120 protein-coding genes (2 of these 120 only partly in view) are annotated in these 109,748 nt (G+C 59.2%); 59 read left to right on the forward strand and 61 right to left on the reverse strand.

From position 1 onward, the window contains the following. Positions 1–510: the 5' portion of a glycosyltransferase family A protein gene (locus ACFSAG_RS03280; RefSeq protein WP_381511369.1), read on the reverse strand. Its footprint begins 360 nt before the window's first position; only the first 510 of its 870 coding nucleotides appear in the window; its start codon is at positions 508–510; the stop codon falls past the left edge of the window. A 45-nt stretch (positions 511–555) separates the two neighbouring features. Further along, complete coding sequence (locus ACFSAG_RS03285; protein ID WP_381511372.1) at positions 556–1,497, reverse strand: isopenicillin N synthase family dioxygenase; 942 nt, start codon at positions 1,495–1,497, stop codon at positions 556–558. A gap of 74 nt (positions 1,498–1,571) precedes the next feature. On the opposite strand from ACFSAG_RS03285, the gene ACFSAG_RS03290 reads away from it, so the two are divergent. Both ACFSAG_RS03290 and ACFSAG_RS03295 read left to right on the forward strand, forming a co-directional pair. Further along, the gene (locus ACFSAG_RS03290) at positions 1,572–1,991 is read left to right on the forward strand and encodes an EVE domain-containing protein (protein ID WP_374612567.1); all 420 of its coding nucleotides are present in this window, start codon (positions 1,572–1,574) and stop codon (positions 1,989–1,991) included. 15 nt (positions 1,992–2,006) lie between these two features. After that, on the forward strand, positions 2,007–2,873 hold the full coding sequence (locus ACFSAG_RS03295) for an ATP-grasp domain-containing protein (RefSeq protein ID WP_381511374.1): 867 nt from the start codon (positions 2,007–2,009) through the stop codon (positions 2,871–2,873). Here ACFSAG_RS03295 and ACFSAG_RS03300 read toward each other — a convergent pair. From ACFSAG_RS03300 to ACFSAG_RS03350, 11 genes are all read right to left on the reverse strand, one after another. After that, positions 2,858–3,541 (reverse strand): glutathione S-transferase family protein, encoded by a 684-nt coding sequence (locus tag ACFSAG_RS03300; protein WP_381511376.1) that lies wholly within the window; start codon positions 3,539–3,541, stop codon positions 2,858–2,860. The genes ACFSAG_RS03295 and ACFSAG_RS03300 overlap by 16 nt on opposite strands. A gap of 28 nt (positions 3,542–3,569) precedes the next feature. Then, positions 3,570–4,826 (reverse strand): serine hydrolase domain-containing protein, encoded by a 1,257-nt coding sequence (locus tag ACFSAG_RS03305; RefSeq protein WP_381511378.1) that lies wholly within the window; start codon positions 4,824–4,826, stop codon positions 3,570–3,572. Beyond that, positions 4,826–4,948: a hypothetical protein gene (locus ACFSAG_RS03310; RefSeq protein ID WP_374612560.1), complete on the reverse strand. Its 123-nt coding sequence runs from the start codon at positions 4,946–4,948 to the stop codon at positions 4,826–4,828. The genes ACFSAG_RS03305 and ACFSAG_RS03310 overlap by 1 nt, the downstream gene beginning before the upstream one ends. 45 nt (positions 4,949–4,993) lie before the next feature. Then, the gene (locus ACFSAG_RS03315; RefSeq protein ID WP_374612558.1) at positions 4,994–5,653 is read right to left on the reverse strand and encodes a CoA transferase subunit B; all 660 of its coding nucleotides are present in this window, start codon (positions 5,651–5,653) and stop codon (positions 4,994–4,996) included. After that, positions 5,650–6,531, reverse strand: coding sequence for a hypothetical protein (locus ACFSAG_RS03320; RefSeq protein WP_381511380.1), 882 nt, complete (start codon positions 6,529–6,531; stop codon positions 5,650–5,652). The genes ACFSAG_RS03315 and ACFSAG_RS03320 overlap by 4 nt, the downstream gene beginning before the upstream one ends. Continuing rightward, complete coding sequence (locus tag ACFSAG_RS03325; protein WP_381511382.1) at positions 6,531–7,238, reverse strand: CoA transferase subunit A; 708 nt, start codon at positions 7,236–7,238, stop codon at positions 6,531–6,533. Before ACFSAG_RS03325 ends, ACFSAG_RS03320 begins: the two co-directional genes overlap by 1 nt. A gap of 76 nt (positions 7,239–7,314) precedes the next feature. After that, complete coding sequence (locus tag ACFSAG_RS03330) at positions 7,315–7,962, reverse strand: HAD-IA family hydrolase (protein ID WP_381511384.1); 648 nt, start codon at positions 7,960–7,962, stop codon at positions 7,315–7,317. Beyond that, the gene (locus ACFSAG_RS03335) at positions 7,959–9,059 is read right to left on the reverse strand and encodes a DUF2855 family protein (RefSeq protein WP_381511386.1); all 1,101 of its coding nucleotides are present in this window, start codon (positions 9,057–9,059) and stop codon (positions 7,959–7,961) included. Before ACFSAG_RS03335 ends, ACFSAG_RS03330 begins: the two co-directional genes overlap by 4 nt. 5 nt (positions 9,060–9,064) lie before the next feature. Beyond that, positions 9,065–9,763 (reverse strand): VIT1/CCC1 transporter family protein, encoded by a 699-nt coding sequence (locus ACFSAG_RS03340; protein ID WP_381511388.1) that lies wholly within the window; start codon positions 9,761–9,763, stop codon positions 9,065–9,067. Between the two features lie 10 nt (positions 9,764–9,773). Further along, complete coding sequence (locus tag ACFSAG_RS03345) at positions 9,774–10,694, reverse strand: SMP-30/gluconolactonase/LRE family protein (RefSeq protein ID WP_381511390.1); 921 nt, start codon at positions 10,692–10,694, stop codon at positions 9,774–9,776. Positions 10,695–10,768: 74 nt separating this feature from the next. Then, the gene (locus ACFSAG_RS03350) at positions 10,769–11,821 is read right to left on the reverse strand and encodes a diguanylate cyclase domain-containing protein (protein WP_381511393.1); all 1,053 of its coding nucleotides are present in this window, start codon (positions 11,819–11,821) and stop codon (positions 10,769–10,771) included. A gap of 236 nt (positions 11,822–12,057) precedes the next feature. On the opposite strand from ACFSAG_RS03350, the gene ACFSAG_RS03355 reads away from it, so the two are divergent. Both ACFSAG_RS03355 and ACFSAG_RS03360 read left to right on the forward strand, forming a co-directional pair. Next, positions 12,058–13,494 (forward strand): NAD-dependent succinate-semialdehyde dehydrogenase, encoded by a 1,437-nt coding sequence (locus ACFSAG_RS03355; protein ID WP_381511395.1) that lies wholly within the window; start codon positions 12,058–12,060, stop codon positions 13,492–13,494. Next, on the forward strand, positions 13,494–13,847 hold the full coding sequence (locus ACFSAG_RS03360) for a YbaN family protein (protein WP_374612593.1): 354 nt from the start codon (positions 13,494–13,496) through the stop codon (positions 13,845–13,847). The genes ACFSAG_RS03355 and ACFSAG_RS03360 overlap by 1 nt, the downstream gene beginning before the upstream one ends. Here the strand turns inward: ACFSAG_RS03360 and ACFSAG_RS03365 are convergent. Further along, positions 13,844–14,359 (reverse strand): sterol desaturase family protein, encoded by a 516-nt coding sequence (locus tag ACFSAG_RS03365; protein ID WP_381511397.1) that lies wholly within the window; start codon positions 14,357–14,359, stop codon positions 13,844–13,846. The genes ACFSAG_RS03360 and ACFSAG_RS03365 overlap by 4 nt on opposite strands. Positions 14,360–14,376: 17 nt before the next feature. Further along, a complete protein-coding gene (locus tag ACFSAG_RS03370; protein WP_374612542.1) occupies positions 14,377–14,778 on the reverse strand; it encodes an acyl-CoA thioesterase in 402 nt (133 codons plus the stop codon). A gap of 100 nt (positions 14,779–14,878) precedes the next feature. On the opposite strand from ACFSAG_RS03370, the gene leuC reads away from it, so the two are divergent. The 10 genes from leuC (at position 14,879) to ACFSAG_RS03420 (ending at position 23,508) form a co-directional block, all read left to right on the forward strand. After that, positions 14,879–16,309, forward strand: coding sequence for a 3-isopropylmalate dehydratase large subunit (gene leuC / locus ACFSAG_RS03375; RefSeq protein ID WP_381511400.1), 1,431 nt, complete (start codon positions 14,879–14,881; stop codon positions 16,307–16,309). Then, positions 16,306–16,899, forward strand: coding sequence for a 3-isopropylmalate dehydratase small subunit (gene leuD / locus ACFSAG_RS03380; protein WP_381511402.1), 594 nt, complete (start codon positions 16,306–16,308; stop codon positions 16,897–16,899). The genes leuC and leuD overlap by 4 nt, the downstream gene beginning before the upstream one ends. 10 nt (positions 16,900–16,909) lie before the next feature. After that, the gene (locus ACFSAG_RS03385) at positions 16,910–17,905 is read left to right on the forward strand and encodes an NADPH:quinone oxidoreductase family protein (protein ID WP_381511404.1); all 996 of its coding nucleotides are present in this window, start codon (positions 16,910–16,912) and stop codon (positions 17,903–17,905) included. A gap of 73 nt (positions 17,906–17,978) precedes the next feature. Beyond that, on the forward strand, positions 17,979–18,302 hold the full coding sequence (locus ACFSAG_RS03390; protein WP_374612537.1) for a DUF1476 domain-containing protein: 324 nt from the start codon (positions 17,979–17,981) through the stop codon (positions 18,300–18,302). Positions 18,303–18,313: 11 nt separating this feature from the next. Further along, complete coding sequence (locus ACFSAG_RS03395; RefSeq protein ID WP_374612536.1) at positions 18,314–18,547, forward strand: BolA family protein; 234 nt, start codon at positions 18,314–18,316, stop codon at positions 18,545–18,547. A gap of 12 nt (positions 18,548–18,559) precedes the next feature. Continuing rightward, the gene (gene grxD, locus ACFSAG_RS03400) at positions 18,560–18,886 is read left to right on the forward strand and encodes a Grx4 family monothiol glutaredoxin (protein WP_374612534.1); all 327 of its coding nucleotides are present in this window, start codon (positions 18,560–18,562) and stop codon (positions 18,884–18,886) included. 91 nt (positions 18,887–18,977) lie between these two features. After that, a complete protein-coding gene (locus tag ACFSAG_RS03405; protein WP_381511409.1) occupies positions 18,978–20,696 on the forward strand; it encodes a TIR domain-containing protein in 1,719 nt (572 codons plus the stop codon). A gap of 63 nt (positions 20,697–20,759) precedes the next feature. Then, positions 20,760–21,443: a hypothetical protein gene (locus tag ACFSAG_RS03410; RefSeq protein WP_381511411.1), complete on the forward strand. Its 684-nt coding sequence runs from the start codon at positions 20,760–20,762 to the stop codon at positions 21,441–21,443. 11 nt (positions 21,444–21,454) lie between these two features. Further along, the gene (locus ACFSAG_RS03415) at positions 21,455–22,834 is read left to right on the forward strand and encodes a tetratricopeptide repeat-containing protein (protein WP_381511413.1); all 1,380 of its coding nucleotides are present in this window, start codon (positions 21,455–21,457) and stop codon (positions 22,832–22,834) included. Further along, entirely contained in the window at positions 22,831–23,508 is a 678-nt protein-coding gene (locus ACFSAG_RS03420) for a Crp/Fnr family transcriptional regulator (RefSeq protein ID WP_374612526.1), read from the forward strand. Before ACFSAG_RS03415 ends, ACFSAG_RS03420 begins: the two co-directional genes overlap by 4 nt. Here the strand turns inward: ACFSAG_RS03420 and ribA are convergent. The 4 genes from ribA to ACFSAG_RS03440 all read right to left on the reverse strand — a co-directional run bounded on the left by ribA (position 23,505) and on the right by ACFSAG_RS03440 (position 28,619). Then, positions 23,505–24,551 carry a GTP cyclohydrolase II gene (ribA, locus tag ACFSAG_RS03425; RefSeq protein ID WP_374612588.1) on the reverse strand — a complete coding sequence of 349 codons (1,047 nt, stop codon included), beginning with the start codon at positions 24,549–24,551 and terminating at the stop codon, positions 23,505–23,507. The genes ACFSAG_RS03420 and ribA overlap by 4 nt on opposite strands. Before the next feature lie 5 nt (positions 24,552–24,556). Further along, on the reverse strand, positions 24,557–25,351 hold the full coding sequence (locus ACFSAG_RS03430) for an exodeoxyribonuclease III (protein WP_381511416.1): 795 nt from the start codon (positions 25,349–25,351) through the stop codon (positions 24,557–24,559). A gap of 277 nt (positions 25,352–25,628) precedes the next feature. Further along, positions 25,629–26,246, reverse strand: coding sequence for a LolA family protein (locus ACFSAG_RS03435; protein ID WP_381511418.1), 618 nt, complete (start codon positions 26,244–26,246; stop codon positions 25,629–25,631). 60 nt (positions 26,247–26,306) lie between these two features. Continuing rightward, positions 26,307–28,619 carry a DNA translocase FtsK gene (locus tag ACFSAG_RS03440; protein WP_381511420.1) on the reverse strand — a complete coding sequence of 771 codons (2,313 nt, stop codon included), beginning with the start codon at positions 28,617–28,619 and terminating at the stop codon, positions 26,307–26,309. A 121-nt stretch (positions 28,620–28,740) separates the two neighbouring features. On the opposite strand from ACFSAG_RS03440, the gene ACFSAG_RS03445 reads away from it, so the two are divergent. Beyond that, positions 28,741–29,970, forward strand: a complete 1,230-nt coding sequence (locus ACFSAG_RS03445; RefSeq protein WP_374612518.1) for a UbiH/UbiF/VisC/COQ6 family ubiquinone biosynthesis hydroxylase — start codon at positions 28,741–28,743, stop codon at positions 29,968–29,970. Here the strand turns inward: ACFSAG_RS03445 and ACFSAG_RS03450 are convergent. From ACFSAG_RS03450 to ACFSAG_RS03460, 3 genes are all read right to left on the reverse strand, one after another. Then, positions 29,967–30,632, reverse strand: coding sequence for a YiaD family glycine zipper/OmpA-like lipoprotein (locus tag ACFSAG_RS03450; protein ID WP_374612516.1), 666 nt, complete (start codon positions 30,630–30,632; stop codon positions 29,967–29,969). The genes ACFSAG_RS03445 and ACFSAG_RS03450 overlap by 4 nt on opposite strands. 71 nt (positions 30,633–30,703) lie before the next feature. After that, positions 30,704–31,162, reverse strand: coding sequence for a preQ(1) synthase (gene queF, locus ACFSAG_RS03455; RefSeq protein WP_381511422.1), 459 nt, complete (start codon positions 31,160–31,162; stop codon positions 30,704–30,706). A 218-nt stretch (positions 31,163–31,380) separates the two neighbouring features. Continuing rightward, positions 31,381–31,566 (reverse strand): hypothetical protein, encoded by a 186-nt coding sequence (locus ACFSAG_RS03460; protein ID WP_381511424.1) that lies wholly within the window; start codon positions 31,564–31,566, stop codon positions 31,381–31,383. A gap of 98 nt (positions 31,567–31,664) precedes the next feature. On the opposite strand from ACFSAG_RS03460, the gene ACFSAG_RS03465 reads away from it, so the two are divergent. The 4 genes from ACFSAG_RS03465 to metC all read left to right on the forward strand — a co-directional run bounded on the left by ACFSAG_RS03465 (position 31,665) and on the right by metC (position 35,394). Further along, the gene (locus ACFSAG_RS03465) at positions 31,665–32,330 is read left to right on the forward strand and encodes a hypothetical protein (protein WP_381511426.1); all 666 of its coding nucleotides are present in this window, start codon (positions 31,665–31,667) and stop codon (positions 32,328–32,330) included. A gap of 102 nt (positions 32,331–32,432) precedes the next feature. Next, complete coding sequence (sseA, locus tag ACFSAG_RS03470) at positions 32,433–33,275, forward strand: 3-mercaptopyruvate sulfurtransferase (RefSeq protein ID WP_381511428.1); 843 nt, start codon at positions 32,433–32,435, stop codon at positions 33,273–33,275. Positions 33,276–33,374: 99 nt separating this feature from the next. Beyond that, positions 33,375–34,160: a DUF2189 domain-containing protein gene (locus ACFSAG_RS03475; RefSeq protein ID WP_381511430.1), complete on the forward strand. Its 786-nt coding sequence runs from the start codon at positions 33,375–33,377 to the stop codon at positions 34,158–34,160. Positions 34,161–34,197: 37 nt separating this feature from the next. Then, positions 34,198–35,394: a cystathionine beta-lyase gene (gene metC, locus ACFSAG_RS03480; protein WP_381511432.1), complete on the forward strand. Its 1,197-nt coding sequence runs from the start codon at positions 34,198–34,200 to the stop codon at positions 35,392–35,394. On the opposite strand, the gene ACFSAG_RS03485 is transcribed toward metC, so the two are convergent. The 6 genes from ACFSAG_RS03485 to ACFSAG_RS03510 form a co-directional block, all read right to left on the reverse strand. Beyond that, a complete protein-coding gene (locus ACFSAG_RS03485) occupies positions 35,391–36,935 on the reverse strand; it encodes an ATP-binding cassette domain-containing protein (RefSeq protein WP_381511434.1) in 1,545 nt (514 codons plus the stop codon). The genes metC and ACFSAG_RS03485 overlap by 4 nt on opposite strands. Continuing rightward, complete coding sequence (locus tag ACFSAG_RS03490) at positions 36,932–37,723, reverse strand: ABC transporter permease (protein ID WP_381511436.1); 792 nt, start codon at positions 37,721–37,723, stop codon at positions 36,932–36,934. The genes ACFSAG_RS03485 and ACFSAG_RS03490 overlap by 4 nt, the downstream gene beginning before the upstream one ends. Next, positions 37,720–38,640 carry an ABC transporter permease gene (locus tag ACFSAG_RS03495; RefSeq protein WP_381511438.1) on the reverse strand — a complete coding sequence of 307 codons (921 nt, stop codon included), beginning with the start codon at positions 38,638–38,640 and terminating at the stop codon, positions 37,720–37,722. Before ACFSAG_RS03495 ends, ACFSAG_RS03490 begins: the two co-directional genes overlap by 4 nt. A gap of 9 nt (positions 38,641–38,649) precedes the next feature. After that, positions 38,650–39,783, reverse strand: coding sequence for an epoxide hydrolase family protein (locus tag ACFSAG_RS03500; RefSeq protein WP_381511439.1), 1,134 nt, complete (start codon positions 39,781–39,783; stop codon positions 38,650–38,652). Between the two features lie 65 nt (positions 39,784–39,848). Continuing rightward, positions 39,849–40,415: a TMEM165/GDT1 family protein gene (locus ACFSAG_RS03505; protein ID WP_381511440.1), complete on the reverse strand. Its 567-nt coding sequence runs from the start codon at positions 40,413–40,415 to the stop codon at positions 39,849–39,851. Positions 40,416–40,446: 31 nt separating this feature from the next. Then, entirely contained in the window at positions 40,447–40,779 is a 333-nt protein-coding gene (locus tag ACFSAG_RS03510; RefSeq protein ID WP_381511441.1) for a hypothetical protein, read from the reverse strand. Between the two features lie 182 nt (positions 40,780–40,961). On the opposite strand from ACFSAG_RS03510, the gene rpmG reads away from it, so the two are divergent. After that, positions 40,962–41,129 (forward strand): 50S ribosomal protein L33, encoded by a 168-nt coding sequence (gene rpmG / locus ACFSAG_RS03515; RefSeq protein WP_374612488.1) that lies wholly within the window; start codon positions 40,962–40,964, stop codon positions 41,127–41,129. Between the two features lie 90 nt (positions 41,130–41,219). Here rpmG and nhaA read toward each other — a convergent pair whose 3' ends face one another. After that, entirely contained in the window at positions 41,220–42,413 is a 1,194-nt protein-coding gene (gene nhaA / locus ACFSAG_RS03520) for a Na+/H+ antiporter NhaA (RefSeq protein ID WP_381512030.1), read from the reverse strand. Positions 42,414–42,540: 127 nt separating this feature from the next. On the opposite strand from nhaA, the gene ACFSAG_RS03525 reads away from it, so the two are divergent. The 3 genes from ACFSAG_RS03525 to ACFSAG_RS03535 all read left to right on the forward strand — a co-directional run bounded on the left by ACFSAG_RS03525 (position 42,541) and on the right by ACFSAG_RS03535 (position 45,047). Next, a complete protein-coding gene (locus ACFSAG_RS03525) occupies positions 42,541–42,999 on the forward strand; it encodes a LuxR C-terminal-related transcriptional regulator (protein ID WP_381511443.1) in 459 nt (152 codons plus the stop codon). A gap of 146 nt (positions 43,000–43,145) precedes the next feature. Further along, positions 43,146–43,583 (forward strand): hypothetical protein, encoded by a 438-nt coding sequence (locus ACFSAG_RS03530; RefSeq protein WP_381511445.1) that lies wholly within the window; start codon positions 43,146–43,148, stop codon positions 43,581–43,583. 48 nt (positions 43,584–43,631) lie between these two features. Beyond that, entirely contained in the window at positions 43,632–45,047 is a 1,416-nt protein-coding gene (locus ACFSAG_RS03535; protein ID WP_381511447.1) for a glycosyl transferase family protein, read from the forward strand. A 2-nt stretch (positions 45,048–45,049) separates the two neighbouring features. Here ACFSAG_RS03535 and xseA read toward each other — a convergent pair whose 3' ends face one another. Then, a complete protein-coding gene (xseA, locus tag ACFSAG_RS03540) occupies positions 45,050–46,525 on the reverse strand; it encodes an exodeoxyribonuclease VII large subunit (RefSeq protein WP_381511449.1) in 1,476 nt (491 codons plus the stop codon). Positions 46,526–46,528: 3 nt separating this feature from the next. On the opposite strand from xseA, the gene purD reads away from it, so the two are divergent. After that, positions 46,529–47,806: a phosphoribosylamine--glycine ligase gene (gene purD, locus ACFSAG_RS03545; protein WP_381511451.1), complete on the forward strand. Its 1,278-nt coding sequence runs from the start codon at positions 46,529–46,531 to the stop codon at positions 47,804–47,806. Between the two features lie 110 nt (positions 47,807–47,916). Continuing rightward, positions 47,917–48,735, forward strand: a complete 819-nt coding sequence (locus tag ACFSAG_RS03550) for a hypothetical protein (protein ID WP_381511453.1) — start codon at positions 47,917–47,919, stop codon at positions 48,733–48,735. 67 nt (positions 48,736–48,802) lie between these two features. Here the strand turns inward: ACFSAG_RS03550 and ACFSAG_RS03555 are convergent, their stop codons facing one another. After that, a complete protein-coding gene (locus ACFSAG_RS03555) occupies positions 48,803–50,917 on the reverse strand; it encodes an acylase (protein ID WP_381511455.1) in 2,115 nt (704 codons plus the stop codon). 95 nt (positions 50,918–51,012) lie between these two features. Between ACFSAG_RS03555 and ACFSAG_RS03560 the strand changes: the two genes are divergently transcribed. The 4 genes from ACFSAG_RS03560 (at position 51,013) to ACFSAG_RS03575 (ending at position 57,719) form a co-directional block, all read left to right on the forward strand. Beyond that, complete coding sequence (locus ACFSAG_RS03560; protein WP_381511457.1) at positions 51,013–52,572, forward strand: leucyl aminopeptidase; 1,560 nt, start codon at positions 51,013–51,015, stop codon at positions 52,570–52,572. A gap of 110 nt (positions 52,573–52,682) precedes the next feature. Further along, a complete protein-coding gene (clpB, locus tag ACFSAG_RS03565) occupies positions 52,683–55,271 on the forward strand; it encodes an ATP-dependent chaperone ClpB (RefSeq protein WP_381511459.1) in 2,589 nt (862 codons plus the stop codon). A gap of 58 nt (positions 55,272–55,329) precedes the next feature. Then, a complete protein-coding gene (locus ACFSAG_RS03570; RefSeq protein ID WP_381511461.1) occupies positions 55,330–55,878 on the forward strand; it encodes a hypothetical protein in 549 nt (182 codons plus the stop codon). Between the two features lie 155 nt (positions 55,879–56,033). After that, positions 56,034–57,719, forward strand: a complete 1,686-nt coding sequence (locus ACFSAG_RS03575) for a 2OG-Fe(II) oxygenase family protein (RefSeq protein WP_381511462.1) — start codon at positions 56,034–56,036, stop codon at positions 57,717–57,719. Between the two features lie 170 nt (positions 57,720–57,889). Here ACFSAG_RS03575 and ACFSAG_RS03580 read toward each other — a convergent pair whose 3' ends face one another. The 3 genes from ACFSAG_RS03580 to ACFSAG_RS03590 form a co-directional block, all read right to left on the reverse strand. Then, on the reverse strand, positions 57,890–60,811 hold the full coding sequence (locus tag ACFSAG_RS03580; protein ID WP_381511465.1) for a TonB-dependent receptor plug domain-containing protein: 2,922 nt from the start codon (positions 60,809–60,811) through the stop codon (positions 57,890–57,892). A 239-nt stretch (positions 60,812–61,050) separates the two neighbouring features. Continuing rightward, positions 61,051–61,971, reverse strand: coding sequence for a M23 family metallopeptidase (locus ACFSAG_RS03585; RefSeq protein WP_381511467.1), 921 nt, complete (start codon positions 61,969–61,971; stop codon positions 61,051–61,053). A 12-nt stretch (positions 61,972–61,983) separates the two neighbouring features. After that, entirely contained in the window at positions 61,984–62,187 is a 204-nt protein-coding gene (locus ACFSAG_RS03590) for a DUF2093 domain-containing protein (protein ID WP_374612587.1), read from the reverse strand. A 90-nt stretch (positions 62,188–62,277) separates the two neighbouring features. Between ACFSAG_RS03590 and ACFSAG_RS03595 the strand changes: the two genes are divergently transcribed. From ACFSAG_RS03595 to ACFSAG_RS03610, 4 genes are read left to right on the forward strand one after another with little or no spacing between them, the layout of a single operon-like run. Next, positions 62,278–62,772: a response regulator transcription factor gene (locus ACFSAG_RS03595; RefSeq protein ID WP_381511470.1), complete on the forward strand. Its 495-nt coding sequence runs from the start codon at positions 62,278–62,280 to the stop codon at positions 62,770–62,772. 53 nt (positions 62,773–62,825) lie between these two features. Further along, positions 62,826–63,212 carry a hypothetical protein gene (locus ACFSAG_RS03600; RefSeq protein ID WP_381511472.1) on the forward strand — a complete coding sequence of 129 codons (387 nt, stop codon included), beginning with the start codon at positions 62,826–62,828 and terminating at the stop codon, positions 63,210–63,212. Between the two features lie 29 nt (positions 63,213–63,241). Further along, a complete protein-coding gene (locus ACFSAG_RS03605) occupies positions 63,242–63,658 on the forward strand; it encodes a hypothetical protein (protein ID WP_381511474.1) in 417 nt (138 codons plus the stop codon). A 59-nt stretch (positions 63,659–63,717) separates the two neighbouring features. Further along, positions 63,718–64,791, forward strand: a complete 1,074-nt coding sequence (locus ACFSAG_RS03610; RefSeq protein ID WP_381511476.1) for a hypothetical protein — start codon at positions 63,718–63,720, stop codon at positions 64,789–64,791. Here the strand turns inward: ACFSAG_RS03610 and ACFSAG_RS03615 are convergent. The 8 genes from ACFSAG_RS03615 to ykgO form a co-directional block, all read right to left on the reverse strand. Further along, a complete protein-coding gene (locus tag ACFSAG_RS03615) occupies positions 64,788–65,567 on the reverse strand; it encodes an enoyl-CoA hydratase (RefSeq protein ID WP_381511478.1) in 780 nt (259 codons plus the stop codon). The genes ACFSAG_RS03610 and ACFSAG_RS03615 overlap by 4 nt on opposite strands. A gap of 41 nt (positions 65,568–65,608) precedes the next feature. Further along, positions 65,609–66,514: an energy transducer TonB gene (locus ACFSAG_RS03620; RefSeq protein ID WP_381511480.1), complete on the reverse strand. Its 906-nt coding sequence runs from the start codon at positions 66,512–66,514 to the stop codon at positions 65,609–65,611. 81 nt (positions 66,515–66,595) lie between these two features. Further along, positions 66,596–67,894, reverse strand: a complete 1,299-nt coding sequence (locus ACFSAG_RS03625) for a DUF389 domain-containing protein (protein WP_381511482.1) — start codon at positions 67,892–67,894, stop codon at positions 66,596–66,598. Between the two features lie 13 nt (positions 67,895–67,907). Beyond that, on the reverse strand, positions 67,908–68,837 hold the full coding sequence (locus ACFSAG_RS03630; protein WP_381512034.1) for an electron transfer flavoprotein subunit alpha/FixB family protein: 930 nt from the start codon (positions 68,835–68,837) through the stop codon (positions 67,908–67,910). Then, complete coding sequence (locus ACFSAG_RS03635) at positions 68,837–69,580, reverse strand: electron transfer flavoprotein subunit beta/FixA family protein (RefSeq protein WP_381511484.1); 744 nt, start codon at positions 69,578–69,580, stop codon at positions 68,837–68,839. The genes ACFSAG_RS03630 and ACFSAG_RS03635 overlap by 1 nt, the downstream gene beginning before the upstream one ends. A 219-nt stretch (positions 69,581–69,799) precedes the next feature. Further along, positions 69,800–71,005, reverse strand: coding sequence for an ADP-forming succinate--CoA ligase subunit beta (gene sucC, locus ACFSAG_RS03640; RefSeq protein ID WP_381511486.1), 1,206 nt, complete (start codon positions 71,003–71,005; stop codon positions 69,800–69,802). Between the two features lie 84 nt (positions 71,006–71,089). Continuing rightward, entirely contained in the window at positions 71,090–71,701 is a 612-nt protein-coding gene (locus ACFSAG_RS03645; protein ID WP_381511488.1) for an HAD family hydrolase, read from the reverse strand. A 93-nt stretch (positions 71,702–71,794) separates the two neighbouring features. After that, positions 71,795–71,920: a type B 50S ribosomal protein L36 gene (ykgO, locus tag ACFSAG_RS03650; protein WP_029724010.1), complete on the reverse strand. Its 126-nt coding sequence runs from the start codon at positions 71,918–71,920 to the stop codon at positions 71,795–71,797. Positions 71,921–72,039: 119 nt separating this feature from the next. On the opposite strand from ykgO, the gene ACFSAG_RS03655 reads away from it, so the two are divergent. The 5 genes from ACFSAG_RS03655 to gpmA all read left to right on the forward strand — a co-directional run bounded on the left by ACFSAG_RS03655 (position 72,040) and on the right by gpmA (position 75,038). Continuing rightward, positions 72,040–72,624, forward strand: coding sequence for a DUF4136 domain-containing protein (locus tag ACFSAG_RS03655; RefSeq protein ID WP_381511491.1), 585 nt, complete (start codon positions 72,040–72,042; stop codon positions 72,622–72,624). Between the two features lie 60 nt (positions 72,625–72,684). Next, positions 72,685–73,821 carry a M14 family metallopeptidase gene (locus ACFSAG_RS03660; protein ID WP_381511493.1) on the forward strand — a complete coding sequence of 379 codons (1,137 nt, stop codon included), beginning with the start codon at positions 72,685–72,687 and terminating at the stop codon, positions 73,819–73,821. A 9-nt stretch (positions 73,822–73,830) separates the two neighbouring features. Further along, positions 73,831–74,010, forward strand: a complete 180-nt coding sequence (locus ACFSAG_RS03665) for a hypothetical protein (RefSeq protein WP_381511495.1) — start codon at positions 73,831–73,833, stop codon at positions 74,008–74,010. Positions 74,011–74,016: 6 nt separating this feature from the next. Beyond that, positions 74,017–74,286 carry a GNAT family N-acetyltransferase gene (locus ACFSAG_RS03670; RefSeq protein WP_381511497.1) on the forward strand — a complete coding sequence of 90 codons (270 nt, stop codon included), beginning with the start codon at positions 74,017–74,019 and terminating at the stop codon, positions 74,284–74,286. A gap of 65 nt (positions 74,287–74,351) precedes the next feature. After that, complete coding sequence (gpmA, locus tag ACFSAG_RS03675) at positions 74,352–75,038, forward strand: 2,3-diphosphoglycerate-dependent phosphoglycerate mutase (RefSeq protein WP_381511499.1); 687 nt, start codon at positions 74,352–74,354, stop codon at positions 75,036–75,038. A gap of 3 nt (positions 75,039–75,041) precedes the next feature. Here the strand turns inward: gpmA and ACFSAG_RS03680 are convergent, their stop codons facing one another. Further along, positions 75,042–75,635 (reverse strand): GGDEF domain-containing protein, encoded by a 594-nt coding sequence (locus tag ACFSAG_RS03680; protein ID WP_381511501.1) that lies wholly within the window; start codon positions 75,633–75,635, stop codon positions 75,042–75,044. A gap of 214 nt (positions 75,636–75,849) precedes the next feature. On the opposite strand from ACFSAG_RS03680, the gene purE reads away from it, so the two are divergent. From purE to ACFSAG_RS03725, 9 genes are all read left to right on the forward strand, one after another. Further along, positions 75,850–76,305, forward strand: a complete 456-nt coding sequence (purE, locus tag ACFSAG_RS03685; RefSeq protein ID WP_374612585.1) for a 5-(carboxyamino)imidazole ribonucleotide mutase — start codon at positions 75,850–75,852, stop codon at positions 76,303–76,305. Continuing rightward, complete coding sequence (locus tag ACFSAG_RS03690) at positions 76,302–77,372, forward strand: 5-(carboxyamino)imidazole ribonucleotide synthase (protein ID WP_381511503.1); 1,071 nt, start codon at positions 76,302–76,304, stop codon at positions 77,370–77,372. Before purE ends, ACFSAG_RS03690 begins: the two co-directional genes overlap by 4 nt. A gap of 39 nt (positions 77,373–77,411) precedes the next feature. Next, the gene (locus ACFSAG_RS03695) at positions 77,412–77,906 is read left to right on the forward strand and encodes a dihydrofolate reductase (protein ID WP_381511505.1); all 495 of its coding nucleotides are present in this window, start codon (positions 77,412–77,414) and stop codon (positions 77,904–77,906) included. Between the two features lie 3 nt (positions 77,907–77,909). Beyond that, positions 77,910–79,097, forward strand: a complete 1,188-nt coding sequence (locus ACFSAG_RS03700; protein ID WP_381511507.1) for a dipeptidase — start codon at positions 77,910–77,912, stop codon at positions 79,095–79,097. Beyond that, positions 79,094–80,026 carry a bifunctional riboflavin kinase/FAD synthetase gene (locus ACFSAG_RS03705; protein WP_381511509.1) on the forward strand — a complete coding sequence of 311 codons (933 nt, stop codon included), beginning with the start codon at positions 79,094–79,096 and terminating at the stop codon, positions 80,024–80,026. Before ACFSAG_RS03700 ends, ACFSAG_RS03705 begins: the two co-directional genes overlap by 4 nt. A 71-nt stretch (positions 80,027–80,097) precedes the next feature. Further along, a complete protein-coding gene (gene ileS / locus ACFSAG_RS03710; RefSeq protein ID WP_381511511.1) occupies positions 80,098–82,917 on the forward strand; it encodes an isoleucine--tRNA ligase in 2,820 nt (939 codons plus the stop codon). Next, a complete protein-coding gene (lspA, locus tag ACFSAG_RS03715; RefSeq protein ID WP_381511513.1) occupies positions 82,910–83,407 on the forward strand; it encodes a signal peptidase II in 498 nt (165 codons plus the stop codon). Before ileS ends, lspA begins: the two co-directional genes overlap by 8 nt. 43 nt (positions 83,408–83,450) lie before the next feature. Next, entirely contained in the window at positions 83,451–83,696 is a 246-nt protein-coding gene (locus tag ACFSAG_RS03720; RefSeq protein WP_381511515.1) for a DUF3035 domain-containing protein, read from the forward strand. Positions 83,697–83,709: 13 nt separating this feature from the next. After that, entirely contained in the window at positions 83,710–84,153 is a 444-nt protein-coding gene (locus ACFSAG_RS03725) for a DUF3035 domain-containing protein (protein ID WP_381511517.1), read from the forward strand. 14 nt (positions 84,154–84,167) lie between these two features. Here ACFSAG_RS03725 and dxs read toward each other — a convergent pair whose 3' ends face one another. From dxs to ACFSAG_RS03740, 3 genes are all read right to left on the reverse strand, one after another. Continuing rightward, entirely contained in the window at positions 84,168–86,093 is a 1,926-nt protein-coding gene (gene dxs / locus ACFSAG_RS03730; RefSeq protein ID WP_381511519.1) for a 1-deoxy-D-xylulose-5-phosphate synthase, read from the reverse strand. A gap of 63 nt (positions 86,094–86,156) precedes the next feature. After that, on the reverse strand, positions 86,157–86,621 hold the full coding sequence (locus ACFSAG_RS03735; RefSeq protein WP_374612417.1) for a Fur family transcriptional regulator: 465 nt from the start codon (positions 86,619–86,621) through the stop codon (positions 86,157–86,159). A 47-nt stretch (positions 86,622–86,668) separates the two neighbouring features. Beyond that, positions 86,669–87,046 carry a MerC domain-containing protein gene (locus ACFSAG_RS03740; RefSeq protein WP_374612583.1) on the reverse strand — a complete coding sequence of 126 codons (378 nt, stop codon included), beginning with the start codon at positions 87,044–87,046 and terminating at the stop codon, positions 86,669–86,671. Positions 87,047–87,218: 172 nt separating this feature from the next. Here ACFSAG_RS03740 and ACFSAG_RS03745 point away from each other — a divergent pair, with 172 nt between their 5' ends. Further along, complete coding sequence (locus ACFSAG_RS03745; RefSeq protein ID WP_381511522.1) at positions 87,219–88,007, forward strand: CHAP domain-containing protein; 789 nt, start codon at positions 87,219–87,221, stop codon at positions 88,005–88,007. Between the two features lie 85 nt (positions 88,008–88,092). After that, entirely contained in the window at positions 88,093–88,473 is a 381-nt protein-coding gene (locus ACFSAG_RS03750; protein ID WP_381511524.1) for a SpoIIAA family protein, read from the forward strand. Here the strand turns inward: ACFSAG_RS03750 and uvrB are convergent. Further along, positions 88,470–90,656, reverse strand: coding sequence for an excinuclease ABC subunit UvrB (gene uvrB / locus ACFSAG_RS03755; RefSeq protein WP_381511526.1), 2,187 nt, complete (start codon positions 90,654–90,656; stop codon positions 88,470–88,472). The genes ACFSAG_RS03750 and uvrB overlap by 4 nt on opposite strands. 173 nt (positions 90,657–90,829) lie before the next feature. On the opposite strand from uvrB, the gene ACFSAG_RS03760 reads away from it, so the two are divergent. Next, positions 90,830–91,312 carry a four-helix bundle copper-binding protein gene (locus ACFSAG_RS03760; protein ID WP_381511528.1) on the forward strand — a complete coding sequence of 161 codons (483 nt, stop codon included), beginning with the start codon at positions 90,830–90,832 and terminating at the stop codon, positions 91,310–91,312. Here the strand turns inward: ACFSAG_RS03760 and ACFSAG_RS03765 are convergent. From ACFSAG_RS03765 to tsaD, 3 genes are read right to left on the reverse strand one after another with little or no spacing between them, the layout of a single operon-like run. After that, entirely contained in the window at positions 91,253–92,749 is a 1,497-nt protein-coding gene (locus tag ACFSAG_RS03765; protein WP_381511530.1) for a lipopolysaccharide biosynthesis protein, read from the reverse strand. The two genes, ACFSAG_RS03760 and ACFSAG_RS03765, sit on opposite strands and share 60 nt — an antisense overlap. A 46-nt stretch (positions 92,750–92,795) precedes the next feature. Further along, complete coding sequence (locus ACFSAG_RS03770; protein ID WP_381511532.1) at positions 92,796–93,782, reverse strand: NAD(P)H-dependent glycerol-3-phosphate dehydrogenase; 987 nt, start codon at positions 93,780–93,782, stop codon at positions 92,796–92,798. Beyond that, positions 93,779–94,813 carry a tRNA (adenosine(37)-N6)-threonylcarbamoyltransferase complex transferase subunit TsaD gene (gene tsaD / locus ACFSAG_RS03775; RefSeq protein WP_381511534.1) on the reverse strand — a complete coding sequence of 345 codons (1,035 nt, stop codon included), beginning with the start codon at positions 94,811–94,813 and terminating at the stop codon, positions 93,779–93,781. Before tsaD ends, ACFSAG_RS03770 begins: the two co-directional genes overlap by 4 nt. Before the next feature lie 41 nt (positions 94,814–94,854). Here tsaD and hemC point away from each other — a divergent pair, with 41 nt between their 5' ends. From hemC to ACFSAG_RS03795, 4 genes are all read left to right on the forward strand, one after another. Then, on the forward strand, positions 94,855–95,778 hold the full coding sequence (hemC, locus tag ACFSAG_RS03780; protein WP_381511536.1) for a hydroxymethylbilane synthase: 924 nt from the start codon (positions 94,855–94,857) through the stop codon (positions 95,776–95,778). Between the two features lie 2 nt (positions 95,779–95,780). Continuing rightward, positions 95,781–96,467, forward strand: a complete 687-nt coding sequence (locus ACFSAG_RS03785) for a uroporphyrinogen-III synthase (protein WP_381511538.1) — start codon at positions 95,781–95,783, stop codon at positions 96,465–96,467. A gap of 22 nt (positions 96,468–96,489) precedes the next feature. Next, complete coding sequence (locus tag ACFSAG_RS03790; protein WP_381511540.1) at positions 96,490–97,254, forward strand: hypothetical protein; 765 nt, start codon at positions 96,490–96,492, stop codon at positions 97,252–97,254. Between the two features lie 110 nt (positions 97,255–97,364). Continuing rightward, a complete protein-coding gene (locus tag ACFSAG_RS03795; protein ID WP_381511542.1) occupies positions 97,365–98,051 on the forward strand; it encodes an esterase/lipase family protein in 687 nt (228 codons plus the stop codon). Here the strand turns inward: ACFSAG_RS03795 and ACFSAG_RS03800 are convergent, their stop codons facing one another. From ACFSAG_RS03800 to ACFSAG_RS03810, 3 genes are all read right to left on the reverse strand, one after another. Continuing rightward, complete coding sequence (locus tag ACFSAG_RS03800; protein ID WP_381511544.1) at positions 98,052–99,035, reverse strand: glycerophosphodiester phosphodiesterase; 984 nt, start codon at positions 99,033–99,035, stop codon at positions 98,052–98,054. A gap of 77 nt (positions 99,036–99,112) precedes the next feature. After that, on the reverse strand, positions 99,113–99,925 hold the full coding sequence (locus ACFSAG_RS03805) for a kinase (RefSeq protein WP_381511546.1): 813 nt from the start codon (positions 99,923–99,925) through the stop codon (positions 99,113–99,115). Beyond that, complete coding sequence (locus tag ACFSAG_RS03810; protein ID WP_381511548.1) at positions 99,922–100,272, reverse strand: arsenate reductase; 351 nt, start codon at positions 100,270–100,272, stop codon at positions 99,922–99,924. Before ACFSAG_RS03810 ends, ACFSAG_RS03805 begins: the two co-directional genes overlap by 4 nt. A 55-nt stretch (positions 100,273–100,327) precedes the next feature. On the opposite strand from ACFSAG_RS03810, the gene ACFSAG_RS03815 reads away from it, so the two are divergent. Together ACFSAG_RS03815 and ACFSAG_RS03820 are read left to right on the forward strand one after the other, a co-directional pair. Continuing rightward, complete coding sequence (locus ACFSAG_RS03815) at positions 100,328–100,711, forward strand: DUF1330 domain-containing protein (protein ID WP_381511549.1); 384 nt, start codon at positions 100,328–100,330, stop codon at positions 100,709–100,711. Between the two features lie 43 nt (positions 100,712–100,754). Continuing rightward, the gene (locus ACFSAG_RS03820; RefSeq protein ID WP_374612389.1) at positions 100,755–101,249 is read left to right on the forward strand and encodes an asparaginase domain-containing protein; all 495 of its coding nucleotides are present in this window, start codon (positions 100,755–100,757) and stop codon (positions 101,247–101,249) included. On the opposite strand, the gene ACFSAG_RS03825 is transcribed toward ACFSAG_RS03820, so the two are convergent. From ACFSAG_RS03825 to guaA, 3 genes are read right to left on the reverse strand one after another with little or no spacing between them, the layout of a single operon-like run. Next, complete coding sequence (locus tag ACFSAG_RS03825; protein ID WP_381511552.1) at positions 101,246–101,890, reverse strand: TVP38/TMEM64 family protein; 645 nt, start codon at positions 101,888–101,890, stop codon at positions 101,246–101,248. The genes ACFSAG_RS03820 and ACFSAG_RS03825 overlap by 4 nt on opposite strands. Further along, the gene (locus ACFSAG_RS03830; RefSeq protein ID WP_381511554.1) at positions 101,890–102,309 is read right to left on the reverse strand and encodes a GNAT family acetyltransferase; all 420 of its coding nucleotides are present in this window, start codon (positions 102,307–102,309) and stop codon (positions 101,890–101,892) included. Before ACFSAG_RS03830 ends, ACFSAG_RS03825 begins: the two co-directional genes overlap by 1 nt. After that, positions 102,300–103,871: a glutamine-hydrolyzing GMP synthase gene (gene guaA, locus ACFSAG_RS03835; protein ID WP_374612384.1), complete on the reverse strand. Its 1,572-nt coding sequence runs from the start codon at positions 103,869–103,871 to the stop codon at positions 102,300–102,302. The genes ACFSAG_RS03830 and guaA overlap by 10 nt, the downstream gene beginning before the upstream one ends. Before the next feature lie 87 nt (positions 103,872–103,958). Here guaA and ACFSAG_RS03840 point away from each other — a divergent pair, with 87 nt between their 5' ends. Further along, positions 103,959–104,339, forward strand: coding sequence for a DUF4345 family protein (locus ACFSAG_RS03840; protein ID WP_374612382.1), 381 nt, complete (start codon positions 103,959–103,961; stop codon positions 104,337–104,339). Here ACFSAG_RS03840 and gloB read toward each other — a convergent pair. Then, the gene (gene gloB, locus ACFSAG_RS03845; protein ID WP_381511556.1) at positions 104,336–105,061 is read right to left on the reverse strand and encodes a hydroxyacylglutathione hydrolase; all 726 of its coding nucleotides are present in this window, start codon (positions 105,059–105,061) and stop codon (positions 104,336–104,338) included. The two genes, ACFSAG_RS03840 and gloB, sit on opposite strands and share 4 nt — an antisense overlap. Then, positions 105,061–105,498, reverse strand: a complete 438-nt coding sequence (locus ACFSAG_RS03850; RefSeq protein ID WP_381511558.1) for a VOC family protein — start codon at positions 105,496–105,498, stop codon at positions 105,061–105,063. The genes gloB and ACFSAG_RS03850 overlap by 1 nt, the downstream gene beginning before the upstream one ends. A 276-nt stretch (positions 105,499–105,774) precedes the next feature. On the opposite strand from ACFSAG_RS03850, the gene ACFSAG_RS03855 reads away from it, so the two are divergent. Further along, positions 105,775–106,407 (forward strand): SIMPL domain-containing protein, encoded by a 633-nt coding sequence (locus ACFSAG_RS03855; protein ID WP_381512038.1) that lies wholly within the window; start codon positions 105,775–105,777, stop codon positions 106,405–106,407. 73 nt (positions 106,408–106,480) lie between these two features. Further along, positions 106,481–108,265: a gamma-glutamyltransferase gene (gene ggt, locus ACFSAG_RS03860; RefSeq protein WP_381511560.1), complete on the forward strand. Its 1,785-nt coding sequence runs from the start codon at positions 106,481–106,483 to the stop codon at positions 108,263–108,265. Here the strand turns inward: ggt and ACFSAG_RS03865 are convergent. The 3 genes in view from ACFSAG_RS03865 to ACFSAG_RS03875 are tightly spaced (at most 47 nt apart) and all read right to left on the reverse strand, a layout consistent with a single transcriptional unit that may run on beyond the window. Next, on the reverse strand, positions 108,247–109,005 hold the full coding sequence (locus tag ACFSAG_RS03865) for an alpha/beta hydrolase (protein ID WP_381511562.1): 759 nt from the start codon (positions 109,003–109,005) through the stop codon (positions 108,247–108,249). The two genes, ggt and ACFSAG_RS03865, sit on opposite strands and share 19 nt — an antisense overlap. An 11-nt stretch (positions 109,006–109,016) precedes the next feature. Continuing rightward, positions 109,017–109,271, reverse strand: coding sequence for a DUF6356 family protein (locus tag ACFSAG_RS03870; RefSeq protein WP_381511563.1), 255 nt, complete (start codon positions 109,269–109,271; stop codon positions 109,017–109,019). A gap of 47 nt (positions 109,272–109,318) precedes the next feature. Continuing rightward, positions 109,319–109,748 carry the end of a M48 family metallopeptidase gene (locus ACFSAG_RS03875; protein WP_381511565.1) on the reverse strand. It continues 662 nt past the right edge of the window, so the window shows 430 of its 1,092 coding nt (coding positions 663–1,092); its start codon lies off the right edge, out of view — the gene reads right to left on this strand; its stop codon occupies positions 109,319–109,321.

Below are 109,748 nucleotides of genomic sequence, written 5' to 3' on the forward strand. Positions count from 1 at the left end.
AATCACATCATCGGGCAAGCGGATGTTCGCGGCCTTCATTCGCGACAGGAAATCCCCGCGCAGGGCATAAAGATCGCCGAACAGGCCATGCTCGGCGCGCATCGCCTGCTGGTAATGGGCCATCTTGCGTCCGTTCATGGGCAGGCCAGCTGCTGCGTTGGCCCCCGGCTGTGCCTTCAGTGTTGCCTCCAACGCCGCGATCGACCCGGGAACAATCTCTGCATCGCCATCGACGAACACATGCGTTGCATGAAATGCGGTAAGTTGGTCGAACAAGAATCGGTTCCAGCTGCGCGCCTTTCCGCCTTCCTTGAACACATGCACCCGCACGTTCGAAGCCGTCGAGGCTATATCAGCGGCGATAGAGGCGGTCGCATCGGTTGATCCATTGACGACCACATGGATGGCGACTTCGGGATCGTTCAGCGGCAGGCTGTTGAGGCAGGTCGCGATCCGCGCCGCTTCATTATGCGCAAGGACTGCAATGCAAATGGGGGCCGCATCCGACATGCTACCCCCATCGCAAATAGCGAATTCACTAAAGGTAAATTCTGATTACGCCTTCAACAGGCCGATCTCGATCAGTCGTTCTTTCAGATAATCATCCGCAAGGATTGGCTCGGGATAGCGGTTCGGATTTTCCGCGCTGATGCACTGCGGCAAGGTTGCAATCGGATAATCCGAATTGAGGTGCAGGAAGAAGGGCATCGAATAGCGGCTGAACTTTGACCGTTCCCCCATTGGATTGCGCACGCGGTGCGTGGTCGAGGGCAGGAAATGGTTGCACAGCCGCTGCAGCATATCGCCGACATTGAGGGACAGCCCGCCTTCGGGCGGCGAGACATCCATCCAGGTGCCATCGGGCCGCAATATCTGCAGCCCCGATTCCTCCGCGCCCAGCAAAAGCGTTATGAGGTTGATATCCTCATGCGCACCGGCGCGGATACAGCCTTCGGTATCGCCCTCGATGGGCGGATAGTGAAGCAGCCGCAGGATCGAGTTGCCGACATTGATCTTGTCGTCAAACCAGTCAGCCTCGAGTCCCAGGTAAAGGGCGAGGTAGGAAAGTATCTTGGCGCCAACCCGGTCGAATTCGGCATAAAGCGGCTCGAACACGTCGCGGAAACCAGCCACGCTGTCGGGCCAGATATTCTTGAGCATCTCGGCTTCGAGCGGATGACCAGCCGGAAGCGTACGGCCCACATGCCAGAATTCCTTCAGGTCATGATGGTCCGCACCCTTGGCGATCTCGGTCTTGAACGGCGTGTAGCCGCGCTGGCCGGCAATATCCTTGTCGTACCAGCGCATTTTCTCTTCGGTCGGCCGAGCGAAGAGTTGTTTGGAGAGCCGCCATGCCTCCTTGGTAAGGTGTGGGTCGATGCCATGATCAATCACCTTGGCAAATCCGTAGGTGCGGAAACTGTCGCCTAAGGCTTTCGATATGGCTTGGGTGTCGCTGCTGCTCAGCGAAATATCGGGCATTTGAGTCATATCCATGCGAATAGCCCTTGACCAAAGGCCGCGCCAGAGAAATTGACCCCGATCAAACAAGGCCATCAAAGGAAAGCAAAATGTCCGAGCAATATTGGCTGATGAAGTCGGAACCCGACGTTTACAGTTGGGATGACCTTGTCGCTGAAAAGGAGGGAATGTGGGATGGCGTGCGCAACCACGCTGCCGCGCTCAATATGAAAACGATGAAAAAGGGCGACCTCGCCATTTTCTATCACAGCAATATCGGCGTCGAGGCAGTCGGGATCATCAAGATCAGCAAGGAAGCCTTTATCGATCCCACCGACGAGAAGGGAAAATTTGTCGCGGTGAAGGTGAAGCCGGTCAAGAAACTGAAAAACCCGGTGCCGTTGAAGGCGATCAAGGCCAACCCCAAACTGGCCGAGATGGACCTTGTCCGCCTGTCGCGCCTCTCGGTTGGCAAGGTCAGGCCAGAGGAATGGGCCGAAGTCATGAAGATGGCAGGCGAGAAAGTTTGACGATCAATTCCAGCCATGTCCAACATCGCAATCCTTACCCCTGCCCACGATTATTGGGAAAACTGGTCGCTGCCCAAGGCGCATTATGAGCGATTGCTCGGCCCCGATCTAAGCTTTCGGCCGTGGACCGACCCTGGCGATCTTTCCCAGTTCGACCTTATATTGCCCTTGCTGGCCTGGGGTTACCAACGCGACGTGACCGCATGGTTTGCGCTGCTCGATAAGTTGGAAGCTGAGGCACTACCACTGGCCAATCCCGCCAAGGTGCTGCGCTGGAACAGCGACAAGGCCTATCTGGCTGAGTTGACCGAAGCTGGCGTGGCATCCGTGCCCACCTTGATTCGAGAATCGATGAACGATGCAGCGCTCGAAAGCGCACGCGCAATTTTCGAAAGCCCGCGCCTTGTCGTCAAACCCCCCATTTCAGGCGGAGCGGACGGCACGTATCTGATTGGCCCCTCCGACCCCTTGCCCGCCGATGCGGTTGGAAAACGGATGCTGGTGCAGCCCTATCTACCAGCCATCGCGGATGACGGCGAGTATTCGCTATTCTATTTTGGCGGCCGATACAGCCACGCCATCAGCAAGCATCCTGCGCAAGGCGACTTTCGCGTGCAGGAACAATTTGGCGGGGTAGAGCGCAGCATCTATGCGCCAGCCGATGCAAGAGCGCTTGCCGAAACCGCCATGGTCGCTGCCGATCGGCTGCTAGGTTGTGGAACCCTGACCTATGCCCGCGTCGATATGGTGCGCGATAGCGAGGGAACATTCCGGCTTATGGAGTTGGAATTGATCGAGCCCAGCCTGTTCCTGCATTTTGCGCCCGATGAAGGGGCGCTTTTTGCGAATGCCGTGAAAGCGAGCAATCAAGCCGACCGATAATCGGCAATAATCTCCCCACAAGCCCTCAGCTCTTCCTCATGGCTTATCTCGCGCCATTCTTCTTTGAGCGCAGCAGCTTCCCACTCCTGCATGGCCGGGTGCGCGAGGATATGGTCGACCCAGGCCTGACTCTTGCCAACATCGAGGCCATAGGTGCGAACACGATAGGCCACAGGCGCGAAAAAGGCATCGGCTGCGCTGAATTCCGGACCAGCCAGATATGGGCCGCCGAAGCGGGACAGGCCTTCCTCCCACAATTCGCGAATGCGCGCGACATTGGCCTTGAGCGCATCGGACATCGGTTTGGGCTTCACACGCACACCAACATTCATCGTGCAGTCGTTACGCAATGCAGCAAAGCCGCTGTGCATTTCCGATGCCGCGCATTGCGCCCAGCCGCGCGCGTCGGCATCCTTGGGCCATACGCCCTCATGCCGGTCGGCAAGGTAAAGCGTGATGCCCATCGAATCATAAATGGTGCGGCCTTCGTGCAGCAGCACCGGCACCTGCCCGGTAGGCGAGAAGGCACGAAATTCTTCGTAATTGCTCGGCTTGGTAAAGGGTTCGAACCTGTCTTCGAATTCCAACCGCAATCCTTTCATCAGGAGCCAGGGACGCAGTGACCAACTCGAATAATTCCGGTTTGCGGTGATCAGCGCATAATCCATCTCGTGCCTCCAGAAATGTTGCCCATGCCTATGGCAGGCGGCTCAAATCCAGACAATTGGAATCCGCGCGATCATGATAGCTGTCGATCACAGCAAAAGGGATACGGAAGGGGAAACCCCAATTACTGTTCCACATCGCAACGACACCCGTACGCGTTGCAGGCTCGAATATCATCGTTGCGCGATAGCCGTCGACCGCACCCGAATGGCCTTCGAGCCGAAGGCCGTTATAGCTGAAACTTCGCCAGCCCAGCCCATAGGAAGCATCGCCATTGGCCTGTCGCAAATCTCCGCCATAGAGGCGCCCGGTCTTCACGCGCGGTGCATGCGCAATTTTGAGCACCGACGCGGGCAGCACATCGGGATATTCACCCATCATCGCCTGCATCCAGCGCGCGAAATCGACAATATTGCTTTCAATCCCGGCGGCTGCAGGGACGCGCCAATAGGCTTCTTTCAGTTGGCGGACATGCTGGCCATTATGCGGACGGGCCCAATCGCTCGAGTTGGTCAAACCCGCCATCCCGTAGCGCGCGCTGACCATGCCGAGCGGCCGGAAGAAGCGATCATGGACCGCTTCGTCAAATGGCTGCTTCGCCGCGCGCGCCAGTATCTCGCTTGCGGCGTCAAAGGCTATATTCTGGTAGGTGTGGCAGGTGCCCGGCTCGCACTGCAATGGCGCCTCTGCCAGGCTTCCCCGCAATGCGCGCGGATTTTGGCCATCTTCCAGCCTTTCGTCATAGGCATTTTTTGTAAGACCCGTCTGTTGAGACATTATCTGCCCCACGCTGATCCGCGTTTCCGCGTCGTCGGGCAAGCGCAGCGAACTGCGCCAAGTGCTGGCTGGCCGGTCGAGATTGATCCGGCCTTCATCGACCAGCTTCGCCGCCAAGATGCCGGTCGCCGTCTTGGAGACCGATGCCCAGCGGAATACCGTCTGCTGCCCGACGAGTGCCCCGGTCGAGCGATCGGCAAATCCGTAGGTACGTACGAAGCTGATCCGGCCATCTTCGACCACCGCAACTGCCAACCCGGCCATTTCGGGGCGCAGCGACAATTCGGCCAATTGCTGTTCCAAGGCTGGGTAATCTATCCGCCCTTCCCATTCCTCTGGCGTGTCGGGAAGGTTACCGATTTTAGCTGACACTTCGGCGATGTTAGGGATGTAATCAGAGGCAAGATCGCCTTCTTCTATCGCGAAACTGGCAATCCATCCGACGATCAGCAGCATAACGGCGGCAACCGCAAACCAAGCCCAGTTTTTGACAATACGTTTGCTAGGCATCAAATTCTGCCGGCTTCCTGACCCCAATGCACGCCATCACCTTCGCAGCAATGGCATGGTCCGCGATAGCCCGCGAGCGATGAAGCCTCTTCGGCGACAAGCGCCGCTTCGATGCTATTCATCGCTCCCTTTTGGGTTTCAGAGTCCGGTATCTGCATCACTCTCTATCAGGCCAGGTAATGCGCCGTGGTTTTTGCGGCGACTTCATCCGCAGTTACGCCCGGCGCCATTTCAATCAAGCGGAAAGGCGAAGCATGGTCGGGACGCTGGAAAACGGCGAGATCGGTAATCACCATGTCGACAACATTCCTGCCCGTCAGTGGGAGAGTGCAGGCCGGAATGAATTTGGGGCTACCGTCCTTGGCGACATGTTCCATCACCACGATGATTTTCTTGACGCCTGCGACCAGGTCCATCGCGCCACCCATTCCCTTGATCATCTTGCCGGGAACCATCCAGTTGGCGATGTCGCCATTTTCGGCAACTTCCATTGCACCAAGTACGGTGAGATCGATATGCCCGCCGCGGATCATCGCGAAGGATTGTGCGCTGTCGAAATAGGCTGACTGCGGAAGTTCGCTAATCGTTTGCTTGCCTGCGTTGATCAGGTCAGGATCGACTTCATCGTCATAGGGGAAGGGCCCGATGCCAAGCATGCCGTTTTCGGACTGCAAAGTCACATCCATGCCCTCGGGGATGTGGTTTGCCACCAGCGTCGGGATGCCGATGCCGAGATTTACATAATACCCGTCCTGCAATTCCTTTGCGGCGCGGGCCGCCATCTCGTCGCGGGTCCATCCTTTGGTTAGGCCGTCATGCGTTGTCATGGGGTGTTATCCACTTCTGTAGCTTTGGGAGAATGCGTAGCAGCAGCGACCGCTGCGGGATAGGGGAGCAGGAACCAGCCCCTGTCGGTCCAGGCATCGAGCCGGATCGCGTAATCCGGATCGCGCAGGTAATCGAATAATTCGTCAAAATCGGATTTGCGGTCGCCGGCGATGGCGAGCACGCAGTGTGTAGCGGCGAAATTCCACCGCCGCTCCTGCTTGCGAAGGCCGGGCCAAGCGAACAACTGGATATCGTCAGCCTGCATCGCGGGAAAGTCGCCGCCCTGCAAAAGCGCAAGGTCTTCAGCAAGTTCGCCTGTGCTGCGACCGCTTACCCAAGCGATGACGATGCCATTGTCGCGCAGGTACTGAAGCAGTTCGCCGAAGCCGATCGCCTCACCATCGCTTAATTCGACACCGGGCGCTTCGTCCATGTCGATAATGATAGCCGATGGTTTGTCCCCGCAATCGACCGCGCGCGGTTCGATCAACGACACCTTTTCAACCAGCACGGCAGAGCGCACCGATGCGCCGGCCTGCCTGCGCTCGGCCTGCGCCAAGGCATAGCGTGCCATCGGCAGATAGGGATGGTTGATATCGGCAAGCGCCACTGGTTGGGCCGGGATCTGCGCCGTCTGCACCACAGGTTCGGCTGCGGGAGTCGGTGTTTCTTCGACCGGAGCGACAGTGACCACCGCCTCGCGCTGCGCCTGAGGCAGGTCGGCAAGTTGTTGCTCGGCAGCACGAGTGCGCGCCTGCGCAGCATCAACCTGCGTCTTGCCGATGGCGCCCGCTGCAACCACAGGCAGCAGCGCCGCTGCGCAGCCTTGCAACAACGCAGCGGAAACAATCAGAAGAACGACCGCGCCGAAGCGCATCAGGCAGCCTCGCGCTCCCGCACGGTGCGGAACTCGATCTTCTTGTCGTAAGGCGCGCCGATGATCATGCGCTGCACATAGACGCCGGGCAAATGGATCGCATCGGGATCAAGGCTGCCCACCGGCACCACTTCCTCAACCTCGACCACGCATACCTTGCCGCATGTCGCAGCCGGAACGTTGAAGTTGCGCGCCGTCTTGCGGAAAACGACGTTGCCACTTTCGTCGGCCTTCCAGGCCTTCACCAGGCTGAGATCGGCGAAGATACCGCGTTCGAGGATATATTCCTCACCGTCGAAGACCTTTACTTCCTTACCCTCGGCCACCTGTGTGCCGACGCCGGTCTTGGTATAGAAACCGGGGATGCCAGCGCCGCCTGCGCGCATCCGCTCTGCCAATGTACCCTGCGGGCAGAATTCGACTTCAAGTTCGCGCGAAAGATATTGGCGTTCAAATTCCTTGTTCTCGCCAACATAGGAAGAAATCATCTTCTTCACCTGCTTGGTACGAAGAAGCTTGCCGATGCCTTCATTGTCGATGCCCGCATTGTTCGAAACAAAGGTGAGACCGGTGACGCCACTGTCGCGCACTGCATCGAGTAGGCGTTCAGGAATGCCGCAAAGGCCAAAGCCGCCGCTGGCAATCAACAGGTCATTCTTCAGCAAGCCATCAAGTGCAGCTTTAGCATCGGGATAGAGTTTTTTCATGGGATTCCGACCTTACGGTTGGTGTTGGGAGAGGCCCGCCACCTAACGCCTCGGTCAGCTTTCCGCAAGGGCAAGCCTATCGCAGTTGCATCCCCAGCACTGCTTCCAGATCAGCGAGCGCCTGTTCCCCGCTGGTCACCTTGATGGCGTGCATGCCGAGCCCGGCGGCGGGTTTGCAGTTGATGCCCAGATCATCCAGATAGATGCAGTTTTCAGGCGCAACCGACAGCGCTTCGCACATCATCTGGTAGATGCGCGGATCGGGTTTGCGGACGCCGGCTTTCGAACTTTCGATCACATGGTCGAAACGCGCCATGATGCTTTCGACTTCCAGCGCCTTGTCTTCGCTGCGGGCCATGGCGGCACCTCGGCCTGCCTTCACATTGTTGGTGATGCAGCCAACACCAAAACCTTGGTCCTTCAGCCGGTCGAGCGCCGTCACCATATAGGGTCGCACATCACCCGCGAGGCAGCCGATCACCGATGCCCCGTCAAGTGCATGGCCCAAGGCTTCAGCCTCTGCTGCGAACAGGGCGTCAAAACCTTCGACGTCGATTTCCGCACGCTCAAACTTGGCCCAGGCATTGTCGTCAGGATTGGTCGAATTGACGGTGCGGACGAAATCGCGCGGCAATCCGCGCTCCGCCTCAAGACGATTGAACGCTTCAAAGGGCGACGAAGTTATCACTCCGCCGAAATCGAAAATCACATGGCTATGTTTCATGGGGTGACGATAATTCCTGTCTTTGGATCGGCTTTGCCGCTCAATACTTCGTGATAGGCGGCAAGCGCACCGTCGCTGCCGCTGCGCTTGTCGATGCTAGCGATGTTCGGCGCGACTTCCATAAAGCCGAGCCATGCTGCTGCAATGCGTTCGCCAAAGCCGCGCGCACCCCAATCGGCGATGCGTTTCTGGCTGCGGCCGGGGGCGAAGAAACCTTCGCGGGGGGCACCGGGCAGTTCACCCATTTCGGGCGCTGCATCCCAATGTGATTTGCCGACGACCATCGAATATTTGATCGCGTCGCCAAAATGGCGGTGCACCGCTGCGGTGACAGCACCGCTGCCCGCCATATCTACAAGAGCCGAGGGCACCGATGCATCGAGCGTGGCAATATCGTCATAGGCGACCACCTGATCATAAATACCAAGGTCGGCGAGCCCCGCCGCATTGGCCTTGCTGGTAAGGCCGATGGTGCGCGGACGATCGCTGCGCTGCTTCATCGCGTGGCCAAGGCCGATTGCGGTCTTGCTCGACGCGCTGGCAATCAGCAATTGCTGCACGCCATAATCGCCTTCATCTTCAAACTGGTCGGCGATCAGCCAACCGGTGAGGAACAGCGGGCGGAACACTGGCCAATAGTCATGATGTTCAGGCTTATAGTCTGGGATCGCCTCAACCCGTTGATACTGGTTGTAGATTGGCGGCAATGTCGTGCGCCGCGGCGTCACATCGACAAAGCTGCCGCCGCCAATATGGCCGGGGGTCAGCACCGCATGGCTCGCCATCGGATAATAGCCATAATATTGGTCCCCTGGAGCGACACCTTCGACATCGCTGACCAGCACCGTCGCAAAGCCCCAGACGGGAAGGCGCCCTGGAGTGCCGCGTTCGCTGAAGAAATCCCAATAGCCCTGTTCGTTGCCAAACAGGCCGGCCGGCTTTCCGAACACGGCATAAGTGATGTTGTTGGCCGTCATGGCAAAGCTATCAACATGCACCAATATCTCACCGGGGCCAACTTCGGTGGAAGCCGTCACAATCTCGGTCTTGCTGACATCATCCCTGTCAATGTCGATCGCCCACGCAGTAGCAGCCATGATTCCTATCCTACCGTTGTTCCGAACAGCGCACCAATGCCTGCCGTTGCCCCCATTGCAACTGCACCCCAGAAAGTGACCCGTGCCACTGCCTTGCCCATTGGGGCGCCCCCTGCCTTTGCACCGACCACACCCAATATGGCAAGGAAGAGAAGCGAAGCACCCGAAACGATCCACGCCAGCGACGATCCGGGGAATACAGGAACCAAGGCCAGTGGCAGCGCGGCACCCGCAGCAAAGCTGGCGGCTGACGCAAAGGCCGCCTGCACCGGCCGTGCCGACATTTCGCTGGTCAGCCCCAACTCATCGCGCAGATGGGTTTCAAGCGCATTGCCCTCCATCAGCTTCGTCGCAACCTTTTCAGCCAAGTCGCGGTCAAGCCCACGCTTTTCATAGATGCCGATCAGCTCCTCGCGTTCGAATTCAGGCTGGGTTTCAAGCTCTCTGGTCTCACGAGCAATATCCGCCTTTTCGGCATCGCCTTGCGAACTGACCGAAACATACTCACCTGCCGCCATCGACATCGCGCCAGCAACCAGCCCGGCAACGCCGGTCAGCAGGATGGTCGACTGCGCTGCCCCTGCGGCAGCAACGCCCGCGATCAGGCTGGCGGTCGAAACAATGCCGTCGTTCGCGCCCAATATCGACGCCCGCAACCAACCGATCCGGTCGACGACATGGGCTTCGATATGCAGGCGCGACATCGGGCGAGTTTCAATATTGAAGTTTCAGGCCGGGGCGGTTCCAGCGCGTCTTCACCAGACGGCCGCTTCCCGAAAGGGTGATATAGGCATCCATCATGTCTTCGCCGCCGAACGCGATATTGGTGGTGAAAATATCATCAGTCTCGACAAATTCGACCAGATCACCCTCGGGCGAAATCACACTGATCCCGCATTCTCCAATTGTGGCAACGCAGATATTTCCGCTCGCTTCCATCGCGAGGCTGTCGAAGAATTTATAGCCGGCCGGGCGATAGAGCGGGATGCCAGGACCGCCGGGGCCGGCATCGGGCGCAACTTTGCCGGGCGCGGTGATGTTGAACTTCATCAACCGGCAAGTGTAGGTTTCGGCAGCATAAAGCGCGCTGCCATCGGGCGCGAGGCCGACGCCATTAGGATTGTTCGACGGGAAGATCACTTCTTCCAAATGGCTGCCATCAGCTTTAGCATAGAAAATGCCCACAATGTCGTGACAGCGCTTGGCATAATCGACCTTGCCATGGTCGGTGAACCAGAAGCCGCCATGTTCGTCGAAGACGATATCGTTGGGCCCGCGCAGCACGCAGCCGAAATCGCCCGACTTATAAAGCACCTCGACCGCGCCGGTTTCGATATCGATCCGCTCGATCCGACCGCCAGAATAGTCGTTGGCGATGCCATGCGGGGCGAGATAGCCATTCGCCTCGACATATTCGAACCCGCCATTGTTGCAGCAATAGAGTTTGCCATCCGGGCCAAGCGCAAGCCCGTTGGGACCTCCGCCCACTTTCGCCACCGTTTCCTTGCTTCCATCGGGCTTTACGCGGGTGATTGTGCCGCGTGCGATTTCGGTCAGGATAACGCTGCCATCGGGCATGACCACCGGGCCCTCGGGAAAGCGAAGCCCATCGGTGATGGTTACCATTTCTGCCATATTTGTTCCTCCCATGCTCTCTCACTGCCCAAGCTGGCAGCAGGAAAAGCATTTGGGAAGCCCGATTCTGCGCCTCAGGCGGCGGCTTGGCGGCTTGACGCTACGGCTTGTGGGCGCGCTTTGCTCAACCGCTTTTCTGCATAGAGCGCTGTGTCGGCCACGTGCATCACCTCGCGAATCGTTTCCCCATCGTCGGGGTAAAGCGCAAATCCAAGGCTGGCCGCCACCGGCATCGGTGCGCCATCGATTTCGATGGGTCGGCAGAGCGCGGCCAGCAAGGCCGTCGTCCGTGCAGAAAGCTCTGCCTTGTTTTCGACATTCCGGAACAGCACGATGAATTCATCACCACCCAGCCGGCCCACACTGTCTTTGGCTTCAGCGGCGTTTGACAGTCGCGCGCCGACGCCCAAAAGCATCAGGTCACCGGCATGGTGGCCCATGCTGTCATTCACCTGTTTGAACCCGTCCAGATCGAGCAGCGCGATGCCGAAACGCGGCCCTCGCTGTTTCAATTCGGCTTCGATTGTCGACATGATGGCACGTCGGTTGGGAAGGCTCGTCAGCGGGTCAGTGTCGGCGAGTTCACGAATCTGCTGTGCTAGAAACAGCCCTTCGATCATCCGATCATATTGGGCAGTAACAAAGCGGATCATCAGCGCTTCGACGCTCAACATCGAAATGCCGAGCATCTTGGCGTTGAAATCCCCGGACAGGATCATCGACAGGGCAACCGGCGTGATCCCGATCAGCAGAACGCCGATCGCCGCGGGGCGCAGTGTGTACAGGCAATGGGCAATCGCGGTAGCCCCGAAAGCCAGCGAAACGGGGATCAGCGTTTGATAGGCAAAAGTGCCCGCCACAAACGTGAATGATGCAGCGATTCCCAAGAGGCCCATCATTCCGACCGAAAGGCCGACATTTGCTTTGAGGATTTTCGGCACTTTTTCTGGAGAAACCGGCTTTGCAAGAATTCTGCGCCAGATCGTCATCCGCGCGAAACAATAGATGATCAGTCCCGACATCCAGCCATAGTTTGCAAACGGCAGCCCGCTGTTCCAGCAAACGGCCATGACGATGCAGGTGTTGAGCGCCGCCACGGCGAGCAACATCGGAACTTGCGAACGCACATTATCGAGCTGGGTCGCATGGAGTGCCCCGCGGATTGACCGCGGTACCGTTGGCGCGAACCAGCGCATGAGCCGTAAAACCGCCAGAGGCAGTCGGGTTTTCGGATTTGGCTGGTCCATTGGATAGGGACTTTAATCGCAGGGGGGTAAAGCCCGGGTTAAAACGGGTCGGTCTTTCCAACCCGCTGCAAAGCGCTTAGATGATTGCCATAACTTATCTTTGTCGCAGGACTTTCATGACACGCGAATATCAGGCGGATCCCGCCCTTTACATCAATGGCACATGGCGATCGGGCGAAAGCCGCGACGTCCATCAGGTGCTCAACCCCGCCACCGGCAAGGTGATTGCCGAAATCCCGTTGGCAACAGCAACAGATCTTGATGAGGCATTGGCGGCCTCGGAAAAAGGCTTTGCGCTGTGGCGCGCGACCGACGTCAATGCCCGCGCGGTTATCTTGCACAAGGCCGCAGCGTTGATCCGCGAGCGGGCAGAACATATCGCTACGCTGTTGACGATGGAGCAGGGCAAACCGCTCGCTGAAGCGCGTACCGAAACCCTCTCCTGCGCTGCAGTCTTCGAATATTGCGCCGAAGAAGCGAAGCGCAGCTATGGCCGCATCGCGTTGCGTCCTGCGGGCCAGCGCGCAATGGTGCTGAAGCAGCCGGTGGGCCCGGTCGCATCGCTGACTCCGTGGAACTTCCCGGTTTCGCTGATGTCGAAAAAGGTTGCGGCTGCGCTTGCGACCGGATGTTCGGTGATCGCCAAGCCCGCCGAAGAAACCCCAGGGTCAACCAGCGAAATCATGCGCTGCATCGCCGATGCCGGAATTCCCGCTGGCGTTGCACAGCTTGTTTTCGGTGTACCCGATATGGTCAGCCGTCACCTTCTCGGCTCCCCCGTTATCCGCAAACTGAGCTTTACCGGCTCCATTCCGGTCGGCAAGCACCTGATGAAACTCGCCGCCGATGGCGTGAAACGGGTTACGATGGAATTGGGCGGGCATGCACCGGTGCTGGTTTTTGACGACTGCAACCTCGAAAAGACCCTCGACATCGTCGTGACACAGAAGTTCCGCAATGCCGGCCAAGTCTGCATCTCGCCAACTCGCTTTTATGTGCAGGAAGGCATTTACGAGCGCTTTGTGGCCGGTTTTAACGAGCGGACGGGCAAGGTGAAGGTTGGCAATGGTCTTGATGCGGATACGATCATGGGGCCGCTCGCAAATCCGCGTCGTCCCGCCGCTGTTGGCAGCCTGATCGAGGATGCGATCGCCAAAGGTGCGCGCGTTGGAACCGGGGGCAGCGCCGAAAATGGTGACGGTTTCTTCTTCCGACCGACCGTGCTTTCGGATGTACCGTTAGAGGCTGACATCATGTCGCACGAGCCTTTTGGCCCGGTCGCCCTGATCCGGCCGTTCAAGTCATTCGACGAAGCGATCGAGCAGGCGAACCGCCTGCCTTTCGGCCTTGCCTCTTTCGTCCATACCGAAAATGGCCGTACCGCCAACATGGCGGGTGACCTGATCGAATCGGGAATGGTTGGCATCAACACCGCTGGCATCTCAATGCCCGACATGCCCTTTGGCGGCGTGAAGGATTCGGGCTTCGGCAGCGAAGGCGGCCCTGAGGGCCTTGAAAGCTATTATGTCACCAAGGCGATCCACCAGGCGTGATCGCGCGTCGGCTCTATCTTGCTGCCGGATGGGTTTCGGTAGGGCTGGGAACGGTGGGTATCTTCCTTCCGATCCTGCCCACTGTACCCTTCATGATCCTCGCCGCATTCTGCTTTGCGCGCAGCAGCCCGGCGCTTGAGGCGAAGCTGATGAACCACCCGAAATATGGCCACCACCTTGTCGCGTGGCGCGAAAAGGGCGTGGTCAGCAGGCGCGCAAAATGGTCGGCAACCACCGCTTTCCTTGCCAGCGCACTGATCGGAGGGTTGACGATGTCGCCACCCTGGTCGTTGATACCGGCAGCGGTGGGGTTGGTTTGCGGGACCTGGCTGTGGCGGCGGCCTGAGGCCTAACCCAAGGCGTCGCGCACGACGGCGATTCCAGCCTCGCGCTGCGCCTTCAATTCCTGCTTTAACACGGCCGGATCACGCGCGATTACAAAGCCAAAGCTGACCCCGCCCTCCTTACCGATGGTCGCATGGTGCAGTTTGTGCGCCTGCACCAACCGCTTGGCATAGCCACGCTTGGGCACCCAGCGGAAATAGCGTTGGTGGACCAACCCGTCATGGATCAGCGTATAGACGATGCCGTAAAAAAGGATGCCAAGGCCAATCCAAGTTCCCGGTTCCCACGCAGACGCGCCCATCACCAACGGGCTGCCGACGGCGAACATCGAAATGCTCATCGCAGCGCCGACCACGCCGTAAAGATCGTTCTTTTCGAAAACATTATCGTGCGGTTCGTGATGGTCGCGGTGCCAGCCCCAGCCCCAGCCATGCATGATATATTTGTGGCTGCTCCACGCGACAAATTCCATCGCGAAGAAGGTGGCAATAACGGTCAGTATAATGGCGAACAACGACATGGTGCCACTATAGCGGCTCAATCCGCCTTGGGAAAGAAATAGGCCGCTATGTCCGCGCCGATCCGGGCAGGACGCAATGTCTCGGCATCAATGCAGCACCAGCTCGACTTCACCTCGGCGAGCACTTCCTCACCGCGCTTGATGACCGTCTCATAAAATGCGCGCGCACCATGAATGCCTTCGAGCACGACATTGGCGACCACAACATCTTCAAGGAAGGCGGGTTTGCGATAGGTAATCTCATGCTTCAGCGCGACCCATGCGCGTTGCGCCACAGCCTCGGGCGGGGCAAGATTGCGCCAATGCTCCAGCACCGCCTCCTGCACCCAATTCAGGTAACGGCTGTTATTCACATGCCCCATGAAGTCGATATCTTCGGGCAGGATCTTGATCGGAAACAGGTGGGAGAGCGTTGTCATATCGATTCCTGTTATAGGGACCAAAGATTACATTTTCCAGAACAGCCCTAAAATATCCTTGCTTGCCAAGCGCGGTTCGCTGTGCCTTTAGGCCATGCATATGAATCAGCCACGCACATTGTATCAAAAAATCTGGGATGCCCATGTCGTCTCCGCCCGGGATGACGGAACCTGCCTCATCTTTATCGACCGGCATCTGGTGCATGAAGTAACCAGCCCTCAGGCTTTCGAAGGATTGCGCGCAGCCGGGCGCACCGTGCGCCGACCCGATCTGACGCTCGCGGTACCGGATCACAACCTGCCAACGACTGCACGGCGCGACGCAAGCGGAGCACGGATCCCGATTGCCGACCCCGAAAGCGCGCAGCAGCTTGAAGCCCTGGAGGCCAACGCCCCCGCCTTTGGCATCCGCTATATCGGCGATGCTGACCGTGAGCAGGGCATCGTCCATGTCGTCGGCCCTGAACAGGGCTTTTCGCTGCCCGGTACCACCATCGTCTGCGGCGACAGCCACACCGCCTGCCACGGCGGCCTCGGCGCGCTCGCCTTTGGTATCGGCACCAGCGAGGTCGAACATGTGCTGGCGACCCAGACACTGCAATTGAAGCAATCGAAATCAATGGAGGTCCGGGTCGAGGGAGAAGTCGGCCCAGGCGTAACCGCCAAGGATATCGTGCTGCACATCACCGGTGTGCTGGGCGCGGCCGGCGGCACCGGATATGTGATCGAATATACCGGCAGCGCGATCCGCGCGCTCAGCATCGAGGGCCGCCTGACCGTCAGCAACATGGCGATCGAGCACGGCGCACGCGCAGGCCTCTGCGCCCCCGACGAGAAGACCATTGCCTATCTGAAAGGCCGCCCGATGGCGCCGAAGGGTGCGGACTGGGACGCGGCGGTTGCCTATTGGCAAACTTTGAAAACCGATCCGGGTGCTACCTATGACAAGGTCGTGGTCATCGACGCCGCCGATATCGCGCCGAGCGTCACCTGGGGTACCAGCCCCGAAGATGTCGTGCCCATCACCGGCACCGTTCCCGACCCAGCAAGCTTTGCCGACCCTTCGAAGCAGGAAGCCGCGGCCAAGAGCCTTGTCTATATGGGGCTCGAACCCGGAACACCTTTGCGTGAAGTCGAGGTGCAGAATATCTTCATTGGCAGCTGCACCAACAGCCGCATCGAAGACCTGCGCGCCGCCGCCGCCGTGTTGAAGGGACGCAAGAAGGCCGCGAACATCCGGTGGGGCATCGTTGTTCCCGGAAGCGGCCTCGTAAAGGCGCAGGCCGAGGCTGAAGGCCTTGACCGCATCTTCATCGACGCAGGACTTGAATGGCGCGAACCGGGTTGCTCGGCATGTCTTGGCATGAACCCCGACAAAGTACCCGCAGGTGAACGTTGCGCCTCAACCAGCAACCGCAATTTCGTCGGCCGACAAGGGCCAGGCGCACGCACGCACCTCGTTTCACCTGCAATGGCGGCAGCGGCGGCGGTGACGGGCAAGCTTACCGATGTGCGGGAGTTGATCGCATGAACCCCGTAAAAACCATCGAAGGCAAGGCTTATCCCTTTGGCCTCAAAAATGTCGACACAGACGTTATCATTCCGGCCGCATGGCTGAAGACGATCAGCCGTTCAGGACTGGGCAAGGGCGCGTTTGAGGCGTTGCGCAAGGAGCCCGGCAATCTGTTCGACAGCGCCGAATATGCAGGATCGCCGATCCTGATTGCGGGTGACAATTTCGGCTGCGGGTCAAGTCGCGAGCATGCGGCGTGGGCGCTCGCTGATATGGGCATCCAGGCGGTCATTGCGCCGAGTTTTTCAGACATATTCTCGGGCAATGCTTTCAAGAACGGCCTGCTGACCGTGGTGCTCCCGCAAGAGGCGGTCGACCGTTTGATGGAGGTCGCCAAAACTGACAGCATCCACATCGATCTTGAGAATCAGGTGGTGACAACGCCTTTCCAGGATAGGTTCACTTTCGAAATTGACCCGTTCCGCAAGCATTGCCTGCTACATGGCCTCGACGAAATCGGGCTGACCCTTGCCAGCAGCGACGCGATTACGGCCTATGAAACCCGATTGAACACCGAAAAACCGTGGCTGGTGCCACAAATGATCTGAGGAGAGAGAGATGAAAGCGCTGTTATCGACCGCCACGGGCGGACCTGAGACCCTTGTGCTGGGTGACTTGCCTGATCCGGTAGCCGGCAAAGGCCAAGTCGTCGTTGCCGTAAAGGCTTGCTCGATCAACTTCCCCGATACGCTGATTATCGAAGACCGTTACCAGTTCAAACCGCCCCGCCCCTTTGCACCGGGTGGTGAAATTGCCGGTATAATCGAATCGATCGGCGAAGGCGTGACCGGCTTTGCCGTGGGCGACCGTGTGCTCGCTGGGTGCGGCAATGGCGGGCTTTCGGAAAAGATCGTGTTGGGAACGCACAATCTCTACAAGATGCCCGACGAAATGTCGTTCGAGGAAGGCGCATCGCTGCTGATGACCTATGGCACCAGCGCGCACGCCCTGAAAGACCGCGGCCGGATGAAGCCGGGTGAAAGCGTCCTCGTCCTCGGCGGTGCGGGCGGTATCGGCATTTCGGCCATCGAACTCGCCAAGGCCTATGGCGGCCGCGTGGTCGCGGGCGTTTCGAGCGAAGCCAAGGCGCGGGTTGCGCGCGAAGCTGGTGCCGACGATGTCGTTATCTATCCTTACCAGCCATTTGACAAAGACCAGTCCAAGGCTGTCGCCGAAATGTTCAAGGCTGCGGCTGGCCCAAATGGTTTTGATATCGTTTATGACACCGTCGGCGGCGATTATTCCGAACCGGCGCTGCGTTCAATTGCCTGGGAAGGCCGCTTCCTCGTCGTCGGCTTCCCGGCTGGTATCGCGAAGCTTCCGCTGAACCTGACGCTGCTCAAAAGCTGCGATGTCTGCGGCGTATTCTGGGGCGCCTATACAGCGCGTGAACCCGAAAAGAACCGTGCGAACATCAATGAGCTGTTCGAGCTGTACAAGGCAGGCAAGATCAAGCCGCGGGTTTCGGAAACCTTCCCGCTCGAACGCGGTGGCGAAGCGATTGCCAAGCTGGGCAACCGTGAAGCGGTCGGCAAACTGGTTGTCACCATGTAATCCTTGCAGCCGCGGCCCTTGTTTGGCAGGGGCCGCGGCATTATCTTTCCTTTAACGGCGCAAGGATTCGAGCATGACCACTTTTGATAACCGCGAAGCAGCATTCGAAAACAAGTTCGCTCGCGATGAGGAATTCCAATTCAAGGTAACCGCGCGCCGCAACAAGCTCGTCGGCCTGTGGGCTGCCGAACAGATGGGCCTGACCCCTGAAGAATCGGATGCCTACGCCAAGTCTGTCGTTCAGGCCGATTTCGAGGAAGCCGGCGACGAAGATGTGGTTCGCAAATTGTTGGGCGATCTGACCTCTGCCGGTGTTGAAACCGACGAAGCTGCGATCCGCGCTGCTCTCGACACCAAGATGGTCGAAGCGCGCCGCCAATTCATCGAAGAGGCATAAGGGGCAAACCCATGCCGATGGCGGCTGAAGACATTGAAGGAATGATCAAGGCTGCCTTGCCGGATGCCGTCGTTGAAATCACCGACCTGCGCGGCGATGGCGATCATTATGCCGCACGCGTCGTCAGCGAGACCTTTCGCGGGATGCCACGTGTTAAGCAACATCAGGCAGTGTATAATGCCTTGGGTGGCCGAATGGGCGGGGTGTTGCACGCATTGCAGCTAACCACCGCCGTGCCCGAATAAGGAGTGAAGAGTATGAGCGCGCACGAACGAATCGACGAGCTGGTAAAGAATAACGACGTCGTCCTGTTCATGAAGGGCAGCCCGCTGTTCCCGCAGTGCGGTTTTTCAAGCCGGGCTGTAGCGATCCTCGATCACCTGAATGTCGAATATGCCAGTGTCGATGTGTTGCAGGATATGGAAATCCGTCAGGGCATCAAGGACTATTCCGATTGGCCAACCATCCCGCAGCTTTATGTGAAGGGCGAGTTCCTGGGCGGCAGCGACATCATGATGGAAATGTACGAAGCTGGTGAGTTGCAGGAACTGGTCGAACAGCACGGCCTTGCCAAGGCAGGCTAAAACTGCGCCGCTATCCGGCTTTGCCGATAATCGTCTGCCAACTGTCTATAATATCGTGTAACTTTGCCCGATGACCCGCTAAGGTGGCATCATGATCAGGGGCAAAGAAGACAATGGCGATGGCAGCGCACCACGCTTTGCTGCCTTCATAAGCTACAGCCACGCCGACGCCGAACCCGCGGCCAAGCTCCAACGCCAGCTTGAGCGTTACAAACTGCCCAAGAATGTCGTCATTTCAGGCCCGGATCGGGAACGGCGCCTGGGGGCAGTCTTCCGCGACCGTGATGATCTGGCCGCCGCCCCAAGCTTGAGCGATGCCATTAACGACGCGCTAAATGCATCCGGCGCGCTCATCATCATCTGTTCGCCGGACGCCAAAAAGTCGCGCTGGGTGAATGAAGAGATAGCCCTCTTTCGCAAATTACAACCTGATCTTCCCATTCTGGCGGCTCTTGTGCGCGGGTTACCGGAAGAATCTTTTCCAGACGCATTGACTGCAGGCGGAGTTGAGCCGCTAGCCGCCGATCTGCGCGAAGAAGGAGATGGCTGGCAGCTCGGCTTTCTGAAAGTTGTTGCCGGCATTGCCCAATTGCCTCTCGACGCGTTGGTCCAGCGCGATGCGCAGCGTCGCATTCGCCGCGTGACGGGCATCACGCTGGCAGCACTTGCTGCAATGCTAGTGATGGTCGTGATGACCGCTTTTGCTATCTCCGCGCGCAACGAAGCCGCCCGCCAACGTGCAAGTGCGGAAGGGTTGGTCGAATACATGCTCACCGACCTTCGCACCAAGTTGAAGGGTGTGGGCCGTCTCGACGTGATGGACGATGTGAACCAGCGCGCGATGGAGCATTATTCCCGGCAGGGTGATCTTGCCTCGCTATCGGCCGACTCGCTCGATCGGCGCGCGCGTATCCTCCACGCAATGGGGGAGGATGATGACCGCAGCGGCAACCTGTCGGCGGCGCTGGCAAAATTCCGCGAGGCGCATCGCGCAACAGCAGAACTTCTCCGCCAGGAACCAGACAATCCGGATCGCATATTTGCGCATGCACAGAGCGAATATTGGGTTGGTCAGGCCGCTTGGCGAATTCGTGATCGCGCAACCACCGAGCGCCATTGGCAGGGTTATGTCGCCGAAGCCAGAAAGCTGCTCGAACGCGATCCGGACAAAGCAAGAGCCAATCTCGAGATGGGCTATGCGTTGGGCAATCTTTGCGATCTCTATCTGCATGAGAATTTCGACGTTGCCAAGGCGATCGACCATTGCCGTCGTTCTATCGCCTTTGAAAAAACAGCCTTGCAACATGCGCCTGACAGGACCGAGATCAGCATCGCGCTTGCCAATCGCTATGGCTGGTTGGCTGATGCCCTGCTCGCAGACAAATCCTATGCAGAGGCGCGCAAAGCACGCCTTTCCGAGCAGGCGATCATCGATGGGCTGGTCGCAAAGGATCCAAGGAATTTCGAACTTCGTTTCCGCCAGAGCTGGCCGCTTTTGGGAATGGCCACGATCGCGTTGGACAGCGGCAATTCGCAACTGGCGGCGATCGAAAGTGCGCGGGTCATCGCCGCGATCAAACCGTTGGCCATCGAAGAGCCGCGCAACAACGACGTCAAGCGTGCGCTGGCGCGAGGCCATTATTCACGCGCAAAAGCCTTTGCCGCATTCGACAAACCAAAGGCACGCATGGAGCTGGCTGAAACCCGGCGGCTAATCAAGGAATTGGAAGAAACGCAGAACCAGCAGCAGGCACTTGCCGGGTTCTGGAAAGCGATCACAGAATTGGAACAGAAACTTCAGGGCAAATAGGGCGATATTGCCTGCGAAAGACAAAGGGGTAATCCTGCCCGACCAGTAATAGGGAGCATAGTCATGGCATCAGGACCACAATGGGGCAAAGACCCCCACGAACCAAACCCACTCGGTCCCGGATTCAATCCGGAATATGTCTGCATCATCTATTACAAATTTGACGATACCAAGAAAACGATGGTCCGGCAGGGCTATTTCGCAACATCCGCAATTCCGGCCGGCAAAACCGAAAAGCAGTTCGCCGAGGAGATGTTGAAGGAAGCTTCAAAGGCGAAAAATGCGCAAGATTGGCTCAACAACCCAATCGGCGACAAGCGCAAGGAATTCAATTTCAACGGATTTACCTTCGGCCACACCGCCCGGATCTACATGCTGGTCGATAACGACAATGTCCGTTTTGACGATCGCAAGGTCGACCCCGGCACCGCGCAGGAAAAATATGCCAACCTCGTCCGCTTCACCGAGTTCCGCGTTGACAAGGATGCTGACGATTTCCGCCTAATTCCGGCAGACCAGAATTACTCTTTCTTCGCAGCCAGCTTGACCGACCTGTGCGGACGCAAGGGCCTAGTGATGGACAATATCTACCAGACAGAGGACGGGCGGGCGCCGTCGAAAGATGATCCCCGCATCTATTCGATGAACTTTCACCTCTTGTGGGATGCGGTCGACAAGCAGGGCAATCTAACCAGCATTCCGATTGCCATCGATCCTGATGGCGGCAATGTCGGCAGTCGTCCTTAAGCCCGACGCCGATGCAAGCCGACGCCCTCAAAAAGATACTCGCTCTGGCACGCGCCGGGGCGACATCACGGGCATGGGAAGCATTCAAGGCGGCGGGATTTGATCGCGCCGTCGCAGACGCGAACGCGCTTACACTCAAGGGCCGATTGCTCAAGGATCAGGCAAGGAACGCCCCTTCGCACTTGCGGCCTGCACTATTTGCGCTGGCAGGTGAAGCCTATGAGCATGCGGCAAAGCCGGGTTCCGAGACCTATCCGCTGATCAACGCAGCAGCAATGTCGCTGCATGCGGGGGAAAGTGAGCGGTCAGCGGAACTTGCTGCCAGGGTCCTGCACCTGATCGAGAGTGGGCAGGAACAGGGCGAAACACCTTATTGGGGAGAGGCGACCCGGGCAGAAGCCTTGCTGCTGCTTGGCCGGATTGAGGATGCAAAAGCCAGTTTGGCCCATGCCGTTTCATTGGCCCCGCAAGCGTGGGAGGACCATGCGGCGACGCTGCGGCAGTTCGCACTGATCCTGTCAGAACTGGGTGGAAATGACGACTGGCTAGACAGATTTCGTCCTGCGCCAGCGATGCACTTCAATGGCATCCTTGGAATAACCTCCGATGATAAAGCTGCATCCAATGCAATCGCGGCCGAGGTTCGCTTGATCGCTCCCGGCTTTGCTTATGGTGCGCTAGCGGCTGGCGCAGATATTCGCGCGGCCGAGGCTGCCGTCCTTGTCGGCGCAGAATTGCATATTGTACTGCCCTCGGATCCGCATGATTTCCGCAAAAGCTCGGTTGAACCATTGGGTGGAGATTGGGCCCAGCGGTTCGACTCGCTGCTCGAAATCGCCGATACACTGACCATCTGCGACAAGGCTGAAAGCACCAGCGCTGCGGGCGTCGCGCTTGCCGAGCTTTACGCCATGGGTCTTGCGATCGAAAGGGCAAGCCAATTACAGGCGCAGGCTGTCGCACTGCGGATCGAACCGGCAGAGCGTCCCATTTTAGGGGATCCCTGGTTGCACTCGGGATATCCCATTCGCCATGTCGCTGTATCGGCAAGCACAGCGTCCGTGATCCCGCAACTCCCCGCTGGCGCGTTGACGTTCGATATCGCGACCGATGATGCGATCGAGAAATTCGCGTCACTTGGAGAGGCTGTCGCTGCGCTGCGCAATGCTGGTTCAGTACGAATGGCGATCGACTGCCGGCTCGGCGAAACGGTTCACGTGCAGGCGCTTTTACCGCACAGTGCCCATGGAATGGTCGCGGCAAGCCGAAGTGCCGCACTGGGGCTTCTCGCTTCTGGCCTCGCCAGCCGGATCGAGACGATCGGTGAATTGGCCTTTCCCGATGGCCCGGTCGAATTGTGCCTCGCGAAGCTTTCGGAGCCGCCTGGATGAGCGGTATAAACACCAACAGCAAGTCGGGTCGCAACGACATTGCCATCATCCAGAGCTGCCTTTCCTGCGGCGAAACCAGTGCGCGACGACTTTCGGAATCGCTGATGTCGCGTAACTATGCCCATCGTGACATCATCGCACATATGGGCGATCCCAGCACGCACCTGTTCCTGGTTGCCGAGGGCGCTGTCGTTGCGGAACTGTTCGGGATCGATGGGCAGCAGGCACAGCTGACACGGCACGGGCCAGGCGAAGTTTTCGGTGCCTATCCGGAGGAATCAACATTCCGATCTGCGTTTTCGGCAAATGGCGCAACGCGACTGTTGGCAGTGCCTACAACGAAGCTAGCTGAATTGGTGTCAAGCGATGTCGAGCTTGCTGCGGGCATTGCCAACCTTATGGCACGACAGCTCGACCTGCTACTCGATCGAATGGCGGCCCGCATCGGCTTGAGCGCGACCGGTCGCTTCTATCGCGCGTTGCTCCAGCTGGCCGACGGCAATGGGACGATACGCCCTGCACCGGTACTTGCCGCAATGGCGGTCAGCGTGCACACCACCCGCGAAACCGCGTCACGGGCCTTGGCGGTGCTGTTCCGGCGAGGCATTGTCGAGCGTCAGGAAGACGCACTGAAAATCGTCTCCCGCCGGATGCTCGAAGAATTGATCGTCTAAAGTTTGTGGCCGGTGCGATCGCGCTTGGTCGCGAGATAATGGGCATTATGCGGGTTTGATGCAATCTTGAGCGGAAGCCGCTCGGCAACCTTGATTCCCTCTCCTTCCAACCCGGCCACCTTCTCCGGATTGTTGGTCAACAGGCGTACTTCGTCGATCGACAGCAGTCGCAACATTTGCGCGGCAACCGAGAAGTCTCGGGCATCGACGGCAAAGCCCAGGCGAATATTCGCGTCCACCGTGTCAAAACCTTGGTCCTGCAGCGCATAAGCGCGCAACTTGTTAACGAGGCCGATACCGCGCCCTTCCTGCCGCAGGTAAAGGAGGACACCCCATTGCGCGTCGGCGATCTGGTGCAGCGCTTCGTGGAGTTGCGGCCCGCAATCGCATTTCAAGCTGCCAAGCACATCGCCGGTCAGGCACTCGCTGTGCAAGCGCACTACCGGCGGTGAACCGTCGCGCTGGCCAACCACCAGCGCAACATGGTCAGCGGCATCTGCAGTGGACCGATAAGCTACCAGTTCGGCATCTTCGGCCGCCGATACAGGCAGACGCGCGCGCGCCGCGATGCGAAGCGCGCCGGCATCCTGGAAAGCGGACAGCTCGTCCGGAACAAGCGTCGCCTCCGCGGCTGTATCGACAAGCAGAAAGGCGGGTAAAAGCCCGGCTTCGCGTGCGAGTTCCATAGCTGCAACCGCGGCCTCGGCATGTTCAAGCGGCAGCGCTGCGAAAGGTCCTTTGTACGGATAGCGCAAATCGAGCGAAGGATCGGCAATGGCCAATGCCAAAGTGGCATCAAGGTCGGATGGCGCGGCGATCAATACCGGCAACTGCGTATCGGCGGCGGCGAACTGGTTGGCCAGTTTCAGCGTCGCTGCCCGCGCCGCCGACAGCAATATCCCCTTTACCTTGCCTTCGCTGAAAAGCTCTGCCGCTGATCCGGTTTCGATGGCCACCAGCGTCATGCCGGTGCCCTTGCCGACATGCACCGGCCAGCCGCGCCGCAAGGCATCAATCGCGCGTGCCGCATTCTTGGCGGCCAAATCGCTCAAATGCGAAACTCCGTGACGATAGGGACATGGTCTGAAGGCTTGCCCCAACCCCGACAGGGTTTGTGCGTCTTGTGGCCGACTGCCTTGTCCTTGAGGTCAGGGGTAACCCACATGTGATCGAGGCGGCGGCCGCGATCCGATGTCTCCCAATCCTGTGCGCGATAGCTCCACCAGGTGTAGAGTTTTTCCTGCGGCGGAACGAACTCGCGGGCGAGATCGACCCATTTACCCGCCGCTTGCAATCCGCCCAGCGCCTCCACCTCGATCGGGGTGTGGCTGACGACGTTCAATAATTGCTTGTGGCTCCAGACATCTGTCTCAAGCGGGGCGACGTTGAAGTCCCCGGTCAGGATGGTCGGAGCCGAAAGGCTGCCTGACCATTCGGTCATCCGAGCCAGGAAATCGAGTTTCTGGCCGAATTTCACATTCTCGTTGCGATCCGGAATATCGCCGCCTGCGGGCACATACACATTTTCAAGCCGCACGCCGCCACGCAGCTCTACGCCGACATGGCGAGCTTCGCCATTGGCCTGCCAGTCGTGCGCCTGCCGGTTGGCGAGTGGAACCTTACTGAGGATCGCGACGCCATGGTGCATCGGCTGCCCGTTGATGACGATATGGTTATAGCCAAGCTGGCGGAACGGCCCTTCGGGAAACAGGGGATCGGCGACCTTTGTTTCCTGCAGGCACAATATGTCGGGGGCTTCCTCACGAAGGAAGCGCTCGACAATGTCGATGCGGGCACGGACCGAATTGATATTCCACGAAGCGATACGAAGGGTGGTTGCCATGGCGGCTGCTTAGGGGCGGGTCCCGCGCTCGGCAAGGGGGGTTTGCGAAAAAGCAAAACCCCCATCCCGGGGGCATTTGGGATGGGGGTCGAGCTTGCGTTCGTCACGCTGAAACCGAAGGGAGATTTTGGTGCCACGGGCAACAGGGGGAAAACCGCGCAGCCATCTATCCTTCGATGTATTCAATCTAGGGCGATTTTCCTGTCAGCAACATGAACAGAGCTGTTCAGTTTATCGGCTGGTCGGCTCATGGGCTCGACTCACCGATGAGTTGCAATCAGCTCTTCCGGCGTGGCCGCGGGTCGCGCCAAGTGAAGTTCGACTGCGCAATCGGCTGGTTGAATTTCACATTGTCGAGTCGCACGGTTGTGCGGTTGTTTTTAGAATCGAGCGCGACCCATCCGTTCAGAGTCAGTCCACCGGGCGCGCCGCCCTGTTTCACAAAGATCATGGTCATCGTACCATATTCAGGACGCTTTGGATCGCGCACCTCAACGCTGATCACGTTGGGATTGGTCGTTGGCACACGCTTGCCAAAGCGCGCCAGATCCTTGCCGGGGTCGAGCAACGCGGCAAGAGGGCTGTTGCGGATGGGCCAGCGCTGCACCTGCTTCACTTCATAGTCGACCAGAGTCAGTGCCTTGCCATCTGCAACAATCAGCAGCGGAACGCCTTTCTGATATTCGAACTTCACATGTCCCGGCCGCTTCAACAGCAGCTTACCGGAAAGGCTCTGTCCATTGCGATCAGTCTGGGTGAAAGTCGCGCTCATCGTGGTCACCGCTTGCATGTGGCCAACCACCTGCGAGAGGTCGTTCGATTGCTGCGCAGGGGCACTCGCGGCGGAAGCCATGATTGCGGGCACAAGCAGAATTCGGGAGAGTTTCAGTGTCATGGTTTTTCCTTGGCTTTGGCCGCACCGCCTAGCGGACAGGCTTTGAACCGCATCTGAATGTCAGATCGGCTCACCATTACGGTCGCGCAAGACTTCGCGGCGACCGATATGGTTGGGCGCGCTGATATAGCCATCCTCTTCCATGCGATCGATCAAGCGGGCAGCGCTGTTATAGCCGATGCGAAGCTGGCGCTGGATCCAGCTCGTCGAGGCCTTCTGGCTTTCGAAGACAATCTGGCACGCCTTGCGGTACATCGCATCTTCAGGGCTGTCATCATCGCCCAAGCCATCGAGCGCGAACCCGCCATCTTCGGGCTCCTCGGTGACCGATTGGATATAATCTGGCTCACCCTGCCCGCGCCAGTGATCGGCGACCTTGCGAACTTCTTCGTCGGAAACAAACGGCCCATGGATACGCGTCAACCCACGCCCACCCGCCATATAGAGCATGTCGCCCTTGCCCAGTAGCTGTTCGGCGCCCTGCTCTCCCAGGATCGTGCGGCTGTCGATCTTTGAAGTGACATGGAAACTGATGCGCGTCGGCAGGTTTGCCTTGATGACGCCGGTGATGACGTCGACCGACGGGCGCTGCGTCGCCATGATCAGGTGGATACCCGCCGCGCGCGCCTTTTGCGCGAGGCGCTGGATCAGGAATTCGACTTCCTTTCCCGCAGTCATCATCAGGTCGGCCAGCTCGTCGACCACCACCACGATTTGCGGCAGCGGCTGGTAATCATGCTGCTGCTCTTCATATTGCGGCAAGCCTGTCATCGGATCATAGCCGACCTGGATCTTGTGCCCCAAGGGCTGGCCCTTGGCCTTGGCGGCGAGGATCTTTTCATTGAAGCCCTGCAGGTTGCGCACGCCGACCGAAGACATCATCCGGTAACGGTCTTCCATTTGCTCAACCGCCCATTTGAGCGCGCGGATCGCCTTGGCTGGCTCGGTTACGACGGGCGCAAGCAAATGCGGGATATCGTCATAGATGCTGAGCTCGAGCATCTTGGGGTCGATCATGATCATCCGGCACTGATCAGGCGTGAGCCGGTAGAGCAGCGACAGGATCATGCAGTTGAGACCAACCGACTTACCCGAGCCGGTGGTACCGGCAACCAGCAAGTGTGGCATCGGCTGGAGGTCCGCCACCACCGGATCACCGGAAATATTCTTGCCCAGGATGATCGGCAACTGCCCCTTCTGGTCGGCAAAGGCCGAAGAGGCGATCATTTCCTGCAGCATCACTGCTTCGCGGTTGTTGTTCGGCAGCTCGATGCCAATGACAGTACGGCCGGGCACGGTTGATACACGCGCCGACAAGGCAGACATGTTGCGCGCAATATCCTCCGCCAGCTGTACGACGCGCTGCGCCCGTACGCCGGGTGCAGGTTCCAGCTCGTACATGGTGACGACGGGGCCGGGGCGCACCGCGACGATTTCGCCCTGCACCTTGAAGTCATCGAGGACCGATTCGAGCAACCGCGCATTTGATTCGAGCGCGGCCTTGTCGAGCTTGGGCGCGGTCGAGGGCGGCGGGGTATCGAGCAGGTCGATCGAAGGCAGCGCATAATTGCCAAAGAAATCGCCCTGTTTGGCACCGGTGCTGAAGCTTGCTTTCTTCGGCGGCAATTGACGCTCGGCGATTTCAGGGGCGCGACGCGGTTCCTTTTCAACCGGTTTGCGCGGCACGGGGTCGGCAACAAATTCCGGCTCACGATCAGGCATCGACGGATCGGCTGACAGTTTTTCCGACGCGCCACCAAGTGACGGCATGGGAATCGAAGGAATAGAGAAAAGCGGTCGTTCGAGTTCGAGCGAACGGGTAACCAGGCTGATTCCACCGACAACCGACGCAAGTATGGCAACCCAGCGCGCAAGCGTGCTCCAGCCTTCGCCCAGCTTGGCGATCAGTGCGCCATAGGCCCCGTCGAGCAGCAAGGCAGGGGTACCGCCCCAGCCTGCAGGTAAGCCTATATCGCTGCCATGTTGCCAATGTGCCAAACCGAAACCGATCAGCAACATACCCAACAGGCACAGGACCAATTGCCGTTTCCAGCGCGGCTGCGGCACATCGCGCCACAACCGGCGGGCATAGACTAGCAGCAGCGGGAAAAGCAGTATGGCGGGCAGGCCGAAAAGGAACAGCGAGGCATCGGCGATATAGGCCCCGCTTTGCCCCATCCAGTTGTCGGTGACACCCTCAGCCGCGCTGTTGAATGCATTGTCCGCTGGCGAGTAGCTGAGGATCGCAATCGCATAAAAGGCTGCAAACAGCCCGACAGCACCCGCACCAATTAATGCGCCGCTACGCAGCAACGACTGGCGCATCATCTGGCGCCAATTGGCAAGCGAAGTTTTGGGGGAGCGCGATGCCATGACCTGTTTTGAACGCCTTTTGATTGAAACCAGCACCTTTTCGCGGAGGCGGGACTCGGCGTCAAGAGTCCGCAGATTTTCTAACCTTTTCAGCCATCGAAAACCGGCCTAAGCGATTCCCATGTCCAAGACACAATTTGCCGACATTGTCATCATTGGTGGCGGGCTGAACGGCCTTGCCCAGGCGCTTGCATTTGCGGTGCATGGCGTCACCTGCCATGTCATCGACCGGGCCGATCAGGCGGCCATGCTGGCGCCGCATTTCGATGGCCGCGTATCCGCCATTTCCAGTTCGAGCATGAAATTGTTCGAAGCGATCGGCCTCGGTCCCGCACTTGCCGGCAAAGGTTGCCCGATCGAGCAGATTTGGGTCAGCGACGGCCTCAAACCCGGCGCGCTCGATTTCGTGCCGGAAGAAGGCGATGGCTATTTGGGGCAGATGTTCGAAAACCAGCTTATCCGTCGGGCTCTTTACGAAAGCGCCATGGCTAGGCCCGAAATCACGCTGCACATGCCCGCTGAAATTGCGCGTTCCAAGGCTGATGATGCTGGAGTTCGCGTCGAACTCAAAAATGGCGATGTCTTGACGGGTTCGCTGCTCGTGGTCGCCGAAGGGCGCAAGAGCGCGTCGCGCGATGCAGCGGGAATCCGCCTTACCGAATGGGACTATGCCCATGAGGCAATGGTCACGGCGATTTTCCATGAAAAGCCGCACCGCAGCGTTGCCTATGAGATTTTCTACCCTTCCGGCCCGTTTGCGATCCTGCCGATGCTCGACGACGAAAAGGGACGGCACCGTTCGGCGATCGTCTGGTCGGTACCGCGCGCAGAGGCTGGCGTGTATCGCAAGCTTTCACCGCGCGGCATGGCACATGAAATTGAGAAGGCGATGGGCGGGCTGCTCGGCGCCATCGAGATGAACGCGCCGGTCATGGGCTACCCGCTCAATTTCCAGCATGCCAACCGCATCACCGACACCCGCATGGTGCTGGTTGGCGATGCGGCGCACGGGATGCACCCGATTGCCGGCCAGGGCCTGAACCTCGGTCTGCGCGACGTTGCAGCTTTGGCACAAGTCGTCGTCGAAGGGATGCGTCTGGGGCTTGATCCTGGCGATGCACAGATCCTCGATCGTTACACCCGCTGGCGCAGCCTTGATGTTCAAAGCGTGATGATGGCGACCGATACGCTCAACAAGCTGTTCGGCATCCCCGGCCAAACCGCATCCGCCGCACGTCGCCTCGGCCTTGCCGCTGTTCAGCGGCTGAAACCCCTCAAGGATTTCTTCATGGCCGAAGCGCGCGGAGAATCCGGCAATCTGCCCAAACTGTTGCAGGGCCTCACGGTCTAACTCGCCGTTACTGGCACCAGACGGATTTCAACCCGACGATTCTGCGCCCGGCCTTCCTCGGTGGTGTTGCTCGCCTTGGGCTGGCTTTCGCCATAGCCCTTGGTGGCCAAGCGGGCGCGCTGCACACCGCGGCCTGCAAGATACTCCGCAACGGTCGAGGCACGCTGTTCGGACAAGGTCTGGTTGAACGCATCTGACCCTACTGAGTCGGTGTGGCCCATCACATCGACATAGGTTTTTTCATACTCGGTCAACGTCGAGCCAACTTTGTCGAGCGTCGAGCGAAATTCGGGCGACAGGTTCGCGCTGCCAAAGGCGAAGGTCACTTCAGATGGCATGTCAAGCACCAGCTGGTCACCATCGCGCACAACCTCCACGCCGGTACCGGCGGTCTGTTGGCGTAGCTTCTTTTCCTGCTCGTCCATATAATAACCGACGCCAGCGCCTGCGATTGCACCAATCCCGGCGCCAACAATTTTTTCAGTGCGGTCACGGCGGCCGCCGATCAGGTCACCGAGCAAATATCCGCCCAGTGCCCCGCCTATGCCGCCAATCGCGGTTTTGGAGATTCGCTTTTCTCCGGTTTCGGGATTGGTCGTGCATGCCGTCACCGGCAAAGCGGCGATCAACAGGGCGGCGGCAATCTTCGAACGACGTTCCATGGCACAATCTCCTTTTCTGTCAGGAGAATATGACCACATCAAAGCTGAACGGAAAATGACGCAGAGAGGTTTCAGCCTCGTCCGCGATAGGGGGCGACACCCTGATCCGGCAGCCAAAGCCCTTCGGGTGGTGTGCCGGACTGCCAGAAAACATCAATCGGAATACCACCACGCGGATACCAATATCCGCCGATGCGTAGCCAGACGGGCTTCATCTCGCGGAACAGCCGTTCGCCGATGCCGACGGTGCAGTCTTCGTGAAAAGCCGAATGATTGCGGAACGAGCCCAGAAACAGCTTGAGTGATTTCGATTCGACGATGGTTTCGCCCGGGCAATAATCAATGACGAGATGCGCAAAATCAGGCTGTCCGGTAACCGGACATAGCGAAGTGAATTCCGGCACGGCAAAGCGCGCAAGATACAGCGTCCCCGGCCGGGGGTTCGGAACATAATCAAGCTCGGCCTCTTCGGGTGAAGCGGGCATCGAACTGTTTTGGCCAAGATATTTGGGATTCGGTTTGTCGTTCATGCGGCTCGTCTAGCGCCTCGAACGGCTCATGTCATTCCCGGGCTACCATTCACAGCGCATTCAGCCGCGAACGCACTGGAAAATCGCCATGAGCATGCGGTTCGTAGGTTGGAAATCTGTGTGTGTTGGGGCGCTTCTTATATCATCGCCTGCACCCGCACAGGACACCCAAGCACCAGAGGATCTGGGCACCTCGACGCCACCTGAATTGCGCGATTTCAGGCTCGATACGCCGCCCGCGCGAAATGAACCGCGCGAAAGCCAGCCACAGCCGGAACCTGTTCCATCGCATGTGCAACCGCCTGAGGAAAGGCCATCTGCTTCACCGTCAACCAATCGTCAGCCGCAGACAGCACAAACCCAAGGCGCGCCTGCGAGTCCCCTTCGAAATCAGTCTGCGCCACCAATAGTGGAACCGCCAGTCGCTGAAGTGACACCGGAGGCGAACGAAATTCCCCCCGCGAATGAACCGGCAGCCGCACCCATAGCTGATGCGAAGTCCATGCCTGCAGACGAAGGCGGAATTCCGATCGAATACCCGATAATCGCGCTTACTCTATTGGCGATACTGGGTGGATTAGCTATCCTGTTCCGTCGCCGACGCGGGAAGGTAACAGCGGAATTCGAGGAACAGGAAAAGCCCGCGCAACCCTCTCCGCCGGTCCGTCTGCAAATGGGTGGATCTCGAGCGACCGCAGCTTTCGTGCCCCAATCGGCGATGTTGAGCATTGCCAGCCTGACCATCACCGGCAGGCTCGCCGTTGTGAACAAAACGGGCAGCGCGATCGAAAGTCTAGTGATCCGGTCGCAGATGATATCTGCCCAGCCCAATCAGAACGAGGCGATTGAGGCGTTCCACAACACCCCTGACGCCGGTTCGATTCAGTCATTGGGTGCGCTGGCGAAAGGAGAAACAATCGACGCACTAATCGAGATTCGTTTGCCGCGGATCGAACTCGCCTCATACCGTTGGACCGAGCGAAAATTTGTAGCCCCGATTATCTTGATAAACATTTCTGGACAGGCGGATGGACACCGCATCGAATTGCGCCTTTCGGAATTGATCGGGCGCATAGGTGCTGGCGGTGCAGCCCGCATGAAGCCCTTGGCTGTCGATCGCGGTCCCAAAAGGTTTACGGGTGTAACTGCCAAGCCGCTATTTGCCTGAAATCCTACTGTTAGCGCTCGACTAGCCCTGAAAAGCGGCATATCGTGCACTGCACAAGAATCGCATCAAGCGAGCGACATCGGACGAAAAGGTACGGGCAAAATGGAACTGTTGGTTAGCACCGAGTGGCTGGCGAAAGAACTTGGCGCATCTGATCTGCGGATCGTCGATGCAACCTGGCACATGCCAGATGCAGGACGCAACGCCGCAGCAGAATATGAAGGTGGGCATATTCCCGGCGCCGTATTCATGGACCTCGCCGAAATCGCTGACAGCAACAGCACCCTGCCCAACATGCTGCCCCCACCAGAAAAATTCGCCAGCCGCATGCAGTCGCTCGGCCTTGGCGATGGGAGCCGCATCGTTGTTTACGACGATAGCCCGTTCAAATCCGCCACCCGTGCATGGTGGATGTTGACGCTTTTCGGGGCACATGACGTCGCGATCCTTGATGGTGGCCTTGCCAAGTGGAAGGCCGAGGGCCGTCCGCTGGAAAATGGCAAACCGGCGTTGCGTCACCGCCACTTCACCGTCTGGAAGGACGAAAGCGGGGTCAAGAACAAGGCTGACATACTCGCCAACCTGCACAGCAAGGATGCAGTCGTTGTCGATGCCCGTGGTGCAGGGCGTTTCACAGGTGATGAAAAAGAACCGCGCCCCGAAATGGCTTCGGGCCATATACCGGGAAGCCGAAACCTTCCGTATTCCAACCTGTTCCATGCCGATGGCACCTGGAAACAGGGTGAGGAGCTTGTGGCTGCATTCAAAGAAGCCGGTGTTGACCTTGACCAGCCGATGATCACCACGTGCGGTTCAGGCATGACAGCTGCGGTCGTCCTGTTTGGAGCGCGCATGACGGGCAAGAAAGACGTATCGCTCTACGACGGCAGCTGGAGCGAATGGGGTCTTGATCCCGACACACCCAAGGCAACCGGCGCGGCCTAAGCCGCTTTCCCGACTTAATAGGCCTGATGTTCGGCGCTTGATACAAGGCGCAAAACGTTGCATTCTTTCTGCGGGGAAGAAGAGCAGGGAGAGAGCATTATGGCTGGTGTCGGCCAAACCCCTATTGCGCCCTATGCGGTCGCCAATAATCTGACATTTGCAGACCTTCGTTCCGCACTCGCCGCAGGGTGGCGCGATTTCATCGCCTATCCGGCATTCGGCATCTTCTTTGCCGCCTTCTATGCCGTAGGCGGTGCAGCACTGGTGTACGGGCTGATCAAACTAGGGGAAGGCGCCTGGTCGATCCCGGTCATAGCAGGTTTCCCGATCATCGCGCCCTTCGCCGCGGTCGGGCTGTACGAAGTCAGCCGCAGGCGACAGGCTGGAATCGCGATCGATTGGCGTTCGATCCTGTGGGCATTGCGCGGTCGAGGAGATGACCAGGTGATGATGGTCGCCGGTATCGTCTTTGTCGCCTTCAGTTTCTGGATGATCCTCGCCCACGGCATATTCGCAATCTTCATGGCCGAATCCGGTATTGGCGGCGAGAATATCGAAATGCTGCTCCAACCCATGGCGATCGCCATGCTGTTGGTGGGCAGTCTCGTCGGAGCAATCTTTGCCTTTGCCTTATATGCAATCACGGTGATGAGCCTGCCAATGCTGTGCGACAAGGATGTCGATTTCATCACTGCGATTATCGTCAGCCTTGGCACGATCAGGTCGAACAAGGCGGTGATGACGGGCTGGGCTGCTATAATAGCGATCACATTGTTTCTTGCCATGCTCCCTGCATTTCTGGGACTGTTCGTTGTTCTGCCGGTGTTGGGGCATGCGACGTGGCATCTCTATTGCAGGGCTGTGGGCGGTGCAGCAGCGCACTGACCTTGCAGCGAAGCGGCGTTAGCGGCTAACGAGCGACATGGTCGATCCCAAGCACCCGCAAAAACCCGATACCAAGATCATCACCGGCGGCCGCCGCAAGGCGCTGACAGGCGCCGTGGTAAACCCGCCGGTCTGGCGCGCCAGCACACATCTCTACGACGATGTTGCGGCGCTCGATGCAGGCGACAAGACCAACGAGGACGGCCGCTTCTTTTACGGCCGCCGCGGCGCGCCCACCCAATGGTCGCTTGCCGAAGCGCTGACCGAGCTGGAGCCCGGCGCGCACGGAACCATGCTCTACCCTTCCGGCGTTGCGGCAATTGCAGGGGCGCTGCTTTCGGTCTTGCAACCCGGTGACGTGCTCTTGATGAGCGACAATGCTTACGATCCCAGCCGCAGTTTTGCGCAGGGATTTCTCAAGCGTTGGGGCGTTGAAACTCGCTTTTTTGATCCACTGATCGGGGCAGGAATATCGGAGCTATTCTGCGATCGCACCCGAGCGATCCTGATGGAAAGCCCGGGCAGCCTCACCTTTGAGGTATCGGACATTCCGGCCATCTGTGCTGCCGCAAAGGCGCATAAAGGCGCGCGGGAGATCGTCACCCTGCTCGATAACACCTGGGCGACACCTTATTTCTTCACCGCGCTCGATAAGGGCGTCGATATGGCGATCTTGGCTGCGACCAAATATGTCGTCGGCCACAGCGATGTGATGGCGGGGGCAGTCACCACCACCAAGCGACACTGGCAGGCTTTGCGAGCCACCGCACAAACACTTGGGCAAGTGCTGTCGCCCGACGATGCCTATCTCGCCGCACGGGGGTTGCGGACGATGGCGGTTCGGTTGAAAGCGCATGAGGCTTCGGCTCTCGATATCGCGCATTGGCTGACAGCGCGTCCCGAAGTGGCAGGCGTCCTCCACCCGGCGCTTCCTTCCTGCCCCGGGCATGAAATCTGGAAGCGCGATTTTGCCGGATCGTCCGGCTTATTTTCGTTCGTGATCAAAGGCGATTGGAACAAGGCGGCAAGTTTTGTCGACGCGCTGGAACTGTTCGGCATCGGCTATAGCTGGGGCGGCTTCGAAAGCCTCGCTGTTCCCAAGCGCCCCGAAAAATACCGCAGCGCGACGCAATGGACATGTGACGGAACCGTTATCCGGTTGCAGATCGGTCTCGAAGACGTTGGCGATTTGAAGGCCGACCTTGAACGCGGCTTTGCCGTTTTCGCTGCTTAGCCGCTTGCGGCAATCAGTCGGCGGGTGGCCTCCGCTTGCGGGTTAGCGAACAATTCTTCGCGAGGCGCGCATTCAACAATCCGTCCCGCTTCCATCACCGCGATGCGGTGGGCCGTGCGACGTGCAAGCGCGAGGTCATGGGTGATGAACAGAAGCGATAAGCCGCGTGCGCGCTGCAGGCGATCAAACAGCGCGACCACGCCATCCGCCACAAGCGGGTCGAGCGCAGACGTCGCCTCATCAAGCAGCAGCATGGCAGGGTTAGCCGCAAGCGCCCGTGCAATGGCTACGCGTTGCGCCTGCCCCCCCGAAAGCGAAGACGGTTTGCGTCCTGCAAAATCACGCGGCAGCCCCACTTCTTCCAGAAGGTCCGCCGCGCGCTCCGCGCGATACTCGTGCGGCACCAGCCACTTCACCGGTTCCAGAATGATATCCGCAACGCTCCAGCGTGGATCAAGGCTGGCCAAAGGATCTTGGAATACCGGTTGGATAAGGCGCCGATGCTCAGAGCTGCGTCGGTTGCGTGGCGGCATGGCAGTGCCTTGCCAGCGAACAGAGCCGGCGGCCATCGGCCCCAATCCTGCAATCGCCCGGCCCAATGTGGACTTGCCCGAACCCGAACCACCAACCAGCGCCAGCGTTTCGCCTTCGGCCAAGCTCAGGCTGGCATCGACAACTGCGTCGATGCGCCCTCTTCGCCAGCCCGGCTTGGGGAAATGCACATGAATGGCTTCCGCTTCGAGTAGCGTTTCGCCGGTGTCGGGCAGCTGGTGTAATGGTTCAGAAAGGCGCGGTGTCGCCGCCATCAACCGCCCGCCATAATCAGTGGCCGGTGCGGTTGCGATCTGCTGCGCGGGTCCGGCCTCGGCCACCTTGCCCGATTCGAGGAGCAGCAGACGGTCAGCATGATGCTCAATGCCTGCAAGGTCATGGCTGACCAGCAACATCGCCATCCCGCGCTCGCGGCACAGACGCACAAGCAGTGCCATGATTTCACCGCGCAAGGCAGCGTCGAGCGCGCTTACCGGTTCGTCGGCAACAAGATAGCGCGGGCCATGCGCCAGCGCCGCTGCAATCAGAACACGCTGCCGTTCCCCGCCCGAAAGCAGGTGCGGATATTGCGCTAGCCTTTCCTCCGGCCGCGACAGGCCTACGGACTCGAGCATCGCAACCATTGCCGCCTTGTCAGGTTTCACACCGCCAGCCTGCATCGCGGCTTCCTGCAAATGCTGGCCTACGGTGCGGTGCGGGGTGAGCGCAGTGAGCGGTTGTTGGAAAACGAAGCCGACTTTTTCCGCGCGTATCCGGCTCAAATCGCGTTCCGGCATACCCACCAGTTCGATTCCGTCGAGCATCGCCGAACCGCTCGCCACCCCGGCGCTGAGACCAAAGGGCGTCATTGCGCTCATACTCTTTCCAGCACCAGAGGCACCGGCCAGCGCGACTATCTGTCCCGGCGCCAAGGAGAAGCTGATATCTTCCACTATGGTACGATCGCCAACGCGAACGCCCAGATTCCGGACGACATAGCCCTCGCTCATCGGGCCGCATCCGCAAGCCGGTCACGAAAACGTTCACCAGCGATCGTCAGGCATGCAATCACTAGTACCAGTACCCCACCGGGCAAAAGCAATGCGGCGGGATTCATGTCCATTTCCTCGGCACCCTCGTTCACGAGGATACCGAGCGAGGTCAGCGGCTCCTGCACGCCAAGGCCGAGGAAGGAGAGAAAACTCTCAATCATCACGACATGCGGCACGGTCAGCATCAGATAGGCAACCGCCACCCCGGCAACATTGGGCAGGATGTGCCGCAACAACGTCGCCCGAGCCGGTGAGCCGGCGGCCTCTGCTGCAAGGATGAAAGGGCGCTGTTTTAGCGCAATCACCTGCCCGCGCACCACGCGCGCCATGGTCAGCCATTCAACAAAACCGATGCCGAGGAACACGAGCAGGATGGAACGGCCAAACACCACCATCAGCAGGATGACCACGAACATGAAAGGCAGCGCATAAAGGCCATCGACAATGCGCATCATCAATTCGTCGGTGCGCCCGCCAACCCATCCGGCAATCGCGCCCCAGGCAACACCGATGACCAGCGCGACCAGCGCCGCCGCCAAAGCGACCGACAGGGTCACCCGCGTGCCCACCAGCAGCCGCGCCAGCCGATCACGCCCTAGATCATCAGTACCGAGTAGATGGCCATCGGTGAACATGCCAACCCGGACGCTGTCCCAATCGATCGCAACATGGTCGAACGGAAGCAGCGGCGGTACCAGCAAAGCTGCCAGCACAATCAACGCGACAATGACCAATGCAGGTCTCATCCCTCACGCATCCGGGGATCGAGCCAGCCGTAGATCAAGTCGGCAAACAGGTTGAAGAGGATGATCAGCGCGGCGTAGAGCGTCACCACACCAAGGACGAGCGGATAATCACGGTTCAAGGCACCCTGCACAAAATAGCGGCCGAGGCCGGGCAATCCGAATACGGTTTCAATGACCACCGCCCCGGTCAGCAGCGCCGCAGCCGCAGGACCAAGATAGCTTGCCACCGGAACAAGGGCTGGGCGCAATGCGTGGCGGCGCAATATCGTCAGCGGTGCAATTCCGCGAGCACGCGCCGCACGAATATGGTCGGACCCAAGCTCGCCTGCCAGGCCCGCACGCGCCAGTTTCGCCACCGCGCCGGTAACCGGCAGCGCCAAGGCAACAACCGGCAGGACAAGCCAATCCCAACCGTCATTCTGCCCTGAAACCGGAAACAAACCCAGCCACAGGCCGAAGATCAACGCGAGCAACGGCCCGGTGACGAACGTCGGCAGCGCGGTCAATAGAGTAGCCGCCAGCATCAGCACCTCATCCTGCCATTTGCCAGCGCGCAGCGCAGCCCATAGCCCCGTAGAAATGCCAAGCAGGCTCGCCAGCACCAGCGCGCAGCCACCAATCAACAGCGATACCGGCAAAGCCTCTGCCACCAACCCTGAAACCGTGAAATCGCGATAGACCATGCTCGGCCCGAAATCGCCCTGCGCCAGTCGGGTAAGATACATCCAAACCTGCTCGGGCAAGCTCTTGTCGAGGCCATAGGCCGCCTCAAGCGCCGCGCGAACTTCTGGTGCCAGCGGGCGCTCACCATCGAACGGACCACCGGGAGCGAGGCGCATCAGGATGAAAGACAGGATGATGATCGCCAACAGTGTCGGCACCGCCGTCAACAATCGTCGTGCAATCAACCTGCCCATGAAAGCTGTTTAGAGGCTCAGATTCCCAAAGCAATTGCGGACTTCGGCGATGAAGATTTCGGGCCGTTCCATCGCGGCGAAATGTCCACCTTTTTCGAGCTCGTTCCAATAGACGATATTCTTGTAGCGCGTTTCAGCCCAGCGACGCGAGGGACGGAACAGCTCTTTGGGGAAGGCGCTGATACCGGTAGGCACCGGTACCTCGGCAAGGTTGCCCGCCGCAAAACTGTGCCAGTAAAGCCGCGCCGACGAAGCTGCGGTGGCGTTCAGCCAGTAGAGCATCACATTGTCGAGCAGGTGATCGCGGCTGAAGACATTTTCAGGATGGCCGTCGCAATCCGACCAGCCGTGGAATTTTTCGATGATCCAGCACATCTGGCCCACCGGGCTATCGGTCAGCGCATAGCCCAATGTCTGCGGGCGTGTGCTTTGGATTTTCGAATAGCCGCTGTCCTTTTCCTGATACCAACCGGCGCGCATCAGAGATTGCGCTTCGAACGGCGTCGGTTCCGCCATTACCTCAGGCGGGGGTGCGGCGACTGCCATATTGACGTGGATCGCTGCACAAGCCCCCTTATTCTGCGCACCAATGGCAGAAGTGACCATTGCGCCCCAATCGCCGCCTTGTGCGAAATAACGGTCATAACCGAGCCCGCGCATCAGCACATCCCAGGCCTCGGCAATTTTCTCAACCGACCATCCCGCTTGGGCAGGCTTGCCCGAAAAACCATATCCGGGCAGCGAAGGCAGGACGAGGTGGAAAGCAGGTTGGCTGCTGTCTCCAGGCTCAGTCAGGGCGGTAATGACGTTCACAAATTCGAGCACCGAACCGGGCCAGCCATGCGTCATGATCATGGGGCGGGCGTCGGCACGGCTGCTCTTGATGTGCATGAAGTGGATATCGAGCCCCTCGATTTCCGCCTTGAAATGTGGCCAGCGGTTAAGCTCCGCCTCGCAGCGTCGCCAATCATAGTTGTTGCGCCAATATTCGAGCAGCTCCTTGGCATAAGATAAGGGCAGCCCCTGATCCCAATCGTCAACCGTTTCCTTTTCGGGCAAGCGGGTTAACGCCAGACGAGTCTGCAAATCATCCAGCGCGCTTTGCGCAATCGAAACTGTAAAGGGTTGCGGGTTGATCGACATCGGGCCTCCACTCCTGAATATGCAGCGCACCGTGTCGCCTAATCAGATTGAGTGCAAGTCCGGCTTTAAATGAAATGCCAGGCGCGCAGGGCCTGGAGCAACCCGAAGGCGCAAAACAGCAAGCCTGCGCCGATGCGAATGCGCTTGAGCGGCAACAGCTTCGCCAATTTGTCCTTGAGGATGATCGCCGGCAGGACCGCCGCAATCGTACCGAGCCAGCCGCCAATAGCCGGAAAAATCCAGTGCCCCGCCATCGCTGCATTGGCACCGATGATGAACTGGCCCTTGTCGCCAAATTGCAGGATGAAGAGACCGAGGAATGCAGTCAGGAATGGCCCTGTCTTCCATCGGGTGAGCAAATCCAGATTCCGCCGCCACGCGAGCATCGCGATCCCGGCAAGGAAGTAAGCGAGCCCATTAAAAAGGCGGACCGGATCCTGGCTAATCCATTCGTCAACAAACGAACCCGCAAATGCAGAAAGCAGGCAATTGGCAAGGCTAGCCAAGCCAAATCCGGCGATCACCGCGCGGTTATTTGAAAAACGAAGAGCGAGTGCTGCAGCAAGCAATTGCGTACGATCGCCCGTTTCGGACAATAGCAGCGAAAGGAAGGTTGCGATCAGGCTGTCCATTATCAGTGACTAGCCCAACAGGCTGAGTTCGTCAGCCGCCGAGTCGGACGGCAACCGAGGCAAGCAGCGCCTCCGAAGCGGCGGGGTGCAAATGGGCGATGCCGATCGCGTCGGACATGATTCCCAGAAAGCTCTCGGTGACAGCATTGCTGCCATGCGTACCAAAACGCTGCAGCGCAGCTTCAAAGGTTGCGGCGATTTCGGAAATGGCTGTCAGTCCGTGGTGGGCTGACGTTTCGCGGATGTTTTCCAGCCGCATCAGGAACTGTAGCGGATTGGCATCATAGGCAGTCATTCGCAACGCCTCGACCAGTTCGCCCAGTTCTGCACGAATCAACAACAGTTGGTCATGATCGTATCGCATGCGGTTTGCCCCCGATTGCCTTGGAGCCGTGATGCGCCTTTATGGTTACCGAACGGTTAAAATGCGCAATTTCAGATGCAGGCTTGACTTTTGGGCCGCTTCGTCGCAGTAGCGCGCCAGTTTCGGGCGGCCTCAACGCCGTCCGTTTTCTTTTTCAGCGATTCGAACCGAAGGAACAGGCCATGGCGAAGCCAGCCACCGTCAAAATCCGTCTCGTCAGCACTGCTGACACCGGCTTCTTCTACGTAACGAAGAAAAACCCCCGGAATCAGACGGAAAAGATGACTTTCCGCAAATATGATCCCGTCGCGCGCAAGCATGTCGAGTTCAAGGAAGCCAAGATCAAGTAAGGCTGGCCGCGGCCGACTGGCCTGCGCCCATCTTGCCATGGCAATCGATCAAGGGACGCAATTCGCGTCCCTTTTTTGATTCGCACGATGTCAGTTTTTTACGGGCGGGCTGCACCAGCGCAGCAGCATGAAGCCCGAGATGGCCGAAAGAATCGATCCCATCAACACACCGATCTTCACGGCATCGGCTTGTGCGGGGTCAACAAAGGCGAGCCCACCGATAAACAGGCTCATCGTGAAACCGATACCGCACAGCAGCGCCACGCCATAAACCTGCGTCCAGCTTGCATCGCGTGGGCGCGCGGCGAGCCCCAATTTGACGCATGCCCACACACTGCCAAAGATGCCGATCTGCTTGCCCAGAAACAATCCCAGTGCAATCCCCAGCGGTAGCGGCGCTAGAAGGGCATCGATTCCCACGCCCTCAAGCGACACGCCCGCGTTGGCAAATCCGAACAGCGGCACAATGAAAAAGGCGACGGGCTTGGCAAGCGCGTGTTCCAACCGGTGCAATGGCGAATCCTCTGCATCCGGCGCAGCTATTGTGCGTTTGAGCGGAATGGCAAATGCCGCCAAAACCCCTGCAATTGTGGCATGCACGCCCGACAGCAGCGTTGCATACCACAGCAAGGCAGCGAGGATCAGATAGGGCCAAAGCCGCATCACGCCCATACGTGCCAAAGCGAGCATGATAAGCCAGATCGCCGCAGCAGCACCCAAAGCTGCCAAATTGAGACTCGCCGTATAGAAAAGCGCGATGATGGCGACGGCACCCATATCATCAACAATAGCGACGGTGGTCAGGAACAGCTTGAGCGAGGCCGGGGCGCGGCTACCGAGCAGTGCGAGCACGCCGATCGCAAAGGCGATGTCGGTCGCTGCCGGGATCGCCCACCCCCGATGCAAGTCGGGATCGCCGCCCGCGATGAAGAGGTATACCGCAGCCGGCACGGCCATGCCGGCCGCAGCAGCAATCATCGGCAATAGGCGGTCGGCCCAACTGGCAAGATGGCCGTCGACAAATTCACGTTTGATCTCCAGCCCGACGAGCAGGAAAAAGATCGCCATAAGGCCATCATTGATCCACAGGTGCACGGTCATCGGACCCAATTTGGGCGTCAGAACCGGGCCGGTTACTGCATGGATCAGATGAAAATAATTTTCTGCGACAGGTGAATTTGCAACCGCCATTGCCAAGGCTGCAATAAACATCAAGATGATACCGCCAGCGGCTTCGCTGTCGAGGAAGTCGCGCAGAACCGATGCTGGGCGTTTTTTCGTCATATCCATGGTGCTTTGTTTTAACCTACCAGCATTATGCCGAAACAGATATGCGGCAAACCGGTTGCCATTCGCAAGCTTGTTCCGGTAGTTATCGCATCAAGGCAGTTACCGTGTGTGGGTGGTGACAATGGATCAACAGAGCGTAGAGCGCCTGACCGACCGGCAAAAAGATTGCCTGCGATTGGTCGCGCGGGGTTTCACTTCAAAGGAAATTGGGCGGTTGCTCGAACTTTCGCCTTCGACGGTCGACAATCATGTAACCGCTGCCGTCCAGCAACTTGGGGCCGCCAATCGGGGGGCAGCTGCCCGCGCGCTGGCAGATCTGGAACTTGGGCAGAAATTGCCTAGTCAGCCGCAGCACCTTGCCCAATCCAGGCGGACAGCCATTCTCGCTACCGAAACGGGCGGGACGAACTGGAGCCGCAATGCGCTCCAGCTTCTCGCCCCTCCCCCGGTAGGAGGAAAGCATAATGACTTAGATGGCACCTCGCGAACGTTGCGCATCCTGCAGGTCGCGGTCCTGGCGACAGCTTCGGTGATTGCTTTGACAATCCTCGTCTCTGGTCTTTTCCGGACTTTTGGCTGAACCCGAAACCCCCAACATCGGCAGCAGCAGCTGATCAGGGCCGCGTTCTGCCGGATGCGTTGTATTACCGGCAATGGACGGCAATATGCAGGTCGAAGCCACCACCCCGGCTTGCATATTGTCACGGTCGATGGTCTTGACAGGACATGCCCGCAGCTTCTCTCCCCGACGCCCTGATAATCAGCCTGTATTGGGTTTTTGCGGCTTTGTGCTGTGGCTTTGCCGCAGTCGCAGGCGGCAAAACGGGTCGCACGGGCGCTACGATGATCATGACGGCAAGCGTCGCTTCGGCGGTTGCGGGTGAGTTTGGAACATGGGCTCACATCCATGTTCCCGTCATGGCCATCGACCTATTCCTGCTGGTAGGATTTTATTGGCTAGCCATGCGCAGCGAGAATTTTTGGCCCATTTGGGCCACCGGTTTCCACCTGATCACAGTCGTTTCGCATTTCGCCATGCTGTTCAGCGACGATGTCAGGCAGATGCTGTATTACGGGTTTGGCGCTTTCTGGTCGCTGCCTGTGATGCTCGCAATGGTGATCGGAACCACTCTCGACCGCTCGGGCACGCCAGCACAATCCTGAATTGCATTTCAGCTGCGCCTTGCGCGCAGGAAATCAACAGCAGGCCTGATGACAGCCCCATTCCAAACCACCCATTTCTGGAAGATCGTCGAAACCTGGCAGCACGAATTGTTGCTGTTCAGCACCATCTGGTTTCTCATTGGCGCGATCGATGATTTGGTCATCGACGGGCTTTGGCTGCTGAACCGTTCAGGGCGGTGGCTATCGCGTTACCGCATGGCTCCACCGATGCGGGCGGATGAACTGCCTGCGCCCAAAGATCCTGGACTGATCGCCATATTCATTGCCACCTGGCAGGAGTCGCAGGTGATTACAGCGATGATCGACCGCTGCCGTAATGCCTGGGCCGGAGGAGAAACCAGTTTTCGGATCTATATCGGCTGTTACCCCAATGACCGCGCCGGCGTCGCGGCGATCATGGCGGGCTGTAGCGGATTTGCCGAAGCACGCCTTGTCATGTGCGAAAGCAACGGGCCAACCTCCAAAGCCGATTGCCTCAACCATCTATGGCGGGCTTTGGTGAATGATGAACTCGCCTCGGGCAAACGCGCCAAGGCCATTGTCCTGCACGATGCAGAGGACATGGTCCATCGCGACGAACTGCGGGTCTTCGATTACCTCATCGAACGTGCAACCGCAGTCCAGTTGCCCGTCATCCCAGAGATTGTTCCCGGCTCGCGCTGGATCAGCGGCCATTATTGCGATGAATTTGCCGAGGCGCATGGTAAGGCGCTGGTCGTGCGTGAGGCGGTGGGTGCGGCAGTCCCCCTTGCGGGCGTCGGATGTGCGATATCGCGCACGCATCTTGGCAATATCGCGCTTGAAAATGGCGGCGTTCCATTCGACCAATCATCGCTGACCGAGGATTATGAACTTGGCCTAGGCGTAGCTGGCGACGGCAACCGCACCATTTTTGCGCGGATACAGGACGCCGATGGCCAGCTGGTTGGCACCCACGCTTGCTTCCCCGATACGCTGGGCGCGGCAGTCCGCCAGAAAGCGCGCTGGATGACTGGCATTGCGCTGGCCGGGTGGGATCGCCTTGGTTGGAAAGGCGGACTGGTCGAATTTTGGATGCGGTTACGCGACCGCAAGGCGGTATTTGCCGCGATCGTATTGACCGCGGCCTATCTGTGCATCTTGCTCACCGCCCTGTTGGTCCTGGGTTATCGATCTGGCGCTCATCAACCGCGACCATTTGGTGATTTCCTTCTGCTCTTGCTGGGCGTGAATGCGATATTACTGAGCTGGCGCCTCTGCGTGCGCGCCTGTTTCGTGGCGCGGGTGCATGGCTGGCGACAGGGCCTGCTGTCGGTCCCGCGAACCATTATCGCCAATATCATATCGGTGATGGCTGCCCGCCGCGCAGTGGCCGCCTATTTGCGGCATGTGTTTGGCGCTGCGCTGCGTTGGGAAAAGACCGCGCATAACCATTTCCCGGCATCGCCTTCGCACAGTAACTGAATTCAGGACTCGCCTTCTCCGAAAAGACTGGGCTGGGCTGCTGGCGGCGCGATCTTCGACACGGGAGCACTCTTCAGGCTCTTGCCGCCTTCAATATTGGCAGCAACCGGGCCATCCGCGAAGTTGATAAGCACCTTGCCCGCAGAAATGGCATCGCCGGTTTTGCAGATCGTGGTCTTGCCATCAGCGGTGGTCACTCGCGCAAAGCCCCGACCCAACGGCGCCTCGGGATGCAGCGAGTTGAGCAGGCGATCAAGGCCCGACAATTTGGAACGGCGCTCCGCCATTTGCCGTTCGACCAAAGCCGTCGGCAACCGGACCGACTGCAAACGTTCGGCAGACATAGCCAATCGCCGCCGCAGCATCGCCGGCGCAATCCGCCCGCTAATCCCTGCAAAGGCCATTTTCGAAAGGTCGGCCCGCCGTTCCAGCCCGCGCCGCAACCGATCGCCAAGATCATCTGCACGTTGCTGCCTGTTGCCGACGATATCGGCGAGTTTGGGAAGTAGTCGCGCCTGTGCCAAAAGCCTTTCACTTGCGCGTTCGACAAACCGCCGCAGCGCCCCTGTCAGCCGCAAGTCGGCTTGCCCTATCTGCTGGGCCAGATCGAGCCGCACCGGCACCGCCATCTCCGCTGCAGCGGTTGGTGTAGGTGCCCGCCGGTCGGCGGCAAAATCGCAAAGTGTGGTATCAGTTTCGTGCCCGACGGCGGAAATGACGGGAATCGAGCATTCAGCCACGGCGCGCACCACGACTTCTTCGTTGAACGCCCACAGATCCTCAATCGAGCCACCCCCACGTGCAACAATCACCAGATCAGGTCGAGCAACCGGTCCATCGACCGGCATTACCGAAAAGCCGCGCACCGCAGCCGCAATCTGTGCCGCTGCGCCGTCACCCTGCACCATGACCGGCCAGAGGATGACATGGCTGGGAAAGCGGTCCTCCAATCGGTGCATCATGTCGCGGATCACGGCACCGGTGGGCGAAGTAACGATCCCGATTGTCCTGGGCAGATAGGGTATCGCCCGTTTGCGCGCACCATCGAAAAGGCCCTCGGACGCCAGCCGCGCCTTCAGCTTTTCGAAGAGCAGCATCAGCGCGCCCTCGCCGGCAAGTTCGAGCCGATCGGCAACGATCTGGTAACTTGAGCGTCCGGGATAGGTAGTGAGCTTACCCGTCGCGATCACTTCAAGCCCGTCTTCGGGGGCAAATGGCAGTCGTGCGGCATTGCCCTTCCACATCACGCCATCAAGCTTGGCATCGGCATCTTTCAGGCCGAAATACAAATGGCCCGATGCGGCGCGCTTGAAACCCGAAAGTTCACCGCGCACGCGGACAAGGCCAAAGCGATCCTCAACCGTGCGCTTCAATGCGTTCGAAATTTCCGAAACCGACAAGGCAGGGGCATTGCTGCCTGCCTTTGCCTCGGCTAACAGCCGCGAATTGCCTTCATTGTCGGGAAACGGGGAGTCCATCGCTTGAATATCTTGCTTATCGGTTCGGGTGGACGCGAACATGCGCTGGCGTGGCGGCTTTCGCAATCACCGAGTTGCGAAAAATTGTTCGCAAGTCCTGGTAACCCCGGAATCGCGGAATGCGCCGAATGCGTCGCCATCAATGTGACGGAGCATGCGGCAGTTGTGGCCTTTTGCAAGGAACAGGATATCAGCTTTGTCGTGGTCGGTCCCGAAGCGCCGCTGGTCGACGGCCTTGGCGATAGCCTGCGCGCTGCGGGCATTAAGGTGTTCGGCCCCAATGCGAATGCGGCGGTCCTTGAAGGTTCAAAGGGCTTTGTGAAGGATCTGTGCGCACGGGAAAACATCCCCACCGCCGCCTATGCGCGCCACAAGGACAAGGCAGCGGTACTCGCAGACCTTGCCCGTTTTGGCTTGCCGGTTGTCATCAAGGCCGATGGCCTCGCCGCCGGCAAGGGAGTGATCATCGCCGAAACCGAGAAGGAGGCGCGCGACGCGATCGAACATATGTTCGGCGGGGGGTTTGGCGATGCCGGTGCCGAGGTGGTCATCGAGGAATTTATGACCGGCGAAGAGGTCAGCTTCTTTGCGATCAGCGACGGCCAGAATGTCGTACCGTTCGGGTCCGCGCAGGACCACAAGCGGGTCGGCGATGGCGATACCGGTCCCAATACAGGCGGCATGGGGGCTTATTCGCCTGCTCCGGTATTCACACCGGCACTCGAGGCAGAGGTGATGGAGCGCATCATCCAACCGACGGTTGCTGCGATGGCGCGCGACGGGCGTCCTTATAGTGGTGTTTTCTTCGCCGGGCTGATGCTGACCGATCAGGGGCCAAAGCTGATCGAATATAATTGCCGCTTTGGCGACCCGGAATGCCAGGTGCTGATGATGCGGTTCGAGGGCGACCTGGCCGCGCTTCTGTTGGCCGCTGCCAGCGAAGGTGGATTGGCCGGGGCAGCGCGCCCGACCTTGTCCGACGGGTATGCGCTTACGGTCGTCATGGCTGCAAAAGGCTATCCGGACACGCCTGAAAAAGGCGGTGCAATTGGTATTGGTGTAATCGGCGATGCCCGTATTTTCCATGCCGGAACCGCGAGCAACAATGGCCAATTGGTGGCCAATGGTGGCCGTGTCCTGAACGTGACGGCGCGCGGAGCGACGGTGACCGAGGCGCAGGAACTGGCCTATGCTGCAGTCGATGCCATCGATTTTCCAACCGGTTTCTGCCGCCGCGATATCGGCTGGCGCGAGGTTGCCCGGGAAAAAGCTGCAGGCTGAAGCAGATGCGACGAATATGGTTTATGCGGGGCACTGGACAGCGCCACTGCGCGGATTAGATTGCGGCTCGCAAGAATCACATCAGCCATGAGCTGTAGGGGGAGTCCAAAATGGAATCGAGCGCACTCATTCTGTTGATCATCGTGGTGGCGGCCCTCGCCATCCTGTTTTTCGCCTGGCCACGCAAAAAGGCAGAGCCGCCCAAAGAAGCGCCAAAGATCGAGGCGCCAACGCAGCCCGTAACGCCACCGGTCGCTCCCAAAACAGTCGAGCCCGAGCCGGTTAAAGCGGCAGCCGTGCCCTTGATGGAACCGGCACCGACCAAGTCCAAGGCACCGGCCAAAGCTAAGGCACCTGCAAAAGCGAAAGCGCCAACGGCGAAGAAGACGGCAGCGAAGGTTGAAGCCAAGGCGCCCGTCGCAAAAAAGGCCCCAGCCAAGACCGCCAAAGCCGAACCTAAAAAAGCTGCTCCTGCAGCTGTTGCAAAAGCAGCACCCAAGGCTGAGGCCAAAGCCAAGGCGGCGGCCCCTACAAAAGCCAAGGCGACCGCAGCACCTGCTGCAAAGAAAGCCGCAGCACCCAAGGCAGCGGCTCCTGTCGCGAAAGCAGAGCCCAAGGCCAAGCCCGCACCGAAGCCGAAGGCAGACAAACCGGCTGCGGCACCCGCGATCCCGGACAATATCGAATTGCTCAAAGGGGTTGGACCCAAACTGGTGGTGCAGCTCAAATCACTCGGTATCACCAGCCTGCAGCAAATTGCCAGCTGGAGCGCAGCGGACATCGCCGAGATCGATTCCAAGCTGGGTGTGTTTGCCGGCCGCCCGAACCGCGACAATTGGGTAGATCAAGCCAAGCTGCTGGTTGCAGGCGACGTCGCCGGTTTCGAAAAGAAATATGGTGCCCTCGGCAGCGAAATAACCAAGGGGTGATGGCAGCCGCCAATGCGGCACATCAAAGCGGGAAAGGCGGGGTCAAAAGACACCCGCCTTTTTCCTATCAACCCGGCCGGTAGCGCCGCTTGGCATTCTTCACCGCATCGGCCCATTCGAAATGCACCCGCTTGAACTTGCCTGCGACATAGAGTTTCATCTGGTCGGTATAATGTGGTGAATCCGGCCGGTTGGTGGCGGCGCCATAGGGCTGGATCGATTCCGATAGCACCTTGCCTGCCTTGTCCCAGCGCACCAGCATGATGAAACTGTCACCATGGCGCACGCGCATCTTGCCGTCGGCCTGCTCGCCATCCCACATCGTCGTTGCGCGCAGCGTATCGGTGCCGCCAAGCATCGGTAGGTCAACCTTGCCACGGCGCAAGCGCTGGATATCGCCCAACGCCGGATCGAGCCGACCGAAACGCTCGGTAAACTCTTCCACCGTTTTCTGAAGGGTCTCTCGCGGATTGGGCAACGGATCATTCCGCCAGTTGGCGCGCGACGCATGGCGGATCAGTCGTTCGGCAATGGCGTCTGCCCTGCCCTTGCCATCGCTCGACCAATCCCATTCGCGGAGCAGTTTTTGCGCTTCCGCCAGCTTGGCATTACCCTTGGCATCAACCGCCAGCAGGCTGTCCATCCATGGTTTGACCCAGCTCGACTTGGCATAGCGGGTGTCCATCTTGATCGCGAGCAGCTCTTCCGGGGTAATAGATGTGTCGTTCATCATCAGGCCAGTGCCCATCAGCCCCCGATTGGTCATGCCCAATTCGATGCCGAGATAGGGCGACTGTGTCTTGGGATCGATTTCAGACCCCGGGCCCGCAGCCAGATAAGGCGTATTGTTTGCATTCTGCACAAAGCCGGATGCCGGACTAACCACCTTGGGGAAGCGGTCAAACGGAACCGGCCTCTTCCATACCGGTGCTGACTTATCGCCCGGGAGGATTTTGGTGTAATCAAAACCCGGCTTCCGATCCGGAAAGAGCGCATTGTAGATATAAGCGATCCGACCGGTCTTGTCGGCATAGATGAAGTTGGTGCCGGTGATGCCGCCGGTCGACATGGATTTGGTCCATTCCTCCCAACTGGTCGCCTTGGTGTTGCGATAATATTGCTCGACCGCCTTCACATTGTCGATCCCGGCATAGCGGATGGCAAATGCGCCCTTGTCGTTCTTGATCACCGGGCCGTGCACCGAACGATAGATGGTCTGCGGGATCGGCACGGTGAACCAGCCGAATTTCACCGGCAGCCAGATACGCTTTTCCTGAAGCGGCAGCCATTTTCCATCATAGCGATACTGGTCGCCCGCTTCGTTGAGTAACAGCTGATAGATATCGACCAGGTCGGGCCGGTTGACCGTATTCGTCCAGCCGAGGTGGCGATTATGGCCGAGCAGGACGAATGGCGAGCCGGGAAATAGAGCCCCCGCCATATCCAGTCCTTCGCCCGAATGGGTGACAGCCTCATACCATGCAACATGCCCTTCGAGCGGTTGGTGCGAATTCGAAATCAACCAGGTCTTGCCATCCGCCATCCGGCTTGGCGCAACGGCCCAGGCATTGGAGCCGTTCATTTCAGGATCGCGCCCAATCGGCGTCATCGCCGCTGCGCTTTCATTTGGCGGCGGTTTCCCTTCGACCAGCGTCGAAATGTAATTATCGAGACCATAAAAGAACGGTGCGCGCAGCACGAACCCTGCGACAATATCCTTGCCGTTCACCGGGAAAAGGTTTGAGAGCCTGACTTCCTCGGGATGCTTTTCCGCATAGGCATTGAGGCCAGCGGCATAACCATCGAGCACCGCGCGGACATCTGCAGGAATTTCGTCATAATGCCGATCCACCGTCTCGCGCACGCCCAACAGGTTGAAGACAAAATCGACCTGCGCACCATCTTGCCCGGCGATCGCGCCATAGCGCCCACGGGTCATCGAAACGACCTCTTCGATGGTACCGAAATCGTCTTCCGAATGGGCAAAAGCCAATCCATAGGCCGCATCGGCATCGGTCTTGCCATTGATGTGCGGAACACCAAATTCGTCGCGGACGATTTCGACATCATAGCTTTTGGTCGGTGGAGGCGCACCCCGATCGGCTGCGAGCGGTTCCCAGAACAACCCAGCACCACCTATTATGGCGATGACAGCCGCCCCGCCCCATAGCCATTTGCCCATCTAGCTCCCCCCTTTGTCGATGTTATCTTGCCGCCAACGCGCCATTGCCTAAAGAGCGTTGCATATAGAAGATTCAGGGAAAGGAAAGTTCACCTATGCGCCGTCATCTGTTCGCCCTCATCCTCGCCACAGCCAGTGTGCCCGCCATGGCACAAAATGGTCAGGCTGGATCGGGTGTGGAGCCTTCTACAATTGCCAACAGCCAGGTTCGGCCTATCGCCTTTGCATCCCGCGCCAATGATGATGGCGTGCTCGTCATCCTGATGCGCGATGCCAACCTGCCGCAATCCGCGCTGGGCAATTCGGCCGAAGCGTCGGTGAAAGCAGCAATTTCGGCAGCGAAGTTTGAAGGCAAGGATGGTTCGAAACTGGTGCTGCGCGGCATTGGTCGCCATGCACGTATCGACCTGGTCGGTGTCGGCAAGGATGGCGATGCCGCAGATCGCATGCGTCGCGCAGGCGGCCGTGTGGCGCAGGACCTGCGCGACGAAGCCCATCCGATAAGCATCGTGGGCGCTGCAAATAGCGACGAGGCAAATGCCGTCGCGCTTGGATATAGCCTCGGCCAATATCGCTTTGATCGCTACAAAACCGTCGGCAAGTCGACGCCCTCCACCCAATCGACCACCATTGTCGTGTCCGATACCAAGGGTGCCGAGGCAGCATGGAAATCGCGCGGTTCGGCGCTGGCCGACGGAGTGACACTGACCCGCGACCTTTCGACCGAGCCCGCCAATGTCATCTACCCCGACAGCTTTGTTGCGCGGGTGCGCGAAGCCTTTGCAGGCGTTCCGGGCGTGAAGATCGAAGTTCTCGATGAAGCCGCTATGCGCCGCCTTGGCATGGGCAGCCTTGCGGGGGTCGGCCAAGGTTCTCGCCGTCCGCCGCGCCTGATGCTGGTCGAATATCGTGGCGGCAATGGCGCGCCGGTCGCCCTTGTCGGCAAGGGCATTACCTTCGACAGCGGCGGCATCTCGATCAAGCCCAATTCGGGCATGTGGGAAATGAAATCAGATATGGCGGGTGCCGCCTCAACCATGGGGGCAGTTCTCTCGCTCGCCAAATCGCGCGCCAATGTGAACGTCATGGCAGTCGCCGCGCTTGCGGAAAATATGCCCGGCGGCAATGCCCAGCGCCCCGGCGATGTCGTGCGCACCTATAGCGGCAAGACGATTGAGATCATGAACACCGACGCCGAAGGCCGCCTCGTGCTTGCCGATGCCAATGAATATGTCATCGCCAACCACAAACCGGCGGCGCTGGTGAACATTGCCACGCTGACCGGCGCGGTCGGCAATGCCTTGGGTGGCGATTATGCAGGCCTGTTCTCTCGCGATCCGGCATTGGCCGCGCAGATCACAGCGGCGGGCAAGGCCACTGGCGAAGAAGTGTGGCAATTGCCCCTCAACCCCAACCACACGAAAACGATGAAGTCCGATATCGCCGACATCAAGAATTCGGCCGATGGCGGACGCCCGGGCGCAAGCCTTGGTGCGGCCTTTATCGGCTTCTTCGTCGATGAGGCGACACCCTGGGCACATCTCGATATCGCCGGGGTTAACTGGGCCGACAGCAGCGACGATGTCACCCCCAAAGGCGCATCGGGCTGGGGCGTGCGCATCTTGGACGAGTTTGTTCGCAACTGGAAACGTTGAGAAAAAATCGACCCCTCGTCCCTTGTGTTGCAAAAATGCAACATTACATCTTTGCGTGAGGCTTCCTAAATTGGTTTTGGGGAAGCGCTGAGACACAAGGGACGAGGCACATGAATCTCGAGAAATTTACCGACCGCGCGAAGGGCTTCCTGCAGTCGGCCCAGACCGTTGCGATCCGCATGAACCATCAGCGGATTTCGCCCGAGCATATCCTGAAAGCACTGCTCGAAGACGAACAGGGTATGGCATCGGGTCTGATCAAGGCCGCAGGCGGCGACGCGGCCACTGCGCTGCGCGAAACCGACGCCGCGCTGGCCCGCGTTCCTGCGGTAACAGGCGGCGGCGCACAGCAGACCCCCGGCCTCGACAATGATTGTGTCCGCGTGCTCGATGCAGCCGAACAGGTCGCGCAAAAGGCGGGTGACAGCTTTGTCACCGTGCAGGCCATCCTGCTGGCACTATCGCTGGGTGGCAACACTGCCGCGAGCAAGGCCCTGGCCGCTGCGGGGGTAAAGCCCGATGCGCTCAACGCTGCAATCAAGAACCTGACCGGTGGTCGCACTGCCGACACTGCGGGCGCCGAAGACCGATATGATGCGCTCAAGAAATTTGCCCGCGACCTCACCGAAGTGGCGCGCGAAGGTAAGCTAGACCCGGTCATAGGCCGTGACGAGGAAATCCGGCGTACCGTGCAGATCCTTGCCCGTCGCACCAAGAATAACCCGGTGCTTATCGGTGAGCCCGGCGTAGGCAAGACCGCAATTGCGGAGGGGCTGGCACTTCGCATCGCCAATGGCGACGTTCCAGATAGCCTGAAGGACCGCAAGCTGATGTCGCTCGATATGGGTGCACTGATCGCGGGCGCCAAATATCGCGGCGAATTCGAAGAGCGCCTCAAAGGCGTTCTCGACGAAGTGAAGCAGGGCGAGGGCGACATCATCCTGTTCATCGACGAAATGCACACGCTGGTTGGCGCAGGCAAAGGCGAGGGCGCGATGGACGCCTCCAACCTGCTGAAGCCGGCTTTGGCGCGCGGCGAACTGCACTGCATCGGCGCAACCACGCTCGATGAATATCAAAAGCATGTCGAGAAGGACCCGGCGCTGCAACGGCGTTTCCAGCCGGTGTTTGTCGGCGAGCCGACGGTCGAGGACACGATCTCGATCCTGCGCGGCTTGAAAGAGAAATATGAGCTGCACCATGGCGTGCGCATCACCGATGGCGCACTGGTGAGTGCCGCGACGTTGTCGCACCGCTATATTTCGGACCGCTTCCTGCCCGACAAGGCGATCGACCTGATGGACGAGGCCGCATCGCGGCTGCGCATGGAGGTCGAATCCAAGCCGGAGGAAATCGAGAATCTAGACCGCCGTATCATGCAGCTGCAGATCGAGCGCGAGGCGCTGAAGAAGGAAAGCGATGCGGCTTCGAAAGACCGGCTGGCGACGCTTGAAGCCGACCTTGCCAATCTTGAACAGCAGTCGACCGAGCTCACCACCCGCTGGATGGCGGAGAAGGAGAAGATTTCGGCCGAATCCAAGATCAAGGAAGCGCTCGACCATGCCCGCATCGAGTTGGAGCAGGCGCAACGCAATGGCGATTTGGCCAAAGCGGGTGAGCTGCAATATGGCACTATCCCCGGCCTCGAGAAGCAACTGGCCGATGCCATTGCTGCCGCCGGCAACGCCATGCTGCGTGAGGAAGTGACGAGCGAGGACATCGCCTCGGTGGTCAGCCGCTGGACCGGCATTCCCGTCGACAAGATGATGGAAGGCGAGCGCGAAAAGCTCCTCAAGATGGAGGAATGGCTTGGCGCGCGCGTGATCGGGCAGAAGGATGCGGTCGAGGCCGTATCCAAGGCCGTGCGCCGTTCACGCGCTGGTTTGCAAGACCCCAACCGTCCGCTCGGCAGCTTCCTCCTCCTAGGCCCCACCGGCGTCGGCAAGACCGAGCTGACCAAGGCGCTCGCGCAATATCTGTTCGACGATGACAATGCGATGGTGCGCATCGACATGAGCGAATTCATGGAGAAGCACAGCGTATCGCGGCTGATCGGTGCGCCTCCGGGCTATGTCGGCTATGACGAAGGCGGGGTGCTCACCGAAGCCGTCCGCCGTCGCCCCTATCAGGTGGTGCTGTTCGACGAGGTTGAGAAAGCGCACAGCAATGTCTTCAACGTGCTGTTGCAAGTGCTCGACGATGGCCGCTTGACCGACGGGCAAGGCCGCGTGGTCGATTTTTCGAATACGCTGATCATCCTTACCTCCAACCTGGGCAGCCAGTATTTGGCGGCATTGGGCGATGATGAGGATGTCGAAAAGGCCGAACCGCAGGTGATGGAAGTCGTCCGCGCGCATTTCCGCCCCGAATTCCTGAACCGGTTAGACGAAATCATCCTGTTCCACCGCCTGGCGGCGCAACATATGGCACCGATTGTCGATATCCAGGTCGGCCGCGTGCAGAAACTGCTCAAGGATCGCAAGATCACGCTCGACCTCAGCGAAGGCGCGCGCAGTTGGCTCGGCCGTGTCGGCTATGACCCTGTCTATGGTGCCCGCCCGCTGAAGCGCGCGATCCAGCGTCATTTGCAGGACCCGCTTGCCGACTTGATCCTGAAGGGCGAAGTCCCCGATGGGTCTACCTTGGCAATCGAGGAAGGAGATGGCGCACTGAAATTCTCGGTGAAGTCGCCCAAGTGAATGTTTGACGCAGTGCGCAATCTGCTGGCATAAACTTCCGCGAAAGAGGGAGATCGACATGTCGAGATTGCGCACCGTTTCCATTGCAACTCTTGCCTTAGCCCTTGCCGCTGTGCCCGCTGGTGCAAAGGACAAGGATGAAACCAAAGTTGCGCCAAAGATTTTCCAGGATGTAGTCGATTGCCGCAAGATAGAGGCCGATGCTGAACGTCTTGCCTGTTACGATAGCAAGGTCGCCTCCCTGGAATCTGCCCAGCAGAACAAGCAGCTCTACATTGCCGACAAGGAAGAAGTGAAAAAGAGCCGCCGCGGCCTTTTCGGCTTGGCGCTGCCGGACCTTGGCATTTTTGGTGGTGATGACGAGGACGACACAGACGAAGACGTCATCAAGCAGATCGAGGCAGTGATCAAGACTGTCCGTACCAGTTCCACCGGTTATGTTTTCACGCTTGAGGATGGTGCCGTCTGGGCGCAGACCGAAGATCGCTATCCTGGTATTACTCCTAAAGCAGGTCATAAAATCCTGATCAAACGGGCTGCAATGGGAAGTTATGTCGGTTCGGTAGAAGGTCGGCCATCTTTCCGGATCAAACGCCGGATCGACTGATCGCCAGCCCAATGGTCAGCATATTGACACCCCCGCCGGACTGGCAAATTAGGGCTGCGTCGGCTGCTCGTCTGTTCAATGCGGGGGATATTGCTGCAGCCTCATATGAGTTGCATGCGCTCTATTCGCGACCGCCTCGGCATCTGGATACTTTGATGCTGATGGGATTTGTTGCACGGGCCGGCAATGTAACGGATGAGGCTGAACGTTGTTTTGCTGCGGCCCGTCGGCTTGCACCGGCTGACGTTCGGGTCTGGAACATCTATGCCAACAGCCTGGCGGCTAGTGGGAAGTTTGACGAGGCCTTGGCCGCTTTCAGGTCGTTACTCAAACATGATCCAAAATCGCTGGACGGGTATATTAATTTCGCACTGACTGCGAACGACGCGGGCGATTTCGGCTTGGCAATTGAGATTGCGGACAGCGGACTGCAGACATTTCCCGGCAATGCGCGCTTGTTAGGGATCAAAGCCCTCGCGCTCAAAAATTACAGCGAGATTCCTGCAGCATTACCTGTTTTTGAAGCGGCGATCAGGGCTGAACCAAATCGCGCGCTGACGCGGAAAAATCACGGCGCTGCATTGATGGCGGCGGGCGAGTTCGAAGCTGCGCGTGCCGAGTTTCAGCAAGCAATCCGTCTCGGGTTAAACGATATCCCGACACATTGTTGCCTCGCCGCGGCGGAATTGGAATGTGGCGACATCGATGGTGCGATAGCTCGCTATCAACAGATATTATCCGCGGCACCGGATCATGACGAGGCTTCGCAAGGATTGACACGCATTTTGGTGGAGTATGAACGACCCGAAAATCCATTTGGACATTGGGCAAGCTATGCAAAGTCGCGCCCATATGAAGCGGACGGCTGGTTGCGTTGGCTGTTCGCGGCGCTAGGACATAGTCGATTTGCAGAGGTAGACGAGATTGCGGCAGAGGCGCAGGCCTATTTGGCGAACAATTCTGCAGTAAGCGCCATTCAGTACTTCGCACGCGCTATGCATGGCAATGCCGAAGGGCAAATGGGCCCGCTGAAGGACCTTGTCGATTCTGGCGCGGCAACTTTCCGAGAGTTTCTGGTTCAAGTTGCCATCAAAGCCGGTGACGGCCAATTGGCGGAACAACAGGCCTCCATTCTCACGAATGAAACACCATTCAATCAGGCAGCTTGGGCCTATCTTGCAACCGCGTGGCGCATGTTGGATGACGAGCGCGAATTCTGGCTGTGCGATTATGAGCGGCTGATCCAACCGATTGAGGTTGAGGCGGACGGGTTCGACAGTTCCGTCGGATTCGCTTATGCTGTAGCCGAAACTTTGGCTTCATTGCATCAGACACAATATGAACCAGGTGACCAGTCACTCCGGAACGGTACGCAGACGTCAGGATCGTTGTTTGATCGGCGCGATCCTATGATAGCCTGTTTGAAACAAGCCCTGACGATTGCGATAAACAAATGGGTCAGCCAGTTTCCCGATGCGAGCGACCACCCGTTTTTACGGCGCAAAGGCACTGGCATCCGCTTTTCTGGATCATGGTCGGTAAAGCTCAGACCCGGCGGATTTCATATCCCGCATTTCCACGGCCAGGGATGGATTAGTTCTGCCTATTATGCGCAACTGCCGTCTATTATGGATGGTGCGACCGAAAATTGGGAAGGATGTATTGGTTTTGGGGAGCCCCCAGCAATCTTTGGACTCAACCATCCGCCTCGCAGGATTATAATCCCCAAGACCGGAACCTTGGCGCTATTTCCATCCTATATGTGGCATGGCACAATACCCTTTTCCGGAACTGACATGCGACTGACTGCAGCCTTTGATATGGTGCCGTTTAACGCCTGAAATTGGCATTGCTTGCCAAGCCAGCCATTGCTGTGTCGCGACTAGCAGACGCGGGCCGTGCTCCTTGCTGCTTTCGGCCAAGCTTTGCAAAGAACCTGCCTGCCTCTAGTGCTCAAACGAAAACGGCGGGGTAAAACCCCGCCGTCCCGTTCTGGCATTTTTAGGTTCGATTAGAACTTGACTCGTGCCTGTATTGTGAAGTTACGGCCCAACGCGTACGGATCATAGAAGTTGATGTTACTGTTCGACTGCTCGAAAAAGCCGGTTGGCGTCTGCGGCGGATATTTGTCGAGAAGATTATTCACGATACCCGTGATCTCAAATTTATCGCTGACCTGTGCACGAAGCGATAGGTTGATAAGGTTGAGATCGGGGATGCGAGCGCTATCTGGCCAGAAGCCTTCAAGTTCTGCACCCGGGAAGTTCTGACGTCCACCCTTCTTCCAAACGTAACGCACCTGGGCAGTGATGCCATCCTTGCGAAACGAAGTGGTCAACGTGTTTGCATACTTCACGGTCACGCCGCCAATGCCGGAGAAAACGGTGTCAGCGAACTCGGTCGTACCGATCTTGTAAGTATCGACATATGTGAACACATCGCTGATTGAGAAGCGGCCGCCAAACAGTTCGGTCGACCAGTCAAGACCGACGTCTACGCCCGCCGTCTTCAGCGGTGTAGCGCTGTTAGTGACGGTAGTGTTGACGCTGTCGATCTGACCCGTACCACTATTGCGAACAATGCGCGAGCATGCGTCTGCAGAAGCCGCACCGAAGCACTGGCTGATGAAGAAGCCTGCACCCAGACCAGCAACGCGATTGCTCAACTTGATGTTGTAATAGTCTGCAGTTGCGGTCAGCGAACCGCCAGCAACGTTGTCGAAGCTGAGGACCGCACCAGCAGTCCAAGTTTCAGCCTTTTCTTCAGAAAGATTTGGGTTTCCGAATGAGAAGGCCTGGACCTGGGAGTTGTTCTGCTGGAAGCCGGCAAAGTTGAAGCCTGGAGCCGAAGCCTGACAGTTTGCCAGAATTGTAGCCGAACGTGCTGCAGTGTCATTGCAGGGGTCAACATAACTCGGGAAGCCCTGGTCACCGTTCTGGAACAGTTCGAAGACGTTCGGAGCTCGAGCCGCGCGGTTGTAAGAAGCACGGACCTTCAGGAAGTCGACCGGCGTAAGCTCTGCTTCAGCCTTCCAGTTAAACAGGCCACCTACAGACGAATAGTCGGAATAACGGGCGCCTGCACCCAGCGACAGGATGTCGAGAACAGGCAGACGGACTTCGCCGTAGATCTCCTTAACGTTGATCGAACCAGAAATACCCTGCACAGCGTTAAAGCCGTAAATATTGCCAGTGCGCTGCGCGTCGTCAACAACAGTTTCACCGGTATCCTTACGATATTCGACACCAGCTGCGATACCGATCGGACCGCCAGGCAGTTGGCCAACCGATCCAGTGATGTTGGCAGCAACGCGGGCCTGTTCGAACGATTCACTCTGTTGCGTATCGATACGGACAAAACTGAGCATCGCAGGCGTCAGGGTGTTGGCGCCAAAGATGTTGAGCGGTACGCAACCCGGCAGCGAGCCAGCGGGGCAACCACGCAGACCCTGAGCGACAGCGGTACGATTGATGTTGCCGATGCCACGCAGTGCGTTATCGACGCGACCAAAGCTTCCGATGACCGACAGCTGCCAAGCATCGCTTAGGTCATGATCAACGATTGCGCGAACGTTGATCGCGTTGGTTTTGAAGCGGCCATCGCGAGGACCGGTTTCTTGGAAACGACGGTTGATTACGAAATCACCGCCTGGATTAGCCCGGCTGTTGAGCGCAATACGCAGATCAGCAGGGATCAGCGGCGAGTTTGCAGGTACAACGATACCGGTCGCCGGCGTAGGAGCCAGGTTCACCTGCTGGTTGGCATTTGTGAACGAAGTGTAAACGCCAAGACGGGTCTTGTCGCTAAACTCATAACGACCGGTCGCCGTGAGGGTCAGGCGGTCATAAGGCGTGATGAGGTAGTTTTGCGGAGCGAAGTTGTAACGTGACGATCCATTTGCACGAATTGGAACCGCGCACTGGCCGCCACTTGCATACGGAGCGAGCTGACCAGCGTCGTTGAACGACAGCGTACCAGCATTAACGTTTACGCCAGCAGTAGCAGCATTACAGTCTGTATTCGCGCCAGCAAAGGTTCCGGGCAGCAAGGTGCTGAGGTTGCGGAACGGGTTGCCAGCGAGTGACGTAATCGAAGCCCAAGGAGCGGTTGCCGAACCACCGCCAGCTGCCACGAGGTAGCCAGCAGGGATTTCAGAGGGATCGTCAACGAGCAGAAGCGGGCCACCGGTTCCGGCATCCGAATCAACTGCGGGGTCAAATACGAGAGCACCCGAGACGCGGCTATAGCCATATCGGCCTTGGCTGACCGAGCTGCGGTCGGTGAACGAACCATAAACAGTCAAGTTACCCTTGCCGTCGGCAAAATTACCGCCGACTAGGCCCGAAACGTTGAAACCAAAGCCGGTGCCATCTTCAGACTGCCCAACCTGACTAACGAGTTCAACGCCCTCAAAATCCTTCTTAAGGATGAAGTTGACAACGCCCGCAATAGCGTCCGAACCGTAAACGGCAGAAGCACCACCAGTCACAACGTCGATGCGCTCAATCAGACCGGTCGGAATCTGCGAAACGTCGGTCACACCTGTAGTGGTCGAGGCCGGAAGACGCTCGCCATTCAAAAGGATCAGGGTGCGGCCAGGTCCAAGACCACGAAGGTCAATGGTGGAGAAGTTCTCACCACCGGCGTTGTTCGACACGCGGGTGTTACCAGGGACGACCTGCGGAAGTTCGTTGAGAAGCGTTTCGACGGTGGTGGTACCGGTCAGTTCGACCTGCTCGGCACTTACCACAGTCACCGGGCTTGCCGCCTCGATGTTCGGACGCGCGATGCGCGAACCGGTAACGATGATGGCGTCGCTTGCCACTTCCTCAGCCGCTTCGTCCTGCGCGAACGACGCTGTGGAAATGAGCGCAATGCCAAGCGCTAGCGGCGCAGCCGCATATTTGAATTTGCTAATACGTGTGTTTTTCACGTTTCCAGCCCCTATCCAGAGTGGGCAAGCACGCTCCTGCATAACGAAGTAACGGCCTGCCTATTTCAACTTCTCTAGCAAATTACCCCCGCGGAAAACCGCTGACGAATTCGCCAGATTGCTTTGTTTGTTGGAACAAAATTCCGGGTAGGGCAAAGAAAATGTCCGCTTTGTCCTGTGTTTATTGCGGCCTGTCACTATTTTGCAACACAGGCTGGCCGGGTGCAATCGAGTGCGAATCAGGGCCGAGCGGGCAACAATGAAAGCGGATCGACCCGCGCGCTATTCCATTTCATTCCCCAGTGGAGGTGCGGCCCACTTGCCCGGCCCGTCGCCCCAACCTTACCGATCACTTGCCCCTGGCGGACAGTCTGACCCTCCTCAACCAGCAATTCGGAGCAATGGAGGAAGGCGCTGTTGAGGCCCATGCCATGATCGACCATCAGCAAATGCCCCTCGAGAGTGAAGGGATCCTTGGCAGCGAGCACCACCACGCCATCGGCCGGAGCAACAAAGGGCGTGCCGGTGGGCATCGCAATGTCGAGCCCGCTATGATAGCTGCCGGGGGTGCCATTGTAGACACGCTGGGCACCGAAAGGCCCGGAAATGCGTCCTTGCAGCGGCCAGATAAAATCCTGCCTCCAACCATCACTCGCAACCTTGATGGCGCGGGCGCCGTTGATACGGGCAAGCTCCGCTCCACGCCTCGCCTGGAATTCGGCGCTGGTCTTTGCGCCGCCCAATGGGTTGGCATTCACATGCTGAATATCCCAATTACCCGGTTTGACCGCGAGATATCGCTCGATACGGCGGCCATCCGCAAATTCCGCGACAAGGCTGGCGCTGTTTTCGGCATCGCGATCGAACCCGATCAGGAAAAAGCCGTCAGGGGTCAGCGGGACGGCAGCACCATTGAAAGTGACCCCAACCGCATTTGCTGGCGCACGCCCGATAACGGCCGCGCCTTGCACTGCCTCACGAGCAAGCCAAAAATCGCTGCGCGCACTTTCGGGAGCAGGGCTTTGCGAGACGACGGCTGCAGGCTGCGTAGATGTGGTCGCGTGAGTCGGCGCTGATGCAGCAATGGGTGGCGGGGTTGCCGAGCAACTGGCGATCGATGCAAGCCCGATCAGCAGCATCGAATTTCGCGAAAAACCCATCCGACCCGGCCTTCAGCCTTTCGACAAGGCGGCGCGGACCGAGATTTCAGCCGAAGCGTAGGGCTCTTGCTTCGCCACACTCCAATAGCGGAGTTCATCGAGGTCGATTTTTTCGCCGCTAACCGCACAGACAACATGGTCGCCGCTCGAAAGCATGCGGAAGCCATTGGCCATATAGTGCAGCTTCGCCTGCTTGTTTCGATTCATCATCAGCATCTGCCCGATATGGCCCATTTTCACGGATTCGGCAATCGCCACGGCAATGTTACATTTGCAGCCAATATTATGTGGTGCGCTGGCATCCATTTGGGCTATTTTCCAGCAGTGGGCAAAAACAGGGTCAGTACGATAGAAAAACTGTCGGCTGCGCAGGTGGAAACCTTGCGGCATGTTTATGCGCACCAGAATTCGAAAGAGATTGCCCGGCTGATGGGCGTTTCACCCCACACGGTGGATGCGCGCATAAAGGCCGCAATCCGGATATTGGGGGTTTCAACGCGTATCGAGGCCGCAAGGATCGTCCATGATGCCAGCGATCCTGCAGCATACCAACCGTTGGTATACCAACCCCCGGAACTGGCATATCCGCCGCAAGCCGCAGAAACGGATCAGGCCCAAAGTGAAAAGCGGCAGTCCGGCATTTTCAGCATCGGCTATCCGTTTCCCACCAAGGGTCGGCCATTCAACACGCATGGCCAGAGGGAGCGGATCTTGTGGCCGATACTGATAGCCTTTGGAACGATCATGGCATTCGCAGCCCTCTACACCGTCCTGCTCGGTTTGGGGGCGATGCTCTCCTGACCGGGCCTCACTTTCGGTCGAAGCCCGACCATCAGCCTTGTAGGGAGTATCGCATGCTCAAAGATCGTATCGCCGCAGCCCAGCGTATCACCACCGAACTGCACGAAGCCGAATTCGCCATCGACGAAGCCATCGTCAAACTTGCTCGTGTTGCCGCAACCTTGCCCACCGCGCGGATCGAGACCCGGATGTCGGCAATTGTCGGCCAGGAAGCGGTCGCAAAGGTGACACAGGCGGTTGCCGCTGCCGGGCATGTCCGCCAGATGATCGCCGAAGCGCATGAAGCCCTGGGCGAAACCCAAAAGCAGGTTGGCCTTGGCGCGCGGATGTTTGGCGCGGGCCTCAACAAGCCACCCGCAGCCAGCCGCAACGTCCCTGCCCCACATAACCAGAATTTGGCCGGAGATGCCGACACCGACGCAGCAGTGGCCGTAGGCTGATTTGAACCAAACCACGGGGCGCAGGGCCAATGGACCATAAACTGATATATTATATTGTCCTTGCCGCCACCGTGGCCGCCGCATTCTGGAAAGGTGCACGCAGTGAAAAATGGGGCGCAGTGACGGCGCTTGCAGGATCGGTTGCATCGACTGTCACCGCCTTCAACGCCAATTGGAGCGGGCTGATTGTCCAGCTGTTGTTGGTTGATCTGATGGTGCTGGCGAGTTTTTGGTGGCTTGCGCTCAACAGCCGTCGCTTCTGGCCTTATTGGGTCACAGGGTGGCAATTGGTTGCCGTCTTGGTGCATTTGCAGCGCGCATTGTTCGCAGACATCCTGCCGGAACCTTATGCGCTGATGACGATGTATCTTGCCTATCCGACGCTGTTGCTGATCCTCTACGCATCAATGCAGCATGGTCCGCAAGACCGCTCCTCCCCTTGCTGAGCGTCGTCTGACCCGCCTTTCCAATTGCCGCGAGTTCCAGACTGAAAGGATCGCTTGCCATGGCGGCATTCAAAGGTCGCGCCATCATCTATCCCGGCCTGCTGATCGCCGGATGGATCATCGGGCGCAGCATCAGCCTCTCTGCCGCGCCCAGCCCGTCGACGGGCGATGCGCCGATCCGCCTGGCGATGTACGAAACGAGCAAAGCCATTGCCCCAACGAGTGTTGCTTGCCCCTCGCCTTTTCCTGTTTGGGAGCCGTCGCAACAGGTTGTCCAAATCGGCCCAATGGCACAGGCGCCACATACCGTGCGTGGCAGGACATGGCCATTGGCCCCTGCGCCAGCAGGACCAAGAGCGGATACGGCCTTTCCGCACCCCACCGACAATTTCAACCTGGTCGAACTGGACCGCACGGTGGCGATGCCCGACTTCGCCTCAAATAGCTTCGCAGTTGGCAACGAGACTGCCGGACCTGTGCCGGTCGATGCCAAAATCAAACGCCTGCAACTTTATGGTTACGGATTTTGGAGGCAGGGCACTGCGCCTGCTTCATTGGCACCCAATGCGCAATATGGCGGAAGCCAGTTCGGCATGATCGCCACATGGGATCCATTCGGAAGCGCGGGCAATGGCCCGGCATTGCTTTTACGCGGATCAGGCACGCCCGACGGGCAGCAGCGCGAGATCGCACTAGGCACGCGTTGGCGCCCATCTCGCCACGTGCCACTCTCGCTCTCGCTGGAGCGGCGTTTCAGGGCGAATTCGCCCGACAGCTTCGTCGGCTATGTCGCTGGCGGGGTTGATCGGATACCGCTGGTCGGCAGGCTGGCGCTCGATGCCTATGGGCAGGCGGGCTATTCGCTGGGCGGGCAGTCGAGCCCCTTTGTCGACGCGCAGGCGCGGCTACAATATCCCTTGGCAAAGCCGCTTGGCATTCCGATACGGATTGGGGCGGGCGCCTGGGTCGGCGGGCAACAAGGCGCGTTTCGCGGTGATATCGGGCCAACCGTTTCGGCCGACATCGAAGCGCGCCTTACCAAGTTCACCCTGCAGCTCGATTGGCGCAAACGGGCGGTCGGAAACGCCGCCCCCGATGATGGATTGGCGCTTACGGTTTCGACCGGTTTCTAACCCTGCGTGCGTCCGCGCTCGATAACTGCCATGCGGCGCGCCTCGACCTCATCGGCGCTGACGCGGCGATTGGCGGCGGTTGAAACCCGCGCTTCATGCGCCATCGCTTCGCCAAAGGGCAAGGCATAGCCATCATCGATGATCCGCTTATAGGTTTGCACCATCGCCGGATCGACCGACGCTATGTCGCGCGCCAACGCCTTGGCGTGTGTCATCAATTCATTGGCAGGCACGACGGAATTGACCAGCCCCCAAGCGCAGGCGGTTTCAGCGTCAAGGAAGTTGCCGCTGAAAGACAATTGCTTGGCGCGCGAAATGCCGATCGTGCGCGACAGTTTTTGGGAGAGCCCCCATCCGGGCATGATGCCGACGCGGGCATGCGTATCGGCAAAGCGGGCGTTGGTGGAGGCAATCAGGATGTCGCAGGCAATCGCGACCTCGAACCCCCCGGTGATGGCAACGCCATTGATCGCACCGATAACCGGCTTGCGGCAAATCTCGATTGCCTTGACCGGATTTTCATCGGCGCTTTCGGCATTCGCCGCGCCCAGATTGCTGGTGTCCGACCCTAATTCTTTGAGGTCGAGGCCTGCGGTGAAGGCGCGTTCACCGGCACCAGTCAGGATGACGCAGCGGACGCTGTCATCAGCATCCACAGCTCGCATCGCTTTGGCCAATTCGCTGCGCAGCGCCCGTGACAAGGCATTCATCGCCTCTGGGCGGTTGAGGGTGACGATGGCGATGCCATCTTCGATTTCTGTTGTTACAAGTGCCATCCAGGCTGGTTAGCTGCAGCTTGGCTGCCCGGCAAGCCTGCTTAACCTGGCAACTGGAACCGCACTCGGCTGCGCCACCAAGACGCAATCGGCTGGCCTGAAGCATCAAGCGCCGGCAGGAAGGAGGCGCGGCGCATCAGCGATTGGCAAACCGCATCGTCAAATTCCTTTGGGCGCGTTGTTGCCTGGATTTTGCATCCGCTTGGTTTGCCATCAGCACCGACGCTCAAACGGAAATCGACAAAGGCGGGCTGCCCGGCTTGTAGCATCTTTATCGGATAGTCAGACGAAACCACCCATTTTCCCGGATTGTCCGTCGGTGTCGCGTTACGCGACAATGTCTTGTGCTTTTCAATGTCAACGCCCCAACTCGCAACCAGATCATCGACGCATTTGTCGAGTGCAGCAAAGGCGGATTTCAATGACCCGGTTTCGAGTTGCACTGCTTTGCGCAGCGGCTTGCCAAACTCCAAATACCGGACTGCGGAATAGCGTTCCGGCGCGATCGGTGCGAGTTCAATCCAGGGATCGCCGTGCCTCTTCGCCTTGATTGCGGCCGCCTCTGACGGATTGGGGCCGGCTATGCGGATTTCCCCGCCAAACACCAGCGCGCTGGATTCGCCAAGATTGCCATTTAGGAAGAACAATGGCTGTGCCTGTTCGGTAGGGCCGAAACGCACGGCTAAATCGGCCTGTGCCACGTCAGTTTTGACCGGACCTCCGGCAACCACCATGCGAAAGCTTTCGCCCGGGCCATATTTGTCCAAAAACAATGTGGTCTTAGAAGTGCCTTCGCCGAACTCACGTGCAAGGCGGCAGCGTTCGTCGGCATAGTCGACATGCCATTTCGACGTCGGGGCCAGTTTCAACGGCTCAGGCGCAGCCTGCACCGGATTCGTCATCAACGCCGACGAAGCAGCAACCGCCAACAAAACAAATGCCCGCATAATCACTCCCACACAATCAAGGTTGGGATAACTAATGCTGCAGACGCTATCAACCCTTAGAACAGGCGCGACCTATCGGCTTCAGGGTTGATCAAGCATCCCTTCTCTCAGCAACCACCCTGGATAGCGGATTCGGGTTTCGGTAATGATCCGATCCCTGGCTTCGCCGACTTCCTCCGCTTCAGCATCGCGATCACGCAAAATGAGGACGCGTTTGGCCTGGACATCGATCAGCAATTCTTCGCGACCGATCAGCCCGCCTACAGTCAAGGCGGAAAGCAATGCTTCCACATCCGCATCGCGTTGTTCCAGCGCGCTTACCCGCCGGTTCAGTTGGTCTTCATATTCTTCAGCCGCGTTCGTCTGGCGTTTGACCTGCGCCAAATCGACCAGCACCTTTCGATCAAGGCGGCGGGTGGCGCTGGCGGCCAGTTTGTCGCCAAGAGAAGGTGTAAATCTATCGACAAGGATCACACCTTCCACGCCGACTTCCTCGCCATTGACGACAACATTTAGGTTTTCGACCCGATCGCGAGGCTGGAGCAAGCTCGACAATTCAGACTGGACAATCGCCCGTGCCCGGATTTCTCGCCCGATATTGTCGAGCGATATGGCGAGTGGGATCGACAAGACGCCAAGCACCGCCAAAATTCCTGCCAATTGCATCGCGGTATGCTGCGGTGTCAGCGATGGCCCGAAACGGTTGATCCGGGCAACGATCGTTGCCGCAAATGCGATTGCAAGCGTATTTGTCAGGAACAGCAAGGCCGCCCCGGTCACGAAATCGGCGCGCCCTGTGACAATGCCGAACGCGACCGTCGCCAGCGGGGGAACCAGAGCGGTGGCAATTGACACACCCACCATTACGCCGCTCAAGTTGCGAATGACGGCGATTGCACCCGCAATCCCGCCGACAACAGCCACACCCAGATCCATCAGTGTCGGCTGTGTCCGCGCGCGCAATTCAGGAGTCACATCCTGTATCGGCGATATGAGGATGATCAGCATCGCAACGACGATCGCGATGAACATGCCCGCCGCCAGCGTCACCAGTGCGCGTCGGATTAGGCCGGTTTCTATTGTGGCAAGACCAAAGCCGACCCCCATGATCGGTCCCATCAGGGGCGATACGAGCATCGCGCCAATCACCACGGCGGTCGAACTTTGCAGCAGGCCTAGCGTCGCAATTGCAGAAGCAAGCGCAATGAGGATCAGAAATTTGCGATCAAGTCGCGAATCGCGGGCTACTCCCGCCAGTGTGAGGGCGCGGCTTTCGTCAGTCCGTGCATCCTCCGACAGATCAACAAAAATGCCGGAGCGTTCAGCCCCGGCATGATTGGTTGCGCTGTCCGACCCTGATGTTCCTGATCGGCTCGCCATTTATGTTTTTCCCTCAGAGCTTGCCGGTAAGTTCCGGCACGACATTGAAGAGATCGCCGACAAGGCCGATGTCCGCGACCTGGAAGATCGGGGCGTCTTCATCCTTGTTGATCGCGATGATCGTCTTGGAATCCTTCATGCCCGCCAAGTGCTGGATCGCGCCGGAGATACCGACCGCAATATAGACTTCCGGCGCAACGATCTTGCCGGTCTGGCCGACCTGATAGTCGTTGGGCACATAACCAGCGTCAACAGCAGCGCGCGAAGCACCAACGGCGGCGCCCAGCTTGTCTGCCAGCGGGAAGATGGTGGCTTCAAAGGTCGGTCCGTCCTTGAGCGCGCGACCACCCGAAACGATGATCTTGGCGCTGGTCAGTTCGGGGCGCTCGAGCTTCACGATTTCCGCACCGACAAAGCTGGAGGTGCCCGCATCGCCGGGGCCCGAAACCGCTTCGACAGCAGCGCTGCCGCCGCTGGCATCAGCCTTGGCAAAGGCGGTGCCGCGAACGGTGATCACCTTTTTCGCATCCGACGACTGCACGGTTGCAATCGCGTTACCGGCATAGATCGGGCGGGTAAAGGTATCGGCACTTTCGACCGACAGGATGTCGCTGATCTGCATCACGTCGAGCTGGGCAGCAACGCGCGGGGCAATGTTTTTGCCATGCGCGGTTGCGGGGAACAGCACGGCATCGTGATGACCCATCAGCTCTGCCACCAGCGGCGCGACATTTTCGGCGAGCTGGTTTGCATAAGCGGTATTGTCAGCGACGTGCACCTTGGAAACGCCTGCAATCTTGGCAGCCGCGTCGGCAACCGCACCGCAATTGTGGCCAGCGACCAGTGCATGGACTTCGCCAAGCTGCGAAGCTGCGGTTACGACGGCCAGCGTCGCATCCTTCATCGAGGCATTGTCATGTTCGACATAAACGAGCGTCTTCATCATGCGACTCCCATTTCCTTGAGCTTGGCAACAAGCGCATCAACATCTGCAACCTTGATACCGGCGCTGCGCACCGGCGGTTCAGCGACCTTGAGCGTCTTCAGGCGCGGGCTGACATCGACGCCATAATCGGCGGGGGTCTTCTGCGCGAGCGGCTTGGACTTCGCCTTCATGATGTTCGGCAGCGATGCATAGCGCGGCTCGTTCAGGCGAAGGTCGGTGGTTACAATCGCCGGGGTCTTAAGGCTGACGGTTTCAAGCCCGCCATCGACTTCGCGGGTCACTTCAACTGCATCGCCCTTGACTTCGACCTTAGAAGCGAAGGTGCCCTGCGGACGGCCTGTGAGCGCAGCCAGCATCTGGCCGGTCTGGTTCGAATCGTCGTCAATCGCCTGCTTGCCGAGGATCACAAGGCCGGGGGCCTCTTCTTCAACGATCTTGGCGAGGATCTTGGCAACGCCCAAGGGTTCGACATCTTCGGCAACCACGAGGATCGCACGGTCCGCACCCATGGCGAGCGCGGTGCGCAGCGTTTCCTGCGCCTTGTCGGGGCCGATCGAGACTGCAACGATTTCGGTCGCCGCGCCCTTTTCCTTCAGACGGATCGCTTCTTCGACAGCGATTTCGTCGAAGGGGTTCATCGACATTTTGACGTTCGACAGATCCACACCCGTGCCATCCGGCTTTACGCGGGGTTTCACATTATAGTCGATCACCCGTTTCACGGGGACGAGGATCTTCATGGGTCTCTCCCTTTCCAAACCGACTCAACTTACGGGGCAGGATAGCCCCAAAAACTGGCGCCCTATGCATGACGTTTACGTTAACGTCAAGCACAAGACTTCACTTCCTGATGCGTCACCCTGAACTTGGTTCAGGGTCCATTTCGCCTCGCAAGCATAGGGTGAGGCTGACAGATGGATGCTGAAACAAGTTCAGCATGACTGCTTCGGTGCAGGCGATCAGGCCGCGCGTACCTCGGCGACGATCTTCTTCGCGGCATCGCCCAGATCGTTGGCGGGAACGATCGGAAGGCCGCTGTTCGCAAGGATATCCTTGCCCTGCTGGACATTGGTGCCTTCGAGGCGGACGACGAGCGGAACCGAAAGGTTCACTTCCTTCGCCGCGGCAACGATGCCCTCGGCGATGATGTCGCACTTCATGATGCCGCCAAAGATGTTGACGAGGATGCCCTTCACCGCCGGGTCTTTCAGGATGATCTTGAAAGCAGCGGTGACCTTTTCCTTGTTCGCGCCGCCACCGACGTCGAGGAAGTTCGCCGGGAATTCGCCGTTGAGCTTGATGATGTCCATCGTTGCCATGGCAAGGCCTGCGCCGTTGACCATGCAGCCGATATTGCCGTCGAGCTTGATGTAGGCGAGGTCATATTCGCTGGCCTCGACTTCTGCCGGGTCTTCCTCGGTCAGGTCGCGCAGTTCGGCAAGGTCCTTGTGACGGAACATCGCGTTGGAATCGAAGCCGACCTTGGCGTCGAGAACGTACAGCTTGTCACCTTCCGGGGTCGGGCAGATGGCGAGCGGGTTGATTTCGATCTGGCTGGCGTCGGTGCCGAGGAAGGCTTCATACAGGCCTGCGAGGATCTTCTGGCACTGCTTGGCGAGATCGCCTTTGAGGCCAAGCGCAGCAGCGACACTGCGGCCATGGTGCGGCATCAGGCCGGTGGCCGGATCGATGGTGATGGTGTGGATCTTTTCAGGCGTGTCGTGCGCCACGGTTTCGATGTCCATCCCGCCTTCGGTCGAGGCGACAACCGCGATGCGGCTGGTTGCACGGTCGACGAGGAGCGCGAGATAGAATTCCTTGCCGATATCGACGCCATCGGTGATGTAGAGGCGGTTGACCTGCTTGCCTTCGGCACCGGTCTGGATGGTCACCAGCGTGTTGCCGAGCATGTCCTTGGCATGCGCTTCGACTTCCTCAAGGCTCTTGGCGAGGCGGACGCCGCCCTTTGCATCGGGACCCAATTCCTTGAACTTGCCCTTGCCACGGCCACCGGCATGGATCTGTGCCTTTACCACATAGAGCGGCCCGGGAAGCTGTTTCGCGGCAGCCACGGCTTCCTCCACGGTCATCGCCGGAATGCCCTTGGGCACGGCGACGCCAAATTTCGCAAGCAGTTCCTTGGCCTGATACTCATGGATATTCATGGAAAAAGCGTCCTTTCGATGGCGGAGTCGAAAGGGCCTTAAGCACAGCTTGCGCGCTAAGGGAAGTAGGCCAAACCCGCTTTTTTACGTGAGCAGCCCCAGCGCCACCAACTCGGCCCGCAACGTCGGGGCATCGACGAAATGGTGGGCGTGGAAACCGTTACTGCGCGCACCCTCTACATTGGGCAGGCTATCGTCGATGAAAAGCCCCTCGCCCTCGGCCAATCCAAAACGGTCGAGCGCGAGGCGGTAGATGGCCGGATCAGGCTTCAGCAGCTTTTCCTCGCCTGAGACAACGACGTCGCGGAAATGGTCGAAAACCGGCTGGGTCGGGCGAAATGCGGCCCAGAATTCCGCGCCGAAATTGGTGATGGCGAACAAGGGCACCCCGCGCGCCGCCAATTCTTCCAATATTTCGTAAGACCCCGGCACCGGCCCCGGAATCGTCTCGTTGAAACGCGTCGCATAGGCTTCGATTTGACTGGCATAAGCGGGATACTCGGCCTGCCGTTCGGGAACCATTTCAGCAAGCGGACGGCCTGCATCATGCTGGAAATGCCATTCAGGGGTGACGACATTTTGCAGGAACCAGTCAAGTTCGGCTTCATCGCTGATCAGTTTTTCGAACAGGTGGCGCAAATCCCACTGCACCAGCACCCGGCCGACATCAAAAACCACTGCGCGAATCGAAGTCATGCTGTTTCCCGACACTCAAACGCAAAAAACCGCCCGCGGATTTTCCGGGGCGGTTGCTGCTGGCATGCGAGGCACGCCTGCCAATCCGGCGAATCAGCCCTGGCGGGCCTTGAAGCGACGGTTGGTCTTGTTGATCACATAGGTGCGACCGCGGCGACGAATCACGCGGTTATCGCGGTGACGGCCCTTGAGGGACTTCAGAGAATTGACGATCTTCATCGGACTTTTCCGTTAAAACATGGGGCCAATGGCCGGATTTGAAGGCGCGCCTCTATGGGGGAGTCGGCGCAAAGTCAAGCACCATTGCGGCTTTCGGACGAAGCAGATAGGGTTTGGCCATGAACCTTACCCGTTATGCTTCGCTGATCCTGCTGCCGCTGACGCTGAGCGCCTGCATGATACCGACCGGCCCGGTTGAGGTCACGCGTTTCAACCGCGTAGCCGAGGGCATTGTATACGGCACTGGAAGTTTTGCTGTCACCGCCACCAACGGCGACAGCCTTGCCCTTTCACCCTATCTAGCAGCGGTACAGCGCGAAATGGAGCGGGTCGGTTACTCAAAGGCCTTGGACGGCAGCGACGTGATTGCCGAAGTATCGGTGCAGCGCGTGCAGTTCAACGGCAACGACCGGAACCCGGTTTCGGTGGGTGTCGGAGGATCAACCGGCAGCTATGGTTCGGGGGTTGGCGTTGGCGTTGGCCTCAACCTCAACGCGTTGGGCGATCAGCGCGGCATCGAGACGACTTTGAATGTGCGCATCGTTCGCACAACCGACAATCTGGTGATCTGGGAGGGCCGCGCTGTGCAGCGTGGCGCGCTGAATTCGCCTGCTGCGCAACCGGGTATAGCTTCGTCCAAACTGGCTGAGTCTCTGTTCAAGGACTTTCCCGGAACCAGTGGCGAGACGGTAACCGTTCCCTGAGTCAAATAAATCAGTCTGGCCAAGCTTGTCCGCAAAGCTCTCCCGGCCTAGAACCGGTTCATGACCATTCACAGCATCAATGCCGCATTCGACAGCGGCAATATCGTCGTCGAGTCGATCAATGGCGCCACCGCCAAGCTCACCATTCGCAAGGACAAGGATTCGGACTTCTTCCAATGGTTCCACTTCCGGGTGGTTGCAGAGGCGGGCAAGGAGTTCGTCCTCAAGATCACCGGCCTTGAAAAAAGCGCCTATCCCGGCGGCTGGCCTGATTACCGCGCCTGTGTTTCGGAGGACCGTGACTATTGGGGGCGTGCCGAAACCAGTTACGACAAGGCCGAAGACGGTGGCACGCTTACCATCCGCTACACCAGCGTTTCGGGCCTTGCCTGGTTCGCCTATTTCGCACCTTATTCGATGGAGCGGCACCACGATCTCGTCTCTGAAACTGCGGGCATCGAAGGCGTCGACTATCGCTGCCTCGGCACCAGCCTGGAGGGCCAATCAATCGACTGCCTCGAAATGGGTACCGGCGATACGCAGGTCTGGCTCTACGCGCGCCAGCATCCGGGCGAGAGCATGGCCGAATGGTGGATGGAAGGCGCATTGGACATGCTGACCGACCCCAGTGACCCGCACACGCGCAAATTGCTCGAAAAATGCCGCATCCATGTCGTGCCCAATTGCAACCCGGATGGATCGCGTAGGGGCCATTTGCGCACCAATTTCTTGGGTGTGAACCTGAACCGCGAATGGGCCGAGCCCAGCGCCGAACGCAGCCCCGAAGTGCTCGCGATCCGGAACGCTATGGACGAAACCGGCGTGCATTGGGCGATGGACGTGCATGGCGATGAAGCCATCCCCGCCGCCTTCATGGCCGGGTTTGAAGGCATCCCAAGCTGGAGCGAATCGCAAGGCCAGCGGTACACCCGCTTCATCAATCGCCTCGCCGAACGCACCCCCGATTTCCAGACCAAGCTAGGTTATGCCATTTCCGGCCTCGGCAAGGCGAACCTGACCATGTCGACCAACCAGCTCGCCGAACGCTTTGGCCCATCACATGGCTGTGTTTCGATGACGCTTGAAATGCCGTTCAAGGACACGGTCGACGCCAACGATCCAGAGCAAGGCTGGTCACCTGAACGATGCAAGCTGCTCGCGCGCGAATGCCTGGCAACGCTGGCGGAGATGGTTTGAAGCGTGCCGATGCACATCATCGAAGACGACCTTTCCGGACCTGAGATCCGCGCGCTGCTCGAGGAGCATTTTGCCGGAATGCTCGCCAACTCACCCGAGGAGAGTTGCCATTTCCTCGATTTCGACGGGTTGAAGGGACCTGGGGTTACATTCTGGTCGATCTGGAATGAGACCGAATTGATGGGCTGAGGGGCGGTGAAGGAAATCGACCCGGCGCACGGCGAAGTCAAATCGATGCGCACGCACAGCGCGCAACTGCGCAAGGGTGCGGCGGCGGCGATGCTTGAGCATATTATCGCCACGGCACGCGAACGGGGATATCAGCGGCTGAGTCTGGAAACAGGTTCGACCCCGGCCTTCGATCCGGCGCATGCGCTCTATCAGCGCTATGGATTTGAATATTGCGGGCCCTTTGCCGATTATACGGAAGACCCGTTCAGCCGCTTCATGACACTGGCGCTTTAGCGCCAATTGCACAAAGGCAACCTCCCCGCTAAAGGCCGCGCAAACCAAGACCAAAGGACACTCCCATGCCCAAGCTCATCCTCATCCGCCACGGCCAGTCGCAATGGAATCTCGAAAACCGCTTCACCGGCTGGTGGGATGTCGATGTCACCGAAAAGGGCGCGGCCGAGGCTTGGGCGGCGGGTGAACTGATGAAGGCAAAGGGCATTGCCCCCGATACCTGCTTCACCAGCGTACAGACCCGCGCGATCAAGACGCTCAATCTCGCGCTCGAAGCGATGGGCCGGTTGTGGCTGCCAGTTACCAAGGACTGGCACTTGAATGAACGCCATTATGGCGGCTTGACCGGCCTCGACAAAGCCGAAACCGCTGCGAAGCATGGTGATGAGCAGGTGCATATCTGGCGCCGCAGCTTTGATATCCCGCCACCGCCGCTCGAGGCGGATTCGCCTTATGACCTGTCGAAGGACCCGCGCTACGCCGGGATCGCCATTCCCAATACCGAAAGCCTGAAGGATACGATCGCGCGCGTGCTGCCTTATTGGGAGGGCGTGATCGCGCCCGAATTGAAGGCGGGCAAGACTGTGCTGATCTCGGCACATGGCAACAGCCTGCGTGCGCTCGTCAAGCATCTTTCGGGCATCTCGGATACGGAAATTACCGGCCTGGAAATTCCGACTGGCCAGCCCATCGTCTACGAACTCGATGACGCGCTCAACGCGACCGACCGCTATTACCTGTCGGAGCGTTAAGGTCTAACCAGCCGCCTCGCCATATTTGGAGCGCTTGTCGGCGTACATCGACTTGTCGGCTTCAATCATTACCTCACTCGCACGGGAATTTCCCTCGATTAGGCAATGGCCGACAGATACATTGACCTTTAGAACGGGTCCTGCGGTCTTGACCGGAAAGGCCGTCAGATGGCGGCGCAGCGAAGCGGTTTTTTCGCGCAGCTTTTCCGCAGTGATCGAATCGAGCAGGATCGCAAATTCATCGCCCCCAATGCGCGCAATCACATCCGATTTGCGGGTTGCGCTGCCCAACGCCTCTGCGATGCCGCACAGTACGGCATCACCCGCAGCATGGCCGTGGGTATCATTCACCGATTTCAGCCGGTCGACATCGAGATAGAGCAGGCCAAAGGTTCCGCCATATCGATGCGCGCGCCAGCACCAGCGATCGAGTTCCTGCATCAGATACCGGCGATTGAACAGCGGGGTCAGCGTGTCCATCGCAGTCAGGCGTTCCAGCTCTGCTATACGTGCCTTCAGTTGCAGATTTTCGCGCGAAAGGTCGCTGACGCTACGGTCGGCATCGGGTGCGGAAAACTGGTCCTCGCGTTCGTCCATGTCAGCTCCGGTTATCTCGTTGCGACCCGGATAACCCGTATTTTGCGCGCATACAGGCTATTTTTGAATAAATTGCAATAGTTTACATGACTTGCGGTATTTCCCGCTCGGCAATTGCGCTGACGCAAAGCCGCCGCTACAGAGCAAGTCCTCGGCGCGACGGGCAATCAGGGACTTCAAGGTGGATAGCACAGCACCCGTAATCGGTATCATCATGGGCAGTCGATCAGACTGGGAAACGATGCGCGAAGCATCCTCGGTCCTCGCAACGCTGGGCGTGCCGCATGAATGCAAGGTCGTTTCCGCACACCGCACCCCAGACCGGCTTTATGCTTATGCAAAGGGCGCTGCCGACCGCGGGCTGAAATGCATCATTGCCGGCGCAGGCGGTGCAGCCCACCTGCCGGGAATGGTCGCTTCGATGACGCGCCTGCCCGTATTGGGCGTACCCGTACAGTCGCGCGCGCTCGACGGAATGGATAGTCTGCTTTCGATCGTCCAGATGCCCGCAGGCATACCTGTCGGCACGCTCGCCATCGGCAAGGCTGGTGCGACCAATGCCGGGCTGCTTGCGGCAGCGATGCTGGCAACAAATGATCCAGAACTCGCCGCACGGCTCGACCAGTGGCGGACCAACCAGACCGAATCGGTTAGCGAGACGCCCGAATGACGATGCTGCCGCCGGGCTCCACCATCGGTATCCTGGGGGGCGGTCAACTGGGCAAGATGCTCGCCATAGCAGCGGCCGAAATGGGATATCGCTGCCACATCTACGCGCCTGAGGAAAATTCGGTCGCAGCGGAGGTTGCTGCTGAATTCACCTGCGCCGATTATGGCGATGTCGCCGCGCTTTCGGCCTTTGCCGACAACTGCGACGTCATCACCTATGAATTTGAAAATGTCCCCGTTGCGCCGCTGCGCGTGATCGAGGAAGGCGCAACAATCCGCCCCAATATCCGCGCGCTCGAAATCGCGCAGGATCGGGTGGAGGAAAAAAATTTCGCATCCGCATTGGGCGGGAGAACGGCGAAATTCGCGACCGTCACCAGCCCCAACGATGCCGGTGCAGCATTGGACGCGGTCGGATATCCCGCGATCCTGAAAACCATCCGCATGGGATATGATGGCAAAGGCCAGGCCCGCGTGCATTCAGCTGAAGGCTTGTCCGACGCGCTTGACCAGATCGGCCCACAGCCTGCGATTGCCGAGGCGATGGTGCAGTTTGATGCGGAATTTTCGGTGATCCTCGCCCGCAACGCGCAGGGCGAAATCCGTTTCTGGGATAGTCCGCGCAACCGGCATGATGGCGGGATATTGGCGCTGTCCGTGCTTCCCGCCGGCGCTCTGATCGAAGCCCAACAGCAAGAAGCGCGCAAGCTGGCTGCAGCAGCGGCGCAAGCGCTCGACTATATCGGCGTAATGACCATGGAGTTTTTCGCGACCGCCGAAGGACCGCTGTTCAACGAAATGGCGCCCCGCGTTCACAATAGCGGGCATTGGACAATCGAAGGTGCGGTCACGAGCCAGTTCGAGAATCATATTCGTGCCGTCTGCGACCTACCTTTGGGCGATACCGGCCTCACCGCTGATCGGGTCGAAATGGAAAATCTGATCGGCGATGCTGCCAACGATTTTGAAAAGCTGTTCGCCGACCCCAATGCCAAAGTCCATTTATATGGAAAAGGCGCGCCAAGCCCAGGCAGAAAAATGGGGCATGTTACGCGTCTCTTCCGCTGAGCCTTGTCAGGCCCGCAGGAAGTCGGCAAAGCAGCAGCCATGAACCATCCCGAAATCATCATGGTGGTCGCCCGTGCAGACAATGGAGTCATTGGTGCCGATGGCGACCTGCCCTGGCGCATCCCGGCAGACCTCAGGCATTTCAAGCAGCTTACCAAGAACCTGCCCATGATTATGGGACGCAAGACTTTCGACAGCCTGCCGGGGCTGCTCGAAGGTCGTCGCCACATCGTTCTAACCCGCGATACCGAGTGGGAAGAAGAAGGCGCGGAGGTTGCGCATACAGTCGAAGAAGCCTTGAAGCTGGCCAACGGCCCGCATGTCTGCATCATCGGTGGCGCAGAGATATACCGGCTGTTCGTCGACCATGCCGACCGGATCGAGCTGACCGAAGTCAAGGCATCGCCCAATGGCGATACGATACTCGAACCGTTCGATGCAAAAACCTGGAAGGAGATTTCGCGGGTTTCGCATCCGGCAGAGGGGAGTACGCCCGCGTTCGATTTCGTGACATTGGTGCGCAAGGAGGGGTAGCGCATGCGTAAATGGATATGGGGTCTGGCCGTGCTCGTCGCGGTTTCAGCAATTGGCTTTTTCGGCATTGCGCCAGGCTATGTCGAAGCATCGATGAACAAGGTCGATGGCAAGCCATTGCCCAAGGTAAGCGCAGAGGCAATCGCGCTGCACAAGACGCTGACCATCGTCGACCTGCATTCGGACACGCTGATGTGGAAGCGCGATATGCTCGACCGTGCAGATCGCGGACATATGGATTTGCCGCGCCTGCAGGAAGGCAATGTCGCACTGCAGGTTTTCTCCAGCGTGTCGAAGACGCCCAAAGGCCAAAATTACGATGCCAATGGCTCCGATAGCGACAATATCACCCTGCTCGCGGTTGCGCAGATGCAACCGGCGCGCACCTGGAATTCGTTGCTGGAGCGGTCCTTGTGGCATGGCGAAAAGCTTGACCGGGCCACCGCGGCATCAAAAGGCACGCTGGTCAAAGTTGCGGCCAGCGGCAATGTCGACAGCCTGCTCGAACGCCGGGCGAAACAGGAAGATGCAACCGGCGCATTGCTATCGATCGAAGGCCTGCAAAACCTTGAAGGCAAGGCCGAAAATCTCGACAAACTCTACAATGCCGGTTTCCGCATGGCCGGGATCACCCATTTCTTCGACAATGAACTCGCCGGATCGATGCACGGCATCAAAAAAGGCGGGCTGACGCCGCTGGGCCGCGAGGTCATCCGGCGGATGGAAGAAAAGGGTATGATCGTCGATATCGCGCATTGCAGCCGCCAATGCGTCACCGAAATTTTGGCGATGGCCCGCCGCCCTGTCGTGTCGAGCCATGGTGGGGTGCAGGCGACCTGCAAGGTCAACCGCAACCTTTCTGACGAGCATATCAAGGGCGTAGCAGTGACCGGCGGCATCATCGGCATCGGTTACTGGGATGGCGCAATCTGCGATACCAGCCCCAAATCGATAGCCAAGGCGATGAAGCATGTGCGCGACCTGGTCGGCATCCAGCATGTCGCGCTTGGATCGGATTATGATGGCGCGACCACTGTACGCTTTGACACATCAAAGCTGGTGCAGGTGACTCAGGCCCTGCTCGACGAAGGCTTCACCCCCGATGAAATCCGCGCGGTGATGGGTGGCAATGCCCTCCGTGTTCTGCGCGAAGGATTGAAGCCGATGGCAAAGGCACCGCCTGCCGCATGAGCATACCCCGCCTTTCCGCCCGCGATATTATGCCCGATGCCTTGCGCGGAGCCGTCGTCGCGCTCGGCAATTTCGATGGTTTTCACCTAGGCCACCAGGCAGTCGCGGGTGAGGCTATCCGCCAAGCCAAGGCTGCGGGCAAGCCCGCCATTATCGCCACCTTTGATCCGCATCCGGTGCGCTTTTTCGCACCGCATGTGCCTTGGTTCCGGCTGACCACACTAGAGCAGCGCCAGCGCCTTTTTGCCGAGGCAGGCGCCGATGCAATGCTGGTGTTCGATTTCGATGCCGAGCTCGCCGCAACCACGGCGGAGGATTTCGTCGTCAAACTGCTCGCCGAACGGCTGGGTGTTTCGGGTGTGGTGACGGGTGAGGATTTCACCTTTGGTAAGGCACGCGGCGGCAATACCGGCGTGCTGCGCGATCTGGGTGCCCAGCATGGCATCACCGCCACAACCGTCGGCCCAGTGACCGATGCGGGCGGGGTGATTTCCTCCAGCCGCATCCGCGATGCCCTGAAGGCGGGCGAATGCGAAACCGCGACGCGCCTTCTCACCCGGCCTTTCGCAATCGAGGCGATCGTCCAGCATGGCGACAAAAATGGCCGCGATTTGGGTTTTCCCACCGCCAATATGGACATGGGCCATTACCTCCGCCCGCGCTATGGCGTCTATGCGGTGCGCGGAAAACTGCCTGACGGACGGGTGCTTGATGGCGCCGCCAATGTCGGCATCCGCCCGCAATTCGAACCGCCCAAGGAATTGCTCGAGCCGCATTTCTTCGACTTTGCCGAAATGATTTACGACCAGATGATCGAGGTCGAATTCCACGCCTTCCTGCGACCCGAAGGGAAATATGACAGTCTCGAAGCGCTGATCGCCCAGATTGCGCAAGATTGCGAGGATGCGAAGGCTGCATTGCGTCGGTAAGCAAGCTCCCCGCAACAGACGTGTTTCTTGGCTTTATCCTTGCGGCGTAATCCCCTAAGCACCCGCGCGATATGACCGAAAAGCAAGACTATAAAGACACCGTCTTCCTGCCGAAGACCGAGTTCCCGATGAAGGCTGGCCTGCCGCAGAAGGAACCGGGCATCCTTGCGCGCTGGGAAGAACAGGATCTGTATCACAAACTGCGTGAGGCGCGTGCGGGCCGCGAGAAGTTCATCCTCCATGATGGCCCGCCTTATGCCAATGGCGACATGCATATCGGCCATGCGCTCAACCATATCCTGAAAGACATGGTGTGCCGGACGCAGACCCTGCTCGGCAAGGACGCGCCCTATGTGCCCGGCTGGGACTGCCACGGCCTGCCGATCGAGTGGAAGGTCGAGGAGCAATATCGCAAGAAAAAGCTCAACAAGGATGAGGTTCCGGTAAAGGAATTCCGCGCCGAATGCCGCGCCTATGCACAAGCGTGGGTCGACATCCAGCGCGACCAGATCAAGCGGCTGGGTGTGCTCGGCAATTGGGACAAGCCTTATCTGACGATGGATTTCGACAGCGAGGCGACGATTGTTTCCGAGCTGCTGAAGTTCGCCGAAAGCGGCCAGCTCTATCGCGGAGCGAAGCCGGTGATGTGGTCACCGGTCGAAAAGACCGCGCTGGCCGAGGCCGAGGTCGAATATGAGGATATCACCTCGACGCAGATCGATGTGGCGTTTGAGATTGTAGAAGCGCCCGAAGTTCCGAAGCTCGTCGGGGCATTTGCAGTAATCTGGACAACAACACCTTGGACGATCCCGGTTAATCAGGCGATCGCCTACAACCCGGCTTTTGAACAGCTAAGCTACGAAGCCTGTTACGGAGTTTACGCTGCTTCGGATGGTCGCCGATACGTATTGTCTCAAGCGTTAGCTTCCGCATTTGCCGCTCGTGCTGGCTTGGAGCTAACTTTAGAATCTGCACTATCTGATATATCATTGAAGGGCGCAGTCGCCCGCCACCCGATGCACCATCTGGGCGGCTTCTTTGCCAAGCCGCGCCCCTTCCTGCCCGGCGATTTCGTCACCACCGACAGCGGCACGGGCCTTGTCCATATGGCGCCCGACCATGGCGAGGATGACTTTGACCTGTGCAAGGCAAACGGCATCGAGCCGCAATTCGCGGTCGAAAGCGATGGCAAATATCGGGCCGACTGGGGCTGGCTTGGTGGCCAAGGCAGCGTCATCAACCCCAAATTCAACGCGCCCGACGGGCCGATCTGCACCGACCTGCGCGAAGCCGGCGGGCTGCTCGCGGCGAGCGCGGATTACCAGCACAGCTATCCGCACAGCTGGCGTTCCAAGGCGAAGGTCATCTATCGCTGCACCCCGCAATGGTTCGTGCCGATGGATCGTGGCGATTCCACTTTGCGCCAAAAGGCCATGCAGGCGATCGCCGATACCCGCTTCGTCCCCGAAAAGGGCCGCAACCGCATCGGTTCGATGGTCGAGGGCCGCCCTGACTGGGTACTGAGCCGCCAGCGCGCATGGGGCGTGCCGATCACGCTGTTCGTTGATCGCAAGACCGGCCAATATCTCAACGACCCAGCCGTCAACGCGCGGATTGTCGAGGCGATCAAGGCCGAGGGCGTCGATGCTTGGGAAGCCGCACGTGCGCAGGAATATCTGGGTTCGGACTACAAGGCTGAGGATTATGAACAGGTGTTCGACATCCTCGACGTCTGGTTCGATTCGGGTTGCACCCATGTCTTCACGCTCGAAAGCGGCAAATGGCCCGAGCTGCAATGGCCCGCCGACCTGTATCTCGAAGGTAGTGACCAGCATCGCGGCTGGTTCCAGAGCTCGCTGCTGCAAAGCTGCGGCACGCGCGGCCGCGCGCCTTACAATGCTGTCCTGACCCATGGCTTCACCATGGATGCCAAGGGCCTGAAAATGTCGAAGTCGGTCGGCAACACCGTCGACCCCTTAAAGGTCATGGAAACCAACGGCGCGGATATCATCCGGCTGTGGGCGCTGTCGGTCGATTTCACCGAAGATCACCGCATCGGCGATGAAATCCTGAAAGGTGTGGCCGACCAGTATCGCAAGCTGCGCAACACCTTCCGCTACCTGCTCGGCGCGCTCGACGGGTTTAGCGAGGAAGAACGCGTCAGCGATGTTGCGCAAATGCCCGAGCTGGAGCGTTACGTGCTCCACCTGCTCGCGGACATGGACGCGAAGCTGAAGATCGCGGTCAATGATTTTGACTATAACAGCTATGTCCGCCTGCTTTCGGATTTCGCCAATAACGACCTTTCGGCCTTCTTCTTCGATATCCGCAAGGACTGCCTCTATTGCGACGCGCCGGACAGCCTGAAGCGCCGCAGCTATCGCACCGTGCTCGACATATTGTTCCACTCGATGGTCCGCTATGCCGCACCAGTGCTGGTGTTCACGGCAGAGGAAGTCTGGGCCTCGCGTTATCCTGACGCAGACAGCGTGCATTTGCTGGAGTGGCCGGAGGTTGATGCTGGTTGGATCAATGTCAATCTATCCGACAAGTGGTCGCATTTGCGGGATTTGCGCTCGACCGTTCTCGAGCCCATTGAAGTTATGCGCCGCGAAAAGATCGTCGGATCGAGCTTAGAAGCGGTCGTCAAACTAAGGGTAAAAGACGCGTTCTTGGAAGAGCGAGCTAATTCACTTGATTTCACCGAAATCTGCATCGCAGCTGAAGTCGAAGTGACCGGTTTTACCGACGATTCTGTAGACGATGCTCGACAGATTACCTTCAGCGGCAAAACCACCAACCACAAATGCGGCCGATGCTGGCGCCACCTGCCCGAAGTGGAAGAGGATGGCGCGCTGTGCGGGCGTTGCGACGAGGTGCTGAATGGGTAACCCCAAATACCGCCTGCAAGGCCTGATGCTCGCATCATTCCTGTTCATCGCCGACCAGGCAGTGAAGTTCATCATGATTGGCCCGTTGGCGCTCGAAAGCCGGCGGCAGATCCACATCGTCTCCTTTTTCGACCTGACATGGGCCGAAAACCGCGGCGTTTCGATGGGCTTCCTTGAGGCGAGCAGCGATGCACAACGCTGGCTGCTCGTCGCGCTGACCGCGCTGATCGCTGGCGTGGTGGGCGTGTGGATGTGGCGCGAGAAATTGCGCGGCGATGTGCTCGCGCTATCGATGGTGCTGGGCGGGGCGCTGGGCAACATCGTTGACCGGGTGCGCTATGGCTATGTCGTCGACTATGCCGACCTACATTTCGGCAATTTCCGCCCGTTCTGGATTTTCAACCTCGCCGATGCCTGCATCACCATCGGCGTGCTGATATTGCTTGCCCGCGCGTTCCTGTTGCGCGACAAGGGCGACACCAACCCATAAGCGTTCATCCCGCGTCAAGCGGGAAAGGGATAGCGGAGTAACAATGACGCGCAAGTTCATCACCCTATCGGCCAGCATGCTGGCACTTACCGCGCTTTCGGGCTGCGGTTCCTCTGGCGTGTTCGATCGTGAACGACCTGATGAATTTGCCGTCGGCCGTGCAGCACCACTCACTGTACCCGCCGATCTTTCGACACTACCCGCGCCGCAACCCGGTGCACCGCGCCCGCAGGAAGGCGAAACCAAGGCAGCGATGCTCGAAGCCATGTTCGGCGCTCCCAAACAGTAAGGCCAGGATTATCATGAAGCAGAAACTTATCCTCGCCGCGGCCTCGACAGCCATGCTGTTCGGCCTTTCGGGCTGCCAGTCGATCGGCAATGCCTACCAGTCGCTCTATGACTGGGACATTCGCGGTGATGACGCGCCGCAGCAGGCAACCACCAGCCGCGTTGCGCCGCTGGTTGTGCCGCCTGATTATCCACTAATGCCGTCGCAGGTCGCAACTACCCGCGCGCAAGACGGCACCTCGCCCGAGCAGTTGCTGGAAGCTATGTTCGGCGGCGATGCTGCCCGTTCAGCAGGCGAGCGTGCAGTCGTATCGGCGGCAGGCACCAGCGAAATGGGTATCCGCTCGACTGTTGGCGATCCCGAAACCACGACGGTGAACAAGGGCGCTGTAACCCGCGACATCATCGCTGCACCGGAAGGCGACGGCCAGAGCGCGCAGGCAGCGGTTCCGCAATAAGGCCATCGGGCTTTTTAAGCCCGCACTTCCTCCACGCCCGCGCTGTTGTGGCGCAGCGCTTTCAGCACCGTATCGACGATATGCGGGGCGTTGAGGCCTGCTTCGTCATACTGCTTTTGCGGTGTATCATGTTCCTGGAAAGCATCGGGCAGGCGCATCGTGCGGATTTTGAGGCCCGCATCGGTCAAGCCAAGGTCGCTCGCCAGCGTCAACACATGTGCGCCGAGTCCTCCGATTGCAGCTTCCTCGACCGTAACGACAACTTCGTGCGTCGCCATCAAGCGGCGGATCAGTTCCTCGTCGAGCGGCTTGGCAAAGCGCAGGTCGGCAACGGTGGTCGACAGCCCCTTGGCGTCAAGCGTATCGGCAGCCTTCAGCGCTTCCGCAAGGCGGGTGCCGAGCGAGAGGATCGCGACGGTCTTGCCTTCGCGCACCACGCGGCCTTTGCCGATTTCGAGCCGCTGCGGCACTTCGGGTAGCGGAACACCCACGCCATTGCCGCGCGGATAGCGGAAGGCGATCGGGCCGCTGTCGTATAGCGCGGCGGTATAGGTCATGTGCACCAGCTCCGCCTCGTCGGCGGCGGCCATGACGACCATATTAGGCAGGGTCGCCAGATAGGTGACATCGAACGAGCCGGCATGGGTGCTGCCATCAGCACCGACCAAGCCTGCACGGTCAATCGCGAAGCGAACCGGCAGGTTCTGGATGCAGACATCGTGCACCACCTGGTCATAAGCGCGCTGCAGGAATGTGGAATAGATCGCGCAGAAGGGCCGCATCCCTTGCGCCGCCAGCCCCGCCGCAAAGGTTACCGCATGCTGTTCGGCAATGCCGACATCGAAGGCGCGCGTCGGGTGCGCCTGCGCAAATTTGTCAACGCCGGTGCCGGTCGGCATCGCAGCGGTTATCGCGACGATCCGGTCATCGGTTTCGGCCAGCTTGGCGAGCGTTTCACCAAAGACATTCTGGTACGCGGGTGGGCCGCCGCCCGGGCCCTTGTCCTGCTTGCCGGTGATGACGTCGAATTTCACCACGCCATGATATTTGTCCGCTGCCGCCTCAGCCGGGGCATAGCCATGGCCCTTTTTCGTGACGACATGGATCAGGCACGGCCCCTCTGCCGCGTCGCGGACATTTTCGAGGACGGGGATGAGGTGATCGAGATTGTGGCCGTCAATCGGGCCGACATAGTAAAAGCCCAATTCCTCAAACAGCGTGCCACCCATCGCCATGCCGCGCGCGAATTCATCGGTCTTGCGGGCGGCGATATGGAGCGGTTCGGGCAATTTGCGCGAAATGCGCTTGGCGACTTCGCGTAACGAAAGGAAGGGCCGCGAGGAAACCAGCCGCGCCAGATAGGCCGAAAGCCCGCCCACCGGCGGCGCGATCGACATGTCGTTGTCGTTAAGGATGACAACAAGGCGATTGCCCGCTGCCTGCGCGTTGTTCATCGCCTCATAGGCCATGCCCGCCGACATCGAACCATCGCCGATCACGGCAATCGCCTTGCCGGGTTTGTTGTTCAGCTTGTTGGCAATGGCAAAGCCCAAGGCCGCCGAAATAGAGGTCGAACTGTGCGCCGCGCCGAAGGGATCATATTCGCTCTCGGTGCGCTTGGTGAAGCCCGAAAGCCCGCCGCCGGTGCGCAGTGTGCGAATCCGGTCGCGGCGGCCAGTGAGTATCTTGTGGGGATAGCATTGGTGGCCGACATCCCAGACCAGCCGGTCTTCGGGAGTGTTGAACACATAATGGATGGCAGTGGTCAGCTCGACCACGCCCAAGCCAGCCCCCAAATGCCCGCCGGTTACCGAAACAGCGCTGATCGTTTCCGTGCGCAATTCGTCTGCCAGCTGGCGGAGTTGGGAAGGTTCCAGCTTGCGAAGGTCTGCCGGAATCTTGACCTTGTCGAGCAAGGGCGTGACGGGTGTGTCAGTCATGCAAGTCAGCTTTAACGATGTTTGGAGGATGTGTCGAACGGGATATTTTCCCGTAGCGTTGGCCTAGTCGCAATCCGCGCAGGTGCCGCGCACCTCGACCACAGGGCGAACGGCGTTGAAACCAGCAGCTTCGGCGGCCTTGCGAACATTGCGGGTCAGGCTGTCGTCGTCGATATGCGTCGCGCTGCCGCAACTGTCGCAAATCAGGAAGATGCAATCGTGCAGGCAGCCGGGATGGGCATTGGCGAGATAGGCATTGGCGCTTTCGACGCGGCTGGCGAGGTTGTTCGCCACGAACAGGTCAAGAATGCGATACACGCTGTTCGGCGCCACGCGCTTGCCGCGCTTTTGCGAAACGAGGTCGGCGATGTCGTAGGCCGAGGCGGGCTTGTCGAAAGTTGCCAGCACCGAAAAAATATCGGCACGCATGTCGGTCCACTGCTCACCGGCGGCGGTCAGCGCCTTTTGGGCAGCATCGGCCAGATCATGCCCATGATGTTCGTGATGATGATGTGCGTGCGTGGCCATTGCAGGAATTTAGGCCTTTTGTGCCCGGGGGGCAAGGCCGCTCTCGCTTAACGCGAGGCGCGAAGGTTCAGGTCGTGGCCAAGGGCCAGAATTGCGACACCAACCATGGTGTAGAGGATTTCGTCACCGCCATGCGGCAAGGTCAACGCGCCCGACATCACACCGATGCCAAGTGAGCCAACGGCAGCGGGCATCATGAAGCCATGCACAAAAAGGCCCTTCACCAAGGCGACGATGCCAAAGACTATGGCGAGCGCCAAACCGACTTCGTGAACCAGCGGGGAAAACAGGAAACCGCCAGCAGAGGCGAGTAGGGCAAGCATGATCGAAGTCGCGAGACAGTGGACAAGGCAAAGGCCAGCCAGGCTCAGACCGAGCCCGTCCCAGCGCTTTTCCCGCCAATATGCCTGCAATGCGATCACTATAGTGCCTTCCTGAGTCGCTTTTGGCACATCGGGTACCACGATACAACATATCATTTCATTTCTATGGGCCGAATTGCGGATCGAAAGCCGGAAAAGGCCGCTTCTGCCCCGGCTGGGGATTATGTGACATCGTGTTACAAGTTTGTTAACCATCGCGGGGTAGCAGCTTCTTATGCGCAAGAAGCTACTCCTTTCCCTGTTCGTCGCCCTTGGCCTTACGGCCAGCCCGGCGAGCGCGCTTTATGAAGGGTTGCAATGCGTGCCCTTTGCCCGCGCGATGACGGGCGTCACCATTTATGGCGATGCGCATACCTGGTGGGAACAGGCTGAAAACCGTTACGAACGTGGCAATCTGCCCAAGGTCGGTGCGGTGATGACCTTCATTCCACATGGCAATATGCGCCTCGGCCATGTAGCCGCCGTGCGCAAGATCATCGACAAGCGCACGCTGCTGATCAGCCACGCCAATTGGTCAACAATTGATGGCATCCGCGGGCACATCGAAGAAGATGTTCGCGTCATCGACGTTTCGGAGGATAATGACTGGAGCCGCGTACGCGTCTGGTACACCCCCAATGGTGCGCTCGGCGGCAACGAATGGCCGCTCCATGGCTTCATCTATCCGTCAAAGGTTCGCAAAGAAAAAGAGGCGCGCGCCGCATTGGCCGCTGTGCTCGCTCGTACGCCGCCTGCACGGCCCAGCTCGCAGCAAGCTATTTTCAGGGAAGAAGGCCCCGAACGCCCAACCGCGCGTATAGCTTCTGCCCAGACAGTGCAAAAACCGGCCAAGGGCCAAACCCGCACCAATGGCCAGATCCAGACCAAGTCGAAGGGTTTTGCCCTTTCACCGCGGCTTCTTGCCGAACTCGACAAGGCCGAAGATTTCGCGCTTTCGTCCAGCCTGCTCGCGGAAATCGATACGGCTGCGAAAAAGGAAAAGAAGCGCAACCGCAAAAGCTGAACGGCCGGCATCAGCTTTGACTCTGGTCAATGACAGCACCCAGCATCGCACTCATAGCTTGGCCATATCAGCCAAGGAGGCGAACATGCTCAAAGTCGAATCAGACGCAAAAGCCGGTTATCTCGAACTCACCGTAGATGGCGTGGTCCACAAGGATGAGTATCAACAGGCAGTCGACGCCGTTGATGAATTGCTCAAAACGCATGAGCAACTCAATGTGGTTGAGGTCGTTCGCGACATTGGCTGGATTGATGCAGAAGTGTGGTGGAAGGATCTTTTATTCCATCTGTCACACCGCAATTTCGTCCACCGCGCCGCCGTGGTCAGCGACAATGGCTGGATTGGCCCGATGACACGGATGTTCGCGCCCTTCTATCCCGCTGCAATCCGCACCTTCGGGCTCGACCAGCTGGAATATGCGAGGCAATGGGCAAAGGTTGGCGACTTGCACCGCGCCGCTGACTAACGCCCGAACTTCCGCTGCGTCTTGCCGAAACGCAGCTTGCGCGTGCCCGGCTTGCCTTCATTCGCCCGGCCCTTGGGTGCCGTGACACGTTGTTCGTGGGGTAGGCCCAGTTCCTCCGCCTCCAGCGCGCGGATTTCGTCGCGCAGGCGGCCGGCCTCCTCGAACTCGAGGTCGGCGGCGGCGGCGCGCATTTTTTTCTCAAGTTCCTCGATATAGGCGCGCAAATTGTGGCCGACGAGGTTGTTGGCCCCCTCGGCATCGATCTCAACCAGCACGCCATCGCGGCTCGCGGTATCGGCGACGATATCGTGGATGTTGCGCTTGATTGTGGTCGGGGTGATGCCGTGCAGCTCATTATAAGCGCGCTGCTTCTCGCGCCGCCGGTCGGTCTCGCGCATTGCGCGTTCCATGCTGCCGGTGATACGGTCGGCATAGAGGATGACCCGTCCATCGACATTGCGCGCCGCTCGCCCGATCGTCTGGATCAAGGAGGTTTCGCTGCGCAGGAAGCCTTCCTTGTCGGCATCCAGGATGCACACCAGCCCGCATTCGGGGATGTCGAGCCCTTCACGCAGCAGGTTGATACCGACGAGCACATCATAAACGCCAAGCCGCAAATCGCGGATCAGCTCGATACGCTCCAGCGTTTCGACATCCGAATGCATATAGCGCACGCGCAGGCCAGCCTCGTGCATGAACTCGGTCAAATCCTCCGCCATCCGCTTGGTCAGCGTCGTCACCAACGTGCGATAGCCAGCTTCGGCCACCTTGCGGCATTCGTTGATGCAATCCTGCACCTGGTCTTCGACCGGGCGAATTTCGACCGGCGGATCGATAAGGCCGGTGGGGCGGATTACCTGTTCGGCGAAAACGCCGCCCGCCTGCTCCATCTCCCACGGCCCCGGTGTTGCCGAGACGCAGACCGTTTGCGGCCGCATTGCATCCCATTCGTTGAAGCGCAAAGGCCGGTTGTCGATGCAGCTTGGCAAGCGGAAGCCATATTCGGCGAGCGTCAGTTTGCGCCGATGGTCCCCGCGCGCCATCGCGCCGATCTGCGGAATTGTCTGATGGCTTTCATCAACAAATAGCAGCGCATTGTCGGGCAGATATTCGAACAGAGTCGGCGGCGGCTCGCCGGGCAAGCGGCCGGTAAGGAACCGCGAATAATTCTCGATCCCCGCGCAACTGCCCGTTGCCGCAATCATCTCGAGGTCGAAATTGGTCCGCTGCTCCAGCCGCTGCGCCTCCAATAGCCGGCCCTCGGCAACCAATTCCTCAAGCCTATGGGCAAGCTCGAACTTGATCGCCTCCATCGCCTGCTTCATCGTCGGCCCTGGCGTCACATAGTGGCTGTTGGCATAGACGCGCACCGCGTTCAGCTTTGCCCCCGCTTTGCCGGTCAGCGGATCGAATTCGACAATTTCCTCCACCTCGTCGCCAAACATGCTGATGCGCCAGGCCATGTCTTCATAGTGCGACGGGAAGAGTTCGAGATTGTCGCCGCGCACGCGGAAATTGCCGCGCGCAAAGGCAGCATCATTGCGTTTGTATTGCAGTGCGACGAGTTTGCGGATCAACTCGCGCTGATCGATGGTCTCGCCAACCTTCAGATCGAAGATCATCGCCGAATAGGTTTCGACCGAGCCGATACCATAAAGGCACGACACCGAAGCCACAATCAGTACATCGTCGCGCTCGAGGAGCGAACGGGTGGCCGAATGGCGCATCCGGTCGATCGCTTCATTCACGCTCGATTCCTTCTCGATATAGGTATCGCTGCGCGGCACATAGGCCTCTGGCTGGTAATAGTCGTAATAGCTGACGAAATATTCGACCGCATTTTCAGGGAAGAAGCTCTTGAACTCCCCATAAAGCTGCGCCGCGAGGATCTTGTTGGGAGCGAGCACCAGCGCGGGGCGCTGCAGCGACTCCACCACTTTTGCCATGGTGAAAGTTTTTCCCGAACCGGTGACGCCAAGCAGCACCTGGTTCTTTTCTCCTGTCAGCGCGGTTTCGACCAGTTCCTTGATCGCTGTCGGCTGATCGCCTGCTGGCTGGTAATCCGAAACCAGCTTGAAAGGCTTCCCGCCCTCCACCTTGGGCGGGCGCGCCGGCCGGTGCGGGGTGAAACTGCCGTCAGTCTCGGGTTCTTCCAATCCCCGGCGGATGATGAGTTCGGACATGTTCGCTATATGTGCTGGTTTTTGAGCAGGGGCAAGCGATAGGTTGGACCACTGGAAACCGCCTGCCACCCTAACCTGTTTTGAGCCCCATCTGCCGCAAAATCCCCTCAGCCGACGAAATGCTACGGCTCTTTTTCAGGCGCGATGCTTTTCCTCTGCAAAGGAGAATCATCATGCACGAATTGAGAGACATGATCGCACTGCACCCCCAGGTGCAAGGCAGCACCAACGACACGCTGATTGAATGCGTTGAGCAATGTTTTGCCTGCGCGCAAACCTGCATCGCCTGCGCCGACGCCTGCCTGGCAGAACCGATGGTGATGCAGCTGCAACAATGCATCCGCTTCAACCTCGACTGCGCAGATGTGTGCCTCGCTGCAGGAACGCTGGGTATCCGCCGAACAGCCAGCAATGAGTCGATGATCATCATGTTGATGGAAGCTTGCGCCGCAGCCTGTGGTGATTGTGCAGAAGAATGCGAGAAGCATGCCGACGAGCATGAACATTGCCGTTTGTGTGCTGAAATGTGCCGCGAATGCGAACAGAGCTGCACCGAAGCAGCGCGTTCGATCCGCGAAGCGGAAATCGCGAAACTGCTACCGCTTGAACAATACCCGGTCTTCTGGCCCGAAACCCCAGCGCCAGATTACCCATAGGTAGATGCCAAGGATCGCCGGGCCTCCGAAAGCCAGTTCCGCCCATTCGGGTAGGCGGGTTGCGCCAATGCCGATCAGGATCGCGGCGGCAACGGCAGGCAGCAGGCTCCAGCGCCAGATGCTTAGCGGCTCACCCAACAGTCTGGCGAGCAGCACCGCCTTGGCAAGCGAGGCAACGCCGAGTGCAAGCATCAGTGCAGCGGCCACTGCTGCGGCTTGTGCGAGGCCCAGATATTGCGGTTTGAGCCCGAGCATCGGCACCATCTCGATCAGCACCAAGCTGAGTGTGACTTGCAGTGCCAGCATGAAGAGCGAAAGGAACAGGTTGCGGTGCCGCGCCATGTAAACGAGCGCGCTTTCACTGACGACTGCGGTTGCTGCGGCCACTTCGGCGGCCAACAGGAATGCCATCGCGGCAGTGCCCCCGACGAACTCCGGCCCGACCAGCCCCATCACCGCCTCACCCGGTATACCAAGCGCGAGCGCAATTCCCGCCTGCGCTGCGATGATCCAGAAACCGACCTGCCCTACCTGCTTGGCAATCTCGCCATAGTTTTTCGCCTGCAGGTTGCGGGTGATGACCGGTCCCAGGATCGGATCGAAACTCGATTTCAGTTTTTGCGGCAGGCTGGCGACTTGTTGTGCGACATAATAGATACCGACCACCGCAGGGCTCGCGAACAAGCCGAGAATGGCGAGATCGAGCCGGCGGCTGCCCCATTCAATTGCGTCGGCGGCAGCGAGCGGCAGGTTGCGGCGGGCGAGCGCGTATAATTCGGATGGTCTGGGTTTCCAGCCCCAAGGCAGCCCGTAACTGCGCACCAGTGGCCACATCGCGGCCAGCATCGCAGCGATAATCGAAACGACATAAGAGAGGATAAGGCCGTCGCGCGCCGAGTAGAAGAACAACGCGCCAGCAGCGATGCTGATCGTCCAAGGCTCGACTATCGCGCGCGCCCTTACGGTCGATGCAACGTCGAAACGATAGGCGAGCGCGGCAAGCGCGATGTCGGTCCAGACAATGGCAAATATGGTGAGCGGTAGGAACCGATCGAGCCCGTTCAAGGCGCTGTTCGGGAACATCAATTGCGGCAGGGCAATCAGAACCGCCGCCCCGATTGCGGAAGCGAAAGTCGCGACCAGCATCGCATCGCCAACGACATGCGTGTCAGGCCGATCCTGCTTCGACAAGGCCTCGGCCAGCCCGCGCCGCAATCCGAGTGTTGCCAATTGCGCAACAAATTCGACGATCAGGATCGCATAGGCAAAACGCCCCAGCACCTCTGGCCCGTAAAGTCGCCCGGCGATGAACAGGAAGGGGATACGCGCGGCAAGCCGCAGCACGAAGCCGAACACATTGGTCCGGCCACCCTTGGCGAGCGCCTTCAGATCGGCTTCGTTCTGCGCCGTGGCTTCCGTGCCGGTATTGACTGTCATCCCCCTTCGGAACTGTTGGGCATAGTAACGCGGCCCGAGGCCGATGTCACCTTTCGGCCTTCAGCGGCCGGGAAAGCAATGCTTCCACGACTTGCCCGACGCTCGCACTGCCATCGAGCAATGCACAGACCGCCGCCACGATCGGCATTTCGACGCCCAGGCTGATCGCCGATTGCAAGAGGACGGGTGCGGTAAAGGCGCCCTCTGCGACGGTGCGCCGGTCTGCCATCAACTCGGTGGCAGACTTGCCCTGCCCCAACCCGCGGCCCAACGAAAAGTTCCTGCTGTTTTCGGAGCTGCATGTCAGCACCAGATCGCCCAGCCCCGACAACCCGGCCAAAGTTTCAGCCCTTGCCCCGCGTGCGAGGCCGTAACGCTGCATTTCGGCAAAGCCGCGCGCGATCAGCGCCGCCCGGGCATTCAGCCCCAGCCCCGCGCCATCCACCACACCGCAGCCAATGGCGAGCACATTCTTCACCGCCCCGCCAATCTCTGCCCCCACGACATCGTCGGACCAATAGGGTCGAAAGGCGGGCGTTGCGACCAGCCGCACCAGCACCTTGCCCAAGGCTTCACTTTCGCAAGCCAATGTGATTGCGGTCGGTTTGCCCGCTGCCACTTCATGCGCAAAAGTCGGGCCCGAAAGCACCGCGAGAGGATTTTGTGGACGCAGTTCGGCAACGATTTCGGAGACAAGCAATTGCGTGCCAGCCTCTATGCCCTTTGCACATAGCAAGAACGGCGCATCGGTTTGCGGCAGGGATTGCAGCGTAGAGCGCAAATGCTGTGCGGGCGTGACCAGCAACAACGCCGAACAGCCGGCCATTTCGGCTATGTCTCCGGTCGCACGGATATGCGCCGGCAAGTCGAGATTGGGCAGGTAAAGCGGATTACCCCTGCCGCTGTTGACCGCATCGACCACTTCGGGTTCGAGCGCCCACAACAAAACGCTGTCATGGTTTTGCGCCATGACACTAGCCAGAGCGGTGCCCCATGCGCCTGCGCCAATGATACCGATGGGTTGGCCGGTCATGCCTTCACTCCTGCCCCGCGCACTGCTTCCGCATCGGGATCGAGTGGCCATCGCGGGCGGGCGGCGATATCGAGCGGGTCGGTCAAGCCAGCAGCAAAGCGCTCTGCCCCCGCCCAGGCGATCATCGCGCCATTATCGGTGCACAACCAGTGCGGAGGCGCAACGAAACGCATGCCATATCGTTCTGCGACGCGCTGCAGCATCGCACGGATGGCTTCGTTCGCGGCCACGCCGCCAGCGACCACCAGCGCGCCGATCGGTTCGATCCGCGACAGGCTGTATTCGAGCCTGTCCTCAAGGCAATCGACCACTGCCTGCTGGAAGGAGGCGGCGATATCCTCGGGCTTGTACGATCCTGCCTCATGCGCACGCAGCACCGCGCTTTTCAGCCCTGCAAAGCTGAAATGCGGTTCATCGGCACCTTTGAGCGGCCGGGGCAACGGTACCGCTCTGGCATCGCCCTGCTTGGCGGCTTTCTCGACCGCCGGGCCACCAGGAAAACCAAGGCCCAATATCTTGGCGCTTTTGTCAAACGCTTCGCCCACCGCATCGTCGATGGTGGTGGCCAGCCGGTCATAATCACCGACGCCGTTGACGCGAAGAAGCTGGCAATGCCCGCCGGAAACGAGCAGCAGCAAATAGGGAAATTCGAGATCCGGATCGACCAGCCGCGGCGAAAGTGCATGGCCTTCCAGATGGTTGACCGCAATCAGCGGCTTGTTGGCGGCCATGGCGAGCGCCTTTGCGGTCACCAGCCCAACCATCACCCCACCAATCAACCCCGGCCCTGCGGTGGCGGCAATCGCATCGACATCCTTCAATGTCATTCCCGCATCGGCAAGCGCGGTTTCGACCAAGGGCGTCATCAGCTCGGCATGCGCGCGCGCGGCGATTTCCGGCACCACGCCGCCAAAGGCGCGATGGTGATCCTCTTGCCCCGCCAGCGCGTGGCTCAATATGGTGCGGTCGGAACGCACCAATGCCGCTGCGGTTTCGTCGCAACTCGATTCAAGGCCCAAAATCACTGCCATCGGCTTCCCCTTAGGGATGTGCCCCGCTATGGACAAGCCGCATGACCCCAAACCCCACTTCTCCGCTTCGTATCGGCACCCGTTCCTCACCGCTCGCTATGGCGCAAGCGGAGATGACCAAGGCGGCATTGCTGGCTGCGCATGGCTGGGAAGATGCGGCGGTCATCCTCGTCCCGATGCTGTCGAGCGGCGACAAGGTGCAGGATCGCCCGCTCGCCGAAATCGGTGGCAAGGCGCTGTGGACCAAGGAACTAGAGCGCGCCTTGATCGACCGCGAAATCGACATTGCGGTGCATTCGATGAAGGATGTCGAAACGATCCGTGCGGATGCTTTCCGCATTGCAGCGATGCTGCCGCGGGCCGATGTGCGTGATCGGTTGATCGGTGCAGACAGCATCGCTGCGCTTCCCAAGGGCGCAAAGGTGGGCACATCAAGCCCGCGCCGCGCCGCGCAGTTGAAGGCTCTGCGACCCGACCTCATCACCGAAAGCATCCGCGGCAATGTTGCAACGCGCCTGTCCAAAGTCGCCAATGGCGAATTTGATGCAACGCTCCTCGCCGCAGCCGGCCTTGAGCGGCTGGGGCAATCGAAGGTGGGCGTAGCGATAGCGAGCGAAGAAATGCTACCGGCCGCCTCCCAAGGTGCCATCGGCATTGATTGCCTTGCCGACCGTCCGGATGTTGCCGCTTTGCTGGGGCCGGTCAACCACCAGCCGACCTTTGATTGTGTGATGGCAGAGCGGGCATTCCTCGAAGCGCTGGGCGGCACCTGCCATTCACCGGTGGCTGCTCAGGCGACATGGGATGGCTCATTGCTCAATCTGACAGGGGAAATCCTTCGCGATGATGGCAGCGAGCGGCAAAAGGGACAAACCAGCTGCCTTCCCGGCGATCACCAAGCACCGGCCGAGCTGGCGCGCAGCCTGTTGGAAGCTTCTTCGCCCGAACTTCGGGCTTTGTTCTAGGCATGAAAATCCTCATCATACGCCCGCAACCGGGCAATGATGCCAGCGCGGCGCGCGCTCAAAAGGCAGGCCACACACCAATCCAGCTGCCTTTTTTCGAAGTTCGCATGCGAGATTGGGATGCGCCCGATCCGGCGCAGTTTGATGCACTTTTGATCACGAGCGCCAATGCCGTGCGCCATGCGGGCAATCAACTGGATGCCTTCGCCGCGCTGCCCGTGCATGCCGTCGGCAGGAACAGCGCGGATGCCGTTCGGGCGGTGGGCTTCAATCTCGCATCCACGGGAAACACTGGCGCCGAACAGGCGATCGATAACGCGCGCGAGGCAGGACATCGGCGTTTGCTTTGGCTGGCGGGCGAAGATCAGACAGCATTCGCAGTTCCCGCAGATATGCATATCGAAACGCGCGTCGTTTACGCTGCAGATCCCATCGAACTTGGTGAGGATGCGCAGCAAATGGTTTTACAAGCGGATGTCGTTGCCCTTCATTCCGCACGGGCGGCGGAGCATTTCGCCCATTTTGTCGATGCGGCGGGCCTGGATCGCAGCAGCATAGCTTTGGCTGCCTTTTCCCAAGGAATCGCGGATGCAGCGGGACATGGTTGGCGCGCGATTGCGGTTGCCGAGCGGCCCGAGGATCAAGCGCTGTTGTCGGCAGCGCACACGCTCGTTAGGATAGCGCCATAAACAGGTCGCAAGGGGAATGGGTTTGAACTGGCGAGCAGGCGTCGCGCTTTCGATTCTGGCATTTGTCGGCGGTGGTCTGGCGATTGGTTGGCTGTCGTCGTCTGGCATAACACCTTGGGAAACCGCCGCGCCACCGGCACCTGCGGTAACCGAACTGCCCGACGAAACGGCACCCCCGCCAGCCAATACGATGATGACGACTACGGTCGCCCCACAAATCCTCCAGCCGATTGCAGATTCAGCCCGCACCGAAGCAATGCTCGTTGCCATCGGGGCCCGCCGCGCGATTGCAATGGGTGCACCGCTGGGGGATCTGAATCCCCGGCTCGATGCCGCTTTCGGGAAGACGCAGCCGGAGGCGTTGAGCCGAATCCGGGCAGTCGAAAAAGAGGGGCTGACCCCGGTGAAGCTGGCAACCGAATTCGATACAATCGCCGAGAGCCTGACCGAAGACCGCGTCCTGACCTGGGATCGAATGCAGCGCGAAGTCGCAAGCCTGTTCGTGCTTCGCAAATCGGACAGCGCCAAACCGACACATGATGCGCAGTTGCAACGCATCCGTGACCTGGTGCTGACAGGCAATATCGACACCGCCATCAAATTGGTTGCACCCCTGCCAGGCGCAGCCAAGGCTGAGGATTGGCTGCTGAAGGCACGCCGGTATCGCGATGCCCAGCTAGCACTTGATGCGCTTGAGAAATCCGCCATGGCGATGCCCGTGGTCGCTCCCCAGGCGATCCCATTTGCACCAACCCCATCCGAGCAGAGCACCACTACCCAAGATTGATATGTTAAATCGCAGCCGTGACCCTGCGCTGTGGAAAATGTCATAAATCTTTCATAAATCTTTCGGGCGCTTATATCGTTGCCATGGTAACGAGGTCATTTCCTATTCCAATGCAAGAGCAAGGCGGCGCTGCACCGCCCGCCCTGCCATTACTGCTGCGCGAAGTGGCCGGATTTGCGCATACTCGAATGCGCGCCACTTTTGCACCGCCGGTGCCGCTGGAAATTGATGGTCGAGGCAAAGACGTCTTTGTAATTCCCGGATTTCTTGCATCTGATCGCACTACTGCAAGATTGCGTCGTTCGCTGGAAAAGGCGCGCTTCAGGGCGCATGGCTGGGGCCTTGGGCGCAATTTGGGTGTCGATGCAGATATCTTTGACCGGATCGACCGTCAGTTTGACCGGAACGGCATCAGTGAACTAGCAACTTTGATTGGCTGGAGCCTTGGCGGCACCATCGCTCGTGAATATGCAAAGCGCGCACCGCACCGAGTTTCACGCGTGATTACCTTGGGCAGTCCTTTTTCTGCGCATCCCCGAGCAAACAATGCTTGGCGAGTTTATGAGTTCGTAGCAGGGCACAAGGTCGACAATCCACCGGTCCAAGCGGTGCTGCACGAAAAGCCCCCGGTACCGACATTCGCCTTCTGGTCAGCACGCGACGGCGTTGTGGCTCCTGATGCGGCGCGTGGTCGCGTTGGCGAAACCGACTACGCCACCGAACTCGATTGCTCGCACATGGCCTTTGTTGCCGATCCAGACGCGATACGAGCGATTGCGCACGCCATCATAAGCTGATCAGCGCGCAGCCTCGACCGCCTCGGCGACATTGTCGCTGAAAAATCCGTCGATACCCGCGTCCAGAAACGCCTTTATTTCAGCCACCAGATCGCCGTGCGCGGCAGGGTTGATTCCGCTCTTTTGGGCAAGCGGCAGGAAATAATTTTCGCGTCTGAATGTCCAGACATGGACATCAAGGCCAGCCGCATGCGCATCGGCGACAAGCTGGGTTGGACCATCGAGGTTGCCCAATATCGTTCTTGGAATAACCATCGCCTTTTCGACACCAATCCCGTCGGCATAGGCGGCAATCGCCTGCAGCCCTTCGCGCGTGGCCATTTCCACATAGCGGACTGACGGATCGTCAGCCGGTCCATCATCTTTGGACATCAGCTGGATAAGCCGCAGCTTGGTCTTTCCGCGAAGTGCCTTCAAATTGTCGACTTCAAAGCTCTGGATGAAAAGCGGATCGTCTTTTTCCACATATCCATGCTTTTCGAGCATAGCGAGCAGGGGTGCCTCATGCGGCAACCCGATCGATGCGAAATAGCTGGGATGCTTGGTTTCGGGATAGATGCCGATGCGCCGACCGGTCTCTTTTTCCTTGGCCTTTGTGAGCCGAATGATTTCTTCAAAAGTCGGGATTTCGAACTGGCCGTCATAGGTGGTGTTGGCCTTGCGCAGCAGCGGCAACCGTTCCTTCGCGCGCAATGTCTTCAACTCGGCGAGCGTGAAATCCTCGGTGAACCAGCCGGTCATTTTCTGGCCGTCGATCATCTTGGTCGCCTTGCGGTCTGCAAACTGAGGCTTGTCGGCGACATCGGTGGTTTCGGAAATCTCATTCTCGTGCCGCGCCACGAGCACACCATCCTTGGTGAGCACCAGATCGGGTTCGATGAAATCAGCACCCTGCTCTATCGCGAGCGCATAACTGGCGATGGTATGCTCAGGCCTCTCCCCGCTCGCTCCGCGATGGGCGATGATGATTGGATCCTTTGCCATGGATGATTTTCCTTCATGGGCCTTGCTGCTCGTAAAAGCGGACAGTGCCAAGACGATAGAAAGCAGCAAGCGGAATTTCATTCACGTACCGAGATTGAGATGGGAGTGCGCGCTTCATCGAGCTGAATTGTTACATCCGCGCGACTGGGCATCTCTTCCATGATCCAGCGCGTCAATCGCTCATAATGGGCGATGAAGCGGGCGACCTGTTCGTCGGTCATCGCGGCGGCGGCGCGTTGTGCTCCGTCTTGCGCCTGGTAGGCATGTTCCTGCTCACAGCGCCATGTATGAACGACTTCAAACGAGGGCGGACGCAGATAAGCGAGCCGGTCTAACCGCGCGAACAATTCGGCGGTTTCGCCGCCCAGATGGGCATTCCAATAACGGCGCCAGATACCGTGAGGATCATCCACGCGCTCGAGTTCGTTGACCGGTTGCGCCAGCAGGTCAGCCGGAACGGGCATGGCGCCAACGCACCAGCCTTCGAAAAGCAACAGGTCGCATGGCCCCTCAAGCAATGGCCAATCGCGTGACGATAGCGGCTCGTCGGCGCGTTTGTCGAAACGCGGCAGCATTACCGGCACACCGCGTTTCACTGCATCCAAAGTTACAATCCCGATTGCGGTGTCGTGCGTCCCCGGCGGCCCGCGCGTTGCAAATAGGGGGTGCGCCTGCTCCGCCATCCCTGCACGCACCGTCCGCCCAAGATAGAGGTCGTCGAGCGAAAGCACGCCCACCTTCAATCCCTGCGCGATGAAATGCTCCGCCAATTGCGCAGAGGCAGTCGATTTTCCCGACGCCTGCGTGCCACACAGCCCGACGATCAGGGGCTGGCCTGGGGTCAGCCAGCGCTCAATCGACGCGGCCAAAGCGGTCGAAATGGGGTTCATACCCCGAACGCAGCTCCCCATTCGGGTGCCTTGAACCCGACCAATAACCCGCCCGGATATTCAAGCACCGGCCGTTTGATCATGCTTGGCTGCTCCAGCATCAGTGCAATTGCCTTACCCTCATCCAGATTGGTCTTGGCTTCATCGGGCAGTTTCTTGAAGGTCGTACCCGCGCGGTTGAGAATCGCCTCCCATCCCTTCGCTGCACACCATGTCTTCAGCTTCGCTGCATCCGCTCCGGCCTTTTTATAATCGTGGAAGCTATAGGCGATTCCCTTGCCATCCAGCCAGACGCGGGCCTTTTTCACTGTGTCGCAATTGGGGATGCCGTAAAATATGATGCTCATTTGACTGTCCTTGCTATCATCTGCTGCTCTAGCGGATGGATATGGGGAGGCAAGCATGAGGGTGCATATCGGTTGGGCAATGGTGCTCGCGTTGTTAACGGCGGTCGGCGGATACGCGGCGGCTAAGCCGACAAAGACACCCAAGGGTTATATCGTCGCCGAAGTTCAGATCACCGATGCCGAAGCCTATAAAACTTATGTACCGGGTGCGACGGCGGCGGTCGCCAAATTTGGTGGCAAGTATCTGGTGCGGGGCGGACGGGTCGAGCAACTTGAGGGGCCACCGCCTGCCGGACGTTTTGTGATTGTCGAATATCCCAGTTTTGAGGCAGCGCGTGCCTTTTACCACTCGGCAGACTATCAGGCAGTCGCTCCGATCCGGCGAAAGGCGTCAATCTCGCGCTTCTGGGTCGCCGAGGGGTTGCCTGCCACCAAATAGGCTTCGGCTTTCCCAATGGTACGCCATGGTCTATGCGCCGCGCATGGCAAACCAAGGCATCCTAATCCTCACCACTGGCGGCACGATCGACAAAAATTATTTCGACGCGCTGTCCGAATATCAGATTGTCGATAGTGGCATTCCAGCGCTGCTTGATGAAGCCCGCGTCGCCTTGCCCTATCGCCTGGTCGAGTTGATGCGCAAGGACAGCCTAGAGCTGACCGATGCTGATCGCGCGCTGATCGCAGCAGCCGCCCGCGAGGCCCCCGAAACCCGAATCGTCGTGACGCACGGCACCGACACTATGACCGAAACAGCCAAACTGCTGGCGGCCGAAGTACCCGGCAAGACCATCTGCCTAACCGGGGCCTTGAGCCCCGCGCGTTTTGCCGAAACCGATGCCAATTTCAACCTCGGCATGGCGATCGCCACCGTCCAGGTTGCACAGCCGGGCGTCTGGATTGCCATGAGCGGGCAGGTATTTGACGGGCTGAAGGTCCGAAAGGACCGCGAGGCTGGAAAGTTTGTTGCGCTCTAGCCGCGCCGCTGGTGCCACCAGCGATAGGCCAGCCATGCTGCAAGCGGCAACCCGACTGCCCCCACCAACCCCAAAGTACCAGACTGGGTCGACATTGCAGCGGCACCGATCCCGGCAAAAACAAAAGCCACTGCGAGGTTTGCCAGACCCGTGAGCAGCAGGAACAGGCGAAAAGGCATGGCAGACATTCCCGCCGCTAAAGTCGCCAATTCGGCAAATACCGGAACCGGGCGCGACAAGATCAGCACCAGGGGCCCGAGACCCTCTGCAAAGCGATGCGCGCGCGCAAGTTCCTCTTCACCAAGCAGCCTTCGGGCAAGCGGGCGGGCGGCCAAGGCACCGGCGCCATAGCCCATCAGGCTTGCCGCCATCAGCCCGGTCCAGATAACCGCCATGCCAAGGTAGAAACCGAATATCGCCCCTGCCAATGTATTGGTGACACCGTTGGGAACGGGCAGGAAGATATCCAGCGCCAGCGCGAGGATGATCAGCACCGCCACCAAGACCGGGTTATCCTCTGCCTTTGCGACTGCGGCATTGGCAATCCCCTCAATCTGGTCAGCAAAGGCCAGCGGTACGATCAGGACGAAGATCGCAACAGCCGCAAGCCCCAGCCACTGACCAATCCGCCCTCGGCCCATCAGCCGTCCAGCCTCTTGCCAAGTGTGATTACGTCCTGCTGCTCATATCCGATCGCCGAATAAAATCCGCGCGCGCCCTCATTGTCGCCGCGCACCATCAGGCGGATCGCAACGCAACCTCTGGCTTTCAACCAATCTTCCGCCGCTGCCATCAAGGCCCTGCCAAGGCCGCTGCCGCGCTGGCCATTTGCAACGGCCAGATAATAGACCCAACCGCGATGCCCATCGAAACCGACCATTGCAGTGCCGGAAAGATCGTTTCCGTCGCGGGCGATGAGGGTGGCGGAGGTCGGATTGGAAAGCGCGGTATCGAAATCACGGGCGGGATCATTCCACGGTCGGGTCAGCCCCGCCACGTGCCACAAGGCTATCACAGCGTCACGGTCAGCAACGCTGGCGGCCTCGATGCTTACTCCCATTCAATCGTTCCAGGCGGCTTTGACGTATAGTCGTAAACCACGCGGTTGATGCCCTTCACCTCATTGATGATCCGCGTGGCTACGCGGCTCAGGAATGCAGCGTCGAAGGGGTAGATATCGGCTGTCATGCCATCGACGCTGGTAACCGCGCGCAGTGCACATACGCTATCATAAGTTCGGCCGTCGCCCATCACGCCGACAGTGCGGACGGGGAGGAGCACGGCAAATGCCTGCCAGATCGCATCGTACAATCCGGCGTTACGGATTTCTTCGAGATAGACCGCATCGGCCTTGCGCAATATGTCGCAGCGTTCCTTGGTAACTTCGCCAGGGATGCGGATGGCAAGGCCGGGCCCCGGAAAGGGATGGCGACCGACAAACTGATCGTTGAGGCCCAATTCGCGGCCCAGTGCGCGCACCTCATCCTTGAAGAGTTCGCGTAGCGGCTCGACCAGCTTCATATTCATCCGTTCGGGAAGGCCGCCGACATTGTGGTGCGACTTGATCGTGACCGAAGGCCCGCCGGTGAAGGAGACCGATTCAATCACATCGGGATAGAGCGTGCCTTGGGCAAGGAAATCCGCCCCGCCCAGCTTCTTCGCCTCTTCCTCGAACACATTGATGAATTCGGCGCCGATGAATTTGCGCTTTTTCTCCGGATCGGTAACGCCCGCAAGGCCCGCCATGAAGCGTTCCTCGGCATCGACCACGACAAGCGGGATATTATAATGGTCGCGGAACAGGCTTTCGACCTGCTCGCGTTCGTTGAGGCGCAGCAGGCCATGATCGACAAAGACGCAGGTCAACTGGTCGCCGATTGCCTCATGGATCAGGATTGCAGCGACCGAGCTGTCGACGCCGCCCGAAAGCCCGCAAATCACGCGGCCCGACCCGACCTGTTCGCGGATCTCGGCAATCTTGGTCGCGCGAAATTCGGCCATCGTCCAGTCGCCCGAAAGCCCGCAGACTTTGTGGACGAAATTGGCGATCAGCTTTGCCCCATCGGGCGTATGCGCGACTTCGGGGTGGAACTGCGTGCCATAATAGCGGCGCTCATCATCTGCGATCAGCGCAAAGGGTGCGCCGTCCGAAGTTGCAACGATACGGAAGCCGGGGGCGAATTGGGTCACCTTGTCGCCATGGCTCATCCACACCTGGTGCCGCTCACCCACCTGCCACAAGCCGTCAAACAGTATGCACTCCTCGGTGACGGTCAGGAAGGCACGGCCGAACTCGCCGCCTTCACCAGTCTCATGCCCGGGGCGCACTTCGCCGCCCAATTGGTGGCTCATCACCTGCTGGCCATAGCAGATGCCAAGGATCGGCAGGCCAGAGTCAAACAGGCATTGCGGCGCACGCGGACTGCCATCTTCGGGTACTGATGCGGGCGAACCCGACAGGATGATGCCCTTGGGCTTCATCCGTTCAAACGCAGCCTCGGCGGCGTTGAATGGGGCGATTTCGCTATACACCCCAGCCTCACGCACGCGGCGGGCAATGAGCTGGGTCACCTGCGACCCGAAATCGACGATAAGGATGGAATCCGAAGGCTGGATGGTCATGGCTGGCCGTTAATGGCGAAGCGCGCGCCTGTCCAGTTGCCAGTCGCGAAATTGCCCGATAAGCCTGCGCGAGAGAGGGGAAAAATCATGAATCTGGTGTTGCGCATATTGGTTGGCCTGTGGGGCCTGGGTTTCGGGCTGCTCGCGGTACAAGGGATCATCGACCCAAAAGTCTTTACGACACAATTCGGGATCGAAGCGCCGGGCGCATCGATAAACAGCGTCCGCAGCGATTTCGGGGCCTTCTTCCTGGTATCCGCAGTGGGCGCATTATGGGGCGCTTGGAAACCTGAAAAGGCAAACCTTCTCTACGTCCCCGCTGCCTTGTTCGGAACTGCACTGGTCGGTCGCCTGATTGGCCTAGGTCTTGGCGATCCGGCTTCGGCCGCCAACAACCAGGCTATGATCATCGAAGGCGTCAGCACCATGCTGATGCTGTTCACAGCACGCCGATTGAAGACCGCCTAAGCCGCATCCTTCGCCGCGCGGCGGGCGGCCAGTTCGGCCACCGATGCCGCGCGCATGAAGGGGTTGGTTGCCCTTTCCAATGCGATGGTGGTCGGCACCGTCGGCTCGCCCGCCTCGCGCATCGCGTTGACCTTTTCCATGCGCGACACAAGGGCGCTATTGTCTGGCTCTACCGTCAACGCAAAGCGCCCGTTGCTCTGCGTATATTCATGCGCGCAGTAAATGCGGGTTTCGTCGCCCAGCGCCTCAAGCTTGCGCATGTTTGAATACATCTGCTCCGCCGTGCCTTCAAACAACCGTCCGCAGCCCATGGCGAATAGCGTATCACCGACAAAGGCGACCCGCTCGGTCGGGAAGTGAAAGGCGATGTGGCCCGCAGTATGCGCAGGGACATCCAGCACCTGTGCTTTCACTTTACCAAGGGAAACGCTATCCCCTTCGGCAACCTTCCGGTCGAGCGTCGGGATGCGTTCGGCCTCTGCGGCAGGGCCAGTGATCGTGCAACCGGTCGCTTCCTTGATCGCCGCATTGCCACCCGTATGATCAGGGTGCCAATGGGTGTTCCAGATTTGGGTAATCGTCCAACCGCGCGCCTGTGCCTCGTCGAGCACCGGTTCCGCCACCGCCGGGTCGACCGCCATGGTCTCACCGCTTTCGGGCTCGTGCACCAGCCAGACATAATTGTCGGAAAGAACGGGGATGCGGACGATTTCCAATGCCATCACCAGTTCCCCACATTGGGCATCGACGCCCAGGGTTCCTGCGGCGGCAGATACCCTTCTTGCAGCAGTTCGACCGAAATTCCGTCGGGTGACTTCACGAAAGCCATATGGCCGTCACGCGGCGGGCGGTGAATGATATGGTCTGCGTCCATCAACGCCTGGCAGGTCGCGTAGATATCATCGACGCGATAGGCGAGATGCCCGAAATTGCGTCCGCCGGTATAGACCTCTTCCTCGCCATTCTCGGGCGGCCAATTGTAGGTCAGTTCGACCTCGGCCAACCCCTCCTGCCCCGGCGCAGCTAAGAAAATCAGGGTGAAGCGCCCTGCCTCGCTGTCGAAACGCCGCACCTCTTTGAGGCCGATCAGTTCAAAAAAGGCTATGGTCGCTTCAGGGTCAGAAACGCGGATCATGCTGTGGAGATACTTAACGGACATATTTCAACTCATCGATGTTAAGGCACGGTTCATCGCAGGAAACCTATTCGACGAACCGCGCTGGGTCGGCGCAAACATGGACCGGCAAGGCAGCCGACGCAAGGGGCGTACAGGCGCTACGAACCGATTTCGAACGAACGGAAATGCGAAATGCTTGAAGATGAAAGCGTACAGGACAGGCAGGGATTTTTTGGCCGGCTCACCGCCAATCAGGGCAAGGCATGGCTGGCAGGAACAGCATTGCTCGCAAGCGGGCTTGTCGCAGGCGGCTATTTGATGGGTGATGGTCTCGTCCGCATGAAACAGTCTGACCGGGCGGTGACCGTTCGCGGTCTTGCCGAGCGTGAAGTGACCGCCGACCTTGCCACATGGACCATCAGCTATTCGGCGAAAGCGGGCGATCTGCAAAGCGCACAGGCAGACCTTGACGCAGACACACGCGCCATCCGCGCCTTTTTCACCGAACTCGGTTTCAAGGGCGACGACCTGCAACCCACCGGCGCCAACGTTTCACAATATTCGGAAAATGGCGTGCCGACTTACACGGTCAAGCAACGGCTTTCGTTGCGCACCACCGATATCGGCAAGGCGCAGGCGGCGGTCAAACGGCAGTTCGATCTGGTGAAGCAGGGTGTCGAACTCGAAGAAGGATCGGGCATGAGCTATACCTATACCAAGCTCAACGCGATCAAACCGGAAATGGTCGCTGATGCCACCAAGGATGCACGCAAAGCCGCCGAACAGTTCGCCAAGGACAGCGGCACCGATGTCGGCAGCATCAAATCCGCAACGCAGGGCTATTTCGAAGTCACTTCGCGCGATGGCGATGCGACCGGCGGATGGGGCGTGTCGGACACGCCTTACAAAAAGGTCCGCGTGGTCACCACGGTCGAATATTATCTGGACTGATACGGGGATTGACCCGCTTGTAACATGGCGGGTGCGGGGGTAACGCATCGCTTCTCAGGAAAAGGGAAGAGAGATGCGCTACACCCCGCTTTTAGCCGCGTTGCTGATCACCACACCGCTTGCCGCACAGACCGCCCCGAAAGACCAGGGCGACCGCTACTCGGGTGCCGCTGGTGCGAGCCGTTCGTCGGTCATCGCGCAGAACGGGATGGCGGCGACCAGCCAGCCATTGGCGACGCAGGTTGCACTGGATATCCTCAAAGCGGGTGGCAGCGCAGTCGACGCCGCCATTGCCGCCAACGCTGCGCTTGGACTGATGGAGCCGACAGGCAATGGCATCGGCGGCGATCTGTTCGCGATCATCTGGGATCCCAAGACGCAAAAGCTTTATGGCCTGAACGCAAGCGGGCGCGCCCCGATGGGGCAGAGCCTGAAGCAATTACAGGACCGGACGAAGAAAATGCCGCGTTCGGTGCGCGATTCCGATGGCACAATTGCCGACTGGGGCTCCGCTTCGGTTACGATTCCGGGAACGGTTGACGGCTGGTTCGAAATGCACGGGCGTTTCGGCAAGCTGCCGATGCGGTCGGTTCTTGCTCCGAGCATTCGTTACGCGCAGCAGGGTTTCCCGGTCAGCGAGCTTATTGCCCAATATTGGAAGAGCAACACTGCCGGTTTCGAGGCGCTGCACAAGGAAGGCGTGATCGAGGAAATCGACAATATGCGCCGCACCTATATGCCCGGTGGCAAAGCCCCGGCAGAGGGTGAAATCTTCAAGAACCCAGACCTTGCCCTGACCCTGATCGAAATTGCCGAGGGTGGCCGCGATGCTTTCTACAAGGGTTCGCTCGCCAAGGCGATGGACCAATATTTCAAGCGCATCGGTGCCCCGCACCGCTATGAGGATTTTGCCGCGCACAAGAGCGAATGGGTTGAGCCCGTGTCGACCAACTATCGCGGCTATGATGTGTGGGAAATCCCGCCCAATGGCCAAGGCATTGCCGCCTTGCAGATACTCAACATCCTTGAAGGCTATGACCTGAAATCGATGGGACGCGGCAACGCCGATTTCTGGCATGTCTTCATTGAAGCCAAGAAACGCGCCTTTGCGGACCGGGCAAAATATTACGCCGACCCGGCCTTTGCCAAAATCCCGCTCAAGGAACTGCTGTCAAAGGAACGCGCTGCGAAACAGCGGGCGGATATCGATATGGGCAAGGCGGCATTGGCCGACCCGGCGCTTCCGGTCGATGGCGGCAACGACACGATATATATGACCGTTGCGGACAAGGACGGGATGATGGTGAGCCTCATCCAGTCCAACTATCGCGGCATGGGTTCGGGGCTGGTACCCGATGATGGAAATGGCCGCACTTTGGGCTTCATGTTCCAGGATCGCGGCGCACAGTTCAGCCTCGATGCCAAACATGCCAATGCCTACGCGCCTGGCAAACGGCCATTCCACACCATCATCCCTGCCTTCATGACCAAGGACGGCAAGCCGTTACTGTCCTTCGGCGTCATGGGCGGGGCTATGCAGCCGCAAGGGCATGCGCAGATCGTCGTCAATATGGTCGATTTCGGGATGACGGTGCAGGCGGCAGGCGATGTCGCACGCTTTCACCATGACGGTTCGACCGATCCCGAAGGCGGCAAGGCGATGACCGATGGCGGCGTGGTCGAGATAGAAACGGGGGTGTCGCAAGCGATTGCCGATGAGCTCACAAAGCGCGGGCATAAGGTCAAATATTCGGTCGGCCCCTATGGCGGTTACCAGGCAATCTGGCGCGATCCGGTTACCGGCGCCTATTGGGGCGCAAGCGAGTTCCGGAAAGACGGTCAGGCTGCGGGGTACTGACCCGCAACTTCGTCCACCGTCGCGAGCAGCAGGGCTATATCGGCGTCGCGCGATAGGCGATGGTCACCGTCTTTGACCAATGTGACGCGCACGTCGGTTGATTGCAGCGTTTCGGCGAGCTTGAGCGAAATCTTCCACGGCACATCGGCATCCGCCTGCCCGTGGAGCAACCGCACCGGGCATTGTATGGCGATTGCGCGGTCGAGCATCAGGCTGGCCTCGCCTGATTCATACAGGCCCTTGTAAGTCGGCGTCGGTTCGGGGCCATAAGGGTTATGCTCGAAATGCACGCCCTTGGTGAGGATGTTCTCGCGCTGCGCATCGGTAAATCCCCAGCGGGTGAAATCGGGCGCGGGCGCGATGCCGATCAAGCCTGCCAACCGGTGGCCCAGCACTTCGCCAACCAACAGCATCAGCCAGCCGCCCATGGATGAACCGATCAGGACGACCGGCCCGTCCACCAGATCATCAATCATCGCGAGCACATCGTCGCGCCAACCGGTTAGCGTCTGGTCTGCGAAATCCCCCTCGCTCTCACCGCAGCCGGCATAATCGAGCAACAGGCATGCACGGCCATTGGCAACCGCCCAGTCGAACACCGCGGTCGCCTTGCCGCCGGCCATGTCGGACATATAGCCGGGCAGGAAGACAAAAGTCGGTCCCGCGCCCTCCGCTTTGCGATAGGCGAGCTTCAGCCCGTCGGGGCGTGCAAAAAAGTTAAGGGAAAGCGACTGACTCAAATTTGAGTCACTCAAATGACCCAATCGACGGTCAGCATCTGGCTGACCTCCTGCCCCTTGGCACGTCGCTGGATCACCATGATCTGGTTGAGCCGTTCGATGGTGCGGCTGCCGGTGGTCACGCACCAGCCGGGCACCACGGCGTGCACCAACGCGCACAACCCGCCCCATATCATCGTAACGCCGAATTTCGATGCGACCCCGAAATGTTCGAGATAGCTTTCGTCGACACTGCGCGGATGATCGATGAAGAGGCGACGGAACATGGGGCAACTCCAAATGGTGGATCTACGGCCCCGCTTAGACGCTGCACCTATTCGATGTCAAAGCCCCAGCCGGATTTCACATCCTTGTCCTGTGCGCACATCGTTTTCAATTCGCGCCACTCGTCCGGGGTCAATGCCGGTTTGTAAGCGGCTCCTTTGACGACCGCGTTTTCGAACAGCTTGCGGCGTTCATCTGAGAGCGGATGGCTTGATGAATAACTCGCCATGGTTCGCGCTTGCCGATCCTTGATATCCCCACTGCCATCCATCGCGGCTAGTCGGTTGAAGAAGTCGGCGGTACCCACCGGCGAAATGTTCGCACGCTTCAAGGCCTGCAACGAACGCTCATCGGCCTCGCGTTCGGAATCGCGGGTGTAGGTGGTCGAAAGCATGCTGTTCAGCGTACTGCCGCCGCTGCCATCAAAACCGCCAAGCACCACCGCCAGCCCCATCTGCCGGAGCAGGCCCTGCATCACA

Source organism: Sphingorhabdus buctiana, from assembly GCF_042680825.1.
Classification (GTDB): domain Bacteria; phylum Pseudomonadota; class Alphaproteobacteria; order Sphingomonadales; family Sphingomonadaceae; genus Sphingorhabdus_B; species Sphingorhabdus_B buctiana.

Excerpts from the sequence above, each read along its gene's own strand:
- ACFSAG_RS03285 (WP_381511372.1), bottom strand. The coding sequence starts at position 1,497 with ATGGATATGACTCAAATGCCCGATATTTCGCTGAGCAGCAGCGACACC.
- ACFSAG_RS03290 (WP_374612567.1), top strand. The coding sequence starts at position 1,572 with ATGTCCGAGCAATATTGGCTGATGAAGTCGGAACCCGACGTTTACAGT.
- ACFSAG_RS03295 (WP_381511374.1), top strand. The coding sequence starts at position 2,007 with ATGTCCAACATCGCAATCCTTACCCCTGCCCACGATTATTGGGAAAAC.
- ACFSAG_RS03300 (WP_381511376.1), bottom strand. The coding sequence starts at position 3,541 with ATGGATTATGCGCTGATCACCGCAAACCGGAATTATTCGAGTTGGTCA.
- ACFSAG_RS03305 (WP_381511378.1), bottom strand. The coding sequence starts at position 4,826 with ATGCCTAGCAAACGTATTGTCAAAAACTGGGCTTGGTTTGCGGTTGCC.
- ACFSAG_RS03310 (WP_374612560.1), bottom strand. The coding sequence starts at position 4,948 with ATGAATAGCATCGAAGCGGCGCTTGTCGCCGAAGAGGCTTCATCGCTC.
- ACFSAG_RS03315 (WP_374612558.1), bottom strand. The coding sequence starts at position 5,653 with ATGACAACGCATGACGGCCTAACCAAAGGATGGACCCGCGACGAGATG.
- ACFSAG_RS03320 (WP_381511380.1), bottom strand. The coding sequence starts at position 6,531 with ATGCGCTTCGGCGCGGTCGTTCTTCTGATTGTTTCCGCTGCGTTGTTG.
- ACFSAG_RS03325 (WP_381511382.1), bottom strand. The coding sequence starts at position 7,238 with ATGAAAAAACTCTATCCCGATGCTAAAGCTGCACTTGATGGCTTGCTG.
- ACFSAG_RS03330 (WP_381511384.1), bottom strand. The coding sequence starts at position 7,962 with ATGAAACATAGCCATGTGATTTTCGATTTCGGCGGAGTGATAACTTCG.
- ACFSAG_RS03335 (WP_381511386.1), bottom strand. The coding sequence starts at position 9,059 with ATGGCTGCTACTGCGTGGGCGATCGACATTGACAGGGATGATGTCAGC.
- ACFSAG_RS03340 (WP_381511388.1), bottom strand. The coding sequence starts at position 9,763 with ATGTCGCGCCTGCATATCGAAGCCCATGTCGTCGACCGGATCGGTTGG.
- ACFSAG_RS03345 (WP_381511390.1), bottom strand. The coding sequence starts at position 10,694 with ATGGCAGAAATGGTAACCATCACCGATGGGCTTCGCTTTCCCGAGGGC.
- ACFSAG_RS03355 (WP_381511395.1), top strand. The coding sequence starts at position 12,058 with ATGACACGCGAATATCAGGCGGATCCCGCCCTTTACATCAATGGCACA.
- ACFSAG_RS03365 (WP_381511397.1), bottom strand. The coding sequence starts at position 14,359 with ATGTCGTTGTTCGCCATTATACTGACCGTTATTGCCACCTTCTTCGCG.
- ACFSAG_RS03370 (WP_374612542.1), bottom strand. The coding sequence starts at position 14,778 with ATGACAACGCTCTCCCACCTGTTTCCGATCAAGATCCTGCCCGAAGAT.
- leuC (WP_381511400.1), top strand. The coding sequence starts at position 14,879 with ATGAATCAGCCACGCACATTGTATCAAAAAATCTGGGATGCCCATGTC.
- leuD (WP_381511402.1), top strand. The coding sequence starts at position 16,306 with ATGAACCCCGTAAAAACCATCGAAGGCAAGGCTTATCCCTTTGGCCTC.
- ACFSAG_RS03385 (WP_381511404.1), top strand. The coding sequence starts at position 16,910 with ATGAAAGCGCTGTTATCGACCGCCACGGGCGGACCTGAGACCCTTGTG.
- ACFSAG_RS03390 (WP_374612537.1), top strand. The coding sequence starts at position 17,979 with ATGACCACTTTTGATAACCGCGAAGCAGCATTCGAAAACAAGTTCGCT.
- ACFSAG_RS03395 (WP_374612536.1), top strand. The coding sequence starts at position 18,314 with ATGCCGATGGCGGCTGAAGACATTGAAGGAATGATCAAGGCTGCCTTG.
- grxD (WP_374612534.1), top strand. The coding sequence starts at position 18,560 with ATGAGCGCGCACGAACGAATCGACGAGCTGGTAAAGAATAACGACGTC.
- ACFSAG_RS03405 (WP_381511409.1), top strand. The coding sequence starts at position 18,978 with ATGATCAGGGGCAAAGAAGACAATGGCGATGGCAGCGCACCACGCTTT.
- ACFSAG_RS03410 (WP_381511411.1), top strand. The coding sequence starts at position 20,760 with ATGGCATCAGGACCACAATGGGGCAAAGACCCCCACGAACCAAACCCA.
- ACFSAG_RS03415 (WP_381511413.1), top strand. The coding sequence starts at position 21,455 with ATGCAAGCCGACGCCCTCAAAAAGATACTCGCTCTGGCACGCGCCGGG.
- ACFSAG_RS03420 (WP_374612526.1), top strand. The coding sequence starts at position 22,831 with ATGAGCGGTATAAACACCAACAGCAAGTCGGGTCGCAACGACATTGCC.
- ACFSAG_RS03430 (WP_381511416.1), bottom strand. The coding sequence starts at position 25,351 with ATGGCAACCACCCTTCGTATCGCTTCGTGGAATATCAATTCGGTCCGT.
- ACFSAG_RS03435 (WP_381511418.1), bottom strand. The coding sequence starts at position 26,246 with ATGACACTGAAACTCTCCCGAATTCTGCTTGTGCCCGCAATCATGGCT.
- ACFSAG_RS03440 (WP_381511420.1), bottom strand. The coding sequence starts at position 28,619 with ATGGCATCGCGCTCCCCCAAAACTTCGCTTGCCAATTGGCGCCAGATG.
- ACFSAG_RS03445 (WP_374612518.1), top strand. The coding sequence starts at position 28,741 with ATGTCCAAGACACAATTTGCCGACATTGTCATCATTGGTGGCGGGCTG.
- ACFSAG_RS03450 (WP_374612516.1), bottom strand. The coding sequence starts at position 30,632 with ATGGAACGTCGTTCGAAGATTGCCGCCGCCCTGTTGATCGCCGCTTTG.
- queF (WP_381511422.1), bottom strand. The coding sequence starts at position 31,162 with ATGAACGACAAACCGAATCCCAAATATCTTGGCCAAAACAGTTCGATG.
- ACFSAG_RS03465 (WP_381511426.1), top strand. The coding sequence starts at position 31,665 with ATGCCTGCAGACGAAGGCGGAATTCCGATCGAATACCCGATAATCGCG.
- sseA (WP_381511428.1), top strand. The coding sequence starts at position 32,433 with ATGGAACTGTTGGTTAGCACCGAGTGGCTGGCGAAAGAACTTGGCGCA.
- ACFSAG_RS03475 (WP_381511430.1), top strand. The coding sequence starts at position 33,375 with ATGGCTGGTGTCGGCCAAACCCCTATTGCGCCCTATGCGGTCGCCAAT.
- metC (WP_381511432.1), top strand. The coding sequence starts at position 34,198 with ATGGTCGATCCCAAGCACCCGCAAAAACCCGATACCAAGATCATCACC.
- ACFSAG_RS03485 (WP_381511434.1), bottom strand. The coding sequence starts at position 36,935 with ATGAGCGAGGGCTATGTCGTCCGGAATCTGGGCGTTCGCGTTGGCGAT.
- ACFSAG_RS03490 (WP_381511436.1), bottom strand. The coding sequence starts at position 37,723 with ATGAGACCTGCATTGGTCATTGTCGCGTTGATTGTGCTGGCAGCTTTG.
- ACFSAG_RS03495 (WP_381511438.1), bottom strand. The coding sequence starts at position 38,640 with ATGGGCAGGTTGATTGCACGACGATTGTTGACGGCGGTGCCGACACTG.
- ACFSAG_RS03500 (WP_381511439.1), bottom strand. The coding sequence starts at position 39,783 with ATGTCGATCAACCCGCAACCCTTTACAGTTTCGATTGCGCAAAGCGCG.
- ACFSAG_RS03505 (WP_381511440.1), bottom strand. The coding sequence starts at position 40,415 with ATGGACAGCCTGATCGCAACCTTCCTTTCGCTGCTATTGTCCGAAACG.
- ACFSAG_RS03510 (WP_381511441.1), bottom strand. The coding sequence starts at position 40,779 with ATGCGATACGATCATGACCAACTGTTGTTGATTCGTGCAGAACTGGGC.
- rpmG (WP_374612488.1), top strand. The coding sequence starts at position 40,962 with ATGGCGAAGCCAGCCACCGTCAAAATCCGTCTCGTCAGCACTGCTGAC.
- nhaA (WP_381512030.1), bottom strand. The coding sequence starts at position 42,413 with ATGACGAAAAAACGCCCAGCATCGGTTCTGCGCGACTTCCTCGACAGC.
- ACFSAG_RS03525 (WP_381511443.1), top strand. The coding sequence starts at position 42,541 with ATGGATCAACAGAGCGTAGAGCGCCTGACCGACCGGCAAAAAGATTGC.
- ACFSAG_RS03530 (WP_381511445.1), top strand. The coding sequence starts at position 43,146 with ATGCCCGCAGCTTCTCTCCCCGACGCCCTGATAATCAGCCTGTATTGG.
- ACFSAG_RS03535 (WP_381511447.1), top strand. The coding sequence starts at position 43,632 with ATGACAGCCCCATTCCAAACCACCCATTTCTGGAAGATCGTCGAAACC.
- xseA (WP_381511449.1), bottom strand. The coding sequence starts at position 46,525 with ATGGACTCCCCGTTTCCCGACAATGAAGGCAATTCGCGGCTGTTAGCC.
- ACFSAG_RS03550 (WP_381511453.1), top strand. The coding sequence starts at position 47,917 with ATGGAATCGAGCGCACTCATTCTGTTGATCATCGTGGTGGCGGCCCTC.
- ACFSAG_RS03555 (WP_381511455.1), bottom strand. The coding sequence starts at position 50,917 with ATGGGCAAATGGCTATGGGGCGGGGCGGCTGTCATCGCCATAATAGGT.
- ACFSAG_RS03560 (WP_381511457.1), top strand. The coding sequence starts at position 51,013 with ATGCGCCGTCATCTGTTCGCCCTCATCCTCGCCACAGCCAGTGTGCCC.
- clpB (WP_381511459.1), top strand. The coding sequence starts at position 52,683 with ATGAATCTCGAGAAATTTACCGACCGCGCGAAGGGCTTCCTGCAGTCG.
- ACFSAG_RS03570 (WP_381511461.1), top strand. The coding sequence starts at position 55,330 with ATGTCGAGATTGCGCACCGTTTCCATTGCAACTCTTGCCTTAGCCCTT.
- ACFSAG_RS03575 (WP_381511462.1), top strand. The coding sequence starts at position 56,034 with ATGCTGATGGGATTTGTTGCACGGGCCGGCAATGTAACGGATGAGGCT.
- ACFSAG_RS03585 (WP_381511467.1), bottom strand. The coding sequence starts at position 61,971 with ATGGGTTTTTCGCGAAATTCGATGCTGCTGATCGGGCTTGCATCGATC.
- ACFSAG_RS03590 (WP_374612587.1), bottom strand. The coding sequence starts at position 62,187 with ATGCTGATGATGAATCGAAACAAGCAGGCGAAGCTGCACTATATGGCC.
- ACFSAG_RS03600 (WP_381511472.1), top strand. The coding sequence starts at position 62,826 with ATGCTCAAAGATCGTATCGCCGCAGCCCAGCGTATCACCACCGAACTG.
- ACFSAG_RS03605 (WP_381511474.1), top strand. The coding sequence starts at position 63,242 with ATGGACCATAAACTGATATATTATATTGTCCTTGCCGCCACCGTGGCC.
- ACFSAG_RS03610 (WP_381511476.1), top strand. The coding sequence starts at position 63,718 with ATGGCGGCATTCAAAGGTCGCGCCATCATCTATCCCGGCCTGCTGATC.
- ACFSAG_RS03615 (WP_381511478.1), bottom strand. The coding sequence starts at position 65,567 with ATGGCACTTGTAACAACAGAAATCGAAGATGGCATCGCCATCGTCACC.
- ACFSAG_RS03620 (WP_381511480.1), bottom strand. The coding sequence starts at position 66,514 with ATGCGGGCATTTGTTTTGTTGGCGGTTGCTGCTTCGTCGGCGTTGATG.
- ACFSAG_RS03625 (WP_381511482.1), bottom strand. The coding sequence starts at position 67,894 with ATGGCGAGCCGATCAGGAACATCAGGGTCGGACAGCGCAACCAATCAT.
- ACFSAG_RS03630 (WP_381512034.1), bottom strand. The coding sequence starts at position 68,837 with ATGAAGACGCTCGTTTATGTCGAACATGACAATGCCTCGATGAAGGAT.
- ACFSAG_RS03635 (WP_381511484.1), bottom strand. The coding sequence starts at position 69,580 with ATGAAGATCCTCGTCCCCGTGAAACGGGTGATCGACTATAATGTGAAA.
- sucC (WP_381511486.1), bottom strand. The coding sequence starts at position 71,005 with ATGAATATCCATGAGTATCAGGCCAAGGAACTGCTTGCGAAATTTGGC.
- ACFSAG_RS03645 (WP_381511488.1), bottom strand. The coding sequence starts at position 71,701 with ATGACTTCGATTCGCGCAGTGGTTTTTGATGTCGGCCGGGTGCTGGTG.
- ykgO (WP_029724010.1), bottom strand. The coding sequence starts at position 71,920 with ATGAAGATCGTCAATTCTCTGAAGTCCCTCAAGGGCCGTCACCGCGAT.
- ACFSAG_RS03655 (WP_381511491.1), top strand. The coding sequence starts at position 72,040 with ATGAACCTTACCCGTTATGCTTCGCTGATCCTGCTGCCGCTGACGCTG.
- ACFSAG_RS03660 (WP_381511493.1), top strand. The coding sequence starts at position 72,685 with ATGACCATTCACAGCATCAATGCCGCATTCGACAGCGGCAATATCGTC.
- ACFSAG_RS03665 (WP_381511495.1), top strand. The coding sequence starts at position 73,831 with ATGCACATCATCGAAGACGACCTTTCCGGACCTGAGATCCGCGCGCTG.
- gpmA (WP_381511499.1), top strand. The coding sequence starts at position 74,352 with ATGCCCAAGCTCATCCTCATCCGCCACGGCCAGTCGCAATGGAATCTC.
- ACFSAG_RS03680 (WP_381511501.1), bottom strand. The coding sequence starts at position 75,635 with ATGGACGAACGCGAGGACCAGTTTTCCGCACCCGATGCCGACCGTAGC.
- purE (WP_374612585.1), top strand. The coding sequence starts at position 75,850 with ATGGGCAGTCGATCAGACTGGGAAACGATGCGCGAAGCATCCTCGGTC.
- ACFSAG_RS03690 (WP_381511503.1), top strand. The coding sequence starts at position 76,302 with ATGACGATGCTGCCGCCGGGCTCCACCATCGGTATCCTGGGGGGCGGT.
- ACFSAG_RS03695 (WP_381511505.1), top strand. The coding sequence starts at position 77,412 with ATGAACCATCCCGAAATCATCATGGTGGTCGCCCGTGCAGACAATGGA.
- ACFSAG_RS03700 (WP_381511507.1), top strand. The coding sequence starts at position 77,910 with ATGCGTAAATGGATATGGGGTCTGGCCGTGCTCGTCGCGGTTTCAGCA.
- ACFSAG_RS03705 (WP_381511509.1), top strand. The coding sequence starts at position 79,094 with ATGAGCATACCCCGCCTTTCCGCCCGCGATATTATGCCCGATGCCTTG.
- ileS (WP_381511511.1), top strand. The coding sequence starts at position 80,098 with ATGACCGAAAAGCAAGACTATAAAGACACCGTCTTCCTGCCGAAGACC.
- lspA (WP_381511513.1), top strand. The coding sequence starts at position 82,910 with ATGGGTAACCCCAAATACCGCCTGCAAGGCCTGATGCTCGCATCATTC.
- ACFSAG_RS03720 (WP_381511515.1), top strand. The coding sequence starts at position 83,451 with ATGACGCGCAAGTTCATCACCCTATCGGCCAGCATGCTGGCACTTACC.
- ACFSAG_RS03725 (WP_381511517.1), top strand. The coding sequence starts at position 83,710 with ATGAAGCAGAAACTTATCCTCGCCGCGGCCTCGACAGCCATGCTGTTC.
- dxs (WP_381511519.1), bottom strand. The coding sequence starts at position 86,093 with ATGACTGACACACCCGTCACGCCCTTGCTCGACAAGGTCAAGATTCCG.
- ACFSAG_RS03735 (WP_374612417.1), bottom strand. The coding sequence starts at position 86,621 with ATGGCCACGCACGCACATCATCATCACGAACATCATGGGCATGATCTG.
- ACFSAG_RS03745 (WP_381511522.1), top strand. The coding sequence starts at position 87,219 with ATGCGCAAGAAGCTACTCCTTTCCCTGTTCGTCGCCCTTGGCCTTACG.
- ACFSAG_RS03750 (WP_381511524.1), top strand. The coding sequence starts at position 88,093 with ATGCTCAAAGTCGAATCAGACGCAAAAGCCGGTTATCTCGAACTCACC.
- uvrB (WP_381511526.1), bottom strand. The coding sequence starts at position 90,656 with ATGTCCGAACTCATCATCCGCCGGGGATTGGAAGAACCCGAGACTGAC.
- ACFSAG_RS03760 (WP_381511528.1), top strand. The coding sequence starts at position 90,830 with ATGCACGAATTGAGAGACATGATCGCACTGCACCCCCAGGTGCAAGGC.
- ACFSAG_RS03765 (WP_381511530.1), bottom strand. The coding sequence starts at position 92,749 with ATGACAGTCAATACCGGCACGGAAGCCACGGCGCAGAACGAAGCCGAT.
- ACFSAG_RS03770 (WP_381511532.1), bottom strand. The coding sequence starts at position 93,782 with ATGACCGGCCAACCCATCGGTATCATTGGCGCAGGCGCATGGGGCACC.
- tsaD (WP_381511534.1), bottom strand. The coding sequence starts at position 94,813 with ATGGCAGTGATTTTGGGCCTTGAATCGAGTTGCGACGAAACCGCAGCG.
- hemC (WP_381511536.1), top strand. The coding sequence starts at position 94,855 with ATGACCCCAAACCCCACTTCTCCGCTTCGTATCGGCACCCGTTCCTCA.
- ACFSAG_RS03785 (WP_381511538.1), top strand. The coding sequence starts at position 95,781 with ATGAAAATCCTCATCATACGCCCGCAACCGGGCAATGATGCCAGCGCG.
- ACFSAG_RS03795 (WP_381511542.1), top strand. The coding sequence starts at position 97,365 with ATGCAAGAGCAAGGCGGCGCTGCACCGCCCGCCCTGCCATTACTGCTG.
- ACFSAG_RS03800 (WP_381511544.1), bottom strand. The coding sequence starts at position 99,035 with ATGGCAAAGGATCCAATCATCATCGCCCATCGCGGAGCGAGCGGGGAG.
- ACFSAG_RS03805 (WP_381511546.1), bottom strand. The coding sequence starts at position 99,925 with ATGAACCCCATTTCGACCGCTTTGGCCGCGTCGATTGAGCGCTGGCTG.
- ACFSAG_RS03810 (WP_381511548.1), bottom strand. The coding sequence starts at position 100,272 with ATGAGCATCATATTTTACGGCATCCCCAATTGCGACACAGTGAAAAAG.
- ACFSAG_RS03815 (WP_381511549.1), top strand. The coding sequence starts at position 100,328 with ATGAGGGTGCATATCGGTTGGGCAATGGTGCTCGCGTTGTTAACGGCG.
- ACFSAG_RS03820 (WP_374612389.1), top strand. The coding sequence starts at position 100,755 with ATGGCAAACCAAGGCATCCTAATCCTCACCACTGGCGGCACGATCGAC.
- ACFSAG_RS03825 (WP_381511552.1), bottom strand. The coding sequence starts at position 101,890 with ATGGGCCGAGGGCGGATTGGTCAGTGGCTGGGGCTTGCGGCTGTTGCG.
- ACFSAG_RS03830 (WP_381511554.1), bottom strand. The coding sequence starts at position 102,309 with ATGGGAGTAAGCATCGAGGCCGCCAGCGTTGCTGACCGTGACGCTGTG.
- guaA (WP_374612384.1), bottom strand. The coding sequence starts at position 103,871 with ATGACCATCCAGCCTTCGGATTCCATCCTTATCGTCGATTTCGGGTCG.
- ACFSAG_RS03840 (WP_374612382.1), top strand. The coding sequence starts at position 103,959 with ATGAATCTGGTGTTGCGCATATTGGTTGGCCTGTGGGGCCTGGGTTTC.
- gloB (WP_381511556.1), bottom strand. The coding sequence starts at position 105,061 with ATGGCATTGGAAATCGTCCGCATCCCCGTTCTTTCCGACAATTATGTC.
- ACFSAG_RS03850 (WP_381511558.1), bottom strand. The coding sequence starts at position 105,498 with ATGTCCGTTAAGTATCTCCACAGCATGATCCGCGTTTCTGACCCTGAA.
- ACFSAG_RS03855 (WP_381512038.1), top strand. The coding sequence starts at position 105,775 with ATGGGTGATGGTCTCGTCCGCATGAAACAGTCTGACCGGGCGGTGACC.
- ggt (WP_381511560.1), top strand. The coding sequence starts at position 106,481 with ATGCGCTACACCCCGCTTTTAGCCGCGTTGCTGATCACCACACCGCTT.
- ACFSAG_RS03870 (WP_381511563.1), bottom strand. The coding sequence starts at position 109,271 with ATGTTCCGTCGCCTCTTCATCGATCATCCGCGCAGTGTCGACGAAAGC.